Source organism: Nonomuraea coxensis DSM 45129 (assembly GCF_019397265.1).
Taxonomy (GTDB): domain Bacteria; phylum Actinomycetota; class Actinomycetes; order Streptosporangiales; family Streptosporangiaceae; genus Nonomuraea; species Nonomuraea coxensis.
The window spans coordinates 112,106-223,630 of sequence record NZ_CP068985.1 but is presented as its reverse complement, the minus strand read 5'-3'; the positions used below and the strand labels follow the sequence as shown (position 1 = coordinate 223,630).

The window sequence follows — 111,525 nt, the reverse complement described above, 5'->3', positions numbered from 1 at the left end:
ACGGTCGTGGTCGATGTCGGCCGAGCAGGTGAAGGTGGCGTGGTCGCGGTGCGCGGCCAGCCAGATGAGCCGCACCGGGTGCGCGGCCTCGGGCGCGTACGCGTGGTACTCGTGCACGCCGTAGCCGATCCGCCCGTTGCAGGCCACGAAGCACGGGTGGCCCTCGGTCATGCCGGTCTCGATCTCCTGGAAGGACGCCTTGGCCAGCTCGGCGGCGCCGATCGGCGGCTTGGTGAGCTTGTAGGCGGCGCTGGACAGGGTCGAGCCGATCTCCTCCAGGTAGACCGGGAGGATCCGGTCGCTCAGTCCGAGGGCGCCGCGCAGCTCGACGCAGAACGCGATGGCGTCCAGCGGCAGCTCGGTCCGCCCGTCCGGGGACACCCGGTGCCGGGTGATGCTGCCGGCGTCGATCCGCCAGTGGTCGAGCGGCAGGAGGACGGCGGCGAAGCGGTACTCGACCGTGCCGTCGTCGCTGCGGACGGCGTACCGGCCGTCCGGGAGCGGCTCCGGCGTGAGCAGCCGTTCGTGAGCGAACTCCGACAGCGCCTTGCGGACCAGCTGACGGTTGGCGCGGGCCCAGTTCTCGGGCGTCAGGTGGGCGACGGCCTCGCGGGGGTTCACGCGGTCACTCCTCGGTCCTGCCGGGAACGGGAACGGGAACGGGAACGGGAACGGAACCGGTCACGGGTGCAGACGCTCAGCAGCGCCTCCTTCTCCGGCTTGGTGACGGGGCCGACGACCTCGAACCCGACGGCCGCGTTGAGCGCGTGCACCGCCGTGTTGCGGACGTCGGGCTCGACCACGACGCGGCGGCAGGCCGGGTCGCTGAAGAGCAGCTCCATGACGGTGGTGATCACGGCCAGGGTGAAGCCGTGGACCGGGGTGTCCGCCGGCGCGCACAGGAAGTGCATGCCGACGTCGCCCTCCTCGGCGTCGTACAGGCCGGCGAGCTCGACGTGCGCCGGGTCGTAGCGTTCGACCAGGAAGGCGGGCCGGCCGCCGGCCAGTCCGAGGAAGGCGTCGTGGTACGGGTCCGCCTCGATCCTGCGGTACTCGGCGACGACCCGCGCCAGGTCGGCGTCCTGCATCATCCAGAACGCCGCCTTGGGGTGCGTCACCCAGCCGTGCAGCAGCTCGGCGTCGGCGCCGAGATCGAGCGGGCGCACCGTCAGCTCCCCGATCCGCTCGTCCGTACGGGTGAAGATGATCTCACTCATGCGATGACGCCCTCCGGCGCGCCGAACTCCTGGAAGGCGATGGCCTTCTCGATCGGGTAGTACTCGCGGCCGAGCAGCTCCCGGATGATCCACGAGTTGCGGTACGGGCCCATGCCGAGGTCGGGCGAGGTGACGCTGTGCGCCTGGGTGGCGCCGTTCTGGAGGAAGATGCCGCGGCCGGTGACGTCGATGCTGTAGTTCCTGGCGACGTCGAAACGGCCGTGGGCGTCCCAGCGGATGCGGTCGCGTACGGGCTCCAGGAAGGCGGGCACCCGGTACTTGTAGCCGGTCGCCAGGATGAGGCCGTGGGTGCGCAGCGCGAAGTCGCGCTCCTGCTCGACGTGCCGCAGCCCGAGCGTGTACTCGCCCCGGCTCTCGTCGTAGGAGGCGCTGGTCAGCGCGGTGTTGGTGAGCAGCCGGGTGGGGATCGGGCCGCCGGCGGTCTTCTGGTAGAGCAGGTCGAAGATGTCGTTGATCAGGTCGGCGTCGATGCCCTTGAACAGCCCCTTCTGCTCCTCCTCCAGCCGGTAGCGGGTGTCCTCGGGCAGCGCGTGGAAGTAGTCCACGTACTCCGGCGAGGTCATCTCCAGCGTCAGCTTGGTGTACTCCAGGGGGAAGAATCTCGGCGATCTGGTCACCCAGGTGAGCCGGTAGCCGCGGGCGTCGATGTCGCTCAGCAGGTCGTAGTAGATCTCGGCCGCACTCTGCCCGCTGCCGACGACGGTGATGCTCTCCTTGTCCTGCAGCGCGGCCTTCGCGCCGAGATAGTGGGCGTTGTGGATGAGGTCGCCGCCGAGCCCCTGGCAGGCGTCCGGGACGTACGGCGGGGTGCCGGTGCCGAGGACGAGGTGCCTGGCCCGGTGCTCGGTCGTCTCCCCGGTGCCCGGCCTGACCGCGCGGACCGTGTAGAGCCCGTCGGCCTCGTCGTACGCGACGGAGGTCACCTCGTGGCCGAAGCGGACGCCGGGCAGCCGGGCGGCGGCCCAGCGGCAGTACGCGTTGTACTCGCTCCGCAGCTGGTAGAAGATCTCGCGGATGTAGAACGGGTAGAGGCGCCCCGACTCCTTCAGGTAGTTGAGGAAGGAGTAACGCGAGGTGGGGTCGGCCAGGGTGACGAGGTCGGCGATGAACGGCGTCTGCAGGGTGGCGAAGTCGAGCAGCATCCCCGGATGCCAGTCGAAGTCGGGCCTGCTCTCCAGGAACAGTCCGTCGAGCTCCTCGATCGGCTCGGTCAGGCAGGCGAGACCCAGGTTGTACGGGCCGAGGCCGATCGCGATGAAGTCGTGCGTGGGCATACGGTTCCTCCCGTGGTGGGTCAGCCGGCCTGGGCGCAGGCTTCGAGGGGGACGCGGTCGTCGACGTACCGTCCCGCGTGCCCGGCGATGAGGTCGATGACGTGCGCGATGTCGTCCAGCGTCGTCTCGGGGTTGAGCAGGGTGAACTTCAGGTAGTGCCGGCCGTCGACCTTGGTGCCGGCGACGACGGCGGCGCCGGAGGCGGCCAGCGCCTCGCGCGCGTACAGGTTGGCGTCGTCGGCCAGCTCCCGGCCCGGCCCGTCCGGGGGCAGGTAGCGGAAGACGAGGGTGCTGAGCTGCGACTTGGTGACGACCTCGAAGCGCGCGTCGGCGGCCAGCAGGTCCCAGGCGGCCTCAGTACGGTCCACCACCTCGTCGAACAGCTCGCCGACCCCGTCCGGGCCCATGACGCGCAGCGTCATCCACAGCTTGAGCGCGTCGAAGCGGCGGGTGGTCTGGATGCTCTTGTCGACCTGGTTGGGGACGCGCTGCTCGGTCATGCGGGCGGGGTTCAGGTAGTCGGCGTGGTACGTCGCGTGCCGCAGCACGGCGCCGTCGCGTACCAGCAGGGCGCTCGAACTGACCGGCTGGAAGAAGGACTTGTGGAAGTCCACGGTCACCGAGTCGGCGCGTTCGATGCCGTCGAGCAGGTGCCGCCGGGTGCCCGACACCAGCAGGCCGCAGCCGTAGGCGGCGTCCACGTGCAGCCAGGTCCCGGCCCGCGCGCACAGGTCCGCGACCTCGGGCAGCGGGTCGATCGTGCCGAAGTCGGTGGTGCCGGCCGTGGCGACGACGGTCATCACCACGAGGTTCTCCCTGCGGCAGCGTTCCAGCTCGCGGGCCAGGGCGGCGGGTCGCATGCGGCGGTCCCTGCCGGTCTGCACGGTGATGACGGCGTCCGGGCCGAGACCGAGGAGTTTGGCCGCTTTCTGCACGCTGAAGTGGCCCGCCTCGGAGGCGATGACGCGCAGCCGGGGCAGCAGGTCGTTCCTGGCCGGGGCCGTCGCGCCGACCTCCGCGTACGCGCACGCCTCCTCGCGGGCCAGCAGCAGGGCATGGAGGTTGGACTGGGTGCCGCCGCTGGTGAAGACGCCGTCCGCCGCGTCGCCGTACCCCACGCGCCCGGCCGTCCAGTCGATCAGGCGGCGCTCGATCAGCGTGCCGCCGGCGCTCTGGTCCCAGGTGTCGAGCGAGGAGTTGACGGCCGTGAGCACGGCCTCGCCGAGCAGGGCCGGGATGACGACGGGGCAGTTCAGGTGGGCCAGGTAGCGGGGGTGGTGGAAGTAGACCGCGTCGCGCAGGTAGACGTCCTCCAGCTCGTCGAGGGCGGCGGCGGGGTCGGCCAGGGGGCGTTCCAGGTCGATCGCGGAGACCTCCGGGGCGAGCGCCGAGGGCGAGATCCCGCTGAACGGCCGGTCGACGCCGGCGACCCGGGTGGCCACCCGGTCGATGCCGGCGGCCAGCGTCCGCCGGTAGCGGTCCATGGTCGCGTGGTTGAACAGGTGTTGCCTGGCGCCGGCCGCTTCGGGTACGGCGGCGGCCGATGGGGGATCGACGGGGTGTCCCCAAGAAGTCATGGTCTGTCCTCATCAATCACGGACGTGATAGTTAGGTGAGGCTAACCTAATCTAGATCGGATCGCGACTCTCCAAGACCTCCGCCATGGACGCGACGGACCCTTTGTGCGGCTGCTGACTTAGGTTAACCTAACCTAAGTCTCCATCCCGAGAGTAGATCTTCTTTAGGTAAGCCTTACCTTACGTAGCGAGACGTTGCGAGGACTGTGTGAGCATCGAGGTCTTCCGGGACCCCTGGGGCATCCCCCACCTCCGCGCCGGCGACCCGCGGGAACTCGCCCGCGCCCAGGGACACAACGCCGCCATGGACCGGGCCTGGCAGATCGAGGTCGAACGGCACCGCTCGACCGGAACCACCGCCGCCTTCCTCGGCCCCGACGCCACCGGCTGGGACCGCTTCGCCCGTCAGGTACGCCTCGACGACACCGCCCGCCGCTGCTACCGCGCCCTCGACGACGACACCGCCACCTGGGTGCGGAGCTACGTCGACGGGGTCAACGCCGGGCTCCGCGACGGAGCACGCCGGGCGCCGGAGTTCACCGCCACCGGCCTCGCCCCCGGCCGGTGGGAGCCGTGGACGCCGCTGGCCGTGTGGCTGTCGCACCACATCCTGTTCGCCGGCTTCCCCGCCAAGCTGTGGCGCGAGGCGGTCGCCCAGCGGCTCGGCCCGGACGCGGTCGCGCTCTTCGCGGCCGACGGGCCCGGCACCTCCGGGAGCAACGGCTGGCTCGTGCCCGGCGACCGCACCACCACCGGAGCCGCCCTCCTCGCCGGCGACCCCCACCGGGTCATCGAGGAGCCCGGCCTCTACCAGCAGATCCACCTCGCCTGCCCCGAGTACGACGTCGTCGGGCTGGCCGTCCCCGGCGTCCCCGGCCTCGCCCACTTCGGGCACACCGGCACCGTCGCCTGGGCGATCACCAACGCCATGGCCGACTACCAGGACCTCTACGGCGAACGGCTCCGCCGCCGGGGCGAGACGGTCGAGGCGTACGGCCCCGACGGCTGGGAGCCCGCCACTGCCCACCTGGAGCTCGTCGAGGTGGCCGGGGCCGACCCGGTCGAGGTCGAGGTGATCGAGACGGCCCGCGGTCCCGTCATCCTCACCGGCGACTCCGCCTGGGCGGCCGGCGACTGCGCGCAGGCGGCCGGCCGGGCCGCTGATAACGGCGCCGGGCCGGAGGGGGACGGGGAACCGGCGGTCAGCCTGCGCCACCCGCCCCGTGTGCGGGACGAACTGGGCTTCGAGGCACTGCCCAGGCTGCTGCGGGCCAGGACCGTGGCCGACGTGGACCAGGCGTTCGACCGGTGGGCCGAACCCGTCAACGTCGTCCTCGCCGCCGACACGGCCGGCGGCCTGCTGCACCGCGTGGCGGGCGCCGTGCCGATCCGGCACCCGGCGAACGGCACGCGCGTCGTCCCCGCCTGGGAACGGGCCCACGAGTGGCGGGGCTGGCACGACCCGATGCCCCGCGCGCCGGTCGGCGGCCTCGCGGTGATGGCGAACGAACGCGGCCCGTCAGAACCCCTGGGCGTCGAGTTCGCCCCGCCGCACCGGGCCGGCCGCATCCGCGACCTTCTGGAGGCGGCCCCGGCCTGGTCCGCCGGCGACATGGCGAGCGTCCACACGGACACCTTCCTCGCCTCCGCCGCTCCCCTCCTGAACCTGCTGGCCAAACTCGACGGGCTCACCCCCGAGGCCGCCCACCTGCGCGACCGCCTGCTCGGCTGGGACCGGCGCATGGACGCCTCCAGCACCGAGGCCACGGCCTACGCGGCGGTGCGTTCGGCCGTGGCCCGCCGGCTGGCGGCGCACCCGGCGCTGGCCGCCCTGGCCGAGCCCGCGCCGTGCCCCGAGATCTTCCTGCCGTGGCTCGCGCTGCTTCCAAGGGTGGCGTACGCCCTGGAGACCCTGCTGACCACCGACCTGACCAGTGCACTGGACACTGAGCCGGCCACAGACCTGACCACCGAGCGCGCCGTTGACCGGCTCCCCGGCCTCGACCAGGCCGAACTGCTGCGGGCGGCCGTCGAGGAGGTGGCGGCGACCACCGGAGGAACACCGTTGACGACGTGGGGCGAGTCCCACCGGCTCATCCCGTGGCGGGCACTCCCCAGCCCACCGCCCGACGAGGAGCCCGGACACCAGGCGGGCGGACACGGGGTGGGCGGGCACGGGGTGGGCGGCGACCATGACTGCGTGCTGGCCACTTCCAGCGTCCCGGGCCTCACCGACCACTTCGCGCGCGGCCCGGCGGCGCGCTACGTCTGGGACCTGGCCAGGCGCGACGACAGCCTGTGGGTGGTCCCGTTCGGCGCCTCCGGCGTGCCCGGCGACGCCCACGCCCGCGACCAGCTACCGCTGTGGCGGCGCGGAGAGCTCGTCCCCGTGATCACCGACTGGAACCGACTCACCGAGGAGCGGCATGTCCCCTGACCTCCCCACCCTCCCCCCCACCTCCCCCGCGCGCCGCGCGGCCGTGCACGAACAGGTGATCGGCGGCTTCGGCACCGTCCGGGTCGTTCCGCTGGACCCGGCGGCCGACCTCGACGTGATCTATCCCTGGGTCACCGAGGAACGGGCGAGGTTCTGGGGCATGCTCGACGCCACCCGCGAGCGCGTGCTGGAGCTGTACGAGTTCGTGGACACTCTCGACAGCCATCACGCCTACCTCCTGCACCGCGACGACCGGCCGGTGGCGCTCTTCCAGAGCTACGACCCGGAGTTCGATCCGGTCGGCGAGTGCTACGACGTGCAACCCGGCGACTACGGCATCCACCTGATGATCGGGCCGGTCGCCGACAAGCCGGAGCCCGGCTTCACCGGCGCCCTGCTGACCGCGTTCCTCACGTACGTGCTCGCCGACCCGGCCAGGAAGCGGATCGTGGCCGAACCCGACGCGCGCAACGACAAGGCGATCGCCCGCCTGGTGCGCGCCGGCTTCGTCCTGGGCCCCGAGATCGACCTGCCCGAGAAGCGGGCCCGCCTCGCCTTCCTCAGCAGAGAGACGTTCGAACAGCGACACCAGCGGTAACCCGCCCGAGCTCAAGCGTTCACGCCACCGAAGACGACTTCCTTGGTCTCGACCGTCCCGGCCGTCCGTCCCGGCGCCGCCTGGAAACGCCAGTAGAGGTTGGTGTGCGCGATGACCTGCTCGACCGGCGGCGCGCCCCACGCCGACTTGTCCTGCGCCGTGTGGGCGTCGCCGACCAGGATCGCGTCATATGCCCTGGCGAACGCGCCATGCAGCGTCGAGCGGATGCACGCGTCGGTCTCCGCTCCGGCGACGACGAGCCGCCCGACCCCGAGGCCCGCCAGCACGCTCTCCAGCGTGGTGTCCTCGTACGAGTCGCCGTAGGACTTCTCGACGAGCGGCTCGCCGTCCCCCGGAGTCAGCTCCGGAACGATCTGCCACTCGACGCTCCCTCTCACGAGCTCCTCGTCGTGGTGCTGCACCCAGACGACCGGAACCCCTTCCCTCCGCGCCGTCTCGACCAGGCGGCCGATGTTCGCGACGACCGCGTCACGCTCGTAGGCGCCCTCGACCACCGCGTTCTGCACGTCGATGACGAGGAGTGCGGTGTTCGGGCGGTGCTCGATGGTGGTCACGATCTCCCCTTGCTCACAACGACTCCGACCCGCCCACCGTAAACCGGCCCACCGACAATCCCGGCGGTGAGCGCGGAGTGTGCGGCGATGGGCTCGGTACTCGACGACGAACGTCGCGGCAACGCCATGGGCAGGCAATATACAGCCGCTATACAGGCGTGAATATGGTTCCCCTTATCACGCCATTTGCCCCAGAAGATGCGGGCTTGTCGGGCTTCGAATGCCCATCAAGGAGAACCGTGAAGCTTCGTAGTTTCCTCGCCGCTACCGCCGTTGGCATCGCCCTGCCGGCCATGACCCTGATCCCTGCTGCTGCGGCCGCCACCCCCACCCCTGCCCCCGACGCCAAGACTCCCGACGCGATCGGCACCGCTGCCACCGCCGGCCCCTTCTGGTGGGCTTCCGGTGCCGTCAGCGAGTCGAACCGGATGGTGATAGACGTGGAGGGCCCCTCCACCGCGAACTACGCGAAGGTCCACCTTTGGGACTTCTACGGAGGGGCGAGCCAGTACTGGTATCTCGACAGCGCCCCGGGCCAGTCGAGCAACACGAGGCTGCTGCGCAACAAGTACAGCGACAAGTGCATGGTGGTGCAGGGCACCGGCATCACCAACGGAACGCCGATCAACCAGATGAACTGCGAATACGGCAACACCCGCCAGATGTGGCGGCAGGAGTTCCGGTTCTCGGGGGACGACAAGAGCTACTACCGCTTCGTGAATGTCGCCACCGGGAAATGCCTCGACAACACGGCCGGCGGGACGACCCTCGGCAACAAGATCCAGATCTGGAGCTGCTCCTCGGGCACCAACTACAACCAGCTCTGGTACTGACCAGGCAAGCGGGGCAGCTACGCCTTCGGCTTCGCCGGTGCTCTGCCGACAGGCCGGGGGCCATGGGCGCGGCCTGGGAGGCGCCTCAGTCGACGGGTGCCACCCGGATCAGGTTGCCGTCGGGGTCGGCGACGACGAAGGTACGGCCGAAAATCTCGTCGTGAGGCTCCTCCACGATGGTGACGTCCTTGTGCGCCCACTCCTTGAACTGGCGGTCGATCTGCTCGCGACCGCCGTCCAGTGCCAGGCACAGCTCGCTGGTGCGCGACGGAACCGCGCGGTCCGGCCCCCCGCCCCATACGGCGAACTGGACTCCGCCGGCGAGGTCGAACGAGATGAAGCCGGGGCTCTCGAAGCTCGGCGTCATCTCGAACAACTCCGCATAGAAGCGCGCGGACGCGGGCGCGTCGGAGACGTAGAAGATGAACATGTTCGGGACTGCCATGAGTGATCTCCTTCGGTGTTCCCGGATCGGTCCGGACACCGGGAGCCTGCCTGTCATACCTGACAGGATCCGTCGTGATTCATGGAATTCTGGCCTCATGACACCGGATCGGTTCTTCTCTCTGCTGCTGGCGCTCCAGACCCGGGAGACAATCACCACCGGTGACCTCGCGGATCAGGTCGGGGTCTCGGTGCGCACCGTGCTGAGGGACCTGCGGTGGCTGCAGGAGGCGGGCTTCCCGATCCTCGTCGAGCGAGGCCGCTGGGGCGGAGTGACGCTGCTGCCCGGCGGCGCGCTCGACACCTCGCGGCTCACCCCGACCGAACGAGACCACCTCGCGCTCCACGGGCTCGACGACGAGCAGCGCCGCCAGCTGGGCGCCGCCGCCGACAGCCGCCGAGCCCACAAGAAAGTCGCGGTACGCCGGTCGGCGCCGTCTCTCCTGCCGCTCAGTGCCGTCGTCACCACCGACAACAGGCCCTGGTTCGGACCGGACGCCCAGGGCGCCGACCCGAGTGCCATCATCGGCGACGTGCGCCGGGGCGTGCGACTGCGCATCCTCTACAGGCGCTCGGCGGAGGCCGGGCCGACCTGGCAGGTCGTCGACCCCTACGGGCTCCTGGCCAAAGCGGGTCGCTGGTATCTCGTCGCCGACCGCGCGGGCGTTCCCCGCCTGTACTCCCTCGAACGGCTCGTCGACTGGCGGCCCATGCGCGTCCCGCGGCGGCTGCGTCCTGAGACGACCCTCGCCGGCGCGGCAGCGGAGCTCACCGCCCGCTGGGAGACGACCGACGCCCTCCAGGTTCACGCGGTGCTCCAGGCCCGCCAGCTCGATCGCGCCAGACGCATCCTCGGCTCCCGCCTGACCGTGCACCCTCCAGAGGGTGGAGACGAGGTCGCCATCACGGTGACGTACCGGGAACTCGAGGCCGTGCGCCAGCTCCTGCAGTTCGCGGAGAGCATCACCGTGACCGACCCTCCCGAAGCCCGCGCCCGGATCCAGGAGCTCGCGAGAAGCGTCCTCCACCACTATTCCTAGGGCCCGCGCGGAGTCGAGATCACAAGGGATTGCCTGCGGCATGGCCGGCGGTCCTGGCGGGGGCGCGGTGTTGAGCGCCCGCGACGAGCTGTCCCGTCACGCGTGCGGCCTGCCCGTCGCTCCCGCTTCGGCGGTGGCGCGCCATGCGGGAGAGGGGGCGACGGCCCTGAGTGCGGGCCACGCCAGCAGCGCCAACGCCGCCGCGAGTGCCGCCACGGCCAGCATGGCGCCCGGCAGCCCGGACGCCTGCGCCCAGTGCCCCACGTACACCGGCCCGGCGAGGTAACCGAGATAGGCCAAGGTGGACACGACCGAGGTGGCCGCACCGCGGGCGGCGTCGGGGACGTTGGCGGTGGCCAGGCCGAGCACGGTGGGGAAGAGCACGGCGGTGCCGACGGCGGCCAGGGCCAGCCCGAGCAGAGCCAGGGGGAGAGACGCGGTGAGGGCGACCAGGGACGTCCCCGCCGCGGAGATCGCCGCCCCGGCCGTGAGGACGATCCAGGCGCGACGGGTCTTCACCGCGCTGATCGCGAAGCGGGTGAGCGAGACGGCAAGTGCGAAGACCGCGGGCCCAGCGCCGACCAGCGCGGGTCCGGCGTGCACGGTATCGGCGAGGTAGACGGCGCTCCAGCTCTGGTGAGCGTTCTCCACTGCGAATCCGAGCGCGCCGAGTCCGCCCGCGACAAGCAGGAGTGGCAGATGAGCGCGCAGACCCGGCCGGCTGTACGCGGTCACAGTGCGGGCGTGACCGTGACGGCCGGGATCAGCCTGCGTGCGATCGCCGGTGACGATGGCGGCGCTCGCAGCGCCGGCGGCGAGCATGATCAGCACGTACGGCATGGCCACGGGCAGGCCGGCGGCGTTCAGCAGGCCGGTGACGAGGCTCGCCGCGACCACGGCCAAGGAGAAGAAGCCGTGCGCCCTGGTGATGACCGGACGGCCGTTGGCCCGTTCGACGGAGCCGGCCGCCGCATTGATCGTCACGTCCGCAGCGCCGGACGACGCACCGAGAACCGCCAGCCCCACGCACAGCGCAGGCAGGTCGCGAGCGGTGACGGCCACGGCGATGCCGGCGACGCCGAGCGACGTGAGAGTGATCGCCGTGACGCGATGCCCCCACCGGTCCACGGCCCGGCCCGCGAGAGGCATCGCGGGCAGGGCGCCGGCGGCGATGAACAGCAGCGCCGTGCCGAGCTGGCCATCGGTCAGCCCGGCCTGGTCGCGAATGACGGGCACGGACGCGCCCCACACGCCCCAGAACGCGCCGAAGACAGCGAATCCGGCGTACGGCACCCAGGCTCGGCTGTGACCATGACCGGCGCCTGCTTGTGTATCGGTACACATGCCGTGTAACGATACACAAGATAGGGTGAGGCATGGCCAAAGACCTTTCTCGGCCCCGGCCGACCATGGCGGAGGTGGCCCGCGCGGCGAAGGTCTCAGTGATGACCGTTTCCTACACCTACGCCCAGCCTGATCGCGTCTCCGAACGTACCCGGGCCAGGGTCCGCGAGGCCGCCGCCCGCTTGGGATATCCCGGCCCTCATCCGGGGGCCCGCTCACTGCGCCGGGGACGGGCCGGCAGCCTCGGGGTGGTGCTCGGCGAGCACCTCACCTACGCCTTCGAGGACCCGCAGGCCGCCCGGTTCCTGGCCGGCGTCGCCGAGGTCTGCGCCGGTCACGGTCTGGGGCTCACGATCCTGCCCATCACCGGGGCGCCCTCCGACGCCGACCGGGTCGCCGAGGCCGCGGTGGACGGTTTCGTCGTCTGGACGACCAGCGACGACGACCCCGTACTGCCGGCGGTGGCCGCCACCGGTCTCCCCGCCGTCGTGCACGGCGGACCACACCACCTGGACCTGCCGATCGTGGCCATCGACGACCGTGCCGCGGCCCGCGCCGTCGCCGCCGAGGCCCTCGCCGGCGCCCGGCGGCCGATGGTGCTCAGTTTCCCGCTCGATCGCGCCAGGACGCCGGGGGTCCGCAACGGGCTCGATCCGGCCGAGGCGACTTTCCCTGTGACCCGTGAGCGCCTGCGCGGAGTCCGTGACGCCTGGGAGGCGGCCGGCGGCCGATGGCCGCAGGTGCGGATCGCGGTGTGCGCGCGCAACAGCGCGCGCGAGGCCGACTCCCTGGCCACGGCGTTCCTGAAAGGGCCGGACGCGCCGGACGCGGTCATGGCCATGAGCGACGAGCTCGCCCTGGGCCTGATGCGAGCGGCCGCCCGTGCCGGTCTCGCCGTCCCCGACGACCTCGCCGTCACCGGCTGGGACGACACCGACGCGGCCGCCGCCGCCGGGCTGACGACCGTCGCGCAGAACCTGCGCGCCCAGGGAGCCCGCTGCGCGCGGCTGGTCCTGGGCGAGGAAGCGGCGGCCGAGACCGGTCCGGTCGAATGGCGCCTGGTCCCGCGCGACTCCACCCGGCGATGACCACGGTGGTAAGGCGCCGGATGAAGCAGTGGCGTGGGCCGGCCTTCCGGTTCGAGGCCGCCACAATCTTACCGACGCGATGTCGGTAAGATTGTGGGGTCGGCTGTCTCCCACGTCTCGGAGGATCACCATGTACGTCGTCCACAACCGCATCGAAGTCACTCCCGAACAGGCCGCCTCCTTCGAGGAGACCTTCAGCGCCAGCATGCGCGCGACCCTCGCCGGGGTGCCCGGCCTGCGGCGCAGCCTGCTCATGCGCCCGACCCAGCCCGGCCACCCGTACGTGTCGACCATGGAGTTCGACTCGGCCGACGACTTCCGCGCCTGGATGAAGTCCGACTCCTTCAAGGCCGCTCACGCCAACGCCGACGCGCCCGGCATGCAGGCCCCCTCGGCGATCGAGATCTTCGACGTCCTGGAGGACTTCTCAGCCTGACGCCCTGGGCCAGGGGGGATCTCGCCATGACCGATCCTCGCACCGTGTCGTTCGATCTCGGCGTTCACTATGGACACGCGTACCTCATCGATGAAACCGACGACGCCATGGGCCCGGAGGGAGTCCCCGCCGACCATCGTGAGCATCCTGTCGGGATCATACGGGTGGATGGCGGCGGAGCCTTCCTGACCCGGGGGCAAACACTGACGGATACGAGGACATCGTGGAGATCAGCTTCAAGTCGGACGCCGGACAGCCGTCCCTGCACGAGTGGGCGGCGAGGACGTCCATGAACTGAGGCTGCGGAGCTGGATACCGTCGACGAGGTCATCGACCGTTACCTCCTGCAAATCTGGCCTCAGGACGAGTCGGCACCGCGGGTGATCAAGAGCACAAGCGGACAGCTCGCCCACTGGCGCGGACCGCGCTGATACCAACAGGCTCCCGCCGTCGACGGTGAACCTCCGGATCTGGAACGGCATGGGACAGCGGTGAACTGCAACCCGGCCGGAGGGCTTCAACTGTCGTAGTCTTCGAACTCCCACTCTCCGATCCGGCCGATCTTCTCGGCGACTTCGCCCCATGTCGGAGCCTCCAGCACTGCTATCCGCTCGCTCAGCCACTTGGCCACCTCGGCGGGATGCAACTCGGGCACGAAGAGCCAATGGCGGCCGACGAGAAAGGGATGCTGTACGAGCTGATCAGCGAGGGCCGACGGGGTGCAGACGGTGAGCTGGAACCGTTCCTCGCCCGGCTCTCCCTGCGGGCCGACGTACATCTCCAGTAGCTCGCAGGCATGGGCAGGGTCGCCGATGCTTCGCCCGAGTTCGAGATCCGGCCATCGGAAGGCAGTCACTTGTGCTCTCATCACCCAATGATCGCGCAACAGGGTGGAGCTCGAGCGGGGCTGTCAGCTTGCGAACGTTCCCAGAATCAAGGCATCTGACCAGGGGCAACGCAGAGTTGTACGAGTCCCCACTCCAAGGACCTCCCGCCACGGCCTCCCATCAGGAACGGGTTCGCCGGCCAGGGCCTGCTGGGCGCGGACGTGCATCTGACGGCGCCCCTCGGATCCTTTGCGGTGCCACACGCGCAGATCCACCAGCGGTGCACGAAAGCGTTCAGCGCTCGAAGATCCAGGCTGACCCTGACCTCGTCGAGCACGGCCTTGAGCCCTGCTCGAAAGCCCGGCGATCTTCTGGGACGACCAGCGCGGCACGGATGGCCCGCAGGTTCTTCTCAGGCAGAGGCGCACCGACGGAGATGAAGTCCTGCGGTTGTGCCCTCATACCAGCTCCCTTCCTTGTCTCTGGGAGGCTACAGAGGAGGGGCCGACATCCTTCACGCACACGAGGTGGCCTGTCACAGGGTGGACCAGGGCGGGTGATATATCCGGCTGAGCTGGGAAAACGGTGGTGCAGGCCAGGGCGGGACGGTTGACCGTGAGTGTCCGTGGGTGACCGGGGTTCCCCGTCTGTTCTGTACGGATCTGGCACGAGGTCCCGATGGCTCGGTCTGCGCGAGGTGCGGTCGCTCGCATAAGCGGGCAGCATGGCGGGGTGTCGGAACTGGTGTGGGACGAGGTCAAGGGTTTCTTCGATCCCGACCTGATGGGGACACTGCCGGATGTCTGGGTCACGGACACCTCGTTCGAGGACTGGCAGATGCTCTTCGATTTGGTCGAAGCCCATGGCTGGAGGAGCGAGTATCGCGAAGGCGACGTCGTCATGCCGCTGCCCCGCGCCGAGCAGGTGTTATCCCTGCCTGTGGACGCCGAGTCCCCGACTCTTCGCGTTTGGCCGGTGCCGGATGTGCTGGCGATCTTCTGGTTCCTGTCGGATGACGCGATCGAGTTCGACGTCGATCTGCGAGAGCTTCAGGGACAGGAGCGGCTGGACATCCTGTGTGAGTTCATCACGACGATCGGGCGGCGACTGCGCAAGCCGGTGGTGATGTCGCCAGAGGGAGACTGGGATCGGAACAGCCCGGTACTCGGGTTCGATGTCGAAGCCGATCGAGTGGTGCTGCTGGCGCAGCCTTGGGTCGGCTGACCTCGTCGCGAACGGAGTCGGGAAAATGGGGCAAATCCTCCGGCGCTCCCGGCTCTCCTACGGGCCCACAAGAAGGTCCAGGCGGCCGAACGGCTCAGAGCTGCGGGCCAAAGGGACCGATCACGATCTGGTCTTCGCGACGACGCTCGGCGGCCCGATCGAGCGTACGGAGCAATGGAACCATCCTCAGGCGTCAGAGGGTAGGCCGGCGTCCAGGACGCAGGGGTTCACCTGAGGCCAGCGGCGACCGGGTGGCGGCCCCGCTCGTCCCTCATGCCAGCGTTGTTCCGGGGGTGGGCGGGGCCGCGCCAAGACGTCGGTAAGGAGCCCCCACCGGCTCCTGCCGACCGGCCCCCCGCGCCGCTCTCTCCGGGACAGCGCGGGCGGTCACCCCGTCTCAGCGCTCTTACAGGAGTCCGCCGTGATCAGCGCTTCCACCGAGTACGTGGACAGCGACCTGCACACCACGGCCGCCCATCACCTGGGCGGCGGCCGCTGGGTCGTCAGCGCGTGACCGTTACGGCCGAGAGACGGCCTTCCACCTGCGGCCTGTCCATGTCTCGCCGCCGCGAGCTCCATGATCGTGGCCTGACCCGCCCGAACCCCGGTCACCGCCCTTGGACGACCATCCCGGTCATCAGCCAGCTCCTGGACAAGCCGTGACCCGAGCACGGCGGCCCTGCCACGCCCGAAAACACGCCCTCGCCTGCGGAACCAGGCCTCGTCGAGAAATTGGATCGGAAAACGATCACGCCAATTCACGCCGTGGATTCAGGCTGAGGTGGTGTCTACGCAGCTCGGCAACCAGGAGCCCGTGGTTGTCCATTTACACGCCCGCGTCCCTGAGCGCCAGTGGTTGCGCCTTGACCGATGGCGAGTGGACGGTGATCCAAGGCGAGGCGCGCGCGGTGATGGCCGAGCTGGTCCAGGCCACCGGCAGGCCGCCGACCACGGCCTGTCCGTCCAGGTCAGCGGGGAGCGCGTCTTCGTGCTGGAATACGCCGGCGGCAAGGTCGCGGTGCTGCGCTTGGACCCGGGGGGCCGGCTCGTCTCCCGCACGCCGCTTCCCGACGGCCGCTACGCCGTCGGCCCCACCCGTGACGGCTACGCGGTCGTCGAACTGCCCCCGACCTGCGCACCGGCCGCCTGCGGCTGCTGCCCCTCGACGGCGCCCGCTGCGGGAGTTCCCGGGCGAGGCGGAGTTCGCCATCCCCGGCGGCGCCCGCCGCTGACGGGCCTGGCCGGTCCACTCAGCGCCCGAGCCGATCGGCCGCTATCGTGCCGGTCAGCGTGGTGCCACCGCCGGGGACGTAGGTCACGTTCACGCGCCCGCCCAGTTCCAGGAAGGTCGCGTGCAGGACGGCCAGGCGGCTCCCCGGCCACGGCTCGCCGGCGCCGTCGTGGCTCACCGTCAGGCGCACCCCCCGGGGGCCGGACGTGAGCGCGACGGCGACCGCCCGCGGCCACACGCCTTCCTCGATCGCGGCCAGCGCCTCGGCGAGCGCGCGGAGCAGCCCATCGGCGATCTTGGGCGGCACCGCCTGGTCCGCCAGCGCCCACACCTCCACGGCGATGCCGGTGCGCTCCGTCCACGCGACGAACAGGGCGTTCGCGGTCGGCGCCAGCGACCGCTCGCTCACACGGTTCTCGTTCATTGACGTCAGCCCCGCATCAGCCGTACGCCGATGACGGCGTACGTGCCGGTCAGCCAGGCGGCGCTGACGAGCGTGGAGGCGGTGCCGCCGGCGAGGATCTGCGCCGCCATCGTGACCGGGAACCACAGCCCGGCCGCGAGCGGCAGCCAGCGCATCATCCCCTGGTACCGCGCGGTGACCGCGATCGCCACGCCCAGCACCAGCATCCCGAACATGCTCAGCGGCCAGAAGGCGTCCATGATCATCAGCCACAGCGGGAAGTCGTCGTGCGTGGCGTACCCGAACGACAGCGCGTTCAGCAGGAACGCTCCCAGGAGGGTGACCAGCAGGACCATAGGGATGAACCGTCCCGCGCGGACGCCGCTCGCGCGGTCGGCGAGCACGTGCCGCACGAACGCCCAGACGCCGACCACGAACATCATCCCGGTGATGGTGTCGAGCGTCTGGACGCCCTCCTGGATCTTCTCCCCCACCACGACGGTGCCCACGGCCCAGGCCACCGCGCCGAGCGCGAGCAGCGCGCCGGACACGCGCGCGGCCGCCTGCCCGTCGCCCCCGGCGGGGCCGGACACCGCGCCGGGCGGACCCGCGAGCGCCGCCCCCGCGGGGCCGTCCCGGTGGGGGGATGAGTCGCGCCGGCCGTCTGACATGTATGCCTCCTCCATCGTCGATCCCCGCCGGAGTGCGGCGATCCGCTTTCGGTGCGCGGCGTCCGCCGCGCTACGGCATCCACGTTCTCCCCCGCCGGTCCCGGGCCACCAGGGAACGCAGCCACGTCCTTTGTCCCGGTCCTGTCCCGGCCGGGACAGGACCGCTGTCCCGGCGGTCCGGGACAGCGGTCACCTGTCCCCGGTCTCCGCCCATGCCACGCTAGAGGGGTGTTCAGGTACCACGCGGGTGGCCGCGACGCGGCCAGGACGGCCGCGTCCGCCGTCGCCGTCCTGGCGGTCGTCTCCACGCTCACCGCCATCGGGCTGGACATGTCGTCCGGTCCCGCCCCCCGGCCGCAACCCCTCGACTGGGAGCCGTGGTCCTCGTGCGTGCCCGGCATCGCGCTGGCAGTGGCGGGCTTCGTGCTCGCCGCCCGGCTGCCCGGCCACCTGATGACCTGGCTGCTGATCGGCGGCGGCGCCTCCGCCGGGGTGAACGCCCTGGGCGCCACCTACGCCGTCCTGTCGCTGAACGAGCACGGCGGCCGGCTCCCGCTGACCGCCGCCGCCCTGTTCGTCGGCGCCCGCATGGGCCCGCTGCTCAACCTGGTGACCCCACTGGTGCTGCTGTTCTTCCCCGACGGACGCCTGCCGTCGCCGCGCTGGCGGTTCGCGGCGTGGGTGGCCGTCGGGGCGGCCGGGCTGTCCTCCGCCGTCTTCATGGTGGTGCCCTGGCGGCTGCTGTCCGAGGACGGCCGCTCCTGGCCCGGCATCGACCTGCCGCTTCCCGCGGTGCCCGACGAGGTCTGGACGGTACTGATGGCGGCCGCGCCGGCCCTGCTCGCAGCGAGCACCGCGGTGCCCGTCGTCGTCTTCGTCCGCCGCTTCCGCGGCTCGCACGGGGTGCTCAGGGCGCAGTTGCGGTGGATGGCGCTGGCCGCGGTGCTCAACGGCGTGCTGATCCTGCTTCCGCTCGTGGTGGACGGGCTGCCGCAGGACCTCACCTTCGTGGTGTCGCTGCTGGCGATCGCGGGGGCCGTGCTGATCGCCGTGGGCCGCTACCGGCTCTACGACATCGACCCGCTGCTCAACTGGACCCTGCTGTACGGCGGACTGGCCATGGTCGTCGTGATCGTCGACGTGCCGATCTTCGTCGGCCTGGGCGCGCTGATCAACGAGCCGGTGGCCGCCGTCCTGGCCGCCACCGCGGTCGCCGTGGTGTACGCGCCGCTCCGCGACCGGGCGCGGCGCTGGGTCAACCGCGTGCTGACAGGGCGGGCGGAGCCGTACGAGGTGGTCTCGGCCCTGGCCAGGCGGCTGGAGGAGGCGACGAACCCCGAAGGGCAACTGCTGGAGACGGTACGCGCGATCTGCCTGGCGTACGGGTCGCCGTACGCGCGGGTGGAGCTGGACAAGGCGGACGGCGGCATGCTCGCCGCCGAGCACGGCACCGCGCAGCGGGACGTGGTCGTGCTGCCCATCGCCTACCGCGGCGATCCGATCGGGCGGCTGTCGCTGGTGCCGCGCGGCTGGCTGGCCGAGTCCGACCAGCGCCTGCTGGCCGACGTCGTCCGGCAGACGGCCGCCGCGGTCAGGGCGATCGAGCTCACCGAGGAACTGCAGCAGAGCCGTACCCGGCTGGTCTCCGGGGTGGCCGAGGAGCGCCGCCGGCTGCGCCGCGACCTGCACGACGGCCTGGGGCCCACCCTCGCCGCGGCGGCGCTGAAGGTGGAGGCCGCGGGCAACCTGATGCCCCGTGACCCCGGCACCGCCAGGGAGGTTCTCGGCCAGGTTCGGGCCGACCTGGCCACGGTCATCGAGGACGTCAGGCGGCTGGTGCACGACCTGCGGCCGCCCGCGCTGGACCAGTGGGGCCTGGCGGAGGCGCTGCGCAAGGAGGCCGCCAGGTTCGCCGACGGCGGGCTGGACGTGCGCGTGGATGTCCGCGGCGAGCTGGACGGGCTGCCGGCCGCGACCGAGGTCGCCGCGTACCGGATCGTGTGCGAGGCTCTGGTGAACGTTTCCAGGCACGCGGCGGCGGAGAGCTGCGAGATCCGCCTGACCACGACGAGCGGCGAACTGGAGGTCGAAGTGGTGGACGACGGTCGCGGCGTGGAGCCGGGGGCCGCGCCCGGCGTGGGCCTGATCGCCATGCGGGAACGGGCCCGGGAGCTGGGCGGCCGGTGCGCGGTCACGCTCCGCGCGGGCGGCGGCACCCGGGTGCACGCGGTGCTGCCGTCGGGAGGGGTGGCGTGAGCGCGCCGCGCGTGGTGCTGGCCGACGATCATCCGGTGTACCGCGACGGCCTGCGCCTGATGCTGGCCTCGACGGGACAGGTGGAGGTCGTCGGCACGGCGGCCGACGGGCACGAGGCGGTGGCGCTCGTCGCCGACCTGCGGCCCGACGTGGTGGTGCTGGACCTGCAGATGCCCGGCCTGGACGGCGTCAGCGCCACCGAGCGGATCGTGTCGGCCGTGCCGGAGACCGGCGTGCTGGTCCTCAGCATGCACGAGGACGACGACACCGTGCTGGCCGCGATGCGCGCGGGCGCGCGGGGCTACCTGCTCAAGGGCGCCGACCAGACCGAGATCCTGCGCGCGATCACGGCGGTCGCGGGCGGCGAGGTCATCTTCGGGCAGGCGCTGGCGGCCCGGGTGAGCGGCTACTTCTCCCGCCTGGCCCGCGGCGACGTGCCGCGGCCGGAGCCGTTCCCGCAGCTCACGGCCCGCGAGCGGGAAGTGCTCGAACTCATCGCGGCGGGGCTGTCGAACGCCGAGATCGCCGAGCGGCTCTACCTGTCGCCGAAGACCGTACGCAACAACGTGTCCAACGTCTTCGCCAAGCTCCAGGTGACCGACCGCGCCCAGGCGATCATCCGGGCCCGCGACGCGGGGCTGGGCCGCCGGTGAGCCGGTGCGGTGTCCCGGGCCTGTGGCGCCCCCTGGTCAGTCCTGCCCGGTGAGCAGGTCCGCGGACCGCATCAGCAGCGCCACCCGCACGGGAGATGATCCGGTGCACCTTCAGGACCGTGCTTGTGGACAGACCTTGTCCAGCATCGTCGTGTACGCGGTGTCGAGGTACTCAGGGCCCGACGTGCAAGCCGGGCTGCACCAAGCCGGGTCACGTCTGCTACAAGCGGCCCTGTCTCAAGGACTACGCCGGTCACGCGGACAAGTGCCCGCCCGAAGACCGATGGGAAGAGCATGACCTGGTCTTCGCGACCAAGTACGGCACCGCCGTCGAACGTACTGAGGACTGGAAGGTCTGGAAAGCCATCCTCAAGTAGGCCGGCGCCGGGGCCGGCGTGCGGTGCCCGGCCCGGTGTCCCGCCGCCGTCCGGGACCGGCCCCCAGGCCGCACGCCCGGACGGCGGGCGGGCGGAGGGCCGGGGGTAAGGCGGCGCGCCGCGCCGCCGCTTGATCCTCAAGAGAACAATTCGGCAATGACCGGCACAGCGGGAGTGGTAGAACGCTCGGTGTGGAGGATCGACGGGATCGCTTGCGGGCGTTGGGTGAACTGTTGCGGAGGCTGCGCAAGCGGGCGGGGCTGACTGGGAAGGAACTGGCGCAGCGTGCTCAGGTCGCTCAGCCCACCGTCTCCCGGATAGAGACGGGTCGGCTACTTCCTACGCCTGAGACGGTTGATCGGCTGGCCGATGCTCTTGGACTGAATGAGGGTGAGCGGGCAGAACTGGACGACCTGCTCGCCCGGCTGCGTGATGAGGTGTCTCGGCTCAAGGGTGGGCTTGCCGGCCGGGAGGCGGCCAATGCTGCTCGATTGCGTGCGGCGCGGCGGGTGGTGTCGTTCCAGTCCGCGATGATCCCGGCAATCTTGCAGACCGCCGAATATGCCAGGCTCGCGCTGGCGATCGGCCGCGATGTTGATGAGGAGGACGCGGCCAAGGCTACGGCCGTTCGACTGAATGCCCAAGCGGTGTTGTTCGAGGCGGATCGAGAGTTCGCGTTCCTGCTGACCGAGGGAGCGGTCCGGACCTGGCCGGGGTCGCCGGCGCTGATGGTGGCGCAGCTTGATCGGCTGGCTCAGGTGTCCACGATGCCGCATGTGCGGCTCGGAGTTGTGCCCTGGACGGTGGAGGCGCCAGCCTTTCCGCTGCATGGGTTCACGATCTACGACGGGGGCGCGAGCGTGGTCGAGAGCATGACCGGTGATCTCACGATGACACAGGCGCATGAGATCACGGCTCACGAGGAGACCTTCGAGCTGTTCGGCAACGCTGCGGTGTACGGGGATGAAGTGCGGGATCTTCTCGGGCAGATCGCCCAGGACATGAGGAACCTGGCAGCCCACACTCGCTAGAGCACGTATTTATACGTGGAATACCTTGAGCTTGCTGCAATGCTGCTCATACGCTTGGTGCTCGGCGGCGTATAGTCCCCTAGACACCAGGAGTTTCCCGTGTCGGCTTGGTGCATCTCTCGCTACTTCCTCGGGTCCACCGTCTCGATCACCGAAGCCCGGCGCTTCGTCACCACGTTCCTCAAGGGCTGGCCTGACGTCGCGACGGCCGAGCTGATCGTGAGTGAGCTGGCAACGAACGCGATACGGCACTCGGCGAGTGGACGGTTCGGCGGTCGCTTTCTCGTGACCATTCGCGGCGATGTCGGGCGCTTGTGGATCGCCGTCTTGGACGAAGGAGGCCCGGGTAGGCCACGGATCTTCCCCGAGTATCCCGACCTTGAAGGCGGGCGCGGGCTGCGGATCGTGTCCGAGATGGCGGCCGAGTGGGGCGTGCTGGGTGACCACAGAGGCCGGACCGTCTGGGCTTCGTTGAACGACGCGTCTCGCGCGCAGCGACAGGACTGCTGATGTGCCTCTCGCCCCACGTCGCACCGCCGCGACCCTCCTGTGCGTTCCTCGAATGGCGAGCGCCTCGCCGCGACGGCAGGCAGAGAGTCGTGGGATGGACGTGTGATTGTCGGCCGATCGTGTACGAGTTGCGCGAGGCTGCTGGGCAGGGGTTCATCAGGCGGTACGTGCAGGCCGGCACCGGGTGGCAGGTGTCGGACACGTTCCGGATGCGGCCCTCGGAGGCGTACAAGCTGTGGCAGGCTCTGTTGTCAGGGCTTGCTCGGTGAGTCCGCGCGGGGTTCCTCGGCGGCGTTCAGCAATTCGGGCAGTAGATCCAAAAACCGGCGAAGCGCTCGAATGCATACCGTCAAGGGGGATAGACGGCATTCTGTCTAGGGGCCTAGACTCATCGGCAATGATCCAAGGGGGACCATTGCCATCGAACGACGTGGAGCGGATCGCAGCGATCGAAGATCCGTATCAACTGCTCCGGGTTGCCACCGAGCGCCTGAACGCCGCGCAGCAGGAGGTGACCGAGCTGTCACGTCTTCGCCGGCGGGTCATCCAAGAACTGCACGCGCAGGGCATGTCGTACGCCCAGATCGCCAAGGAAGCCGGCCTCACCCGCGGTCGCATCCACCAGATCCGCCACACCGGTCCGGCCCCCGAAGGAGCCTTCTTCGGCCAGGGGACGATCACGCTGATCACGCCTCTGAAGCGGGAAGCCCGGCAAGCACGCCCTGTCGTCGCTGTGGAGGATGTCGCGGCGGCGAAGCGACTGGAAGATCTCGCGCGTGGGTTTGACCTGGCCGTGGAGCTGGAGCACGTCCCCCTCGGTGGCGACGTCAACCTGAATCGGCCCAACCTCGTGGTGATCTGCGGGCCACGGCTCTCGACGGTCATGGGCGAGCTGTACGAGAGGGACCCGGTGCTGGAGTGGGTGAAGCAGGACGTGTGGACGCTTCACGACACCCGGACCGATGAACGCTACCGGTCGGGCTCCGATGACGAGCCCGCGCGGCCGATCGACTACGCCTATCTCGGACGGCTTCCCCGCCCCGATGGGGCGGGCCACGTCCTGGTCTTCACTGGCATCCACCCCCAAGGGACGCTCGGCGTGGTCCGGCTGCTGCAAACCGAGCTGGCGGCCCTGTGGGGCCAGGTGGCGGACAAGCCGTTCTCGACTGTCGTGTCCACGGAGTACGAGCCGGAGAGCGGGGAACCCGTGAAGGTCGAGCTTGCCAGTCCGCTCTACCGGCACGAGGAGGGGTGAGCATGCGCGTCGCGCTGGCCACCGAAGCGGCTCCGGGACGTCCCAACGAGGATTTCGCCGCGGTGAGCGCAGACGCGGCGGTCCTCCTCGACGGGGCCGGCACGCCCGCGGGCTCTGAGTCCGGCTGCTCACATGGGGTCGCCTGGTTCGCTCGCACGCTGGGCTCCTCGTTGCTGGCCGTCATGACGCAGAAGCACGAGACCCTGCCCGAGCTGCTGGCAGGCGAGATCAAAGCTATGGCTGGCCTGCACGAGGACACCTGCGACCTCGGTCACCCCGGTTCGCCCTCGGCGACCGTGGTGATGCTCCGGCGTACGGACGACGCCCTCGAATGGCTCGTCCTGGCGGACTCCAGCCTGGTCCTCGACACAGGCGACAGCGCAGAACCGATGGTCATCTACGATGATCGCGAAGCGCAGGTCGGTGCTCGCTACCGCAGCGCGATGGACGCTCTCGACTCGGGCAGCCCCCAACACCAGGCGGCCCACCGCGACTACGTAGAGGCGTTGCGTGCGCACCGCAACCGCGACGGCGGTTTCTGGGTCGCGGCCACCGACCCGCTCGCCGCCGACCAGGCCCTTACGGGGACGGTTCCAAGGGAGTCGGTCCGCACGGTCGTCCTCCTGAGCGACGGCGCATCCCGCCTCGTCGATCGCTTCCACCTCGCCACCTGGCGACAAGCCCTCAACCTGCTCGACCAGGAGGGCCCGGAGGCGTTGATCAGCCGCGTACGCGAGGCCGAGCACAGCGACCCCGGTGGATCCCGATGGCCGCGAGGCAAGACCTTCGACGACGCCACCGTGGTCACACTCTCGCTTCCCTGATCGCCAAGTCCGGCCCACGCCGGCCCTCCAGTGTCTTCCCGCGCTCCTGGCTCTCCTACGGGCCCACAAGAAGGTCCAAGCGGCCGAAGAACGCGGGCAAAGGGACCGTTGGCGATCTGGTCTTCGCGACGACGCTCGGCGGCCCGATCGAACGTACGGAGGACTGGGAGCAGTGGAAGGCCGTCCTCAAGCAGGCCGGCGTCCGGGACGGACGGGTTCACGATGCGAGGCACCTCGCTGCGACGCTGGTGACCGAGCAAGGTGTCCACAGGGATCAAAAAAGGCCCTCTTCCCGCGCTCGGGAAGAGGGCCTCTCACCTGCGGAGGATCGGGGATTTGAACCCCGGATGGGCGTTAAACCCAAACCGCATTAGCAGTGCGGCGCCATAGACCTGACTAGGCGAATCCTCCTGGTAGCCGGTGCGGCTCAGCACAGAGTACCGGCCTTCTGGCGAGGCGGCAAAGCGAATCCGCGCCCGCCTTCACCAAGAGTTATCAACAGCCTGTGGGTAACTGGCTGTGGATGAAGCCCGCCCGGAGCGTGGGCGGGCTTCGGGGCTGTGGATAACCCTACGCGATCGCGGAATCAAGCGGCCGGGTTGGCCTCGCCCTCGATCTCGATCTTGACCTTCTTGCCGACCAGGACGCCGCCCGTCTCCAGGGCCTGGTTCCAGGTCAGGCCGAAGTCCTCGCGGTCGAACTCGGTGCTGATCGAGAAGCCCCACACGGCCGCACCCCAGGGGTTGGTGCCGGCGCCGCCGTACTCGACGGTGAGCTCGACCTCCTTGGTGACGTCGCGGATGGTCAGGTCGCCGACGACGGTGAACTCGTCGCCCGAGTGGCCGACCACGCGGGTGCTCCTGAAGGTGATCTCCGGGAACTTGTCGGCGGCGAGGAAGTCGTCGCTGCGGAGGTGGCCGTCGCGGTCGGGCGCGCCGGTGTCGATGCTCTCGGTCTTGATGGTGAGCTCGGCGGCGGACTCGAGCGGGTTCTCGGCGATGGTGACCGAGCCGTTGAAGGTGTTGAAGTGTCCGCGGACCTTGCTGACCATCATGTGCTTGACGACGAAGCCGATGCGCGTGTGGGCGACGTCGAGGTTGTACGTGCCGGCGGCGGGAATGGTCAGGCTCTCCCAGGTACGAGTGCTCATGGGGTTCTCCTCGTGACGATGACGCTGCGGTGCGGTTGTCTTCCTCAACAACTTTCTACATGAGGAATATTCCACACGTCAACTATCGTCGTCTATGATATGAGCGTGATGAACTACCAGGATTCCCGGCTCACGGCCCTGGGCCTGCTGGCCGAGGTGCACGCCGGCATCATGGCGCGGCTGCATCCCGCGCTGGCGCGCGCGGGCCTGTCGGAGATCGACTTCGAGACCGTCATCCGCTTGGCACGTTCCCCCGAGCAGCGGCTGCGGATGAGCGATCTCGCCGCGCAGACCGGGCTGTCGACCAGCGGGGTGACCCGCGTCGTCGACCGGCTCGAACGCGAAGGGCTGGCGGCGCGGCAGGCGTGCGCCAGCGACCGGCGCGCCTCCTACGCGGTCCTGACGCCGGCCGGGCGGGAGCGGCTGGAGTCGGTGCTGCCCGAGCACCTCCAGGACATCGACAGGACCTTCACGAGGCTGCTGCCGGACGAGGAGCTGGCGGCCTTCCTGGCCAGCCTGAGGAAGATCAGGGACGTGGTCCGGCCCTGCGCCACCGCCGGCGCCGATCCCATCCCGGACGCCGCCTCCGATCCCGCCTCCGATCCCGCCGGATGCGCGGACGCCGCCGTCCCGACCGCGCCATGAACCGCGCCGCCGTCCCGACCGCGCCCTGAGCCGCGTCCGCGAGCGCCCAGGGCACTAGCCGGGCAGCCCCAGGGCGGTCCGCAGCTTGCCCATCGCGCGTGACACCGTGCTCTTCACCGTCCCCACGCTGATCCCCAGCGTCCTGGCGATCTCCGGCTCCGTCATGTCCTCGTAGTACCGCAGCACGATCGCCGCCCGCATCCGCTCGGGCAGCTCCCTCAGCGCCTCCTCCAGCCGCTCGTGCACCTCGCCGCTGGGCGCCGCCTCGGACGCGGCCACGACCTCGGGGAGCTCGTCCCCCGACGGGTACTCCTCCACCTTGCGCCGCCGCCACTGGGAGATGTTGATGTTGACCATGGCGCGCCGCACGTACCCGTCGAGCGCCCGGCGGTCCTCGATGCGCCCCCACGCCTGGTACGTCTTCGTGAGCGCGTTCTGCAGCAGGTCCTCGGCGTCCAGGGGGTGCCCGGTGAGCTGGTTCGCGGCGCGCAGCAGGGCGGGACCGCGGGTCGTGACGTACTCGCGGAACTCTTCTTCCCAGTCCGTGGTCTGCATCGTGGCCAGAATCGCAGCCGGATGCCCTTTTCGGGCTGAACTGCAATTCAGGTTTCGGTCCGCCGACGACAAAGGTCCGTCCAGGTCGGTGGCGATCCTTCCACCGCCGGATGTCAGGGCACTTCCCCGAGGATGCGTATTTTGCTCCCTTGTGTGCCACGAGGCGTGATCCGCTCGCGAGTCGTGTGACCCTAGTAGGCGAGCGAGGGAGGGCGGATGGGGTATCCGAGCGTCGAGCGCCGCCGCGTGCTCGCCGCGGCCGCGCTCGGCCGCGAGCCCGGCGTCCCGGGCCCGGAGGGGCCGGACGGGAAGAACGAGTCAGGCGGCCCCGACGGAGCCGGGGGCGGGCCGTTGCGGGCGGTGGCCGGCGAGATCCTCGACATCAGCCCCCACTTGATCATCATCGAGACCCCGGAGGGCGCCCAGGAACGCCTGGTGATCGCCCCGTGGGCACGGGCCTGGCACGGCGCCGACGTCGCCCCCGCGAGCCTGCCCGTGGGGGCGATGGTCATGATGCGCACCCTGCGCGAGGGCCGCGTCGTGGAACGCATCTGGGCCGACACGACCCGCATCACCGGGACGATCCAGTCCATCGACGGACGTAAGGACCTGACGGTCGAGCTGGACTGCGGGCCGCACCGCGGGCACCGCACGGTCGTCATCCCCTACCGCGCGTCGGGACGGCTCCAGGTGCGGCATCCCAAGTTCGAGCCCGGCTACCTGTTCGACGCGATCGGCCTGCGCGGGGACGGCGCGAGCGAGGCCCTGCTGCCGGCGACCTCGCAGCCGCCCTACCCGGCCCGCGCCGTGCCGTCGCCGCCGCCCGCGTACGCCGGCGTGCAGCAGCGCATCGCCGGCACCGCGACCTGGTCGGACACGTTCGACGAGGAGGAGCGCGGCGCCGCGTACCCGATGCTGGAGCGCTCCGACACGGGCTGCGCGGACGCCGGGGTGTCCTGCGCGGGGCTGCCGTACCTCGCGATCGGCTCGCTCCTGCAGATCAGGAACGTCTGTTCGGGCCGCGCCGCCAACGTCCCCGTGGTGGCCTGCGGGTGCCTGGCGGGGCGGTTCTGCGACCGCTGCGTCGAGTGCGACACCTCGCCGCGTGGGCGGATCGCGGAGCTGTCGCCGTACTCCTATGTGGAGCTCGGCGGCGATCTGGTGAAAGGCTGCTTCAACGCTCAGATCGGATTGGGGTGACCCGCGTGCTGGAATCACAGCTGCCGATCCTCGTCGTGCTGCTCGGCCTGGGCACGGTGGCCAAGGTCGTCACCGTACGCTCCGGCGGCGAGCCCGGCGCGTTGTCCCGGCTCGGCCCGGCCGTGCTGATGCCCGGCCGGCTGCAGGGGCCCGCGCTGCTGCTGTGCGCGGCCGTCGAGGCGGTGCTGGCGGCCGGGCTGGCGCTCGGCACGCATCCGTTCTTCCGGTGGGGGACGGTCGCGTTCTTCGCGATGTCCACGTACGTGCTGCTGGAGCTGCGCAGGCGGCGGCCGGACGCGGGCTGCGGCTGCTTCGGCGAGGTCAGCTCGGCCCCGGTCGGGCTGCGCTCGATCGCGAGGACGGTGGTGCTGACCGGGATGGCCGTGGTGTCGGTGTGGGCGCCGGTGTCCGGCTGGACGGCCGCCACCGGCCTGTCGTGGCTGACGGCGGCCGGGGTGCTGGTGCTCGCCGCGCTGTCGCCGGAGATCGAGGAGCTGATCGACCGCGTACGCTACCGCGCCCCCTGCGAGCAGCGTCCCGGCCCCGCCGAGTCGGCGACGCTCGCCCGGCTGCGGGCGAGCGGCCCCTGGCGGGCGCACCGGCACGAGCTGACCTCGGCCGAGCCGTACGACAGCTGGCGCGAGCTGTGCTGGCGTTTCTTCGTCTTCCGCAACGAGCGGCAGGACGACGTGGTGTTCGCCGTCTATCTCAGCGGGCGGCGGCCTGCGGTGCGGATGGCGGTGGTCAGCGGCGAGGACAGCGGCTCGTCTCTGCCGGTCTATAGCCCTGTATCGGCCTGAAGCTAGACAGCCATAGATTGTCCTCGACTCCGGGGGCGAGGGCAGGCGGATATGACTCTATTGGGCCGTCTAGCTTCCCCTCTAGACAGCCCAATAGAGGACTAGGAGCGTGCCCGGCTCACACCGGCTGGGCGCGCAGGAATCTGCCGAAATGCGGCACCGTGAACGCGATCAGCCCGCGTTCGGCGCTGTAGATCAGCCCTTTCTTGATCAGGCTGTCGCGGGCGGGCGACAGACTGGACGGCTTGCGGCCGAGAGCCTCGGCGACCTCGGCGGTGGCGACCGGCTCGTCGCCGATCTGCGCCATGGCGTGCATGTAGTCGCGCTCGGCCGGGGTGGCGCGCTCGTAGCGGCTGCCGAAGAAGCCGACCGCGAGTTCCTCCTCGGCCTCGGGCGCGGAGACCTTGACGTCGTCGAGCGTGATCGGGGTGCGCGGCGCGAGGTCCCAGGCGACCTTGCCGTACGCCTGGACGAAGTAGGGGTAGCCGTCGGCGGCCTCGTAGAGCGCGTCGAGGGCCTCGCGGGTGAACTCCACCTCCTCCTCGCGGGCGGGCAGGATCAGCGCCAGGTCGGCCGCCTCCCGGTCGAGCTTGTCGATGCGCGCGTAGCGGAAGAGCCGCTCGGAGTAGCTCTTGCTGGCCGACAGCACGCTCGGCAGGTGGGGCAGCCCCGCGCCGACGACGATGAGCGGGCCGCCCGACTGCGACAGCTCGTGGCAGGCCGCGCAGAGCGCCGAGACGTCGGACGCCGGGACGTCCTGCATCTCGTCGATGAACAGCGCGATGCCGACCGCGAGGTCGGTCGCCACGCTCGCCGCGTCGACGAACAGCTCGGTGAGGTCGATCTCCAGGTCGCCCGAGTCGGCGCGCCCGCGGCTGGCGGGCACCTCGATCCCGGGCGACCAGTGCGAGGTGCCCTTGGCCGCGGACGGGTCGCGCATCGCGAACGCCTTGAGCACCCCGAGGAACTCCTCGATGCGCTCGGGCGCGCGGTGGCGCGGCGCGAGCTCGCGGATGGCCATGTGCAGCGCGGCCGCCACGGGCCGCCGGATCGACTGGTCGGGCCTGGCCTCGATCTTGCCCGTGCCCCACAGCCGCTGCATGGCCATGGACTTGAACGTGTTGAGCAGCACGGTCTTGCCGACGCCGCGCAGCCCGGTGACGACCATGCTGCGTTCGGGCCGGCCACGGGCGACCCGTTCGAGCACGACCTCGAACTGCTGCAGCTCTCGGTCACGGCCGGCGAGCTCCGGGGGACGCTGTCCCGCGCCGGGAGCGTAGGGGTTTCGCACAGGGTCCACGCTCTCGGACTTTATTGCCGGATATAGCGGCCGTCTTAGATTTGGGAAGAAAGCGCTACGGCGTGTCCGGGCGCGGGGTGGCGCGAGCACCGCCATCGGACACACCCCCTCTCACCAGGCCGAACCCTTGTTCGATTGCCGCTCCCACGACTGTAGCGCGGACTCGAACACCTATGCGATGGTTTTCGAGTAAAGATCTTCGCAACGGCCGCCGCCCCGCCCGGACGGCGGCCCGACTTGGCAGCCGCGGCGGCCGGGGAATAGCGTTTCGCGTCATGCGGACCTTCGCGAACGTTCAGGAGCTCAAGGCGGCCGTCGGCGAGACCTTCGGTCCCACCGAGTGGCGCACCGTCACCCAGGAGCAGGTCAACACCTTCGCCGACGCCACCGACGACCACCAGTGGATCCACGTGGACGTCGAGCGGGCGAAGGAGGGGCCGTTCGGCGGCACCATCGCGCACGGCTACCTGACACTGTCGCTGCTGCCGTCGTTCATGTTCTCGCTGGTCAAGGTCGAGGGCATCGCCATGGGCGTCAACTACGGCCTCAACAAGGTCCGTTTCCCCCGGCCGGTGCCGGTGGGCGCGCGCATCCGCGCGGTCGGCGAGCTCACCGACGTCAAGGGCACCCCGGCCGGCTACCTGTCCAACCTGAAGATGACGATCGAGATCGAGGGCGAGAAGCGGCCCGCCTGCGTCGCCGAGACCCTCTCGCTGTACGTCCCCGCCCAATAGCGGCGAGGTCGTCTCACGTGACGATCGCCACAACCGCGACGGCGGCCAGCAGCCCCAGGTAGGCCAGCACCAGCCGGGTGTCCCGGAGCAGGCACTTGCTCCGGGTGAGCCCGGCCCGCCGCGCCTTCCAGTAGCCCGCGAACCCCAGCGCCGCGAACCCCAGCACCGCCCACGGCCCGAGCAGCCACGCCAGCAGCGCGACCGTGGCGTACACGCACAGCCGCAGCGGATCGTACGGCGCCTTCTCCTCCGGCCGCGCGCTCATCGGGCCACCAGCGACAGGCGCTGCCGGGAGAGCTGCGGCCACGCCTGGACGGCGCAGAACGGCGCGCACTGGTCGCGTTCGCCGTTCCTCGTGCCGACGTGCACGCAGCACTGCGTGAGGCGCTCCTCGATCATCGTGGAGACGTCCATGAACGGCTTGACCGTGATCCGCACCACCCGCTCGGCCAGCATCCGGCGCAGCTTCCTGCGCCGGCCCGGCAGGGCCGAGGAGGCGAGGGTGAGCAGGGTGGAGATGCCGAGGTCGCAGTTCTCGCAGATGTTCCGCCACAGGTCGCCCACCTGCGGATGTGACAGCGACGACTGCTCCGACAGCAGGCCGAGCAGCGACTCCTGGACGGCGAGGCGCAGCTCGCGCGGGATCTCGCTGTCGGCGATGCGGTTGGAGACCAGGCCGAGGTTCGCCTTGAGCCGGTCGTGGCCGATGAGCGCCGTCAGCGAACGCCACTGGCCGGCGTCGTCGCGCAGCAGGTAGCCGACCGAGCAGCAGTGCGGGTGGGAGCAGGGCAGTGCGGTGAGGTCGCGCCAGGTCACCAGGCCGCCGGTCTGCGGGCCGAGGCGCCTGAGCACGCCGGTGTGGGTGAGCCGGTCCATCGGGTCGATGGCGCCCGACCTGCCCGAGCCGAACTGGGGCTGCAGGGAGACGCCGCCCACGTACGGGGTGTCGAGCGCGAGGCGTACGACGTCGCCGATCTCGCCGTCGTTGACGCCCAGCGCGGCCGTCATGACGAGCGTGGTGAAGATCTCCCGCTCGGACAGCCGGGCCAGGGCCTGGGCCTTCAGCTGACGCAGGTCGCCGCCGCGGTGGTGCCTGGACGCCTCGGCCGAGACGCCGTCGTGCTGGAGGTAGACCTCCACCCGTTCCCGGTGCTCGGTGAGCAGGTCGAGGAGGGAGTCGTCCCTGGCGACGAGCACGCCGTTGGTGTTGATGAGGATGCGGGTGATCGGGCGCGCGGTCAGCTCGGCGAGCAGCGTCTTCAGCTCGGGGTGGAGGGTGGGCTCGCCGCCGCTCAGCATGAGCACGTCGAGTTTGCCGTTCTCGCGGGCGAGCCGCTGGTCCACGTTGGCGAGCACGTCGGGGACGGGGACGACCCCGGACAGGTCGGGCGAGCTGCCGGCGAAGCAGGTCGGGCAGCGCAGGTTGCAGGTCTCGGCGATGTCCTCCAGGAGGATGCAGGTGTGCTGGGTCTGCGTCTCGGGGAGGCCGTCGAGGTAGGCGAGCGGGATCGGCGCGAAGTTGCCCTGGACGTCCGGGATGTGCTGCTTGGTGGGAGCGGTCCATTCCTCCAGGTACGCGAGGATCTCCGGGTCCTCGTCGTACAGGGTGCGGACGAAGCCGTGCTCGCGGCAGCCGCGCTCCAGCCACACCTTGCCGTCACGTTCGGCGAGGTAGCCGCTCAGCCTCTCGACGCGGTCCAGGTCGCGGCCGTGGCAGTGGGGGCAGAAGGCGTTGACGTACCTGAGGATGCGGTCGCCCCGGAGGCTCATCCCTGCGCTCATGACCTGACCTTTCGAGAGATGAGGGGATCGTAGTAGCCCCGCCGGTGACCGAGCCCCACCCGGACCGCGAGCAGCGGCAGGCCGGCCGCCAGGAACCATTGGGGCCCGGTCAGGCCGAGCCACAGCGTCTCGTTCGCCCGGGTGAACTCCACCAGGAAACGGAAGGCCGCGTAACCGGCGAGGTAGAGCGTGAACAGCTCCCCCGGCCGCGTCAGCCGCCCGCGCGCCCACATGAGCGCGGCGAACGCGGCGAGCTGGAAGACGATCTCGTACAGGAACGACGGGTGCATGGCCGCGCCGGTCAGGCAGCCCGGACACTCGGGCGTCGTCGGCGGGGCGTGCACGCCCCAGGGCAGGCCGGTGGGACGGCCGGGCGCCTCGGTGAGGTGGCAGCCGATGCGGCCGATCGCCATGCCGAGCGCGACGGCCGGGGCGAACAGGTCGCCGGTGCGCTCGCGGTAGCCGCTGATCCGCTTGGCGACGAGGACGCCGACGTAGGCGCCGGTGAGGCCGCCGAGGATGCTGCGGGAGCCGTACAGCCAGAGGTCCTTGAGATCGAGGGTCTCCAGCCAGCCCGCGAGCCGCATGCCGATGGCGCCGCCGACCAGGGCGCCGGTGACGGCGACGAGGGAGTGCTCGTTCAGCGCGCCCCTGCGGCGGGCCTCGCGGACGAACACGACGGACGCCGCCAGCACGCCGAGGCCGACGAAGATCTCATGGTAGGGGGGCATCGGCGGGTCGTCAGGTGTACATGCCGGGGTTGAGCCCGGTGCAGTAACCCGCGGACACGATCGACATCAGGGCCCACCCCATCATCAGCCCGAGCCCCAGCCCGATCGACCAGGATTTGCGCAGCAGCAGGAACGTCACCCCGGCCCCGAGCCCCAGCAGCGCCAGGAACCCGGCCCCGACCGCGATCGCCGCCGTGTGCGCCACGCTGATGGCCACGATGCCGACGAACAAGTTGATCAGGAGATAGCCGAAGAGCCCCGCGAACGCCAGCCCGACGATCACCCCGGTGTTCCGCGGCTCCGGCCCCTGCCCGTGCGGAGGAGGCGGCGGGAACGGCGGGGGAGGTGGCGGCGGCGGGGGCATGTTCACCTCGCTCACCTTACGGTGCTAAATGCCCTCTGAGTAGTAGATGGCCGCCTGGACGCGGCTCTTCAGCCCGAGCTTGCCGAGCAGGCGGCTGACGTGCGTCTTCGTCGTCGCCTCCGCCATGTCCAGCTCCCTGGCGATCTCGGCGTTCGACAGGCCGCGGGCGACGCACGCCAGGACCTCGCGCTCGCGGGGCGTCAGGCCCTCCGGCTCCCGCCCGCCGGGCCGCGGCTCGCCCGGGACCCGGCTCCTCGCCGCCCTCCCCGACGCCGCCGCGAAGGCGGCGATCAGCTTGCGGGTGACGGACGGCGAGATGAGGCCGTCGCCGCGGGCGACCACGCGCACCGCCTCGACCAGGGACTCGGCGTCGGTGTTCTTGAGCAGGAAACCGGCCGCGCCCGCGCGGAGCGCGCCGAAGACGTACTCATCGAGGTCGAACGTCGTCAGGATCAGCACGTCGCTCACCCCCGCCAGCTCGCGGGTGGCCGAGATGCCGTCGAGACGCGGCATGCGGACGTCCATGAGCACGACGTCCGGGCGCAGCTCGCGGGCCATGGCCACGGCCTGCTCCCCGTCGCCGGCCTCGCCGACGACCTCGATGTCCCTGGCGCCGCCCAGGATCAGCACGATCCCCGCACGGACGGCGGCGTGGTCGTCGGCCACCAGCACGCGCACCGGCGGGATCATGAGCCGGCTCCCCGCGGGAACATCAGGCCGACGACCTGCGACGACAGCCCGCCCACGCCCTCCGTGGCCACCGGGCGGCGCTCCTCCGTCGGCAGCGCCGCCACCACCTCCCACCCCGGTCCGGACCCGGGCGGGCCCGCCGGGGACGGACCGGCCTCGAACGACCCGCCCACCAGCGCGGCCCGCTCCCGCATCCCCACCAGGCCCGCCCCCGCCCCGGGCAGCGCCCGCCGCTCGTCGCCCACCGCGTTCCTGACGCGCAGGACCACCCGGCCCACCTCGTACGAGACCACCAGCTCGACCGGCGACTCCCCGTGCTTGAGCGCGTTCGTCAGCGCCTCCTGCACGATCCGGTAGCCCGCGAGGTCGACGGCCGCGGGCACCTCACGTACCGGTCCCTCGACCCGCGACGAACCCTTCATGCCGGCCGCCACGACCCGCTCCACCAGCACCTCCACGTCGGCCAGCCGCAACCGCACCGCCTCACTCCCCGGCCGCTCGCCGTCCCCGGCGTCGTCCTCCCTGAGCAGCCCGATGATGGTCCGCATCTCCGCCAGCCCCTCGACGCTGTTCTCCCGTACGGACTCCATGATCTTCCGCACCGTCCCCGGGTCGAGATCCGTCCGCGACAGCGCGGCCGTGGACTGGATCGCGATGGCGCTGAAGTGGTTGGCGATCAGGTCGTGCAGCTCGCGCGCCATCCGCGTCCGCTCCGCGGCGATGGCCGCCCGCCGGTCCAGCTCCGCCAGCCGCGCCACCTGCTCGGCGCGTACCCGCTCGACCGCCGCCCGGTCCCGCTGCTCGCGTACGACGAGGGCGGTCAGCACGGGCGTCACCAGCACCAGCGCCGCCTGCACCCCGATGACCGCCAGCAGCCGCCAGTCCGCCGCCCAGAACCCCGCCCCGGCCCCGGCCGCGACCGCCAGCACCGCCGTCACCGCCAGCAGCCCGCGCGCCAGCCGGGCCGGGCCGTACAGCGTGGCCGCGTACAGGTTGTCGGTGAACACCAGCACCGTCCCCAGCGACGGCCCCACCAGCGCGTCCAGCCCGACCGCCACCACCCCGAGCCCCAGGGAGACGACCGGCGCCCGCCGCCGTACCAGCACCCCCGCACACGCGACGGCCAACGGCACCACCAGCACCCACTCGGGCACCCCGCGATCGAGCCGCGCCCCGCCCGCGATGAGCAACACGCCCACCCCGAACGCCAGCCCAGCCCCCCACACCGTCCGCCTCATCCCCCCATCCCACCACCTCACCGCCACCCCGGCCCTCCTGCCTGCGACCCTTCGTCCCGTACATCCTTCGGCGTATCCCCCTTCGCCGACACGTGTGATCATCCCCTCGACCACGCCGCTGACCTGCTTGAACGCCTTCGGGGGACACGAGATCGCCGTTTATGGTTCGAGGCACTCCCCGAAACCCGCTATGCTTGCTTACGCAGCGAGCGGCCGTAGCTCAATGGATAGAGCATCTGACTACGGATCAGAAGGTTGGGGTTTCGAGTACCTCCGGCCGCGCACAGCAGAAAGGCCCGCCACCAGGGGTTCCTGGGAGCGGGCCTTCGTGTTTGTCAGGACGATTTTGGGATCTTGCTGACGGGGCTGCTCATACCGGGCTCCTGGTCGTCGATCGAGCGAGCGAAGACATCCGCCGTCGCGGCTTCCGCTGAACGGATCACGTGGGCATGGACCCGGAGCGTGATCGAAGGGTCGGCGTGGCCGAGCCGGGCCGCGCCGTCCACACCGCACAGGTCGCCGAGCCGATGGCCGCACTCGGCGCCGAGTCACGGTTCCTGGCCGGTGTACGGGCTCACGAGCTGGGCCTGGTCCAGGGCGAGAAGACCACACCTCGGCCCCCTTCACTGATGCCCTGTCACGGCAGGGAGGTGATGCCGTGCCGGAAGGCCGGCGATATCACCGTTAACGTTTTTCCGTTATCAGCATCTTGACTATATCGTCGTTAACGAAATACTGTTTCCATTGATTACATGTCATCCGGTCACCGGCGTGCGGCCGGAGGAAGCTCGCGGGGCCAGGGGCCTGGCCCTGTCGCTGCGCCGGTTCCGTACGGAGAAGGAGCATGATGATCTTCCATGGCAGCAGATTCACCTTCAGACCGGATGTGCCACCGGAACAACGGACGAAGGCCCTCGACAGCCTGCGCGACCAGGGACGGACCGTCCCGTCGGTGACCTTCTTCCTGGTCGGCCGGGACTCCAGTGGCGAGTACGAGTGGGGCGCCGTCTTCGTCGTCGAGGACCTGGCCGCCTGTCGCGAGTTCCTGACTCACCCCGCCAGCCGGCACGCCGATCGGATCGTACGGCCGCTGGTCGAGGAGTTCACCTCGTTCGACCTCACTGACGACCCGGACCCGGAGGCGGGCGCGAGGATCGCCGAGGTGCGTCGGCGACTGCTCGACACGCCCGTGCCCAGCCGCCGTACGGTGCTCAAGGCCGTCGCGGCGGGAACGGCCGTGGCCGCTACGGGCGTCGTCGCTCCCGCCGCCGCCACTGCCCCGGCCGCCGCCGCTCAGGCGTACGCCGTCGCTCCTGGGTCGTCGGTGGAGGTCCCCATGACGGTCAACGGGCGGCTGCGCAAGGTCGTCCTGGAGCCCCGGGTGACGCTGCTGGACACGTTACGGGAGCGGCTCGGCCTGACCGGCACCAAGAAGGGCTGTGACCGGGGCGAGTGCGGGGCGTGCACGGTGCTGGTCGACGGCGAGCGGGTCAAGTCGTGCCTGACGCTGGCCGTGATGCGGCCGGGGGCCGAGATCACCACTGTGGAGGGGCTGGCGCGGGGAGAGGAGTTGCACCCCGTACAGGAGGCATTCATCCGGAACGACGCCTTCCAGTGCGGCGCGTGCACTCCCGGTCAGATCATGTCCGCCGTGGCCTGCATCAACGAGGGGCATGCGGGTTCGGAGGCGGAGATCCGCGAGTGGATGAGCGGCAACCTGTGCCGGTGCGCGGCGTACCAGAACATCGTCGCCGCCGTCGCCGACGCCGCGAAGGAGGTGCGGCGATGAGGGCCTTCGGTTACACGGTCGCGCGCGATCCGGTCGAGGCGGTGCGGATGGCCGCGGAGATCTCCAACTCGACGTTCGTGGCAGGCGGCACGGACCTGCTGAACCTGATGCGCGACGGTGCGCAGGCCCACGACCACCTCATCGACGTCAACCGGCTGGACCTCGGCAGGATCACCGTCGGCTCCGGCTCGTTGCGGATAGGAGGGGCGGCCCGGATGCGGCAGGTCGCCGAGCACCCCGGGGTGCGGCGGGAGTTCCCGGTGCTGTCGGAGGCGCTGCTGGCCTCGGCGTCCCCGCAGGTCCGCAACATGGCCTCGATCGGCGGCAACCTGCTGCAGCGCACCAGGTGCGGGTACTTCCGGGACGCGGCCTCTCCCTGCAACAAGCGGGTACGGGGCAGCGGCTGCCCGGCGATCACCGGGCAGAACCGGGGACACGCGATCCTGGGAGGCAGCGGGCACTGCATCGCCACGCATCCGTCGGACCTGGCGGTGGCGCTGACCGCCCTGGACGCGACCGTGTGCCTGCTCGGTCCAGGCGGCGAGCGCGCCGTCCCCATCGCCGACTTCTACCTCCTCCCCGGGTCCACGCCGGACCGGGAGACCGCGATGCGCCCGGGTGAGCTGATCACCAGGGTGGACGTGCCGCGCACCGCCGGCAGGCAGTCGCGCTACTTGAAGCTGCGCGACCGGGCCACGTTCGAGTTCGCGGTGGTGTCGGTGGCGGCCGCGCTGCGGACGGGAGGCGGCGTCGTACGGGACGTACGGCTGGCGTTCGGAGGCGTGGGCACCCGCCCGTGGCGGGACACCCGCGTCGAGGCGGCGCTGCGGGGCCGGCCGCTCACCCGGCAGGCGATCCACGAGGCGGGCCGGCTCCTGGTCAGGGACGCGGAACCGTACGAGGGGAACGGATTCAAGGTCGAGCTGGTCCAGCGGGCGCTGGTACACATCCTCAGCGAGCTGGGAGGGCTTCGATGAGCGGACTGGTGGGGCAGGGCGTGGCACGGGTGGACGGCCGGGCGAAGGTCACCGGCGCGGCCCGCTACGCCGCGGACCAGGAGGTGCCCGGTGTGCTGCACGGCGTCCTGGTGATGAGCACGATCGCCCGCGGCGAGGTTCTGGAGATCGACCGCAGGGCGGCGCTCGCGTATCCCGGCGTTGTCGCCGTCTACACCCACGCCGACATGCCGCGGCTGAACCTGCCGGGCTTCCCGTACAACAGGCCCTTCATCCCCCTGCAGGACACGCGGGTGCACCACCAGGGGCAGCCCGTCGCGTACGTCGTGGCCGGGACCCTGGAGCAGGCACAGGAGGCTGCCAACCTGGTGAAGGTGCGCTATCAGGCGGAGGATCCGGTCGCCCGGGTGGCGGACGCGCTCGACGAGGCGTTCGTGCCGGATGATTTCCGCGGCAGGCCCAACGAACTCGGCCGCGGCGATGCCGCCGCGGCGTTCCAGCAGGCCGCGGTACGCATCGACCAGACCTACAGCAGCCCGATGCACCACCACAACCCGATCGAGCCGCACACCACCACCGCCGTCTGGGAGGACGACGGCACGCTGACCCTGTACGAGAGCACCCAGGGCGTGGTCTTCGCCCGCAACACCGTCCAGATCGCGTTCGACCGGCCCCAGGGGAGCGTCAGGGTCGTCTCCCCCTACCTGGGCGGTGGTTTCGGCGCCAAGGGCCCCACCTATCCGCACACGTTGCTCACCGCGGCGGCGGCGCGGCTCTGCGGCCGGCCGGTGAAGCTGGTGCTGTCCCGCGCGCAGATGTACACGTCCAACGGTCACCGCGCCGAGTACCGCCACCACCTCCGGCTCGGCGCCACCCGGCAGGGCGCGCTGACCGCCATCGTCAGCGCCTCGACCGCTCAGGTGACCCGCGTCGACGAGAACATCTACAACGGCAGCGACTCCACCCTGCGCCTGTACGCCTGCCCGAACGTCCACGCGCGGCAGATGGGTGTGCGGCTCGACCTGCCGACGTCGAGCTACATGCGCTCGCCGGAGACGACCGCTCACTTCGGCCTCGAGACCGCCATGGACGAGCTGAGCTACGAGCTCGGCATCGACCCGGTGGAGCTCCGGATACGCAACCACACCGAGGTCGACCAGCAGCCCGATCCCCCCGTACCGTACGCCGACAAGCGACTGCTGGAGTGCTACCGGGCCGCGGCCGAGGCGTTCGGCTGGGCCCGGCGCAACCCCAGGCCTGGCACCACCAGGGACGGCGACGAGTACGTCGGCTGGGGCATGGCCACCGAGACCCACACGCACGGCGTCATCCCGTCTCAGGCTCACCTCACCATCGGCCCCGGCGGGCGCGCGACGCTGCGGGCCGCCACCCAGGAGATCGGCACCGGCACCTACACCGTGCTCACCCAGATCGTCGCCGAAGGGCTCGGCATGCCGCTCGGCCACGTCACCACGCTGCTGGGCGACACCGCCTACCCCGACGCTTCCTTGTCGGCGGGGTCGTCCACCATGCCCAGCGTGGCCGCCCCGGCGGCCGAGGCGGCGGCGAAGGCGCGGGAGGCCGTGATCGCGCTCGCCGTCGCCGACCCGCGCTCCCCGCTGCACGGCGTCCCCGCCAAGGAGGTCGTGGCCGAGGACGGCCGGCTGTTCGCCCGGGGCGACCGCGACCGCAGGGACACCTACCGGGCGGTCATGACCCGCCACGGCCGCTCCGTCGAGGTGACCGGCGACAAGCAGAACACCACGCCCGGGCACTCGTTCGGCGCGGTGTTCCTGGAGGTACGGATCCAGCCGACCCTGGGCAGGTTGCGCGTGACCCGGGTGGTGACCGCGCACGACCTGGGCCGGGTGCTCAACCGCCGGACCGCGCGCGGGCAGGTGATCGGCGGGGTGATGTGGGGGCTCGGCTTCGCGCTGATGGAGCAGACGATGGTGGACCCGAACACCGCGCGGGTGGTCAACCCGAACCTGTCCACCTATCTGGTCCCGGTCTGCGCGGACGCGCCGTCGGTGGAGGCGTTGTTCGTGGAGCGGCCGGAACCGGACGCCGAGCTGGCCGGGATCCGCGGATTCGGCGAGACGCCCGGGACCGGAGTGCCCGCGGCCATCGGCAACGCGATCTACCACGCCATCGGCCGGCGTCTCAGGGATGTCCCCTTCACTCAGGACAAGCTGCTCTGACCCCGCGCGTGGGGGTCAGCGGGCCGGGGCGTGGGCCGCGGCTCGGTCGAGGAGCTCGTCCAGCAGGGCCCGCTCTCCCGGCGTGTACAGGTCCGGCACCTCGTCGAGGACAGCCTTCAGGCCCACGGCCCGCTGAGCCACGCTCGGCGGGCCTGCTGGCGCGTCCGTGGTGATCGCCGCGAGAACGGCCTCGCGCAGGCGGCTGGGCAGCGCGGGGTCGCGCTCCTCAGGAGGGGTGCCGATGAGGTTGAGCGTGAGTCCGACGCCCGCCGAGTGGACCATCTCCATGGCCGTCTCGACGCCGACGGAGAGCCGTCCCGCGACGGCGATGCGTTCGACCAGCACTCGCAGCCGCGCCATCGCCTGCTCGGCGCTGCGCCTGCGCGCCCCCGAAGTGGGCCGGCCGTACATGAGCAGGTACTGTTCCGGGTTCTCCAGGCCGAAGCCGACATGGGTGTCCCAGCCGCGGCGCAGGTCGTCCACGGGGTCGTCGGAGAGCATCTGGCTGTGCTTGCGGGCGAGGTAGCCCTCGAACCCGTCGGCCGCGACCGCTTCGAGCAGCCCGTTCATGTCGGTGAAAAGGCGGTAGAGCGTTGGCGCCTGCACGCCGGCCGCCGCGCTGACGGTGCGCGTCGTCACCCCGTCGCGGCCCTTGTCCCGAAGCAGCTTGGTCGTGGTGTCGATGATGTGCCGGCGAACCTCTTCCCGATCAGCCATGTAGCGACGATAACAGAATTTCGATATCAACCATTGCCGTCGTGTCGTCCGAGCGGAATGAGGATGTCGGCCAGTTCGCCGGGCTTGGAGAGAAAAGGCGAGTGGGAGGCGTCGAGCGTGACGACGGAGGTCGGGTTGTCCGGGAACGCCGCGTCGGCCTCCGCGATGAACTTCGCCTGCACACCCGGCCGGGCGTACAGCCCGTGCCCCGCCATGTCCACCGCAACGGCCAGGCGCCTGCCGGCCACCACATGGGGGACGACCTCGCTCCAGCACCAGGCGCCGTGCCAGAAACCGTGAACCAACACCATCGTGGACATGAATGCTCCCTAGGTGATCGGTAACGATGGCCGCGGAGCCAGAGATCGCAGAGTTCGCTCCAGAATCAGATGATGGTGAAGGCGGTGAGCACGCCGAGGGTGATGAGGAAGAGACCTATGCCCACGACCCACCTCCCCATAGCGGAACCGTCCTGACCGCCGCTGTCGATACGAGCATTTCGCGGCTTCTCAGGGTCGTAAAGGACCATGACGCGATCTCCTGGTTGCGGAGGCCTGCTCTCGCCGTGACGCGAGGTGATCTCGACCTTCTGGCCGACGCAGGTCGTGAAGCGGAAGATGGGGAAACACGCCTTGCTGTCAGGGTCACGGCTCCTCTCCAGGCCAATGACCATGCCGGGTACCCGAACCCCGCGGGCGCGGAACCGCCGTGCCCTGCGCAGGAGCCAGACGCCGCACGCCAGGTTTGCCGACCCGAAAATCAGGAGCATGCCGGGTGAAGATGTCACTCAGGATCACCTTTCGCTCAGGCGACAATCCGCCATTGGCAAGCGTTTTCTCTGATCGACTACGCCACCAGCGGGTTAGTTCATCATCACATCGACGTTTTTCAGGCTCCCGACGTCAAGGAGCGGCATGGTGAAGCGAGGAACAGCCGGGCGATCAAGTCGCCGCGTGAACCGGTGCCCGAGTCGGCGACGTTCTTCGCTTCAAAATCGTGAGCAGCGCCGACGCGGGATCAAAGCGGTCATTCCGGAGAAGATCGATCAGGCGGCCAACTGCAAGAAGCGCGGCTCCCGTGGCGAGCCGTCTTATGGATCCGAAGCCTCCGGCCGGTCGTTTGCAAGCAGAAGGTCAGGGGTGCCAGTTACAGGAGGAGAGCGCTCACCGCTCGGCGGGGAGGTTCAGGAGGGAGAATTCTTCCAATCGTCCCGTCCCGCTGTCTCGTCTGCGGAGGGGGCCGCGATGTCGGTCTTGGCGCCCCAGCCAGTCAGGCGGGCGTCGACGACGTGGGAGATCGAGCGCTTGCCGAGCTGTTCCCGCCAGGAGGTCCGGACCCTGCGTACCAGTTGGTCCTCTCCGAGCCAGAGCTGCCACGAGAGGTCTGTCTTCGCGTACTTCCCGGTGGGCGTCCCATCGTGTTGGTCGCGGAACGCGGGTGACACCCTGTAGAGGTCGCCGAAGGACGGACCGCCGCGAGGCCGCGGTCCAGAGCGGGCTGGGGCTGCTGGGCGCCGGGGTGGCCGGCGCCGGACTGGTCTGGGCCGTGCTGGCGGCCGGCCGGGGCGCCCTGACGGCGGGCGACATCGTGATGTTCGTGGCGGCGGTGGCCGGCGTGCAGGCGGCGCTGACCGGCCTGATCCAGCAGCTGGCCCGCGTGCACCAGGAGCTCCTGCTCTTCGACCACTACCTGCGGGTGGTACGCGCGGCACCGGACCTGCCGGTCGCCGATCCGCCGGCCCGGCTCCCCGCCCTGCGCCGGGGCATCGAGTTCCGGGACGTGTGGTTCCGCTACTCCGACGAGCACGACTGGGTGCTGCGCGGCGTCAGTTTCACGATCCCCCACGGGCAGTCGGTCGGGCTGGTGGGCGTGAACGGCGCGGGCAAGAGCACGCTCGTCAAGCTGCTGTGCCGGCTGTACGACCCGACGCGGGGCGTCATCCTGTGGGACGGGGTGGACCTGCGCCAGGTGGCGCCGGCGACCTTGCGGGAGCGGGTCGGCGCGGTCTTCCAGGACTACATGGCCTACGACCTCACCGTGCGGGAGAACATCGGCCTCGGCGACCTGAACGTGCTGCACGACCGGTCCAGGATCGAGGACGCCGCCCGCCGCGCCGGGATCGATCGCCTGGCGGCGTCGCTGCCCCGGGGCTACGACACCCTGCTCAGCAGGATGTTCCCGCAGGATCAGGACGACGACGGCACGGAGGACGGCGGCGCGGGAAGCGGTGTCACCCTCTCGGGCGGCCAATGGCAGCGGCTGGCGCTGGCCAGAGCGTTCCTGCGGGAGAACCGGGACCTGCTCATCCTCGACGAGCCGAACTCGGGCCTGGACGCCGAGGCCGAGGCGCGGATACACGCGAGCATCGGCGCGTACCGCGGAGACCGTACGAGCCTGCTGGTGTCCCACCGCCTGGGGACGCTGCGCGACGTCGATCGCCTCGTCGTGCTCGGGGACGGCGTGGTGACCGAGACGGGGACGCACGCCGAGCTCATGGCACGGCAGGGCGTGTACGCCCGGCTGTTCTCCCTTCAGGCCCGGGGGTACGCCGACGAGTTGCCCGCGGCGGCGCCGGGATGACCGCGGTCGTGCCGGCGGTCTGCGCCACGCTGGTCGCGCTCTGGCTCTGGGTACGCCGGCGGCTGGTCGTGGTCACGGTCGAGGGGCCCAGCATGGAGCCGGCCCTACGGGACGGGGACAGGGTGCTGGTGCGCCGGGTGCCGCTGCCGGAGGTCCGCACCGGGCAGGTGATGGTGGCACGCAGACCGTCCTGGCCCGGTCAGCCGGGAGACGCCGGGCCCTGGCTGGTCAAGCGGGTGGTCGCGGTGGGAGGGGATCCGGTGCCCGCGGAGGTACGGGCGGCCGTCGACCCGCGCGACGACCGCGTACCTCATGGATGTCTGGTGGTGCTGGGCGACAACCGGGCGCGGAGCGCCGACTCCCGGCACTGGGGGTACATCACCGCCGAGCACCTGCTCGGCGTGGTGCACCGCGGCATGTCGCCGGGAACGCCGGGCGGACCCGTCAACGCCTGACGGCGACGGGACGGAACAGCTCGGCGATGTCGTCGAGGCGCACGACGACCAGCACGCAGACCGACGCCGCCGCCGCGGCGATCAGCACCCCCGGGACCTCGACGCCGCCCGGCGTCCCGGCGAACGTCGCACCCAGCGCCGCCAGAGCCGCCACGATCAACACCAGGTTGCGGATGACGTGATGCCTCCCGACGGGCGTCTCCGACGCGCCGAAACAGTGACAGGGTGCCGCCTTCTCCCGCCTCAGGGCGCGGACCAGCGCGTAACCGAACCCACCGAGCGTGACCGCCGCCAGGGCGAACCCCACGGACGCGGTGACCGGTACGGCGACCAGCACCACGATCGCCGCCTCCGCCGCCACCGCGAGCAGGCCGAGCCATCGTGCCCGCCCCGGTCCCACGGCCAGCAGCGTGCCGGTCGCCGTGACGAACTCCCGGAACGCCTGACGGCTGCGAACCTTGCCGATCAGGGAGACCAGGAAGATCCCCAGCACCAGCAACTGACCCCAGACAACCACATAGCCCATCACGACAACTCCGTATCAACGGCGGTCATCCCGGCCCTCATTATCGAACGAGCGCCCCGGAACAGAACAGATCACTCTCCCGTGGGGCGTATCACTCCAGATGGGATCTGATCGCGCCGGACCGTACGTGGAGCCGCCGGTTCCGCCGGGATGCCGCGGCCTTCGGCGCGGTGCTGGGCGGCGAGATGGTCGCGGAGCCTGACGTGGCGGAACTGGTACACGGCGCCGGACTGCCGCAGCACGCCTCGGGCGTAAGCGTCGTCGAGGAAGAGTTTCGGCCGCCACGGCAGCCGGCCGAGGAGCGGGAGCCACAAGCGCGCGAAGATCAGCCAGCCTCCCCACGCCGAGAGGACGAGCCGGGTCAGCGCGGCGAAGGATCCGTACAGCAGACCGTAGAGGAGGCCCTGCCGCACGAACGCCTGACTCGGAAAGGCGCCGTACTGGTTGCCCACCAGGACGAAGTTCACCAGCAGGACCGCGCACCCGACCATGCCGACGCGGAAAAGCGTGACCCCACGGTCCGTGGACAGGAGGTCCCAGGGGCCCACCGCGGAACTCCGGTCGTTCGGCCCGCTGAAGACGTACACGACCGCGTTGACGAACGCGTACGAGATTCCGACCAGGAGGCCGAGGACGAGACCGGCCGCCACGTAGGCGGGTACGCCTGTGGTGGTGCGGAGCCAGGTGTCCAGCCACGGCGCGAAGGCCCGCACGAAACGTCCGGCGGAGGGTTCCGAGAAGTTGAGGTTCGCGAAGCCCCAGGCGAGCCACGAGGCGAGCGAGAACACGAGAGCGGCCGAAAGGCCGGTGACGAGTTCGGCGCCGATCCCGCGAAGGACCCGCGATCGTGCGGGGACGGGCCGCCGGAGCCGGGAAGGACCGAGGCGCAGCCGTTCGGGGTTTCGGCCGGCGCCTCGGCGCCCGGTCCTCGTCTCGTTCAGGAGTCCGGCGGCGAGGCCCGCGACGAGGCCGGTTCCCGTCTCCAGCAGTCCTTCACGGAACTGGTCCCCTCCGACCGGCGCCCCGGACAGACGAACGGCTACGACGTAGCTCAGCACGCCCACGATCCCGCCCACCGGCACGGCCACGAGGCCGGTGACGAGCACGCGGGTCCGGCGGCGGAGGGTGGCGCCGAGTCGCCACCAGGCGAGGTCCTGTGTATGGAGCCGAGTGAGGTGGTCGGCGAGATGGCCGAGCCAGCGCCGTGCTTGGTGGTCGGTCCAGGCCGCTTTCGCGGTGCCGGGCCGGACTGTGCGGCGTGGGTCGTAGAGGGCGGTGAGGTAAGCGCTGAAGAGGTGTTCTTCGAGCGCGTCCTGGGTGGGAAACCGCTCGCCGTCGAGGAGGTCCGTGGGGTTCCGGTGTGGTGTGTCGTTGTAGATGGTACGGGTGAGCATGACCAGCAGCGGCGTGCTCAGGGCCGCGGCGAGGTTCCGGCTGACGTCGTCGCCTGGACGGGTGCGCACGTGCGAGAAGACCGACTCCCACTGGGCGGTGCGGGTCTTGCCGCTGACAGCCTGCAGATAGCGCTGGACCTCGTCGAGGGCGAGGTCTTCGAGCTCGATGGCGGCGGCTCTGCCGAGCGCTCTGTTGCCCCTGACCGCGGCCGCGTACTCGTCAGGCCGGGTGGTGAGGATCAGCGGCCCGTCGAAACGGTTGAGCTCGCTGATGGCCGCACCGCGGTGACGGTGCTGGATCTCGTCGAAGCCGTCCAGCACCGGCAGGATCCGCCCGCTCTCCAGCAGCGCTCTGGCCGGCACGGTCCCGGTCGCGTCGGCGCCCTCCAGGAAGGCATGGTCGCCGATGAGCCGGTCGGCCAGCCAGTCGTGCAGGCCGGTGCGGCTCGGATCCCAGCTGCCGAGACTGAACAACACCGGTATGCGGAGCGAATCCCCAGGATGGTTGAAACACTCCAGGACCAGCCGGTGGGCGAGTACGGTCTTCCCCGCCCCCGCCCGGCCGATGATGACGAGGCGGCCCGTGGGAACACTCCGGTAGAAGCCGTGGACGCCGGAAATGTCGCCGGTCCGCGGCGGAGGTCTGTCGCCGCCGTCGGCCTGGGCGGTGCGCCATCGCACCCGCAGCGCCCATGGATCGCCGATACGCCAGTTGCGTTCCTCCTGCTGGCTGATTTCCTGCACGCGCAGGGCCAGCAAGCGGGCCGCGGATTCGACCCGTATATCCGCGTCTGCCGAGTCCGGACGTGACTGTGACTGTGACTGTGACGATCGGACCTGGAGATACAAGGCCGTCGCGGCGAAGACCGCGGAAGCGATTCCCGCGACATGGTTGCCTGCGTCCATTCCATTGTTGAAGACGGTCAGGCCCACCCATAGCAGAAGGGTGATGATGGCGGCGACCAGCAGCAGGAGCGCCCAACGACCTTGCGGACCGCGCCCATGACCCACGAAAGACCCCCACCCCGTCGACCCGCATTTCCCCCGGCGAAGCCCTTGTCCTCTTCATTTTATGCCGGGGACCTTCCTGGCGCGCGCGTCCGGTCGCAGCTTTTCCCGGAAAGAGCGCAAATAGAGCAGATGGCACCAATGGCGATGAATTCATCGACGTTCGGTAGTTTGCCCAGCGCCGTGGGAGCGCCGCTCCGACACAGAACGAGGTGGGTGTGCCGGGCGGTGCGACAGGAACGGCAGCAGGTGGCCGATCTCGTGGTCCACTGCCTGCTGTTCGGCCGCCGGCAGGGGCCGGAACGGCGTCAGCCGTATCTCGCCCGCGGTGAAGGACCAGGTGCCGCGGACGTGGCCGTCGATGAGCACGGTGGGCAGGACCCGCCGGAGTTCGTCGATCACCTCAAGGACTGGGGCACACGGTTTCTCGACGCCGCCGGCGGATCGGCAGCCCTCTCCGGCCCTCCACGCGCGAAGGCCGCTGGTCACCGGGCCCCGCCCGCCTCGGGCCGTCCTGACGGGGAAGTCTAGAATGCGGAGACCGTCATAGGCCGGGATCTTCCGCAGGGAAGGTCCGGCATGGGCGCCGCCTGACGGCGTGGAGGTCGTGTGCTGGATGTGATCGGTCTGGGGGCCGACGCGCAGCGGATCTACGAGCTCCTGATCGGCCTCGGCTCGGCCGGCGCCGCCGAGCTGGCCGCCGCCGGCGGCCTGCCCGAGCCGCGGGTACGGGAGATCCTCGGCACGCTGAAAAGCCGCGGCCTGGCCCGCTGTCTGCGGCACAGTCCCCTTCGCTACGCCGCCGTCGACCCGGGAACCGCCCTGGACGTGCTGCTCCTCCGGCGCGAGGAGGAGATCAAGCACGCCCGCATCCGGGCGTAGGAGTTGTCGGAGCTCTACCACGAGGCCGCGGACCGCCGGGCGCCCGCCCACCTGGTCGAGGTCGTGACCGGCAGGGAGACGGTCCGTCACCGGGTCGACAGCGCCCGGCGCAGCGCCCGCCAGGAGCTGCGGATCTTCGACAAGCCGCCGTACGCCGTCGAACCCATCCCGCACAAGGCCGAGGCGACGGTCAGCCTGCTGATCGAGCGGGGCGGCGGGGTGCGCACCATCTTCGACCAGGCGGCGCTGGAGCTGCCGGGACGCCTGGCCGGTGACATCGGCAAGGCCACCGCCAAGGGGGTACGGCACCGCGTCCTGCCCGAGTTGCCGACGAAACTGGTGCTCGTCGACGACCGTCTCGCCATCGTGCCCCTCCAAGCCATGCCCGAGGTGCTGGACAGCGCCGTCTTCGTCTACCGATCCGCGCTGCTGGAGGGGCTGGCGGCGCTGTTCGAGACCTTGTGGCGCATCGCCCTGCCCCTGGACCCCGCCCACCCCGGCGCGGACCAGTCCGGCGCGGACCAGTCCGAGCAGCCGTCGGACGACGAACGTCACCTGCTGAAACTGCTCAGCACGGGGGTCCCCGACGAGGCCATCGCCCGCGCCCTGGGCTTGAGCGAGCGGACCTGCCGCCGCCGCATCCACCACCTGATGGAGCGGCTCAACGCCCGCACCCGCTTCCAGCTCGCCCGCCAGGCGGCCCGCCGGGGCTGGCTCGACGACCTTCCTGACTGACCGCCCGCTCACGGGTGGCCGGTCCGGGCCAGTGCCGGAAATGGCCAGGCATGGCCGCTTTTCGGTCATGCCTGACCGTGTCACTCTTTGTCCGAAAAGTCCGGGGCTTTCGTCCCCGCGGCATCCCCCTCTTTCGGCATGTCTTGGGAGCGTTCATGTCCTTCCGCTTACCGGCCAGACGGCCGTGCCTGCTCGCGGGCGCGGCCCTGGTGGCGTCGATCGTCGCCGTGCCCGTTCCGGCGACCGCGGCCCCTCCCTCCACGACCGCGCCTGCCACCGGGCCCACCACCGGGCCCACGCCCGCCGCCGCCCTGGGCGGGCGCGTCGAGATCACGCTGGTGACCGGCGACGAGGTCACGTACGACACCGCCGGCGGCGTGCCGAGCGTCACCGTCACCCCCGCGACCCGCAGCGACGGCAGCACGAGCACGTTCGTGACGTACAAGAAGGACGGCGACACCCATGTGGTGCCGCTGGACGTGCGCCCCTACATCGCCTCGGGCGCGGTGGACGAAGGGCTGTTCAACGTCAGCTACCTGGCCCGCAACGGCTACGCCGAGCGCCAGGACCTCCCGGTGATCGCCCAGTACGGCAAGGGCGCGCGTACCGCGCAGGCGAAGGTCCCGGGAGCCGCGACGAAGCGGCACCTGGCCACCGTGAACAGCGCCGCCCTGGAGGTGGCCAAGAGCGCGCAGTTCTGGCAGGGCGTGCAGAACCCCGACGTCAGGCCCGCCGACGCGCCCAAGCACGACAAGCTGCGGCTGTCGGGCGGCATGGACCGGCTGTGGCTGGACCGCGTCAACAGGATCTCGCTGGACGAGAGCGTGCCGCTGGTCGGAGCCCCCCAGGCATGGGCGTCCGGGTACGACGGCGCCGGCGTGAAGGTCGCCGTCCTCGACACCGGCATCGACCGCACCCACCCCGACCTGGCCGGCAAGGTCGCGGCCGAGGCCGACTTCAGCGGCGCGTCCCAGGACGCCGTTGACCGCAACGGCCACGGCACGCACGTCGCCTCCACCATCGCCGGCTCCGGCGCCGCGGCCGGAGGCACGCACAAGGGCGTGGCCCCAGGGGCGTCGCTCCTGGTGGCCAAGGTGTGCGACGACCGCGGCGGCTGCCTGAACTCGTCGGTCATCGCCGGCATGGAGTGGGCCGCCGAACAGGGCGCCGACGTGGTCAACCTCAGCCTGGGCGGCGACGCCCCCCTGGACTACCCCGATCCGCAGTCGCAGGCCGTGGACGAGCTGACCGAGGCGAGCGGCACCCTCTTCGTCATCGCGGCGGGCAACGCCGGCCAGGACGAGTCGATCGCCTCGCCGGGCGTCGCCCGCGCGGCGCTCACCGTCGCGGCCACCGACAACGCCGACCGGCTCGCGAGCTTCTCCAGCCGCGGCCCGATCTGGTACGCCGACCGTACCCTCAAGCCGGACATCGCGGCCCCCGGCGTGAACATCACCGCCGCCCGCGCGTCGCAGAGCTCGTGGCCCGGCGACCTCTACACCGACGCGTCCGGCACCTCCATGGCCACCCCGCACGTCGCGGGCGCGGCGGCGGTCCTCGCCCAGCGGCACCCCGGCTGGACCCCGGACCGGCTCAAGGCCGCGCTGATGAGCACCTCCAAGGACGTGAAGCTCAAGGCCTTCGAGGCCGGCGCGGGGCGCCTGGACGTGGCCAGGGCCGTCTCGCAGCAGGTGCACGCGGTGACCCCCGCCGTCGACCTGGGCATCCTCTCGCAGGACCAGCAGAAGCAGAGCCGGACCGTCACCTACGCCAACGGCGGCTCCGCGCCGGTCACCCTGACGCTGGCCGCCTCGCTGGTCACCAGCTCCGGCGCCCAGGTCCCCGAAGGCGCGGTCGCGACCGACGCGACGGTCACGATCCCCGCCGGCGGCACCGCCACGGCCACGGTCTCCGTCGACCTCGCGGCGCTGTCCAAGGGTCTCTACAGCGGTGCCGTGACGGCCACCGACCAGGCGGGCGGGATCGTGGTGCGGGTCCCCGTCGCCTTCCAGGTCGAGCCGCAGTCGTTCCCGGTGAAGTTCGAGATCCTCGGCCACGACGGCAAGCCCTGCGGCACGTCCGACCGGTTCGGCTGCTACGCGATCCCCGCCCTGACCTACGTCAACCACGACACCGGCCGCACCGGCGCCCCCAGGTCGCTCACCGACCGGCTGTCCGTCGGCCGCCACTCCTTCCAGGCGGCCGTCGCCTGGAGCGACCCCGACACCTGGGAGCCCCAGTACGCCGTGGTCGTCGCCGAGGACGTCAAGGTGACCGGCCCCATGACGGTGACGCTCGACGCCTCCAAGGCGCGGCGCATCGCCATCGAGACCCCCAAGCCGAGCCAGAGCCTCGACCACCAGATCGGCGTCATCCGTACCAGCGAGTCCGGCGCCGAGACGGGTTTCGGCCTGCTCGCCGGTTTCGGCTCGTACGGCTACTGGGCGGCCCCCACGCCCAAGGTCGCCGAGGGCTCGCTGCTCTTCCAGCACCAGAGCGACGCGATCGCGCCCCTCGTCGAGATGGAGGTCCTCGGCGAGGAGCAGCAGCGGCTGCACCCGCAGTACATCACCTACTACGAGTCCGTCGTGAAGTTCTCCGGCGTCCAGCCCCTGGACGTGACCTACCTCGGCGTGATGCACGCGCTGTCCGACCCGGCCACCCAGATCCCCAAGGACCTGTCCGGCGTCAAGGGCAAACTCGCTCTGATCGAGATCGAGGACGAGTGGGACGGGGTGAGCGCCCGCTTCGGCTGCCACGTCTTCCCTGAATACCTCGACGCCCTGACCGCCGCCGGAGCCGCGGGTGTCATGGCCTTCATGAAGGTCGACGGGACGCCGCAGAAGTGCGACACCCGCAACACCTTCAGTGTCCTCCACCAGCCGACGATCCCGGCGGTCTCCCTTCCGCCGAACGAAGGGCGGGCCCTGCGGGACCAGGCGGTGTCGGGCAACCGGACCTCCATCAGGGTGAAAGGCACTCCGACCAGCCCGTACGTCTACCACCTGAAGTTCTACCGGATGAACGAGATCCCGGCAGACCAGACCTACCGGGTGAGCGAGCGGGAGCTCGCGCGCTTCGACTACGACTACCACGCCGAGCGGCCCGTGGACGTCGTCACGGCCTGGCACCAGTGGATCCCCGGGCGCGAGACCGACATCGCGGCCATCAACACCCGCCTGCGCGGCCCCGGCACCTGGCAGAACTACGTCGGCCCGGCCGCGCACCCGGACCAGTTGGTGAAGGCCGAGGTGCACCGCAGCACCCCTGACCTGGCGATCATCGACGACGCTCCGGTGCCCATGATGATCCGTCCCGTGTCCGCGCGCGCGGTCGTGGAAGGGGACTGGTGGGGAAGCCCGGCCGTTCCCGGGGCTCCGGAGTTCGACTCGCCGGCCACGTGGCTGGCCGCGTGCGGGGCGTGCCGGCAGGGCGACGTGTTCAGCCCTCTGCTGCCGATGGCCGTCACCGATCCGCACGTCGAGTCGTTCTACCTGGAAACGGCCCAGTCGGACCGGCTGCACCTCTACAGGGACGGCCAGGAGATCACGCCCACGCCTCTCCTCGGGGCGATCACCGCGTACACCCTGCCGCCCGAGCAGGCCCGCTACCGGCTCACCCACGAGATGGACGTCCTCGCCCCGGACCTGAAGGCGGACTTCCACGACAGGCGGGTCAGCAGCGAGTGGGAGTTCACCTCCTCCCGGGTGAAGGCGGACGACAAGGGCAGGCTGCACTGCATAGGCACGAACCTGGAGATCTCCGACGAGCCCTGTGCCGTGCAACCGCTGGTCTACCTGCGCTACGACCTGAACCTGGACCTCGACAACACCGTCCGTCGCGGGGTGCACCGCGTCGAGCTGCACGCCTACCACGAGGTGGCCGCCACGTCGCGGCCCGCGATCGCCTCGATCGAGGCGTGGGTGAGCTACGACGGCGAGAAGACCTGGCAGAAGGCCGGGACGGGAACGCCTGAGGGCGGCACGGTCACCGCCGTCCTGCCGGCTCCGCCGGCGGGCAAGGTGACGGCCAGCCTGAAGGTGAAGGCGTCCGACGCCGCCGGCAACGCCCTCACGCAGACCGTCCACGAGGCGTACGGAGTGCGCTGATCACCTGAAGAGAACGTACGGCCGGCCGGCCCTCCGGCCGGCCGTACAGTGGCGGAACAAATAGCGCATCGGCCAAAGGCGTCGTCCGGGAGAATGGGCGGTGTGGCGAATTCCGTCGAGGCACCCCCGATGCCGGTTACCCTCAAGGCGGTGCGGATCATCGTCGCGTTCCAGGCGACGCTCGCCCTGGTGGGCACCGGGCTCGGGCTGGCCCTGTTCTTCTCCGCCTTCAAATGGGAGACGCTGCTTTCCGTGGCCTATTTCGCGGGGAGCGTCGCCGTTCTCGGGTGGCTGCTCAACCGATGGAACAGCCGCCGGGTATATGTGCGCTGGTCGATCGTCGCCATGCAGGGGGTGACGGTCGGCGCCGATGTCGTGGACATGGCCATCTTCTCCACCGTTGACTGGTGGTCGCTGGTCACCGGAAATGGTGTCGCCTGGACGGTCGTCGTCCTGCTCATGCTGCCCTCGGCCGGGCGGTGGTTCGACAAGTCCCGTGAGCTTCGGCGATCACGCCCGCAGGGTGCGTGATTCCGCCGTCGCAGGTCGTACGGCGCATCGAGGTCGCCCTCGGGATGTGGACGGATTCGGGCTTGATCGGGACGGGGGTCGTGGCCTTATCCTGATCGGGATGAACATCTCCTTCAGCAGATTGGGGGTCCCGTTCGCGCAAGGTGAGTGCTGATGCGCTCCATGATCGCGGACGAGGATTCTCGCCTTCTTCTCTGGCTGCGCGTGCGCGAGTTCGCCGTGCCGCCCACCATGATCGAACGTGCGACCGCCCGCCGTGCCGTCGGCGACTGGGCGGGGGCGTGCGCCGCGGCGCGCGTGGACGTCGATCTCGACCTGCGTTCCGTGGCCCGCGCGCATGGGCATGAGGTCGCGGCGCGCGTACGTGACGATCTCCGGCACCTGGCTCCCGAGCTGCTGCGCTGGCACCTGCCGCGGGTCGCGCCTGACGGGCTGCTGCGGCCGGGGCTGACGGTCCCGCTCGCGAGGTACGCGCCCGGGTTGCGGCTCGTGGCGCGTACGCCGCCGGCCCGGGCGGCGGCGGGGCAGCGGTTCGGGCTGGAGCTGTGGGACGCGGACCGGCCCGCGGCTCGCGGGCATCCGCATCCGCGGCCCCACCGGTGTTTCCGGCTCGACCTGCATCGTCACCTGTGGGACGTCCGCAGGGTGGATGAGCTGCGGGTACGGTCGTCGGACGGCGGGTCCCCGGTCCCGGGGCTGCCGAGCTGGTGCGCCGCGGACCGGTGGGCGGACGAGGCGCGGCTGCTGCTGCGGGCGGACGGGCGGGGCGGCGACGCGGTCGTCGTACGGCTCGGCGGGCGGCGGCGGCTGATGCTGGACCTGGACCTGGGCCTGGATCTGGCGGCACTCGAGTCGCGGATCACGGGCGCGCCCGCGAGCGGTGCCGGCGCCGGCGCCGGCGCGGGGCTGCCGATGTTGCCGGATGCGGCGACGTGGGTGCTGCCCGACCTGGCGCTGCTGCGGGCCGGGTTGATCACGGCCGATCGGCTGCATCCGCTCGTCGCGGCGGCGCTCGTCCCCGGGCATGGGGTGGCGGGTCCAGGCGCGGGGGCGGGTCGCGCTGACGTGCCGGGGGACGTCGCGGGCGGTGGCGCGCACCTGGTCGAGTGCCGTGGCGCGCGGCATCGGGTCGGGCTCGTGGACGGGGTGCTCGTCGCGCTGGATCACTCGGCGGACGAGGTGCGGCGCGAGGAGCTGCTGGCGGCGCTCGGCGGCACTCCGCTGCCCTGCCTGGCGGCGATCGAGGTGGCGCACCGCGATCCTGGCTCTCTTGACGACGTACGGGGGCGGCTGGAGCACGGGGACGTGGCCGGGGCGCTGGCCGTCGTCGAGCGGCTGCTCGGGCCGGGTGCGTCGCTGCCCGACGGCCCGCTGCGGGACGAGCTGGAGGGGGCGGCGCGGCGGCGGGTGGCTCATGGGCTGTTCCGGGCGGGGCTGGACGGGCTCGGCCGCGACCCCGCCAACCACGGCGAACGGCCCGCCACCCCCGGCGGCCGGCCCACTACCTCCGCCGACCGTGCCGCAAGGGCCGGCGGTCGTACCGTACGGGCCGGCGGTCGTGCCGCCGTGCCCTCCCGCCGCCGCGCGCGTTCCCAGCGGCGTACCCGCTGATCCCCTGGGCCGGCACGGCCCTCATCACACATCGAGATCTCAAAAGGTGATCCCCTTGTCATTGGACATCGCTGCCGACCTGCTCGCCCTCCTCCACGACACCGCCACGGAACCCCGCGCCGACCCGCAGTTGGAGGCGCTGACCCTGGCCGTCGCGGCCGACCTGCCGGTGCTGCTCTGGGGAGAGCCGGGCATCGGCAAGACCGCCGCGCTGACGCAGCTCGCCGAGGCCCTCGAACTGCCGCTGACCACGGTGATCGCGAGCGTGCACGAGCCGTCCGACTTCTCCGGTCTGCCCGTGGTCGGGGACGACCCGGCGACGCAGGGCGTCCCGATGGCTCCGCCTGACTGGGCGGTCCACCTCGCGAGGGAGGGGCGGGGGCTGCTCTTCCTGGACGAGCTGTCCACGGCGCCGCCCGCCGTCCAGGCCGCGCTGCTGCGGCTCGTGCTGGAGCGGCGGGTCGGCGCCCTGCGGCTGCCCCCGGGCGTACGGATCGTGGCCGCGGCCAACCCGCGTTCGTCGGCCGCCGACGGATGGGAGCTCAGCCCGCCGCTCGCCAACCGGTTCGTGCACCTGCAGTGGGCCCACGATCACGAGGTCGTGGTACGCGGCCTCGGCGGCACCTGGCCGCGGGCGTCGCTGCCGCGGCTGGACCCGGAGCGGCTGGCGGAGGCCGTGGCGTTCGCCAGGCGGGCGGTGTGCGGGCTGCTCGCCGTACGCCCGGCCCTCGTGCACCGGCTGCCGCAGAACGAGGCCCGCAGGGGCGGTGCCTGGCCCTCGCCCCGGAGCTGGGACATGGCGCTGCGCCTGGTCGCCTTCGCCACCGCGGCGGGCACGTCGCGCGAGGTGCTGTCCATGCTGGTCAGGGGCACGGTCGGGGACGGTCCCGGGCTGGAGCTGCTGGCGGCGATGGACCGCATGGACCTGCCGGATCCCGAGACGCTGCTGGCGGACCCCGCGGGGGCGGAGCTGCCGGAACGCGGCGACCTGCGGCAGGCCGTGCTCGACGGCGTGGTGGAGGCGGTGCGGAAACGTCCGGAGAAGCCGCGGTGGGACGCGGCGTGGACGGTCCTGGGCCGGGCGCTGGAGAGCGGGCCGCCGGATCTGGTGGTCGTGCCGGCGTCCACGCTCGCGGCGCTGCGGCGGCCGGACTGGGACGTTCCCGCGTCGATCGACCGGCTCGCCGGCGCGGTGTCCCTGAGCAGGCAGGCTGACCTGGCCGCGGCCCGGGTGGCGGCGGGGCGGCGCGGATGACGGGGACGCCCGCGCGAACGCTGGACGCCGAGAAGCTGTTCGCCGCCCGGCTGCAGGCCGCCCGTGCCCGCCCCTATCTGGCGACGGCGCTGTTCGCGCTGCACGTGGTCGAGTCGCGGCGGGTGCCGACGATGGCGGTGGACCGGCACTGGCGCTGCTACGTCTCGCCGGCGTTCGTCGCCGGGATCCCGGTCGAGGAGCTGGCGGGGGTCTGGGTCCATGAGGTCTCCCACCTGCTGCGCGACCATCACGGGCGCAGCGACCGGGTCGCGGCCGAGCGGGGGCTCGCCGGGCCGGGCGAGCGGCTGCGGATGAACATCGCCGCGGACCTGGAGATCAACGACGACGTGTACGGCGACGGCCTGGTCCGCCCGGGCGGCGCCGTCGAGCCTGGCGATCTCGGGCTGCCCGAGGGCGAGCTCATGGAGGACTACCTGCGCCTGTTCCGGCTGGGGCCGCACACGCAGGATCTGGCCTGGCTGGACTGCGGCAGCGGCGCCGACGGGCTGGACCGGGACTGGGACCTCGGCCCTGACGGCGCGTACGGGCTCAGCGAGCAGGAGCGCGACGCCGTCCGCTTCCGGGTGGCCCAGGGCATCACGGCCCGCCCGGGGAGCGTGCCGAAGGGGTGGCGGCGGTGGGCCGAGGAGGCGTTCCATCCGCCGCAGCCGTGGCGGGAGCTGCTGGGGGCGGCGGTCCGTTCGGCCGCCTCCGGTCCGGGCGCGGGCGAGGACTACACCTACGGCCGGCCGGCGCGGCGGTCGGCGGGGCTGCCGGGCGTCGTCCTGCCGAGTCTGCGGCGCCGGCCGCCGCGGGTCGCGGTGGTCGTCGACACGTCGGGGTCGGTCAGCGACGCCGAGCTGGGCAGCGCGCTGCTGGAGGTGGCGGCGATCGTCCGGGCGGTGGGCGGGCGGCGCGACCTGGTCAGCGTGGTGTCGTGCGACGCGGCGGCCCGGGTGGTCCAGCCGTTGTGCAGGGCCGAGGGGATCGCGCTGGTGGGCGGCGGCGGGACGGATCTGCGCCAGGGTTTCGCGCGGGCGCTGAGGACGGAGCCGCGGCCGGACGTCGTGGTGGTCCTCACCGACGGGCAGACCCCGTGGCCGGAGGCGCGGCCGGCCTGCCGGACCGTGGTGGGGCTGTTCCCGCGTGAGCGGCGGCCGTCGCGGAACGAGGACGATCCCGGGTACGTGCCGGACCGGCCGCCTGACTGGGCGCGCGTGGTCACCATCGGTTGAGTCCGCCCCTCGCGCGGCGTGAGCTGACGGTCACGGGGGTGGCATACTCGGGGAGTGCCCGCCTGTATCCCCCGGGAGGATGCCCGTTGCCTGGGCGGCGCCGTGCCCACGATGGTGCTCCTTTCGGCCGGGCCCGTCGTCCAGCTTCCCCGGTTCCGGCTGGTCGGGGACGGCAGGCCGGCCACGTGTTCCGGCTACGTGCTGACGCCCGGCGTGACCTTCTCCCTGGTCGAGGGGCCGGGGAGGTTCCGGCTCATGGTGGAGGGGATCACGCATCACGACGAGGCCGACGGGCGCTTCGCCTGGCTCCGCCAGGTGGAACGGGCCGGTGGGGCGGTCGTCGCGGTGGTGGACCGGCGGGGCGTCCCGCACGACTGGGCGGGGCTCGCGGCGAGCGGCCGGGCCAGGGGCGGTTATGTGCCGATCGTCCGGCGGGCCGGTCGAGGGGCTCGCGGGTCAAGGACAATCTAAAAGGAAAATGGACCGCCGAAAGTGAAATCATGCCATCCCGTTGCTAACTATCTGCATTAGTATCACCACTGTGGGTCATGACCTGCCGGCACGGCTGGTGCGCAGAATCGGGCGGCGTGGGGCGTCGCTGATCTTCGTCGGGCTGCTCAGCCTGGTGATCGGCGCTTCGCTGGTGTTCGCCGGGCCCGACGCGCGGGCCCTGCCCGCGTTCACGATATTGGCCACCCTCGTCCCGCTGCCCGCCTGGGCCGCGGTCTGGTTCGCGGTCGGCGTGCTGTGCCTGGTGCAGGCGTGCATGCGGTCCGACAGGGTCGCCTTCGCCGCGGCCACCGCCCTGCTCCTGATGTACGGCCTGATCTTCCTGTCCTCGACCTTCACCGGGCAGAATCCGCGCGGCTGGGTGACGGGGGCGGTCTGGCTGGCGTTCGGCGGGTGGATCGCGCTGATCGCCACCTGGCCGGAGGCGGCGAGCCTGGCCCGGATGCCGGTGTCCGACGGGGCCGCCGTCGTCGTCGCCGACGCCTCCGGCACCATCCTGTCGTGGAACCCGCAGGCCAAGCGGATGTTCGGCTGGAGCACGGACGAGGCCGTCGGCCGTCCGCTCAGCGTGCTCATCCCCGACCGCTACCGCTTCCAGCACGACGAAGGGCTGGCCCGGATCCGCGCCACCGGCAGATCCGACCTTTCCGGCGAGGTCATCCCGCTGATGGGGTTGCGCCGCGACGGCACCGAGTTCCCGATCGCGCTGACGGTCAACGCCTGGCACACCGACGACGGCATCACCTACACCGGCGTGATCCGGGCCTTGCCGAGGAGGCCGTAGTGTCCGGATTCGCAGACCTGCTCATCCAGATCGCCATCGCGGTGGTTCCTCTGGGGGTCGCCTATCTCGCGTTCAAGTCGGCGACCGACGCCAACAGGAAGACCCAGCAGACCGCGTTGATGCAGGCCGAGCGGCAGGCGGAGCTGGAGCGTTCCAAGGTGGACGCGGAGGCGTTCACCCGCGCGAAAATCATCTACGAGGACGCGCTGAGCCAGATGGAGCGGCAGATGGAGCGCGTGCAGAGCCAGGCGACGCAGCTCGGCGGCGACCTGCTCGCCGAGCAGAGCAGCTCCACCGCGATGCGCGAGCACATCCGCCGCCTCCAGGCGCAGATCCGCGCTCTGGAGCGCACGGTGGTCGCGCTGCGCACACAGCTCGTCGCGGCCGGGCTGTCGCCCGCGCCGGTCTCGGAGGCCACCGGCCCCTACGTGGTCAAGGCGCCCCGCCCGCGTCCGGAGGAGAAGTTCTGACGAATCGTCAGAGGTCGTACGCCCGCGCCAGCAGTTCGGCCGAGCGCAGCCACACCTTCCTGTCGGGGGCGGAGAAGGCGACGATCAGCTCGTCCGCGCGGGCGTGCGCGGCGAAGCGGTCCACATAGTCCTTGACCTCGGCCTGGTCGCCGACGGCCGTGTACTTCATCATCTGCAGGAGCTGCTGCCCGGCGGGCGATTCGAGGATCATGTCCGCCTCCTCCGGCGTGAACGTACGGCCCCGCCCGAGGAACCGGCTCACCCGCAGCCGCTTGGCCTCCAGGAGCTGCTCGCGCGCCTCCTCGCCGGTGTCGGCGGCGATGACGTTGAGCGCGGCGATCACGTACGGCCGGTCGAGCTGCGCGGACGGCTTGAACTCGGTGCGGTAGACGGCGACCGCGTCCTCCAGGGCCGCCGGGGCGAAGTGCGAGGCGAACGCGTACGGCAGCCCGAGCGCGGCGGCGAGCTGCGCCCCGAACAGGGAGGAGCCGAGGATGTAGAGCGGCACGTTCGTGCCCTTGCCGGGGGTGGCGTGGACGCCGGGGATGCGGGTCTCGCCGGTCAGGTAACCCTGGAGCTCCAGCACGTCCTGCGGGAACGTGTCGGCGGCCGACGGGGTGCGGCGCAGGGCGCGCATGGTGTTCTGGTCGCTGCCGGGGGCGCGGCCGAGGCCGAGGTCGATGCGGCCCGGGTGCAGGGTCTCCAGGGTGCCGAACTGCTCGGCGATCGTCAGCGGCGAGTGGTTCGGCAGCATGACGCCGCCGGCGCCGAGGCGGATCGTCCGGGTGTGGGCGGCGATGTGGGCGATGAGCACGCTGGTCGCCGAGGAGGCGATGCTGTCCATGTTGTGGTGCTCGGCGTACCAGACGCGGCGGTAGCCCAGCTCCTCCGCGCGCTGCGCCAGGGCGACGCTGGCGGCGAAGCTGTCCGCGGCCGTCTCGCCGTCGCCGATGTGCGCCAGATCAAGGATGGACAGCGGCAAAGCCATGGGTACGCGCCTTTCGTCGATGATCTGGCTGTTTGCAACAGCGACGAGGGCGCGGATATTTCGGCCGGCGGCCGGGCCCCGCGGCGGGGGCCCGGCGGACGGCGGTCAGGAGGCGGTGCAGGTCACGGTGGACGGGGTCGTGTTCTGGCCGGTGGAGTTGACCAGGAAGCCGAACGTGGTGCCGGCGCCCGCGGACAGGTTGCCGTTCCACGACAGGTTGGTGACGGTGACGGCGCTGGAGCCGGACACGTCGCCGTTCCAGAGCTGGGTGAGGGTCTGGCCGCTCGGCATCGTCCAGCCGACCCGCCAGCCGGAGATCGCCGACGAGCCGGTGTTCTTGACGGTGACCTCACCCTGGTAGCCGCCCTGCCACTGGCTGGCGATCCGGTACGTGGCGGTGCAGCCGGAGGGGCCGCTGGTCGGGGTGACCGTCGGGGTCACGGTCGGGGTGACGGTGGGAGTGACGGTCGGGGTCGGGGCCGCCATGGCCAGGTCGTACGCCCGCTGCGGCACGAACTGCCCCGCCGCCGCGATGCACCCGTCCGCCTCGCCCGGCGGCTTGACCCAGAGGAAGGCGTCGATCGCGGAGTCGCCGGTGTTCGTGGTGCTCCAGGTGCCGGTGGCGCGGCCGGCCGGGTCGCACCACTCGCTGCCGGCCGGGCCGTTGCCGTTGCGGCTGGTGTCGATGACGGCCTTGAGGCGGGAGACGCCGGTCGCGGAGATCACGTTCTTCGCGTACGACACCAGGCCGGGCGAGGAGCGGTAGTTGGAGGTGTTGACGGCGATGCCGTCGGCGCTGCCCGCGACGTCGGCCCCGTTGAGCCGGGAGGCGGCCTCGGAGGCCGACAGCCAGGCGTCGTGGCCGATGTCGAAGTAGACCTTGGCCTGGCCGCGCAGCTTCTTGCCCGCGTACGCCATGGACGCCTTGACCTCGGCCTGCTCGGAGGCGTTCATGCAGTTGGTCATGATGGCCAGGGCGTCGGGCTCCAGGATGACGGTGGCCGGGCGGCCGGCCAGGCCGAGCGCGATCTGGTCGATCCAGGCGCGGTAGGAGGAGTGGTCGGGGGCGCCGCCGGCGCTCGGGCCGCCGCAGTCGCGGTTGGGCATGGCGTACACGACCATGATGGGGATCTTGCCGGCCGAGGCGGCGGCGCCGACGTAGGCGTCGACCTGGCTGCGCACGGTGGACGGGTTGTAGCTGGCGAACCAGCGGCCCTGGGGCACGGCGGCGATGCGGTCCCTGATCACGGGGGTGCGGCTGTCGCCCGGGTTGGCGGCCACCCACTTGGCGGCGTTGGTCTGGGGATCGACGTAGAAAGCGGAGTCGGCGGCCTGGGCGGTGGACGAGGACATGACGACCGCCCCGGCCGCGGCCATGGCGGCCGCCGTGAGGAATGCCGCCAGCACGGGCCTTCTGCGAGACATGCAATCACTCCGTTGGTTGTGTGGGAGCGCTCCCACCGGCACCTCCGGATGGTAGGGAGCCGTCCGCGCCGCCTCAAAGACCTCCGATCGCTCGCGGGAACGTCCTCGCAGGCCAGACCGGGCGCGACAGGTGAAACTTTCACTCCTCCAGGCAGGCGCGGAAGACCTCGGTGAGCCGGTCCACGTCGCGGGCCGTGGGGACCGCGGGGCCGAGGCGGCGGCGCGTGGCGCCGATGCCGAGGACGACGGCGGTGGCCATGCGGGCCCGCGCGAGCGCGTCGGGGCCGCCGCCGAGCCGGGCCTGCAGCGGCTGGAGCACGGCGGCGATCAGGCGTTCGCGGGCCACGTCCTCGATCTCGGGGTGACGGGCCGAGCGTTCGAGCGCGCGCAGGATCGGGCTCTCCGGGGGGCGGCGCATGCGCTCGGCGGCGTACTCGGCCAGCCGGCGCGGCAGCTCCGCGCGCTCGCCTTCGAGCAGCCGGTCGATGGTGGGCTCGCCGTCCAGGACCGCGGCGAACAGGCCGGCCTTGGAGCCGAAGTAGCGGCCGACCAGCGCGATGTTCGCGTCGGCGGCGGCGGCGATCATGCGGACGGTCACCTGCTCGTATCCCTGCTCGCCGAACAGCGTACGAGCCGCGTGCAGGATGCGCTCGCGCGTGGCCTCGCGCCCGCGCGGCCTGCTCTCGGTCGCCTGCCTCTCGGTCACCTGGGCCTCCATGTTCCGCACTCTACTCACGTGAGGGTGTGGTCACCCCCGCTTGCCGTGCGGCTAGTAAACATGCGTATACTCGCTCGGGGTAAAAACGGTATGAAGGGGATGTGGTGTCTTGGTAAGCCAGGCGCGCGCCGCAGCTCCTCCCGCGAAGCGGACCTACACCCACCGCGAGATCCTCGAGGTCATGTCCGGGCTGATGCTCGCGATGCTCACGTCGATGATCTCGACCTCGGTGGTGGGCACGGCTCTGCCGACGATCGTGGGGGAGCTCGGCGGTCAGGACCAGTACTCATGGGTGGCCAGCGCCACCATGCTGACGATGACGGTCTCCACGCCGCTGTGGGGCAAGCTGTCCGACCTGTTCGGGCGCAAGCTGCTCTTCCAGACGGCACTCGGCCTGTTCGTGGCGGCGTCGCTGGTGGCGGGCCTCTCACAGGACATGGGACAGCTCATCGCGGCGCGTGCCGTGCAGGGCCTGGGCGTGGGCGGACTGTCGGCACTGTCCCAGGTGATCCTGGGTGACATCGTCTCGCCCCGCGAGCGCGGCCGCTACTCCGGCTACATGGGAGCGGTCTTCGGCATCTCGACGGTCGCCGGACCGCTGCTCGGCGGGTTCATCGTGGACGCCGACTGGCTCGGCTGGCGGTGGTGCTTCTACGTCGTGGTGCCGTTCTCGGTGGCGGCGTTCATCGTCATCCAGAAGGTGCTGCGGCTGCCGCCGGTCAAGCGCAACACCTCCATCGACATCTGGGGCGCGACGACCATCACGGCCAGCGCGAGCGCGCTCATGCTGCTGCTCACGCTCGGCGGCAACGAGTTCGCGTGGAACTCGTTCTGGACGTACTTCCTGGCCGCGATCGCCCTGCTCATGCTGGCGCTGTCGGTGCTGTCCGAGCGGACGGCCAAGAACCCGATCCTGCCGCCGCGGCTGTTCCGCAACCCGACGTTCGTGCTGACCAGCCTCGCCTCGCTCTTCGTCGGCATGGCGATGTTCGGCGCGATGATCTACCTGCCCCAGTACCTGCAGATCGTCAAGGGCATGAGCCCGACGAACTCCGGTCTGATGACGCTGCCCATGGTCGTCGCGCTGTTCCTGTCCGGCGTCGTCTCCGGCAAGATCGTCACCAACACCGGCAAATGGAAGATCTTCCCGGTCGCCGGCCTGCTCATCGTGGCCATCGGGCTGTTCATGCTGTCGCGGCTGCACGTCGACTCCAGCGAATGGCTCATCGGCTTCGACGTGGCCGTGCTCGGCGTCGGCCTGGGCCTTTCCATGCAGATGCTCATCCTCGCCGCGCAGAACGGCTCCGAGCTGCGGGACATGGCCTCGACCACGTCCGGCGTCTCCTTCTTCCGGTCGCTGGGCGGCGCCGTCGGCGTGGCCGCGTTCGGCGCCATCCTGACCAACCGGCTCAAGGACGAGATGGCCACGATGCTCGCCGAGGCGCACATCAAGGTCGCCGGCGGCGCGGACTTCAAGCTCGGCAGCCCGGACGCCATCCAGGCGCTGCCCACCCCGGTCAAGAACATCGTGCTGGAGGCGTTCACCCGCGGCCTGGAGACGGTGTTCATCGTCGGCGTGCCCATCGCGCTGCTCGGCTTCGTCGCCACGCTCTTCCTCAAGGAGCTGCCGCTGCGCGGCTCCACCGCGCCGCCCCCGGAGCCGCGGCCGCTCGGCAAGGACGACCTCGTCCTCGCCGGGCTGCTGCTCGAACTCGTCGCCCAGCGGGTCGAGCGCGCCGGCGGAGAGCCGTCCGCGCTGCTCACCGCGGTCGCCAGGATGGCGCCCCCGGACGCCAGATCCGAACGCGAGCGCGCCAGGTCGGTCGCGCAGACAGTGCTGCGCCCCACCTCGCGCGCCCTGCTCGCGCAGGCCACGCCGGCTCAGAAAGACCTCGTCACAGGAGGAATCTCGCAATGATTCGCAAGTTCGTGGGCGCCGTCGCCTCCGCCCTGGCCGTGCTTGCCGGGCTGTGGCTGATGATCGCCCCCTGGGCTCTCGGCAGCCAACCGGAGAACGCCGACTGGACCGGCATCACCACCTCCCAGTTCTGGACCGGTCTCGGCGTGGCCGTCGTGGGGCTCGCCGGCGCGATCAGCTTCGCCCTCGCCATCCACGAGGACCTCGTCGCCCGCGGCCTCGTGGTCGTGAAGCCGCGCCGGGCCGAGCCGGAGCCCGAGGTCGTGCCGGCCGCGCCGGCGCAGACGTCCTCGGCCGAGCTGGCGACGCTGCTCGCCCCGCTCGTCGAGGCCCTTCGCGAGGACATGAACCGGACCGACCGCACCGGTGGCGAGCACCGCCAGAACGGCCGCATCCCCCTGGTCGGAGTGGAGGAGAACCGATGAAGGCGAAACTGGGCGTAGGCGCCCTGGTCCTGCTGTTCCTGGCCGGCCTGTGGCTGGTCGCGGCCCCGTTCGCGGTCGGCTACCAGCCGAGGGGCGCCGAGTACGCCGACGCGACCGTCAACGACCTGTGGGTCGGCGCCGGCCTCGCCGGGATCGCGTTCGTCACCCTCGTCGTCTACGCCGCCGACGCGCTGCGCGAGCTGTCCCGTCGCGGCAAGCACGCCGAGAGCTGACGCGAGAGCTGCCGTGTTCGGCGGTGATGTCGACCCCCGCTGGGAGCCGCTGGCAGGCCGGCTCCCCGACGGGGCGTTCGAGATCGGCAAGGACGGCGCGGGCCTGCTGGTGGTGGGGTTCGACGGGTCCGGCCCGAGCCGTAACGCGCTCGCGTACGCGGCCGGGCTGGCCCGCAGGGACAACGCCTCGCTGCTCGTCGTCTTCGTCGAGTCGCTGAACAGCGCGGCCCTGTGGTTCTTCGCCGGCTCGCCCATCATCCCCGACTCGGCGGCCGACCTCACGGAGGACCTCAAGGACGAGCTGCGGGGCAGCGGCGTGCCGTGGCGGTTCGTCAGCGTCAGGGGCGACGCGGCGCGCGAGCTGGAGACGCTGGCCAGTTCCTACATGGCCGACGCCATCGTGGTGGGGCGCTCGCGGCGCTCCCTGTTCGGTTCGGTGGCGGGGACGCTGGCGAAACGGGCTCGCCGTACTGTGCTGATAGTCCCCTGACCAGGGAAGACGTCGCATATGGTGGCAGGATGAAGCGTGCTGTCGCCATGGCGTTCGTAGCCCTCACGGCCGTGTCGTGCGGCGCGGCGGAGCCCGTCGCGTCGTCCGCTCCCTCACCGGAGCCGCCCGCGAGCTCACCAGCGGCCCCGGCCTCGCCGACGCCCACGGCGGCGCCGAGCACCACCGCGCCGCCCGCGTTCGAGTCGAAGGTGTCCGCCGTCGGCCGCGACCGCCTGCCCTACTCCTGGCGGCCCGGCTGCCCGGTCAGCTACCGGGACCTGCGGCTGGTGACGCTGTCCTACTGGGGGTTCGACAACAAGCCGCACACCGGGGAGCTCGTCGTGAACAAGAGCGTCACGGGCGACATCGTGACGGTCTTCAGGAAGCTGTACGACTGGCGCTGGCCCATCAGGCAGATGAAGCTGGTGGACGCCTTCAAGGGCGACGACTTCGCCTCGATCGAGGCCGACAACACCTCGGCCTTCAACTGCCGGCGGGCGACCGGGTCCAGCAGCTGGTCGAACCACGCCTACGGAAAAGCGATCGACATCAATCCCCGCGAAAACCCATATGTCACCGCAAGTGGCAGCACGGCGCACAAAAACGCCGAAAAGTACACTGAACGCCCCATGAAGGGCAAAGGTGTGATCAATCCCGGCGACAAGGTCGTCAAGGCGTTCGCGCAGGTCGGCTGGGAGTGGGGCGGCTACTGGTCCGGCACCAAGGACTACCAGCACTTCTCCAAGGGCGGAGGCTGACACAATCACGCCATGACGGCTAAGGACGGCGACGGCTGGATCGAGTGCGCCCAGGGCCATCGGCACTGGGGGCTCCACGGGGCCTCGGGGCTCCTCCTCGTGCACCACGACCCGGGCGGCACCCCCCACGTGCTCATGCAGAAACGGGTCTGGTGGAGCCACCACGGCGGCACCTGGGGGCTGCCGGGCGGCGCCCGCGACAGCCACGAGGACGCCGTCACCTCGGCCCTGCGCGAGGCCCGCGAGGAGGCCGCGCTCGGCGCCGACGAGCTGCGGGTGCGGGGCGTCTACCTCGACGACCACGGCGGGTGGGCGTTCGAGACCGTGATCGCCGAGTCGCCCGAGCTGCTGGCCGCCGCCCCCGCCAACCAGGAGAGCACCGAGCTGCGCTGGGTCGCCCTGCCCGAGATCGCCGCGCGCGAGCTGCATCCCGGCTTCGCCGCCACGTGGGACACCGTCCAGCGGGCGCTCCAGCCGGAGACGATCGTCCTCGACGTCGCCAACATCGTCGGGGCGCGGGCCGAGCACGGCTGGTGGCGCGACCGGGCCGGCGCCGCCGCGCGGCTGCTGGAGGACGTCGCCGGGCTCGGGCTGCGGCACCCCGTACTGGCGCAGTGGTTCCCGCGGGTGGTCGCGGTCGTGGAAGGGGCGGCCAAGGGGGTGCCCGGCCTGCCCGGCGTCCACGTGGTGTCCGCCACGGGCAGCGGCGACGACACGATCGTCGAGGTCGTACGCCAGGCCAGGCCCTGGGAGCGGGTGATCGTCGTCACCGCCGACCGGGGGCTGCGGCAGCGCGTGGACGCGCTGGGCGCGGAGAGCGTCGGCCCGAAGTGGCTGCTGTCACAGCTCGGCCGGCATGACCCCGTCGAAGACGGTCTTGAGTCCGGTCACCTCTAGGACCCGCTGCAGCACCCCGTGCACGCCCACCAGGCTCAGCGAGCCCGCGTGGGCGGCGACCCTGCGCTGATGCTCGACCAGCGCCCACAGGCCGCTCGAATCGCAGAAGTCGAGCAGGCTCGCGTCGACGACCACGTCGACCCGGCCCTCGGCGAAGAGCGCGGTCAGGCTCTCCCTCAGCAACGGCGCGGTGAGCTTGTCGAGCTCGCCGATCACGCGGACGCGCGCGCGGGGGCCGCCGCGCTCCACCTCGACGTCGAGATCCGCCACCTCCTGAACGTACACCGGCGTCATCACAGCCGCTATCGTGGTTTCCGCACAGGAGGGTTCGCATAGTGGACGAGTGCAGCCGCCTTGAAAGCGGCCAGGTCAGCGATGGCCTCGTGGGTTCGAATCCCACACCCTCCGCTCACTCCCGCAGGGTGGCGAAGCCGTCCCCCACGTGCGCGGCCAGCTTGAGATAGGCCTCCCGCGTGCTGTCCTGGAGCCGGTCCAGGTCGATCTCCGCGCCCTCCTCCAGATGCGGGTCGTACGGCACCTGCACCACCGCCCGGCACCGGGCCGCGAAGTGGGCCTCCAGCTTCTGGATGTCCACCGCCGACTTCGAACGCGGCCGCACGCTGCACAGCACCACGGTCGCGTTCTTCACCAGGTCGCCGTAGTGGTGGGCCTCCAGCCAGTCGAGCGTGGCCGAGGCCGCCCGCGCGCCGTCCACCGACGGGGAGCTGACCAGCACGATCTGGTCGGCCAGCCCGAGCACGCCGCCCATCGCGGAGTGCAGCAGGCCGGTGCCGCAGTCGGTGATGCAGATCGAGTAGAAGTTCTCCAGCACCTGCGAGACGGCCTGGTAGTCGGCGCCGCTGAACGCCTCCGACACCGACGGGTCGCGGTCGGAGGCCAGCACCTCCAGCCGGGACGGGGCCTGCGAGGTGAACGCCCTGATGTCGACGTAGCGCTTGACCTGGTCGCGCTCGTTCAGCAGGTCGCGCACGGTGGCCGAGGTCTCCAGCACCAGCTTGTCGGACAGCGTGCCGCGGTCCGGGTTGGCGTCGACGGCGATGACGCGGTCGCCGCGCACCTGGGCCAGCGTGGCGCCGAGGCCGACCGTGGTCGTGGTCTTGCCGACGCCGCCTTTCAGGCTCAGCACGGCCACCCGGTGGTGGCCGGTGGTGACCGGGGTGCGGGCGCGGTTCATCAGCTCGCGGCGGCGGCGGACCTCCGGCGGCTCGCCCGGCTTGATCCAGCCGCCGGACGCCTTGTAGACCAGGCGGCGCCAGCCCTTGGACGGGGCGTTGCGCCGGCCGCGCAGCAGGGTCTCGGGGTCGAGGCTGTCGGCGGTCGGGCGGCCGGTGACCGGCGGGCGTGGCGGTGAGGTGAACACGGGGACGGGGGCCGGGCGGCGGCGGACGACGGGCGGGATGTCACGTTCCGCCGGACGCCACTCCTGCCGCTCGGTCCACTGGGGGCGGTCCTGCCGCCGCGCCGGCCCGCTCCTGGCCGCCTCGATCCCGGCGCGCTCGCTGGTGGTGGGCCCGGGCTCGGTCGTGGCGGGCCCACTGGTGGCGCGCTCGCTCGCCGCCGGCTGCGCCGCGTCCGGCTGAGCCGCGGTTGGCTCGTTCCTGGCGGGCTCGCTGCTGGGCTCACTCCTGAACGGCTCGGGGAGGGAGGGCTCAGGGCGGGAGGGCTCGGGCCTGAGCGGCTCGGGCCAGGACGACTCCGCGCGGGGCGGCTCGGGGTCGTGGGCCGCGGGCGTGCGGGGCCGCTCTGCGCGGTGCTCAGCGGCCTCCTCGGGGGCCTCCGCGTGCGGGGCGGGCTCGTCCCTGGTGAGGCCGGTGACGGGGCCTGTGGAGCGGTCGCCGGGGGACGGCGGGGGCGTGCCCCCGTCAGGGGACTCGGTGGAGGACTCGGGGCGGGGCTCCGGGCGGGAGGGCGCCGCGTCGGATTCGTCCCACTTCGGGAGTTCGTTCCTGGGCTGGGTGGCGGCCCAGGGCTCCGGCCGCTCCTCAGGCGCCGGCTCCTCGACCTGCGCGGGCTCCTCGAACGTTCCCCGCCGCCATCCGCCCGGCTCCGACGGCCGCGACCAGTCGGCCGGCGGCCAGGTCTCGTCCTCACGCCGCTCCGCGGGCCCGCCCTCGGGACCGTCCGCCGCGGACGGCGTGAACGTCAGCCCGTACGTCTCGGTGTCGTCGGACCGAGGCAGCGGCTTGAGCGGGGCGTGGAACGGATCGTCCACGGCCGGAGCAGGCGGCTGCTCCCGGTTGATCTCCCGCAGGGCCTCCCGGGTGATGTCCGTGGTGGCCGCGTCCCCGAGCCACCCGGCCTCGGCGTCGGCCGGCACGGCGGGCACGGCGGGCTCGGCGGCGGCGACGGAGTCGGCGGCCGCGCGGAACAGCGTCGGCGCCGGCGTGTCGGGCTGCGCGGGAACCAGCGACCACGGATCCTTGGGGTACGGCGAGACCGGCTCGTCGGCCGCCGCGGCGGAGGCGCCGACGGGGACCGGGGTCTCGTCGCTCTCCTTGATCGCGTCCAGCCAGGCCAGCTGCTCCTCGAGAGATTCCTCTCGATCGTGTCTTGCCACCGTGTTCCCCCTCGGGTGGGTCTAAAGGGGCAGCAAATACCTTGCAGATTAACGCGCCGGCAACGGGTCCAGCCCGCCAACCCACAACTTCTTTGCCCGGCTACCGTGGATCGCATGCGAGCCATTGAGATCACCCGGCCCGGCGGGCCGGAGGTGCTGGAGTGGCGTGAGGTGCCCGACCCGGCGGTCGGGCGCGGGGACGTCCTCATCGACGTCGTCGCCTCGGCGCTCAACCGTGCCGACGTCCTGCAGCGGGGCGGCCGCTACGACCCGCCGCCCGGGGCGCCGCCGTACCCGGGGCTGGAGGTCTCTGGCGTGGTCGCCGAGGTCGGCGCGGACGTCGAGCAGTTCAAGCCAGGCGACGAGGTGTGCGCGCTGCTCGGCGGCGGTGGTTACGCTGAGCGCGTAGCGGTGCCGTGGCAGCAGGTCATGCCGGCGCCCGAGGGCGTGCCGCTCAAGGAGGCCGCGGGGCTGCCCGAGGTCGCCTGCACGGTCTGGTCCAACGTCTTCATGCTGGCCCGGCTGCGCAGGGGCGAGACGCTGCTGGTGCACGGCGGGGCCAGCGGCATCGGCACGTTCGCCGTCCAGCTCGCCAAGGTGCTCGGCTCCCGCGTGGTCGCCACCGTCGGCAGCGCGGAGAAGGCCGAGCAGGTGCGCAGGCTCGGCGCGGACGAGGTCGTCAACTACCGCGAGGAGGACTTCGCCCAGAAGGTCCAGGCCGACGTCGTCCTCGACATCATCGGGGCGAAATACCTCGCGGGGAACCTCAAGGTCCTGCGCACCGGCGGCCGGCTGGTGATCATCGCGCTCCAGGGCGGCAGCAAGGCCGAGATCAACCTCGGCGTCCTCATGGCCAAGCGCGCCTCGGTGCACGCCACCACGCTGCGCTCCCGGCCGGTGGACGAGAAGGGCGCGATCGTCCGCAGCGTGGTCGAGAACGTGTGGCCGCTGGTCACGGCGGGTGCGGTGCGTCCGGTCGTGTACGCGGAAGTCCCCATGTCCGACGCTGCCGAGGCGCACCGTATGTTGGATTCCGGGGAGCACGTCGGCAAGATCCTGCTAGTACGGTGAGAGTATGAATGCTGAGGACAACAACACCCCTCACATCGTGGTGGTGGGCCCCGACTTCCAGGGAGGTCAGGGCGATAACAGCGAAGAGGACCGTTCCGTCACCCAGTTGGTCGAGCAGCCGGCGAAGGTGATGCGCATCGGCAGCATGATCCGCCAGCTTCTCGAGGAGGTGCGCGCGGCTCCTCTCGACGAGGCCAGCCGCAAGCGGCTGAAGGACATCCACGCCTCCTCGATCAAGGAGCTGGAGGACGGCCTGGCGCCGGAGCTGGTGGAGGAGCTTGAGCGGTTGTCCCTGCCGTTCACGGACGACAACGGCGTCCCGCCGAGCGAGGCCGAGCTGCGCATCGCGCACGCCCAGCTCGTCGGCTGGCTGGAAGGGCTGTTCCACGGCATCCAGACCACGCTGTTCGCGCAGCAGATGGCGGCCCGTGCGCAGCTTGAGCAGATGCGCAGGGCGTTGCCCGGCGTGCCGCAGGCGATGGACGAGTCCGGCCGCCCCCACGGAGGTTCCGGGCCCTACCTTTGACGCGCTCCCCAGCCTGAAGGGCCGGAGCGCTGGCCCGTATCTTGGTAGCCGTTCCCTGGCCCTCGCCCGAGGGTCAGAACAGCTTCTCCAGCACCTGCGCGACGCCGTCCTCGTCGTTGGCCGCGGTCACGTGGTCGACCGCCGCCAGCACGTCGGGATGGGCGTTCGCGACCGCGTACGACGTGCCTGCCCAGCTCAGCATGGGCAGGTCGTTCGGCATGTCCCCGAACGCGACCACCTCGCCCGCCTCGATGCCCTGCTCCGTGGCGAACGCCGCCAGCGCCGTGGCCTTGGTCACACCCTGCGCGCTCATCTCGATGAGCCCGCGGCGGCTGGAGTGGGTGGCCGTCACCAGATGGCCGACGAGCTCGTGCACCATGGCGTGCAGCTCGTCGGCGCCCATGTGCGGGTGCAGGGCCAGCAGCTTGGCGCAGGGGCGGCCGGTCATGGAGCCGGCCTGCCGCGCCGCGCCCGCCACCCGGTCGAGGCCGCCGAGCAGGAAATCGGACTCATGCGCAAAACCGGCTTCATACTCGACCGAAAATACGAGATCCGACACGTTCGCTCTTAGCTGAGCGACGACTTCCTCCAGGACGTCCACCTCGATGAGGTGAGATTCCACTATCCGCTCGGTATGCAGATCGTAGATCAGGGCCCCATTCGCACAGATCGCGAGCCCATGGTGACGTACCGCACTCGCCACGCCCCTCATCCACCGGGGCGGCCGGCCGGTCACGAACATGAGCACGGCGCCGGAGTCCTCGACGCGCGTGAAGGCCGCCACAGTCCGGGGAGACACGGTTCCGTCCCGGCGGAGGGCGGTGCCGTCCAGGTCGGTGGCCACAAGGCGGGGTGTGCGGTCGCTGTGCATAACAGGTTCCAGTTTGCCCGGTGATGCCGTCTGACAGAAATCTTCGATCGGACGGAACACCGACGCGCCAGAATGGTGTTAGATGTGATGGCGTTGTATTAGCTGATCCCGTAGTGAAAACCAGCATGACATTGTCTGAGCCACCCCGGGTGCCTGCTGTACGACACACCGGGACCCACGAGGTGTGGGTCCCATAGATTCACATCCTGAGGGAGAGCTTTTATGGCTCAGGGAACCGTCAAGTGGTTCAACGCTGAGAAGGGCTTCGGCTTCATCGCCCCGGACGGCGGTGCGCCGGACGTGTTCGTGCACTTCTCCGAGATCGTCGGCAGTGGCTACCGCAGCCTCGAAGACGGCCAGCGGGTCGAGTTCGAGATCACGCAGGGCCAGAAGGGGCCGCAGGCCTCCCAGGTCCGCTCCATCTGACCTGTCAGTTAGCAAGTAGAGGCCGGGGTTCGCGTCCAGCGGACCCCGGCTTTCGCATGTGTCGGGTTGGTCACGGCTGGGCCGCCCGCCGAACACCAGGGCCGCGCGGGCCGTCGATCTCTACATGAGGTACGCGTGGTTATGTCATCCCGTGACCGTCGCCGGGGTGATCGTGCTCCTGGTCAACGACCACCTGCTCAAGCATGCCTGGCCCGGGTTCGTGACGGGCAAGCTCAGCGACGTGGCCGGTCTGCTCGTGGGGCCCCCGCTGCTGGCCCTCCTCTTCCTGCGCCGGGCCGACCTGGCCGCCACGGCGGTCACAGGAGTGCTCTTCGCGCTCGTGAAAACGACGGAGACGGGCGCTGAGGCCGCCTCCCATGTCTGGACCCTCGTGGCCGGGCCTTCGCGCGTCCTCGCCGATCCCACGGACCTGCTGGCCCTGCCGGCGCTCGCGCTCGCCTGGTGGGTACGCCGCCGCAGCCTCGCCGCCCCCTCCTCGCCCCGCCTGCGCGTCCTGCTGACCGCGCCGCTGGCCCTGCTCGCGGTCGCGGCCAGCGGCGCCGCCCCCCAGGCCACGTCCGAGGCCGTCTCCGTCGAGGTGCGCGGCGAGCGCATCACCGTCCGGACCGACGACTGGTCCGAGTGGACCTCGGAGGACAAGGGCGACACCTGGATCTGGGCCGACGAGGAGCCGTCCGACGGGCCGCGCAGGCGGCCGGCGACGGCCGCGTGCGTCCCCTACCAGGCCACCCGCTGCTACCGCGTCGCGCCGGGCCGGTTGGGGGTCGAGCAGTCCGACGACGGCGGCGACACCTGGCGCCTGTCATGGACGCCGCCCCGCGACGACCGCGACCGGCTCGTCCGGCAGTACGGCGACCGCCTCCCGCGCTCCCACAGCCTCGCCGTGCGGGGCTGGCGCGGCGGGCACGTGGTGGTCGTCGCCAACGGCGCCGAGGGCATCCTGCTCCGCGACGAGGCGGGCACCTGGCGTCGGCTCGGCCGGCCCGGCGAGCCGGAGCGCGCGACGGACCTCTACCCGGAGGGGATCACCGCGGTGTTCCTGGCGGGCTGCGTGCTGTTCGGGGCCGCGGGAGCCGGGCTGCGCCGCTATCACCGCGGTTATCTGGCCATGGCGGCGGCGGCCTGCCTGAGCTTCCTGGGCTTCGCGTTCGCGGGCATCCCGTCCGTCGTGGACGGGATGACGCCCGCCCCGGAGGGAATCCAGGCGCTGCTCGCGCTCCTCGCGGTCGTCATGGTCCCGTCGGGCTTCCTCGTGGGCACCGTCCTGCTGATCGCGGGGCGGGCGCGACCGGCGCCCGTGGCCGTCGGGGTGCTCAGCGCGCCGCTGGTCTACCTGGCCGCCTACCTGCCCTTCGAGGGCTGGGCCGACGGGACCTTCGGGTCGTACTGGGCCGCGGTCGCGGTGGCCGCGCTGCTGACCTCCCTGGTGCTGGCCGTGGACCTGGCGCTCATCAGGAAGGACGCCACGAAGGCGCCCGCGGACCTGTAGAGGCCGCGGGCGCCGCGCGCTCAGCGCCCGGCGGGCCTGAGGACGTCGAGCCCCACGTACGGGCGCAGCGCCTCGGGCACCACCACCGAGCCGTCGGCCTGCTGGTGGTTCTCCAGGATCGCCACGATCCACCGGGTGGTGGCGAGCGTGCCGTTGAGCGTGGCCAGGTGGCGCGGCTTGCCGTCCTTGTCGCGGAAGCGGGCGGCGAGCCTGCGCGCCTGGAACTCCGTGCAGTTGGAGGTCGAGGTCAGCTCGCGGTAGCGGCCCTGGGTCGGGATCCACGCCTCGCAGTCGAACTTGCGCGCCGCCGACATGCCGAGGTCGCCCGCCGCCGTGTCGATCACCCGGTAGGGGACCTCGATCTTGGCCAGCATCTCCTTCTCCCAGGCGAGCAGGCGCAGGTGCTCCTCGTGGGCGTCCTCCGGCCGCACGTACGAGAACATCTCCACCTTGTCGAACTGGTGGACGCGGATGATGCCGCGGGTGTCCTTGCCGTAGGAGCCGGCCTCGCGCCGGAAGCACGACGACCAGCCCGCGTAGCGCAGCGGCAGCGCGCCCGCGTCGATGATCTCCTGGGCGTGGTAGCCGGCCAGCGAGACCTCCGACGTGCCGACGAGGTAGAGGTCGTCCTCGGGCAGCCGGTAGATCTCCTTGTCGTGGGCGACGTGGAAGCCCGTGCCCGCCATGGTCTCCGGCTTGACGAGCACCGGCGTGATCATCGGCGTGAACCCGGCCTCGATCGCCTGCTGCATCGCCATGTTGAGCAGCCCGAGCTGCAGCCGCGCGCCGAGGCCCTTGAGGAAGAAGAACCGCGAGCCGGACACCTTGGCGCCCCGCTCCATGTCGATAGCGTCGAGCGCCTCGCCCAGCTCCAGGTGGTCCTTCGGCGTGAAGTCGAACGCGCGCGGCTGCCCCACCGTCTCCAGCACGACGTAGTCGTCCTCGCCGCCGGCGGGCGCGCCCTCCTCGACGATGTTGGGCACGCTCTGCACCAGCTCGTCGAGCTCGGCGCCGAGCTTCTCGGCCTCCGACTCGGCCGCCTTGACCTGGCTCGCGAGGTCCTTGGCGCGCTGCAGCAGCGCCGCCTTCTCCTCGCCCTGCGCCTTGGAGACCGACTTGCCCATGCTCTTCTGCTCGGCGCGCAGGGACTCGAACGAGGTCAGCGCGGAACGGCGCCGCTCGTCCAGGTCGAGCAGCGTGTCGACGACGGAGTCGTCCTCGCCGCGGGCACGCTGCGAAGCCCGTAGCCGGTCGGGATCCTCACGAAGGGTACGCAGGTCAATCACAAGGAAAGGCTACCGGCGCCGGACGCCGTCCCGCCCCCGGATTACCGCCGCCGGTGGATCTCCGTCAGACCTGGCCGGCGCGGACGCGGGCCAGCCACTCGCCCGCCTCGCTGAACTCCTCGTCGGAGGTGCCCCGCCTGATCTGCGGCGCCATGCCGTCGGCCCGCGGGTAGCTGCCGAGGAAGCGCACCTCGCCGCAGATGCGGTGCAGCCCGGCGATGGCCTCGCCGACCCGGGCGTCGCCGATGTGCCCCTCGAAGTCGAAGTGGAAGAAGTAGCGTCCGATGCCGTCGCCGGTCGGCCGCGACTCGATGCGCGTGAGGTTGACGCCGCGCACCGAGAACTCGGTCAGCATCGCCAGCAGCGCGCCCGGGTGGTCGTCGGCCAGGAAGACCACCAGCGTCGTACGGTCCGAGCCGGTCGGCTCCGGCAGCGGCCCGCCGGGGCGGTTGACCTTGACGAACCTGGTCACCGTGTCGGACCGGTCGCCGATGCCGCCGGCCAGCTCGCTCAGCCCGTAGTACTCGCCCGCGATGCGGGGGGCGATCGCGGCGTCGTAGGGGGAGCCGGGCAGCGAGACCTCCTGCGCCGCGGCCGCCGTCGAGGGCGCGGCCACCACGACCGCGTCGGGCAGCTCGCGCGCGATGTAGCCCCGGCACTGCGTGATCGCCGCCGGGTGCGTGTAGAGGCGCTTGATGTGCGGGATCTCGGTGCCGGGCCTGGCCAGCAGCGAGAAGCGCACCGGCAGCAGCAGCTCGGCCGTGATCAGCAGCGGCTCGCCCCAGGCGAACTCGTCGAGGGTGGTGGTGATCGCGCCCTCGATGGAGTTCTCCAGCGGGACCACGGCTCCGTCGGCCTCGCCGGCGCGGGCCGCGTTGAGCGCCGCGCTCACGTTGGCGCAGGGCAGCCGCTCGGCCGTGGGGTCGAGGAGGCTCAGGGCCTCTTCGGTGAACGTACCCTCGGGCCCGAGGTAGGCGAGTCTGGGCATGCGTCCAGGGTATCCGCAGGTCGCCAGGGTCCGCGCCCGTTTCGTCCACCGAACCTCGGGGCCGGCCCTCCGGTCACGGCCGGCCCGCCGAGCGGCACGGCACCAGCGGCCCGAGCCCCAGCCGGGCGGCCCGCACCGCCTCTTCCTCCTCCGGCGACAGCGGCTGCTCGCCCTTGCCGCCCACCACGGGCCGCACGTACGTGCGGGTCTCGCTCTGCCCGTTGATCGAGGTCAGCACGATCCCGTCGCCCAGCCCGTTGATCATCGCCACCGAGAACGACAGCCGCCCGCTCATCTCGGACAGCGCGTCGTACCGGCAGACCGCGACGTCCCTGATGGCCTTGAGATCGCCCCTGCCCTCGACGCTCTGCCTGGCCAGCATCCGCCGGCAGTCCTCCACGGCGGCCCTGGCCTGCCGGAGCGACAGCCGGCCGATCAGCACGCCGCTGACCCCGGCGACGACGCCCACGATCACCCATGTGGTAACGAGCACGTGACCGAGGGTAACGGTTCGGTCAAGCGAGCTGACGGCGTTTCGGCAACCACGACACCAGCAACCACACCAGGACCAGCGCCCCCAGCCCGAACCCGTTCTGGACGATCTTCCCCAGCACCAGGCTCACCCCCGGGATGCCGGCCGCGATCAGCGCCACCCCCCACCACGGGACCGGCACCACGTAGTACAGCCACACCCCGCCCGCCACCCCGCGCCGCACCGGGTCGCGGCCGTCGCCCACGATCGCCCCGAGCACCACGACGATCCAGGCCAGGTGGTGGATCCAGGCGACCGGCGAGAGCAGCACGGCCATCAGGCCGACGAGCGCCACGGCGGCGAGCGGGTCACCCGCCCGGTAGGCGTCCCTCGCCCCCCGGAAGCCGAACCAGCCGACCACGGCGACGAGCACCAGCCAGATCGCCGACTCGACGGTGTCGTTCATGTAGAGGCGGATCAGCATGCCGCGCATCGACTGGTTCGTGGTGGCCGCGTTCGCGCCCAGCCGCTCGGGGTCGAGCAGCGCCGAGAACCAGAAGTCGGCCGCGTCCTGCGGGATCACGGCGAACGGCAGCAGCGTGAGCACCGCCGTGACGAACGACGCCATCCAGAACGTCCGCCACTGCCGGGTGACCAGCAGGTAGATCAGGAACACGCCCGGCGTCAGCTTGACCGCCGTCGCCAGCCCGATCAGGAAGCCGCGCGGCCACCAGGGACGCTTCGCCAGGCAGTCCGCGACGCACAGGGCCACCAGCAGGATGTCCACCTGCCCGAAGCGCACCTGGTCGCGGATCGGCATCAGGTACGCGCACGCCACCATCAGCAGCCCGAACACCCACGGCGCGTACCGCCGGACCGCCTCCCCCGTCAGCACCTGACGGAACGAGAACCAGACGGTCACCGCCAGCGTCACGTAGACCCCGGCCGTCCACACCCACTGGGCCGTCTCCCACGACATCACCGCCAGCCCGACCGCCAGCATGGCCGCCACCGGCGGGTACGTGAACGGCAGCAACTGCGGCGCGGGCGTGTACGCCGCGTACACCGGGCGCCCTTCGAGCAGCATCTGCCCGCCGGTACGGTAGACGTCCAGGTCGACCAGGCGCTGGTCGTCCGGGTTCGTGAGCCACGTGTGCACGAGCGGCGCGACGGCCGCCGCGACGGCCAGCGCCACGATCGCCCACGCCCACCACTGCCGCCGGATCACCCGCACCTCGCCTCTTGTCACGGTGTGGCACGTTACCGTGGCTGTTGTTGTGCGAGGGGCAATCACGGGGGGTTCCATCCATGGCGTACGCGAGCGCATCCGGCCTGCCAGGAGGCCGGCCCGGCTCCCGCCCCCGCCTTCCGTACGGCGTCGCCGTCGTCCTCCTCACCGCCCTGCTCGCTCTCCTGACCCTCGCCCCGGCCACCTCCGCCTCCGCCTCCTCCGGGACGGCCGCCCAGCCGCAGCGGACGGCGCCGGAGGGCCGGGTGGCGCTCGTCGGCGTGCCCGGCCTCCAGTGGAGCGACCTCGACCCGGCCCGCACCCCCGCCCTCTGGAAGCTCGTCGCCCAGGGCTCCTCGGCCTCCCTCTCCACCAGGGCCGTGCCGCCGCCGGACCGCGGCATCACCTGCCCCGTCGCCGGCTGGCTGACCGTCTCCGCGGGCCGGCGCGCCGGCGTCGAAGGCAAGGGCTGCCCCGCCCCCGCCGCCCCTAGACCGTCGGGGCAGGGCGACGGCGCCGCCGCCGTGCCTGGCTGGCAGGCCATGGCCGCCCACCAGTCCGACACCGGGTACGACGCCCGGCTCGGCACGCTCGGCCAACTGGTGGCGGACGCCGGAGGCAAGGTCGCCGCGATCGGTCCTGGCGCGGCGATCGCCGGTGCCGACAAGTCCGGAAATATCGCCAAATACGCCCCCACCCCGGACGCCCTCGGCGACCTCTCCCCGTACAGCCTCGTCGTCCTCGACGCCGCCGCCCTCGCCGACGCCTGGTCACGCCGGCCCCTCGACGAGTACGGCGTCCCCACAGCGATGCCCACCGCCACCCGCCAGGCCGCCGCCACCGAGGCCGACCGGCAGGTCGCCGCCCTGCTCGACCGGCTCCCGCCCGGCACCACCATCCTGGTCGCCGGACTCTCCGACGTGACCCCGAACGCCCACCTCCACGTCGCCCTCGCCGCCGGCCCGTCCCCGACCGGCGAGCCGTACCCGCGCGGCCACCTCACCGCCGCCTCCACCCGCCAGGACGCCCTGGTCACCATCACCGACCTCACCGCGACCGCCATCGAGCTCCTGGGGCTGCCCCAGCCGCGCGAGGTGGTCGGCCGCCCCTGGCAGGCGGGCGCCCCCGCCTCCGGCAGCGCGGCCGACACGGTGTCCGGCCTCGCCGACGCCGACCTCGCCAGCCAGGTGCTCCGGGACGTCCGCGGCCCGTTCTTCACCGTCCTGGTCACCCTCCAGCTCCTCTTCTACGCCTGGGCCGCCCTCGCCCTGCGCCGCCGCTCCACCACCCCACCGGAAGGCGAGCCCGCGCCCTCCCCCGAAGGCGGCCCCGCCGCCCTGCCCGAAGGCGGCACTGCCGGTCCGGCCGAAGGCGGCCCCGCCGCCCCGGCCGACGGCGGCACTGCGCCCCCGGCCGGGGGCGACACCACCACGCCACCCGGGAACGGCACCGCCGCCCTGCGCGGAGGCGACAGCGCCCCCTCGTCCGGAGCCGACGCCGCCGTCGCGCCGGCCGGCGGCGAGCCGGGGGATGCGAGCGCGTCCAAGCTGCTCCGTGCCGTCCAGATCGTCGCCGTCCTCAGCGGCGCGATCGCCGTCTCCACCTTCCTGGCGCAGCTCGTGCCCTGGTGGACCCTCCCGGTGCCGATGGTGTCCGTGATCGTGACGATCCTCGGCATCGCCGCCCTCCTCACCGCCGCCGCGTTCGCGGGCCCCTGGCGGGCTCACGTGCTCGGCCCGTTGACGGTCGTCGCGGCGCTGACGTCCCTGGCCCTGCTCGTGGACGTCATGACCGGCTCCAGGCTCCAGGTGAACGCCGTCACCGGCTACGAGCCCGTCACCGGCGGCCGCTTCTACGGCTTCAGCAACATCGCCTTCGCCGTCTACTCCACGGGCACGATCCTGGGCCTGGCCGGGGTCGCGCAGTGGCTGCTGGGCAGGGGCGTCTCCAGGCTCCTCGTGGTCGGGGCCTGCGCGGTGTCCGGGATGTTCGCGGTGTTCGCGGACGGGTGGCCGTCCTGGGGGGCGGACTTCGGCGGGGTGCCGGCGTTCGTGGTGGGGCTGGCCGTCTTCCTGATCCTCCTTTCCGGCCGGCGGGTGTCGGTGCTCAGGCTGCTGCTGGTCGGGGTCGCGGGGGTGGCGATCGTCGGGGTGTTGTCGGTGGTGGACTGGTTGCGCCCTGAGGCGCAGCGGACGCATCTGGGGACGTTCGTGCAGCAGGTCATCGACGGCCAGGCGTGGACCGTCGTCGGCCGCAAGTTCAGCGCCATGATCGGCGTCACGGTCGGGAACTGGTCACTGACCCTCCTCACGCTGGTCGCGCTCGCATTCCTCTTCCTGGTGCTGGCCCGCCCCTCGCGGTACGGGGCCGCGGCGCTCGGGCAGGTCTACGCCCTCGCCCCCACGCTCAGGGCCGGCCTGTTCGGCGCGTTGACGTGCGCGTTCGTCGGTTTTCTGATGAACGACTCCGGCATCGCCATCCCGGCCATGGCGCTCACGGTGGCGGTGCCGCTGACGCTGGCGGCGTGTGTGCGCGCCCTGCAGCTCTCCAGGCCCACACCGCCAGGGCGGTCGTCAGGGCGAGCAGCACCCACGCCGTCTGAGGCCGGACCACGCCGCTGAGCCAGGCGAGGTCCGCGGGCTGCCCGTCCACGCGGGCGGGCAGATAGGCGAGCGACAGGACCAGCAGGTGGACGACGAGGAACCCGTCCACCGCCGAGGCCGCCACGAGCGCCAGCATCCCGAAGGCCAGCCCGTCGTACCAGGGGAGCACGTACGGCGAGGCGAACACGTACGCCACCGCCAGCCCCGCCGCCACGACAGGCGCGCCGAGCCCGGCCGCCCCGACGGCCTGCCCGGTGTCCCAGGCCCATCCGGTGCGGGCGGCCCACCGGAGCAGCAGCCAGGCCAGCAGCGCGAGCAGCAGGAGCGAGCCGACCTGGATCTCGCCCCGGTAGGCGCTCCCGGTGCCGATGACCGACTGCAGCCACCCCTGGACGAGCTTCCAGATCGTGGCGTGCGAGATCGCCTTGCTGGTGCGGGTGACCGGCGCGATGGCGTCCGTGCCCGCCACGGCGTAGCCGGCGACCACCACCGCCAGGGCGCATCCCGCCATGACGGCCAGGCGGCCGGGACGGCGGCGCAGCTCCCAGGCCGGCCCCAGGGCGACGAGGCCGGCGTTGACCTTGATCGCCACGCCCAGGCCGAGCAGGACGCCCCCGCCCACCGGACGGCCCCGCGCGAGGAGGGCGGCGACCATGCAGGCCACGGCCAGGGTGTCCACGTGCATGCCGGCGACGAGGTGGTAGAGGAGGAGCGGGTTGGCCGCCCACAGCAGCGCGGCCCGGCGGCGGGCGGCCTCGTCGTGCCTGGTGAAGCGGTCGATGAGCAGAGCGGTCACGATGAAGGCGGCGGCGTTGACCAGCGCCAGGACGAAGATCGTCAGGCGGAGCGAGTCGCCGCCGGCCCAGCTCGCGAACGCCTGCACCGCGGTCGCGACCGGCCCGTACACGCTGGGCTCCTCGCGCCACGGCCGCTCGACCGCGTCGGCGATCACGTCGCCAGGGAGGTCGGCGGCCCCGTGCGTGTACGGATCGACCCCCAGGGTGAGCATGCGCCCGTACGCCGCGTAGTTGAGGTGGTCGCCGGAGCCCGAGGGCGGCAGGAACGCGAGGACCGCGGCGGCGAGGCAGCCGAGCAGTACCAGGACCCGCCCGTCCGGCACCCGCACGCCCTTCAGCGGCGCGCGGAGGGCGAGCAGCGCGGCCAGCAGGCCGAGTCCGCCGAGGATGATCGCCGCCGCCGCGAGGGCGACCGTCAGGTGCGGATCGGGGCGGACGTCCAGGGAGTACGGCGGCTGCCAGGCCGGGCCGCCCAGCGCGGGGACCATGGGCGACGGGCCGAGCAGGCCGATGACGGCCGTCAGCAGGACGGAGACGCCGATCGCCCCCGTGCCCGCCCACGCGAGCCGCCCGCGCGCGGTGTCGTGCCGCGTCTCCGAAGTCACCCGCGTATTCCAGCACACGCGCGGACGGCCTTCGCCCGCACGGCGGACGCCTGTGGACAACGGGAGGCGGCCAGGCGACCCCAGCTGACGAACCCGGACGGAAGGGCCGGCGGCGATCGGGCAATCACTAGTGTCCGACATCACCGGAGAGGGAGACCATGGATGACCACGTTCCTCGACGGAGAGGTCGCCGATCCCGAGCGATTCTCCGTCCTCTTCGATGCCCATTACGAGGAGATCCGCCGCTACATCGCCCGCCGCCTCGACCTTGACGTCGCCGAGGATCTCGCCGCCGAGACCTTCCTGATCGCCTTCCGCCGCCGCGACAGTCTGGACGCCGCCAAAGGCGGCGTCAGAGCGTGGCTGTACGGGATCGCCACCAAGCTCATCGGCCGGCACCGCCGTGCCGAGCTGCGGCGCTATCGGGCGCTGGCCAGGTCGGGGCCGCCCGAGGCCGAGGACGGCCATGACCAGCGGGTGGTGGATCGGGTCGCGGCTCGGGTGACCGTACGTCGGCTCTCGGCCGCGCTGGCCGGGCTGTCGCGCGGCGAACGGGACGTCGTGCTGCTCATCGCCTACGGCGAGTTGACCTACGACGAGGTCGCGGCGGCGCTCGGCATCGCCTACGGCACCGTCGCCTCCCGGCTCAGCCGGGCCAGGACCAAGCTTCGTGACGCGTTGGGAGTTGAGGTGTGATGAGGGAGTTCCAGCTCATCGACGAGGTGATGCCGCAGGCGCCGCCCGCGGGCCAGGTCACGGTGACGGCCGCCCGCGCCCGGGTGCTGGGCGCCGCCCGGAGGTGGCACCCGCCGCTCTGGTCCAGGGTGGCACTCGCGGCGGTGGCGGTCACCGCGGTCATCGGCGGGGTCTTCGTGGCGATGCCGCCCCCGGGCGGGACCGGCGTCCTGACGGCCTCGGCGCCGGAGGCGGACGCGGTGCTCGCCGCGGCGGCCGACCGGCTGGGCGCCCAGCCCCCCGGTACGGGGGCGTGGTGGCGGCGGGAGATGGTGCATGTGGCGCTGCGGAGGACCGCGACCTACACGGTCGAGCAGCGGGTCAGCGACGTGCTGTGGGTGAGCCGGGATCGCGAGGACGGGTATGAGAGGCAGCGCTCACCCATCTCCGCGAAGCCGCTCACGCCCGCCGACGAACAGGCGTGGAAGGACGCGGGCTCGCCCGACCTGTGCGACGGCTGCCGGTCGGGAACGGCGCGCCTCACCCCTGTGGGGCCGGCGGGGAAGCCCGTCACCGAGCTGCCCACCGAGCCTGAGGCGCTCAAGGCCGAGCTGCTGCGGGCGAACGGCCAGGAGGCCCCGGGGCCGTGGCTGTGGGCCGTGAGCGAACGGCTCCTTCTCGACACCGAGAGCACCCCGGCGACCAGGGCCGCGCTCTACCGCGTGCTCGCCGGCCTGCCGGGGGTGCGGGTCGAGAACGACGTCGCCGACCTCGACGGCCGCATCGGGGTCGCGCTGACCTACGGCGAAGCGCCCGTCCGGCAGCAGATCATCATCGATCGGGACAGCGGGAACCTGCTCGCCGTGCAGGAGGGCGACGGATCCTCCGCGTACGTGGTCAAGCGGATGGGCTGGACCGACGACCCGGCCCCGAGGAAGTCGGCCTTCTCTTGACCCCTCGGGGGCGGGGGCGCGCGTCACGAGGGGCCGGCGGCTCGTGCTCGTCCTGCCCTGGTGGTGGTCAGCGGTTGGGGTGAAGTTTGTTCAGGTTTTGGACGACCACCGGGTCGCGGGTGGCGAGCGCCCGTGCCACGTCACGGAGCTGGGTCGCGCGATGGAGCTGCGCCCGCCAGTCCGTTCCCGTCGCCCGGTGGGCCATCTCGACCTCGACCTGCTCGACCCGGAAGCCCTTGCGCACCAGGTCGATGGTGAGGGCCGTCTCCACGCCGAACCCGTGCGCCAGCGGACGCGCCGCCTCGAAGGCGGCCCGGGTGAGGCAGCGCTGGCCGTTGAGCGGCTGGGCCAGCTCCAGGCCGGTCGCGCGGCGGATGCCCTCTCGGGACAGGCGGACGACTAACCCGTGGCCCCCCAGCTTCACCCTGGTGGCGAAGACGGCGATGGTCATGTCCGCGGTGCCCGCGCGTACGGGCTCGACGAGCGGCGCCGCCGCGGCGGCCGTGTCGCCGAGGTCGGCGTCGAGGAACAGCAGGTGGCGCGGAGCGGCGTCCCCGTCCAGGAGGCGTACGGCCTCGGCCCCGCTCTCCATCGCGGCCGCCTTGCCCCGGTTGCGGCTGTGCCGCACCACGCGGGCGCCGGCGGCGCGCGCCGCCTTGCCGGTCAGGTCGCGTGAGCCGTCGTCCACCACCACCACGAGGTCCACGCCGGGCAGCGCCGAGGCGGCCTTGACGGTGGTCGCGATGCGTTCGGCCTCGTTGGCCGCCGGGATGACGACAGCGGTGTCCCCCGTCATGAGCCCTCGGTTATGAGGAACTCCTGCGGAACCTCTTCGTGCACGGTGAACACCGAGTCGAGTCCGGTGACCTGCAGGATCTTGCGTACGGCGGGACGGGGCGAGGCCACCTCCAGCGTGCCTCCCTGCTCCTTCATCCTCTTGAGCGCCGAGAGCAGCACGTTCATGCCCGTGGAGTCGCAGAAATCCACGGCGGACATGTCGATGACCACCCGGCTCGGCCCTTCCTGCAGCAGCCGAGTGAACTCGGACTGCAGGTGAGGCGCCGTATAGAGGTCGATTTCCCCGGTGACCGCGACGAGCGCGAACCCGGCATGTGATCGAGTCGAGACCTTGAGCTCCACATGGGCAGGCTAGCGGCGCGGAGGCTTCCGGTCACGTTGTCACGCCGATAGGGCGAGCACAGGTTTTTGTCCTCCGTTTGGGCTCCACAGGCACGGAGAGTACGCGAAGCTTGACAGCGTGACACCTGAACACCCGCCGCGGCATCCAGAGGGAGGGACCAGGGCACGGTGACGGGCCCCACGTCGATGAAGACCGAGAACCCCGAAGATCCACAGCGCGAAGGGCTCCGCGACCGGCTGGAGTCCATCCTTCTCCGTACGGAGAAGGCCAACTCATGGCATGACGAAGCAGCGCGGCTGCGTGGCCTGCTCAACCACGAGGGCTACGTGCCGATCCGTACGCGGCTGGTCCGCGAGGACCTGGAGTTCCTGGCGGGGGCGCGTCCCGACCTGCTCAGGTTCTCCGAGCTGGGGCTCAGGCTGCTCGACCTGCACCAGCCCCGCGACGCGGGTGGCATCACCAGCGACGCGGCGCATCCGATCCTGCGGTGCCGCAGCTGCATGTGGCGGTGGCCGTGTCCGACGTTCCGGGCGATGCTGGAGTCGTTCGGCCCCCAGCGGGAGACGACGGACTCCCAGGATGCCTCCGGCACGCCCGCCCCGCCCGCCGACGACACCTCCGCCGCGCCCGCCCAGCCCGCCGCCGACCAGCCCGCCGCCACCCAGCCCGCCGCCGACCAGCCCGCGTCCCTCGGCCGTCAGACGCCGGCCACGATCAGCACAGGGGCAGCCGGATCTCGAACCGGCACCCCGGCCCGTCGTTGACCACCCCGATCACCCCGTCGTGCGCCTCCACGATGCCCTGGGCGATGGCCAGCCCGAGCCCGGCCCCGCCGTCGGCCGTCGGCGTGCGCGCGCTCTCCCCCCGGAAGGCCACCTCGAACACGCGGGGCAGGTCCTCCTCCGGGATGCCTCCACAGCAGTCGGCGACGGACAGGCACGCCATGCCCTCGTCCACGCCGGCCCGCAGCACCACGGCCCGGTCCGACGGGGTGTGCCTGATGGCGTTGACCACGAGGTTGCCGAGGGCGCGCCCCAGGGCGCCGGCGTCGGCCTCCACGGGCACCGCGGCGTCCGCCGCCTCGGCGGTCAGCAGCACGCCCTTGGCGCGGGCGAGCGGTTCCGCGCCCGCGACGGTGTCTGCGACGAGGTCGCCCAGCCCGACCCGCGCCCGCGAGAGCCGCAGCGCCCCGGCGTGGATGCGCGACAGCTCGAACAGGTCGTCCACCATGGCCGACAGCCGCTCCACCTCCAGCTTGATCTGCCCGTGGTAGCGGGCGACCGTCCCGGGGTCGGAGACCACGCCGTCCTCCAGCGCCTCGGCCATGGCCCGCATGCCGGCCAGCGGCGTACGCAGGTCGTGGCTGACCCACGCCACCAGTTCGCGCCGCGCGCCCTCCAGGGCCCGCTCGCGGGCGTACGCCTCCTCCAGGGTGTTCGCGATCTCCTGCAGCTCGGCGGGCAGCCCCTGGGGCGCCTGGAACGGCGGCTCGCGCACGGCGGCGACGAGCCGGCGGCTCTCCCGCACGACCCGCTTGGACAGCACGAACGCGACCCCCAGGCCGACCAGCCCGCCGACGGCCACCACGCTCAGCACGAAGTCCTTGACCGGCCCCTCGATGATCATCTTGGCGGTGATCGCCACGACGCCGGCCAGGGTGGCCGCCACGGCCACCACCACGACCACCGCCAGCATCACGCCGATCGAGCGGGTCCGCAGCCGGCCCATCGCCCAGATGCCGGCCAGCGCCACGAGCAGCCCGAGCCCGGCCGCCACGGCCACGACCATCGGCAGCTCCCCGACCGCTACGGCCGCCGCCGGAACACCGCCCTGCTCCATCAGCTCTCCGTCGGCTCGTAGCGGTAGCCGACGCCCCACACGGTGACGATCCTGCGCGGCGCGGTCGGATCCGGCTCGATCTTCTCCCGCAGCCGCCGCACGTGCACCGTCACGGTGGACGAGTCGCCGAACGACCACCCCCACACCTGGTTCAGCAGCGCCGACCGGCTGAACGCCTGGCGGGGGTTGCGCATGAGGTAGGCCAGCAGGTCGAACTCGCGGGCGGTCAGCATGACCTCGGCGCCGCGCAGGCGCACCTCGTGGGCCCCGACGTCCACCGTCAGGTCGTCGTCGCGCAGCACCCCGGTGCCGCCGGTCACGGACGCGCCCCGCGCCCGCCGCAGCACCGACTGCACCCGCAGGGCCAGCTCGCGCGGGCTGAACGGCTTGACCACGTAGTCGTCGGCCCCCGTCTCCAGGCCGACCACCCGGTCGATCTCCTCGCCGAGCGCGGTCAGCATGATGACCGGCACCGGCCAGCGCTCCCTGAGCCTCCGGCACACCTGGAGCCCGTCGAGCCTCGGCAGCATGAGGTCGAGCACCATGAGGTCGGGCGGGTGCGCGAGCGCCCGGCGCAGCGCCTCGGCCCCGTCGCCCACGCACTCGACCTCGTGCCCGTCACGCTCCAGGTAGCGGGCGACCACCTCGGAGACGGTCGGATCGTCCTCGACCACCAGGATGCGGGTGTTCACGACTTCACGGTACGGCTCACGCCCCCGGGACCGTCGCTCCCGTCATCACTCCGTAAGCCTCGCGGCCCCTGCCCGGAGGACGTACGGTGGGCTCATGAGTAGAGTCGTGATGGCCGTCATAGGGGCCCTGCTGGGCCTGTTCGTGGTGTTCAACTTCCTGCTGCCGCTGCTCGCGGGACTGTTCAAGCTCGTCCTGATCGTGGGTGTGATCGCTCTGCTCGTGTTCGTGGTGGTCACCGTGATGAGCAAGTCCTCGCGTTCGGAGTGACCCAGCTCCTCCTCGACCCGTAGCCGGCCGGGATCACCCTGGTGGCGATCCTGCATCGACTCTCTTGTCGCGTTCGTCGTCGGCGCGGCCGGTGGTGACGCCGCGCTCGCGATCGTGCTGCTCACGCTCGCCGTACGGCTCCTGCTGCTGCCGCTCAACGTGCGCCAGGCCCGTACGGCGAGGATCCGCGAACGCCTCGCCCCTCAGCTCGGCGCGCTCAGGAAGCGCCACGCGCGCGACCCCGAGCGGCTGGCCGCGGAGACGAGGGCGCTGTACGCCGCCGAGGGCAGTTCGCCGTTCGCCGGGTTCCTGCCGATGCTGGGGCAGGTGCCGTTCCTGTGGCTGATGTACCGGGTGGCGACGCATCCGACGGCGCTGGCCGGGCACACGTTCTTCGGGGCGCCGCTGGGGCAGCAGGTCGCGGGCCTGGTGGCGAATTACGGTCTGGTCAGTGTGCCGGTTTCGGTCTTCGCGCTGGTGCTCGTGCTGGTGCTGCCGCTGGCGGCGGGGCTCTACGTGCTGGTGTCGAGCGCGTGGGCGACCGCGGAGCGGGCCGTGCTCCACCGCCGCGTCGCCGGCGCGAGCGCCTGACATGAGAAGAGGCCGGCTAGCCGGCCTCTTTCAACGCCGCGACCTGCCCGTTCATCGATGCCGACTGAGGAGCGGGCAGGATCGCCCACACCGTCGTCGTGTCCCCGTCATGGCGCACTCCCCAGCTCTCCGCCACGTACTCCACGATGCCGAGCCCCCGCCCGCCGAGCGAGGACAGGGTCGGCCGCCCCGCCCGTGGTTCGGTCGCGGCGCCCCCGTCACTCACCGCCACCTCGATGTGCTCGTCGCTGCGCAGCCAGGCGACCCTCACCATGCCCGAGGGCAGCGGGTGCGCGTGCCGCAGCGCGTTGCTCAACAGCTCGCTCACGACGAGCACCGCGTCGTCGATCGCCGTCGCGAAGACCCCGCTGTCCTGCAGGTCCGTGCTCAGACGCTGGCGGGCGACGGCGACGCTGGACGGCGCGTACGGCAGCAGCACCACGCTTGACACACCCACCTCCCCGTTCCCTGTGCCCCCCGCGGGAACACTCCCCGGTACGACCGAAATGCCCCGTTACTCGATCCCAGAAACCGCATCTCGATCACAGCTTGTACACATTGGAAGATAGATCAGCTCAACCGTGACCACCTCGTTACCGCATCGGTGTGTCGGATCCGATAGTGCCGGAACCCTTCAGCACCAGCCGCATCCTGGTGCCCCCGCCGGGTCTCGGATGTGCGCTCACGTCTCCCCCTTGTGCCCTCGCCAGGCTGCGGACGATGTAGAGCCCGAGCCCTACTCCACCAAACCTTCTCCGGTCGCCGCTGTCCACCTGGACGAACCGCTCGAAGACCCGTTCCCGGTCAGGAGCGGCGATACCGACGCCCTCGTCGTCCACCACGACGACCACGTTGTCGTCCTCCGGCCACGCCCCCACCGTGATCAGCCCGCCCTTGGGCGAGTACTTGAAGGCGTTCTCCAGAAGCTGCCCGAGCACGATGTCCGTGGCGAGCGCGTCGCCCAGCACGTACGGCAGCTCGCCGCCGATCGCGACCTCCACCCGGTGCCGGTCCGACAGCACGGGCAGCCCCAGCGTGGCCACGTGGATGCGCTCGGCCAGGTCGAACTCCTCGATGCGCACCTTCAGCTCGTCCGCCCCGGCCCGCGCGCCGAGCAGCAGGTGGTCCATGAGCTGGCCGAGCGACCTGGCCCGCTCGGCGATCGTGTGCACGGCCGCGCGCCGCTCCAGGTCGCCGAGCTTGTCCCAGCGGGCGTCGAGCGTCGAGGCGAAGCCCCGCACGATCGTGATCGGCGTGCGCAGCTCGTGGCTGGTGGTCGCGAGGAACAGGTCCTTGGCCTCCTCCAGCTCCTTGGCCCGGGTGACGTCGCGGAAGTCGACCACGACCTCGCCGGTCTCCTCGATCCGCGCGCCCACCACGTCCAGCCACCGCCCGGTCTCCAGCTGGAAGGTGAGCTTCTCGCCCGGCGCGGGCAGCGGGAACGGCGGCGGCCCGCCGAGCACGGCCTCCGGGGGGATCGCGGTGATCTCGGCGGCGGCCGGGTTCCAGCGCACGACCCGCCCGGCCTCGTCGAGCACGGCGATGCCGTCGGCGCTCGCGTCGAACACGGCCCGCTCGTGGGCCCGCTGCCGCACCGCCTCCTGGTAGGCGACGGCGTTGCCGACCGCGATGCCCGCGTGCCCGGCCAGCAGCTCCAGCAGCTCCAGCTCCAGGTGGCCCGGGGTGCTCCTGGCGAACAGCGCGTAGAGCGCTCCGTAGGGCCGGCCGCCGACCGCGGCCAGGCCGAGCGCGATCGTGTGCAGGCCGTCCAGCCGGGCCCACACGAGGTCGTCGAGCCCGCTCGACTCCAGCATGACGGTCCTGCCCGTGCGTAAGAGCCGGTCCACGAGGCTCGTCCGCAGGTCGGTGGTGGTGCCGCGGAGGCCGTCCGGCAACTGGTACGTGCTCACCAGCCGCAGCCGCTCCCCCTCGATGAGCACGAACCCGCCCGCGTCGGCCCCGGTCAGCTCGGTCAGGCTGGCCGAGATGCGGTCGAGCACGGCCGAAAGCTCCAGGTCGGAGTTGATGTCGCCGACCACGTCGGTCAGCCGGCGCACGAGCCTGGCCCGGCGCGCCATGCGGTCCTTCGCGACCTGGTCGGCCCTGGTCAGGTGGTGCACGCACACGTAGCCGGCGACGGCGCTGCCGAGCCGCAGCGCGCTGATGTCCACCCGCACGTCGAGGAGGTCGCCGGCGCTGTCGAGCCGCTTGGTCCGCACCGACACCTGGCCGCCGGTCCGTACGCGCTCCAGCGCCGCGTTGTGCTCGGCGGTCAGCTCCGCCGGGACGATCGGCGCCCGGCGACCCAGCATCTCGGCGGCCGTCCAGCCGAACAGCCGCTCGGCCGCCTCGTTCCAGACCAGCACGGTCTGGTCCCTGTCGACCGCCACGACGGCGTTGGGCGAGCTGGCGAGCACCGCGCGGGCGATCTCGTCGTCACTACCGGCCCATTGGTCCCCCACTCCTCCATAGTGCACGTGGCGCGGTGGGTGCGTCGGGCGATCCGTCCGATACGCTGCGGTCACGACAATTCCGGGAGGGGCGAGGGCATGACGAGCGGCGAACTGGACGCCCTGCTGCGCGTGACCTCCAGCACCTACCGGGGGGACTCACCGGACATCGCGTTCGGCACCTACGACGGAGCCGTGGGCCGGCTGGTGCTGGCGGTGACCGGCAAGGGCGCCGTGGCCTGCTCCTTCGAGCCGGAGAACGACGTCTTCGAGCTGATCAGCCGGAGCGTGGGCCGCTTCATCGGCCCCGACCCGCGACGCCTCGACCCGCTGCGGAGAGAGCTGGACGCCTACTTCTCGGGCCGGCTGCGGGCCTTCGCCACGCCGGTCGACCTGGCGCTCGCCACGCCGTTCGCGCGCACGGTGCTGCAGAAGACGATGGCGGTCCCCTACGGCACGACCACGACGCTGGAGAGCATCGGCGAGAGCATCGGCCGGCCGCGCGCGCTGCGGGCGATCGGCAACGCGCTGGCCTCCAACCCCCTCTGCGTGATCGTCCCCTGCCACCGGGTGGTGCGCGAGGACGGCGCGCTCGGCGACTACGCGGGGGGCGTCGCCGCCAAGCAGCACCTGCTCAACGTCGAACGGCGCGCCTCGATCGGGCCGTGAGAGCCCCGGCGAGCAGCGTCACCAGCGCCGCCACCAGGGCCGCGCCGAGCGCGCCGTTCATCCACGGCTGGCGGGTGAAGCCGATCGCGTCGCGAAGGCCCGCCCAGATCCCGTCCCAGGCGGCGACGGTGGGCGTCGAGGTGGTCAGCCAGTAGGCGACGAAGCCGAGCGCCCACGGCACCAGCATGCTCCGGCGCGAGGGGGCGTCCTCGGCGGTGTTCCAGGAGCCGGCGCGGGCGAAGACGAAGTAGTCGACGGCCAGCACGGCGAACATCGGCACGAAGACCGCGCCGATCACGCCGAGGAACGCGCCGTAGGAGGTCACGTCCACGACCAGGGCGATGGCGACGGTCAGCACGCCGATCGCGACCGAGAACACCCGCCGGTCCACGCGCGGCATGAGGTTCTGCAGGGACATGGTGGTCGAGTAGACGTTCGCGAACGACTGGTCGGTCTCGCGCAGCACCAGGATGCCGAAGAACAGCGCGCCGAGCGGCGCCGCCACGAACGGCGCGAAGACCGCCGTGCTGTCGGCGGTGACGGCGGCGGAGCCGGCGATGGCGACCGCGTACACGCCGAGCCCCAGGCAGGCGACCTGGGCCAGCGTGTAGCCGCCGACGACGCCGGTGAACGCGGCCCGGCTGGAGCGGGAGTGCCGGGCGAAGTCGGCGGCCATCGGCACCCAGGAGACCGACAGGGCGATCACGTAGTCGACGGCGGCGGGGAAGGCGGTCCACGAGCCGCCGGCGTGCGTGGGGGCCTCGTTCAGGAAGAACCACGTGAACCAGAGCATCGAGACGATCACGCCGGCCGTGACGTAGCGGCGCAGCAGCCGGATCGAGCCGAGCGGCCAGATCGTCAGCGCGGTGGTGAGCACCCCGGCGGCGATCACCCACACCTGGTACGGCACCCCGCCGAAGATCGCGGTGGCGGCCTTGGCGATCACCCACAGCTCGAACGCCCCCCAGCCGAGCATCTGGACGATGTTCAGCACCGTGGGGACGTAGGAGATCCTCGCCCCGAACAGCCCGCGCAGCAGCACCATGGCGGGCTGCCCGGTCTGCGTTCCCGGGACGGCGGACAGGCCCACCATGGCGGTGCCGATGAGGCTGCCGACCAGCGCCGCGACGAGCGCGGCCGCCAGGCTGAGCGGAGCGTTGCCGAGGGGGTCGAGCAGGAACAGCGCCCCGGAGAAGCCGAGGAGGCTGACACCGAGGTTGGCCCAGAGGGCGCCCTGGTCGAGGACGCCCAGCGTCTTCGGCGACGCGCCGTCGAGGGTCAGGGGGACTTCGTCGGCGACCTGCGCCATCGCACGCTCCCTACGCCGGCATTACCCGGACAGGTTCAGGCGGTCGGCAGCGGCTGGAAAGCTGCCCTCTCAGCCCGGCGAACCCCGAGCTCCCGCGACAATCTGCAGTTTTCGCCCTCATGATGCCCCAATGGCGTCGAAAGCGCCATATGAGGATCGTCTCCGGCCGATCAGGCCACGAACGGCTCCTGGCCCGTCTCGCTCACCATGGGCAGGCGCGCGGCCTCCCACGACTGCATGCCGCCGCCGACGTTGACGGCGTCGCGCCCGAGCTGGTTGAGCCAGGCCGCGACCTGCAGCGACCGGCCGCCGACCCGGCAGACGACGTAGACGGTGCGGTCGGCCGGGATCTCCCCGACCCGGCCCTGGATCTGGGTCATGGGGATGTGCACGGCGTGCGGCGCGTGGCCCGCGAGCCATTCGTCCTGCTCGCGCACGTCGAGCAGATAGGCGTCAGCGGGAACCGCGCCGGCCTCGGTCTCAGGAACAGTCATGCTTCCATTGTCCCGCCCGCGCGAGGTCATTTGAGCAGCTTGGACATGCGCCGGTCGGCCAGCGGCTTGCCGCCCGTCTGGCAGGTGGGGCAGTACTGCAGCGAGGAGTCGGCGAACGACACCTCGCGGATCGTGTCGCCGCACACGTCGCAGGGCTGCCCCGCCCGGTTGTGCACGCGAAGGCCCGACTTCTTCTCCGCCTTGAGGTCCTTGGCCGCGAGGCCGTGCGCCCGCTCGACGGCGTCGGCGAGCGTGGTGACGATGGCCTCGTGCAGGTCGGCGACCTGCGCGTCGGTCAGCGTTCCAGCGATCTTGAACGGGGACATCCGCGCCGCGTGCAGCACCTCGTCGGAGTAGGCGTTGCCGATCCCCGCGATGATCTTCTGGTCGCGGAGCAGGCCCTTGATCTGCGTACGGTTGCCGCCCACGATGCGCTTCAGCGCGTCCACGGTGAAGGCCGGGTCGAGGGGGTCGGGGCCGAGCGCGGCGACACCGGGCACCTCGTCCGGATTTTTCGTGACATAGATGGCGAGCCGCTTCTGCGTCCCCGCCTCCGTCAGCTCGAACCCCGGCGCCAGGCCCTCGTCGTCCGGCGCGAAGCGCACCCGAGCCGCGAGCGGGCCCTTGCCCGGCCGCACCGGCCTGGCCCCCGACAGGTCGTCGCGCCAGCGCAGCCATCCGGCCCGCGCCAGATGGATGACCAGGTGCAGCCCGTCGCAGTCGAGGTCGAGGAACTTGCCGTGCCTCGCCACCCCGGTCACGGTCAGCCCGCCGAGCGCCGTGACCGGCGGATCGAACGTCTTGAGCGCCTGGATGCCGACCACGTCGACGGCCATGATGGACCGGCCCACCGCCCTTTCGCGCAGGAAGTGGGCCAGAGACTCCACTTCGGGAAGTTCCGGCATGCCCCCAGCGTACGGTGCGCACCGGACCATCCACAGCCTGTGGAAAGCGCCGGGCGATTAGTGTCGGGGCATGAAGGTGACGATCGCCGAAGAACTCCTCCTGCTCGCCTACAGCGAGGACGAGGGCAAGCAGCTCATCAGCACCATGCAGCTCGACCCCGCGCTGGCCGGCGCGCTCCTCGCCGAGCTCGCCGTCGAAGGCCGCGTCGAGTTGTCGGACAAGAAGCTCGTCCTCACCGGCACCGCACCGCTCGGCGACGACGAGCCGGATGACGAACTGGACGACGAGCTGAAGGCCGTGCTGAGCCGCGTCGCCGGAGAACACAAGGAGCGCAAGCCCGCCTGGTGGGTGCAGCGCCTGCAGTCGTCCAAGCTGCGGACGCGCCTGCTGACCAGGCTCGCCGAGGCCGGGGTGCTGACCGAGCAGCGGGGCAAGGTGCTCGGCCTCTTCCCCGTCACGCGCTGGCCGGAGGCCGACCCCGGCGTGGAGGCCGAGGTCAGGGAGCGGGTGGCGAGCGTGCTCGGCGGCGCGGACCCCGACGCCCGCACCGCCGCCCTGATCGCGGTCATGCACGCGGCCAAGCTCGACCGCAAGGCGTTCCCCGGGGCGAGCAAGGAGCGCGTGAAGGAGATCTCCGAGGGCGCCTGGGCGGGCGACGCGGTGGCCAGGACGATCGCCTCCATCAACGCCGCCACCGTCACCGCGATCACCGCCGCCACGGTCGCGGCCACCGCCGGCGGCGGCGGCTGACCGGCCGACCGGCAGGGCGGCCTCAGTTGGCGTCGATCACGTCCTTCGGCACCGGCCGGTCCTCCTTGAGCGCGTCGAACAGGGCCAGCGCCTTGGTGCGGTCCCACTTGATCGCCGTGCCGCCGCTCGGCACGCTCTCCTCCCCGCCGAAGGGCACCACGGTCGTCACCGGGCTGTCGCCCATCGACAGCCCGAGCGACAGCATGTCGAACACGCCCGTGCCCGTGTCGACCTCGACGGCGTCGGTGGCGCTCATGGCCAGCGGGATCGACGTGAACGGGTTGAGCAGCACGCCGGGGCTGGCCGCCTTCTTCACGACCGCGCCGAGGAACTGCCGCTGCCGCTTGGTCCGCTCGAAGTCGGGCAGCAGGCCGCCCTTCCTGGTGCGTACGTAGCCGAGAGCCTGGGAGCCGTTGAGCACCTGGGTGCCCTTCTTCAGCTTGAGCCCGGCCTTGGGGTCGTCGACGGCGGCCCGTACGTTGATCTCGACCCCGCCGACCGCGTCCACGATGTCCACGAACCCGGCGAACCCGATCTCCATGTAGTTGTCGACGTGGATGCCGGTGACGGTCTCCACGGTGCGGACGAGCAGCTTGGGCCCGCCGAAGGCGTAGGCGGAGTTGAGCTTGTCGCGGCCCCTGCCGGGGATGGTGACGGCGGAGTCGCGCGGCAGGCTGACCAGCGTGGGCTTGTCGCCGCCGTCGGGGATGTGCAGCAGCATCATCGAGTCCGTACGCTGCCCGACGGCCCGCCCGGTCGCCAGCTTCTTCCGCTCGCGGGCCGAGAGGCCCTTGCGGCTGTCGGAGCCGACCAGCAGCCAGTTGGTGCCGGGGGTGTCGTCGGGACGGCCCTCGTAGTCGTCGAGCACGCCCTCGATGCCGGTGAGCCGCGAGTCGATCCAGAAGAGCAGGCCCACGCCCGTCACCAGCAGCGCCACCAGGGCCGCCGCGATGATCTTGACGATGAGCCGGCCGGACGGCCGCCTGCGCGGCGCCCTGGAGGGCCCGCCGCGGCCCTGCTCCGGCGGTCCGCCGCTCCCCCCGGACGGCGAGCGCAGCGGCCGGACCGGGCCGCCGCCGGAACGTTCCCGCCCGTAGACGCGCGAGCGCCCCTGCGGCGGAGCGCCCTCGTCCGCGGCGCGGGGAGAGGGCGTCCCCGGTGCCGGCGGGACGGTGGGAAGCTTGTGAGTGGGAGCGTTCGCCCCTCTCAGGGGCGGCGTCTGGTGGGCGGGAGCGCCGCCCGAGCGCAGACCGTCGTCCGGCCTCGGCGGCAGCGGGCGTCCGTCGCCCGGCGAGCGCATGGCTCGCGTCCGGTCGTCCTCAGACACTTCGCCCTCTTCCCTTCGGTATGTCATAGACGGTACGTCGAACCCCCCGACTCTGCGGAGTGCCACCAAGGTTGCTCCACGGAAAAGTACCGGGAACCAAAAGATCGTAAGCGGCCCGGACGCGCCCGAAAGACGCCTGTGACGGGTGTTGCGGGCGCCACGCCGGAAACATAGAGGCCGCCTGCGTCGTTACGTAGGGGACGACCTCTATCGAAAGGATGATCGTGTCCGCTCCGGACCCGTGGAGTCCATGCCCGTGCTGGGGCACGGGTTCCTCTGAGGGCTCACTTCGGTGAGCGCCTATCTCGGGCTGCTGGCCCTGTTCCTCCTCACCGCCGCGACGGGTTTCTTCGTCGCCCAGGAGTTCGCCTACGTCGCCGCCGACCGGGGTGTCCTGCGCGAGCAGGCCGCCGCCGGTGACGCCGCCGCCGGCAAGGCGCTCCAGGTCACCTCGCGCCTGTCGTTCATGCTCTCCGGCGCGCAGCTCGGCATCACGGTCACCGCGTTGCTGGTCGGCTTCCTGGCCGAGCCGGCGATCTCCGTGATCGTCCGGCCCTGGCTGGAGGGCACGGGCATGTCCGACGCCGTGATCTCCGGCGTTTCGGTCGCGGCCGGCGTGTTCGTGGCGACGGTGGTGCAGATGGTCCTCGGTGAGCTGGCGCCCAAGAACCTGGGCATCGCCAGGCCCGAGCCGGTGGCCAAGTTCCTGGCCCCGCCGACGCTGGTGTACCTGGCGGTGGTCGGCCCGGTGGTGCGGCTGTTCGACTCGGCCGCCACGGGCCTGCTGCGCCTGGCCGGCATCGAGCCCGTGGAGGAGGTGGAGCACGGGGCGACCCCGGAGGAGCTGTCGCGCATCATCGAAGAGTCGACCCGCGCGGGCGAGCTGCCCCCGCGGCTGTCGGACCTGCTGGAGCGGGCGCTGGAGTTCGGCGACCGCACCGCGGAGGAGATCATGGTGCCGCGCCCCCGCGTGGTCCTGCTGCGCGAGTCGCAGCCCGTCTCCGACCTCCTCGGCGTCATGCGCGAGCGCGGCCACTCCCGCTATCCGGTGCTGGCCGAGGACGGCGACGTGCTGGGCGTGACGGGCGTGCGCGAGCTGCTGGCCTCCGGCCTGGAGGAGGGGCGCGTCGGCGCGGTGACCCGTCCCGCGCTGCTGGTGCCCGACAGCCTGCCGCTCCCGCTCGTGCTCGACCGGATGCGCGCCGCCAAGGACGACATCGTCTGCGTCATCGACGAGTACGGCGGCCTGGCCGGCGTCATCACCGTCGAGGACCTCGCCGAGGAGCTGGTGGGCGAGCTGCTGGACGAGAACGACCCCGAGCCGCTCGGCGCCGTGCAGCGCCCCGGCGGCGTCTGGGAGGTGCCGGGACGGCTGCGCCTCGACGAGGTCGAGCGCGCCACCGGACTCCGCCTGCCCGAGAGCGACGACTACGACACGCTCGCCGGCCTGGTCCTGGCCCGCATGGGCCGCCTGCCGGACCCGGGCGACGCGGTGGCCGTGCCGGTCACCGCGGCCACGGACGACCCCTTCGAGGAGGACGAGGGCGGCCGCGCGGTCCGCCTGACGGTGATGTCGCTCAACAGACGAGTGCCGGAGTGGGTCCGCGTGGCCCCGGAGGAGCAGGCCGCGGAGCCGCGGGACCCTGAGCGGCGGAGCGAGTGGGCGGAGGCGTCCCGATGACGTTGCTGCTCCTGAGCCTCGCCCTGCTCGCGTTCAACGCCCTGTTCGTGGCGGCCGAGTTCGCCTTCGTCTCGGCCCGCCGTCACCGCCTGGAGGAGATGGCCTCGGGCGGCAACCGCCTGGTCCGCGTCGCCGCCAAGTCGGCGGTCGGCGGCGGCCGGCAGCTCTCCCTCATGCTGGCCGGCGCGCAGCTCGGCATCACCCTGTGCACCCTGGGCCTCGGTCAGGTGACCGAGCCGGCCCTGGAGCACGCGATGGAGCCGCTGTTCGCCGCCTTGGGCGTCCCCGAGGGACTGCGCCTGCCGATCTCGCTCACCATCGCCCTGGCGCTGGTGACGTTCCTGCACATGGTGATCGGCGAGATGGCGCCGAAGTCGTGGGCGCTGACCCACCCCGAGCGGGCGGCGCTGCTCCTGACGCTGCCGTTCCGCGCGTTCACCAGCCTGATGAGCCCGCTCCTGCGCTCGCTCAACGCCCTGACGAACGCCATCCTGCGCCTCTTCGGCGTCCAGCCGAGGAACGAGCTGGCGACCACCCGCACCCCCCGCCAGCTCGCCATGCTGGTCGGCGAGTCGGGCCGCATGGGCCTGCTGGACCGCGAGGAGCACGACCTGCTCACCCGGGCGCTCCGCCTCCAGGCGGAGGGCATCGAGCGGCTGATGGTCCCCATCGAGCGCGCGGTGAAGGTGGGCGTCAAGGCGACCGGGCGGGAGATCAGGAAGGCGGCCGCCGTCAGCGGGCACCTGAGGCTCCTCGTGGAGGGCCCGTCGGGCGTGGAGGGGGCCCTGCACGCCAGGGACGCCCTCCTGCGCCCCGAGGCCACCGCGGAGTCGCTGAAACACCCCCTGCCGAGGCTGGCGTGCGTCACGCAGGTGCCGGAGGCCGTGACGGCCCTCCAGGACGCGCGGGCGCATCTGGCCCTGGTGACGAACGCCGCGGGCGCCGTCATCGGCATGGTGAGCCTGACCGACCTCCTGGGCGAGCTCCTGGACACCAGGGCGGCAGGGGTCGCGGCGGGCTGAGCCCGGGCCACCTCGTGCCGGCCGATCACCCGGCCGGCACGAGAAAGCCACTTAATGTGAGCTAAATCACGCAAGCCACCCGAAAGCGATCTGCAAGCGGAGGCATCTACCGTCCTCCCTGCGGAGCGCGACCGCGCACACCAGGGCCCGACAAAGAAAAAGCCCCGGCTCTTGCGAACCGGGGCTGCTTTCGTCAATGTGGGTCTGCCGATTTCATCGGTGGACCCGAGGTGGGCGAGGAGGGATTTGAACCCTCACGTCCTTTCGGACACACGGACCTGAACCGTGCGCGTCTGCCGTTCCGCCACCCGCCCTTGTGGGTGCGGAAAGAACATTAGCACGGAACAGCCAGTGGTACTGAACCCGGATACGATCGCATAAGACACGGGAGCGGAGGAGCTGGGCGCGACAGCCGACGGGCGCCGAGGAACGCCGCCACGTGGAACAAGCGGAAACCGGGCGCCGAACGCGCCGGGAGGCCGCGATCATATGCACGGAGGAAGGGAGGTACCCGGTGGGAGTCCTTCAGCGCTTCGAGCGAAGGCTCGAAGGCTTGGTTGAGGGAGCCTTTGCGCGGGCGTTCAAATCCGATCTCCAGCCGGTCGAGGTCGCCAGCGCGGTTCAGCGTGAGATGGACGAGCGCGCGGCGATCGTGGCCCAGGGTCGGACGCTCGTGCCCAACGACTTCGTGGTGGAGCTGTCCACGACCGACAGCGAACGGCTTGAGGTCTACGCCGACAGCATCAGCCACGAGCTGGCGAACCTCGCCAGGGAGTACGCCAAGGAGCAGGGCTACTCCTTCGTGGGACCGGTCCGGGTGCGTTTCGAGACCGCCGGTGATCTGGCTGTGGGCCTGTTCCGCATCCGGTCGGGGGTCATCCGTGGCGCGACGGTCGAGCAGGACGAGATCCGCCAGCCGGCGAGCGACCTGCCTCCGTCCCGGCCGCACGCGTTCAACGGGCGGCCCAGGCTGCTCGTGTCCACTCAGGACGACCCGCAGGGCGACCGCTCCTACGAGCTCACCACTCCGGTGACCTTGCTCGGCAGGGGCACCGACTGCGACCTTCGTCTCGTCGATCCCGGCGTCTCCCGGCACCACGCCGAGCTGCGCGTCGAGGGCCAGACCGTGGCCCTCGTGGATCTCGGATCGACGAACGGAACCTTCGTCAACGGCCAGCCGGTACGCAGGATCGAGCTCCAGAACGGCACGCGAGTGACGCTGGGTCGCACGACTCTGGTTTTCCGGCGCGATTAGAGGTAAACAGACGGTCCATGTCCGAGCTCACGCTGCTGCTGATCCGGCTAGCCTTCCTGGCGGTGCTGTGGTTCTTCGTCATTGCCGCAGTCGGCGTGATCCGGACTGACTTGTTCGGTTCACGCACGGCTCCCGCGGGCCCGCGCAAGGCGCCACGGCCCGCGAAGGCACCGGCGAAGCCCAGGAGCAAGAAGGGCGAGCCACGCCAGCTCATCGTCACAGGTGGTCCGCTGCAAGGCACCACCATCGACCTCACGGAGACGCCCATCACCATTGGCCGGGCGAATGACGCCACGCTGGTAGTCAGCGACGATTACGCATCCAGCCGGCACGCCCGGCTCTTCCCCCAGGACGGCCAGTGGATCGTGGAAGACCTCGGGTCCACCAACGGCACGTACCTCGACCGTTCGAAAGTCACCCGCCCGACCCCGGTGCCGCTCGGTGTTCCGATCCGCGTCGGCAAAACAGTCATTGAATTGCGCAAATGACCATCGCACTCCGCTACGCCGCCCGCTCGGACGTCGGCCTCCTCCGCGAAGGTAACGAGGACTCGGCGTACGCAAGCGGCCGCCTGCTCGCCGTCGCCGACGGCATGGGCGGGCACGCACACGGCGAGGTGGCGAGCTCAGTCGCCATCGCCGCCATGGCCTCTCTCGAAGAGGCCCCCAAGGGGGGTGACCTGCTCAACGCCATTGAGGCAGCGGTACGCGATGCCAACCGCAGGCTGCACGAGATGGTGGGGCGGGATCCCAGCCTCAAGGGCATGGGCACGACTCTCACAGCCATGCTGTGGAGCGGCACCCAGGTAGCCCTCGTCCACGTGGGAGACTCGCGCGCCTACCTGCTGAGACGCGGCGAGCTCTACCAGATCACCCACGACCACACCCTGGTCCAGCAGCTCGTCGACGACGGGCGCATCACGCCGGAAGAGGCCGCCACGCACCCGCAGCGCTCGATCCTGCTGCGCGCGCTCGACGGCAGCGGCGAGGTCGATCCCGACCTCACGCTGCGGGAGGCGCAGGTGGGCGACCGCTACCTGCTGTGCTCCGACGGGTTGTCCGGGGTGGTGAGCGCGGAGACGCTGCACGCCACGCTCACCAACATCGACGACCCGGAAGAGGTCGTCCGCCAGCTCATCGACCTGGCCAACCGCGGTGGCGGGCCGGACAACATCACCTGCGTGCTGGCCGACGTCCTGGAGATCACCGATGGGCAGCCGGTGCCCGCCGATGCCGCCGTCGTCGGCGCGGCGGGCATGACCCGGCTGCGGGGCGCCCCCCAGGACACCCAGCCGGGGCGAGCCGAAGCGGTGACCGCGCCCCAGCCGGTCCTCACTGACGACGACTTCGAGGAGCCGGTCGCCCAGCGGCCGGCGGTCCGACGTCGCCGCCGGATGTGGCCCGTGCTGGTCACCGTGCTCGGCGTGGGCGTCGTGGCCGTCGGCGTCGGCGGCTACTTTGGATATCAGTGGACCCAGGACCAGTTCTTCGTCGGCGCTAGGGGCGACGAAGTGGTCGTTTACCAGGGCATACAGAAGGAGGTGGGTCCCTTCCAGCTCTTCAGCGTCACCCGGCCGACCGGGCGGCAGCTCTCCCGGCTGTCCGAGGCCGACCAGGCGCTGGTCAAGAGCGGCATACCGGTGACCAACGCCGACGCGGGCGTGGAGAAGATCAACAGCTTGAAGTTCTCCGCGAGCCAGGCGGACGACGGCTCGACGTCGGCGTCCCCTTCCCCCACGCCGTCGGCGTCCGCGACCAAGACCAAGACGAAACCGCAATAGATGAGCGAAGTCGCAGCTTCCCCCGTCCTCATGCCGGCCAAGCGCCGGCTGGCCCAGCTCGTCATGCTGGCGCTCGCGGTCCTGATCGTCATGGGTGCCTACGCCAACGTGGGCCTCGCCGTGGACGGCCGGGTGCCCGCGGGCATGCTGGCCTACGGCCTCGGCCTGGGCGGCATCATGCTGGTCGCCTACCTCGTGCTGGCCAAGTTCGCGCCGTGGGCCGACCCGCTGATCCTGCCGCTGGTCACGCTGATCAACGGCCTCGGCCTGGTGATGATCTACCGGCTCGAGTCCGCCAAGATGCCGGGCGCGTCGGCCGCCAGCCAGATCATGTGGACCGGCCTCGGCGTCGTGATGTTCGCCGTCACCCTCGTCGTGCTGCGCGACCACCGCATGCTGCAGCGCCTCACCTACACCGCGGGCGCGATCGGGCTGGTGCTGCTCGCCATCCCCGCGGTCCTGCCCGGCTCGCTGAGCGAGGTCCAGGGCGCCAAGATCTGGATCCGCATCGGCGGCTTCTCGATCCAGCCTGGCGAGTTCGCCAAGCTGGCGCTGGTGGTCTTCTTCGCCGGCTACCTCGTGGCCAAGCGCGACGTGCTGGCGCTGGCGGGCCGCAGGCTCCTCTTCATCGACCTGCCCCGGGCCCGCGACCTCGGCCCGGTGCTCGCGACGTGGGGGCTGAGCCTGCTCGTGCTGGTCTTCGAGAAGGACCTCGGCACCTCGCTGCTGCTGTTCGGCACGTTCATCGCGATGATCTACATCGCGACGCAGCGCACCTCGTGGGTGCTGATCGGCCTGCTGCTCTTCGTCGGCGGCGCCTATCTCGCCGGGCTCGCGTTCTCGCACGTCGGCGACCGGTTCGAGATCTGGCTCAACCCGGGCAGCGCCGAGTTCTACGACCGTGAGATCGGCGGCAGCTACCAGATCATGCAGGGGCTGTTCGGCTTCGGCGCGGGCGGCATCCTCGGCACCGGGCTCGGCCAGGGGCATCCCGAGCTGATCCCGCTGTCGTTCTCCGACTTCATCTTCGCCGCGACCGGCGAGGAGCTGGGCCTGACCGGCCTCATGGCGCTGCTCATGCTCTACGCGCTGCTGGTGGAGCGCGGCCTGCGCACCTCGCTGGCGGCCCGCGACCCCTTCAGCAAGCTGCTCTCGGGCGGCCTCGCGTTCCTGCTGGCGTGGCAGGTGTTCATCATCGTCGGCGGCGTGACCAACCTCATCCCGCTCACCGGTCTGGTCACCCCGTTCATGTCCCAGGGCGGCTCCGCCCTGCTCGCTAACTGGATCCTTATCGCGCTCCTGGTAAGAACGTCGGATGCCGCCAGACGCCCCCCACCCCAGGCGATCCAGAACGAAGGATTGACGCAGGTGTTCCAGCGATGAACGGCACACTGAAGCGCGTGTCCGTGGCCTGCCTGGCCATGTTCGCGCTCCTGATGATCAACGTGAACTTCCTTCAGGCGGTGCGGGCCGAGGAGCTGCGCGGCGACGCGCGCAACGTCCGCAACTTCTACGAGCGCTACTCGATCGAGCGCGGCCGGATCATCGCCGGCGGCAAGGTGATCGCGCAGTCCGTGGAGACCGACAGCAAGCGGTTCAGGTTCATCAGGCAATACCCCGACGCCAAGCTCTACGCGCACGTCACCGGCTTCTTCTCGCCGGAGAGCGCGAGCGCGATCGAGGCCAGCGAGAACAAACTCCTCGACGGCTCCAGCGCCGACCTGCTGCTGCGCCGCAGCATCGACCTGTTCACCGGCGAGCCGACCAAGGGCGCCAACGTCGAGGTCACGATCAACCCCAAGGCGCAGAAGGCCGCCTACGACGCGCTGCGCCAGAGCGGCAAGCGCGGCGCGGTCATCGCGATCGACCCCAAGACGGGCGCGATCCTCGCCATGGTGTCGCTGCCCACCTACGACCCGACCGAACTGTCGGGCACCGACAAGGGCAAGGTGTTCTCCCGCTACGACGAGCTGGCCAAGGACAAGAGCCAGCCGCTGCTCAACCGGACGATCGGGCAGACCTACCCGCCGGGGTCGACGTTCAAGGTCGTGACGATGGCGGCCTACCTCGAGGACGACTCCTCGCGCGGCCCCGACACGACCGTGGACGCGCCGCAGAACCTCCCGCTGCCCGGCACGAACATCAGCCTGCCCAACTACGGCGGCGCGGCCTGCGGCTCCGGCTCGGTCACGCTCACGTACGCGCTGGAGAGGTCCTGCAACACGCCGTTCGGCAAGATCGGCATGGAGCTGGGCTACGACAAGATGAACGAGCAGACCGAGGCGTTCGGCATGGGCACCCAGATCGGCGTGCCGATGTCGGTGGCGCAGAGCGACTTCGGCAAGGAGGAGGACAAGGCGGCGCTCGCCATGGCCTCCATCGGCCAGCGCAGCAACCGCATGACCCCGCTGCAGATGGCCATGATCGCGGCCGGCATCGCCAACAACGGCACGGTCATGAAGCCCTACCTCGTCAACAAGATCACCGACGCCAAGGGCGACACGATCGACGAGGCCGACCCCGACCAGCTGACGGACGCGGTCAGCGAGGAGACCGCCGGCAAGCTGCGGCAGATGATGGTCAGCGTCGTCCAGAACGGCACGGCCAACCTCGCGCAGGTCCCGGGCGTCCAAGTAGCGGGCAAGACGGGCACCGCGGAGACGGCCGACGGCCAGCCGCCGCACGCCTGGTTCATCTCCTTCGCGCCCGCGGACGACCCGAAGATCGCGCTCGCGGTCATCGTCGAGTCCGGCGCGGCCAACGTCGGCGCGGAGGCGACCGGCGGCCACACGGCCGCCCCGATCGCGAAGGCCGTGCTGGAGGCGGTGCTCACCAAGTGACCGACGGTAACCTGCTGGACCATGCGGCTCCGTAACCGCTACCTCCTGGTCTCCCGCATCGCCACGGGCGGTATGGGAGAGGTGTGGCGTGCCCGGGACGAGCTCCTGGGCCGCGAGGTGGCCGTCAAGATCCTCCGTAGTCACATCCACGTCGACCCGGCCTTCCGCGAGCGCTTCAGGAACGAGGCCAGGATCACCGCGTCCCTGGCCGACCCCGGGATCGCCCAGGTCTTCGACTACGGCGAGCAGAGCGACCTGTCCTACCTCGTGATGGAGCTGGTCCACGGGGAGCCGCTGTCGGCCATCCTGGCGCGCAACGGCGCCATCGGGGCCGAGGTGACCCTCGACGTGGTCCACCAGACGGCCAGGGCGCTGCAGACGGCGCACGCGGCGGGCGTCATCCACCGCGACGTCAAGCCGGGCAACCTGCTCGTCACGCCCGAGGGCGTCATCAAGGTCACCGACTTCGGCATCGCGCGGGCGCTGGAGGCGGCGCCGGTGACGCAGACCGGCACCGTGCTGGGCACCGCCCAATACGTCAGCCCCGAGCAGGCGCAGGGCTTCCCGCTCACCCCGGCGACCGACCTCTACTCGCTCGGCGTCGTGGCCTACGAGTGCCTGGCCGGGCGCACCCCGTTCCAGGGTGACAATCATGTGGCCATCGCGCTGCGGCACCTCAACGAGGCGCCGAGGCCGCTCGGCGTGGACGTGCCCGGGCCGGTGCGCGAGCTGGTCATGGAGCTGCTGGCCAAGGATCCGGGGCTGCGGCCGGGGACGGCGACGGCGGTGGCCGACCGGGCTTACGTGCTGCGCGAGTCGCTGGCCGCCGCGGCCGGGCAACCGGCCGAGCTGAGCATGCTCACCGACCCCGGCGGCTTCCGGGTGCGCGAGTCGTCGCCGGAGGACCAGCGGGAGACCGACGACCTGGTCACGCCCACCGAGCCCGCCGGGCCCGCCACCGGGCGTGAGCCGGCGCGGCGCCGCCGGGGCGCCCGCACGCTGGCCGTGGTCGCCACGGCCGGCTGCGTCGCCGCGGTGGGGCTCAGCGCCATGACCCTCGCCTCCAGGACGCCCCCCGGCACCGCCACGCCCGGCACCTCGGAGCCGACGCGCCCGATGCCCTCTCCCGCGCAGGTGCGGCCGAGCAGGACCAAGACGCGAACCCACCGGCCCCCGGTGATTCCGATCAGGTCGTCGCGGCCTACGCCCTCGCGGTCGGCTACGGTAAGCACGTCGGCTACTCCCACGAGAAAGCCGACACCGAAACCGACCCCGACGACGCGGACCCCGACGCCCACCCCCACAACCCCTAAGCCCACCACAACCCTGACGACTCCGACACCGCCCGCTTCGCCGGACCAGGGTGCGACAAACCCGCCTGAGGAGGAGACGTGACGCGCCAGGGGGTCGATGATGGACACCGGTGGCCCCCGAGCAGGCCGGTACCCAAGATGAACGGTAAGGGACAGTGCAGGAAATGACTCAGCCTCGGCTACTCGGAGGTCGTTACGAGCTCGACGGTGTCGTCGGGCGCGGCGGCATGGCCGAGGTGTATCGCGCCAGAGACATCCGGCTGGACCGCATAGTCGCGATCAAGACCCTCCGCTCCGACCTGGCGCGCGACCACACCTTCCAGGCCCGCTTCCGCCGTGAGGCGCAGTCGGCGGCCTCACTCAACCATCCCGCCGTCGTCGCGGTCTACGACACCGGCGAGGACGTCACCGACGGCACGCCGGTCCCGTACATCGTGATGGAGTACGTCGACGGCCGCACGCTGCGCGACCTGCTGCGCCAGGACCGCCGGCTGCTGCCGGAGCGCGCGGCCGAGCTGGTCGACGGCATCCTGCGGGCGCTCGACTACAGCCACCGCGGCGGCATCGTGCACCGCGACATCAAGCCGGCCAACGTGATGATCACCCGTGCGGGCGACGTCAAGGTGATGGACTTCGGCATCGCCCGCGCGATGGCCGACTCGGCCGCCACGATGACGCAGACCGCCCAGGTGATCGGCACCGCCCAATACCTCTCGCCGGAGCAGGCGCGGGGCGAGCGGGTCGACGCGCGCAGCGACATCTACTCCACCGGCTGCCTGCTCTACGAGCTGCTGACGGGCCAGCCGCCGTTCACCGGCGACTCGCCGGTCGCCATCGCCTACCAGCACGTACGCGAGGAGCCGATCCCGCCGTCGCAGATCGACCCCGAGATCCCCGCCTGGGCCGACGCCATCGTGCTCAAGGCCATGGCCAAGGACCCCGCCCAGCGCTACCAGAGCGCGGGCGAGATGCGCGCCGACATCCAGCGGGCGATGTCCGGCATGCCGACCGACGCCCAGACGATGGCGATGAACGCCGGCGGCTACGGCCAGGGCACGCGCATGATGACGGCCACGCACGCGGCGGCCGGCCCTGCCACGCAGCGCACCAACGCCATCCCGCCCTACGACTACGGCGACGGCGAGGGCGGGCGGGGCGGGCGGCGCCGGGCCTCCGGCGGCGGCAACGGCCTCAAGACCGCTTTGTGGATCATCATCCCGCTGCTGATCATCGGCGCGTTCGTGACGGTCGGCTACCTGGTCTTCGGCTCCGGCCGCGACGCGACCTCCGACACCCAGGTCGAGATCCCCTCGCTCGCCTCGCAGGAGCGGGCGTACGCGGAGGAGCAGCTCAAGACGCTCGGCCTCACGGTCCAGGTTCTCCAGGAGAACAGCTCCGAGGTCGACAAGGGCAGCGTGACCCGGACCGACCCGCCGGAGGGCACCAAGGTCGAGAAGGGTTCGGCGGTCAAGCTCTACGTCTCCAAGGGCCCGGCCAAGAAGAAGGTCCCGGACGGCCTCATCGGCCTCTCCCAGGAGGACGCGATCGCCGCCCTGGAGAAGGAGGGCCTGCGCGGCACGGTCAAGACCAAGGTCTCCAGCAAGAAGCAGGGCACGGTCATCGACACCAGGCCCAAGGCCGGCGAGGAGATCGAGGAGAACGGCATCGTCACCCTCTACGTGCCCAAGGAGCTGGGCGAGGTGCCGAGCGTCATCGGGCTCACCCAGGAGGACGCCTCCGCCCAGATCAAGGCGGCCGGCTTCCGGGTGAAGGTCGTCCCGCAGCCGAGTGACCAGCCGCAGGGCACGGTCGTCCAGCAGAACCCCGGCGAGGGGACCAAGCTGACGCCCAACACGACGATCACGATCGTGGTGTCCACCGGGCCGGAGCAGCCGACGCAGCAGCCGAGCGACGACTTCACCGACCAGCCCAGCGACGAGCCGACGACCGACAACCCGATCGACGATCAGCCGACGGAGGACAACCCGATCGAGGACCAGCCCGACGGGTTCTAGCGGCGGGTCCTGACGCGCCGAGGGCCGCCTCTCCCTTCCGGGAGGGGCGGCCCTCGTCTTTCGGCGGCCCTCGTCTTTCGCGGCCTGTCTTCCGCGGCCCGCTGAACGTGAAAGAACGCCCCCGCCGCTCGGGGGCAACGGCGGGGACGTTCACTGGTAAGTCGGTCGCGGCGCGACATTTGTTACACGGTTCGCCGAAGCCAATTTCCCAGCAGCGTGGAGCCGTGCTCCGACAGGATCGACTCGGGGTGGAACTGGACGCCCTCGACGGGCGCCCGGCGGTGGCGCAGGCCCATGACGACGCCGTCCGCGGTGCGCGCGGTCACCTCCAGCTCCTCGGGCACCGTCCCGGGCAGCACGGCGAGCGAGTGGTAGCGGGTCATCCGCACCGGCGAGGGCAACGTCTCGAACACGCCCGCGCCGTCGTGCAGGATGTCGCTCGTCCGGCCGTGGAACAGCTCGGGCGCGCGGGTGACGGTGGCTCCGAAGGCGACGGCGATGGCCTGGTGGCCGAGGCAGACGCCGAGCAGCGGCTGCCGCCGCTCGACCGCGCGGCGGACGAGCGGGACGCTCACGCCGGCCGCCTCCGGGGTGCCGGGGCCGGGGCTGACGAGCACGCCGTCGAAGCCGTCTGCGTCGGCCTCGCGCACCTCGTCGCGCGGGCGCACGTCGCACTCGGCCCCGAGGACGCGCAGATACTGCACGATCGTGTGGACGAAGCTGTCGTGGTTGTCCACGACCAGCACGCGGCTCATTCCTTCACCGTCACCTCGTCGAGCGTCACCAGCGGCTCCAGTAGCGGAAAGACGACAAACCAGAGTACGGCCACCACGGTGATGGCCAGCACGGCGGCCGTGAGGATCCGGCGGGGCAGGGGGCCGGGCAGCTTGCGCCAGAGCCAGGCGTACATCGGGGCTCAATCCTTCCTGAGCTGCGTCTCCTTGAGCACGCCGTACACGATGAGGCGCTGGGCGGCGGAGAACTCCGGATGGCAGGTGGACAGCGTGATGAAGGCGCGGATGGGGCGGATGTCCGGCTTGCCGGGCACGGGGGCGAGCACGTCCACCTCGTCGGGCTCCACGACGTCCTGTGAGGTGACGCGGTAGGTGTAGCGGGCCTCGCGGGCGTCCACCACGATCTCGTCGCCGCGTTCGAGCTCGTCGAGCCGGTTGAACGGGGCCGCGTACGTGGTCCGGTGGCCGGAGACCACGAAGTTGCCGACCTGGCCGGGCAGGGCGCTGCCCGGGTAGTGGCCCGGCCCCTTCCTGAGCTGGTCGGCGCCGACGCCCTCGACGACGGCGTACCGGTAGCCGGGGCCGAGCCGGGGGATGCTGAGCAGGGCGACGGCCCGGCCCAGGTCGACCCGGTCGAGGCGGCCGTGCTCGCCGGCCGCCCTGGCCGCCGCCAGCTCGCGCTGGAGCAGCAGTTGCTGGCTCTGGGTGTACGCGCCGGTGCCCCAGAGCAGGTAGGCGCAGAACAACATGAGGATGAGGCCCGCGGTGATGCTCGTCTCGCCCAGGGCCCGGAGCGCAGCCCGCACCCGATCAGGGTAAGCGGGGGAGCCGTGACGACCGGGGATCGCCAGGACGTGCGCGTGGCGACTATCCTGGGCCCGTCTCGATTAGGCTAACCGAAGAGCCTGCGGACGATCCGGATGCCCCAGGCCCTCAGCAGGAGTTACCCAGTGCCCAAGTCCAAGGCTCGTAAGAAGGCGGTCTACACGCCGCCGCAGAGGTCGCAGCAGGTCAAGGTCAGCCCGCGGTGGCTGGCGCCGACGATGGTCGTCTCGTGGATCATCGGCATCCTCTGGATCGCGATCTACTACGTCGCGCCCAACACGCCCTTCATCGGCGACCTCCAGAACTGGAATCTGCTGATCGGGTTCGTGTTCATCATCTTCGGTGTGGTTCTTTCCACCCGCTGGCGTTAGTTCTTTCCACAGTTTTTCCACACCCTGTGGGCGCCGTCACACGGCGGCCCTCACCCGGCCCCCACGGCGGCCAGGATGACCGACACGCGCACCAGCACCAGGGCGACCAGCACGATGAGCACGCCCGCGATGGTCGCCGCCTGCCACAGGGTCCGGTTCCTGCTGGGGGCGTAGGCGACGGCCGCCGCCAGCAGCGAGCCGGTGATCAGCCCGCCGATGTGCCCGGTCCAGCTGATGCCCGAGACCAGGAACGTGATCACCAGGTTGATCGCGATCAGCACGGCGATGCCGCGCACGTCCATGTTGAGCCGGCGGCCGACCACGAAGACCGCGCCGAACAGGCCGAAGATGGCGCCGGACGCGCCGACCGTCGGCTGCGCGAGCGGGTCGAGCCAGAGGCCGAGCACGCTGCCGCCGAGCGCGCTGAGCAGATAGATCGCGAGATAGCGGGCGTGGCCGAAGGCGCGCTCCAGGTAGGGGCCGACGACGTAGAGCGCCCAGGAGTTGAACAGGATGTGCATCACGCCGCCGTGCACGAACGCGGCGGTGATCAGCCGGTAGTACTGATCGCCGAGCGCGACCCCTGCGGGCCACATCGCGAGCTCTCCGGTGATGCGGTCGCCGGTGAGATATTGGCCGCCGAAGATCAGCAGGTTGATGACCAGGATCGCGTAGGTGACGATCGGCGTGCGCACGACGTTGCCGCCGAAGGTGGAGCGGGCCTGACGGAGGCCGCGGTTGCCCTCGGCCACGCACTCGGGGCACTGGAAGCCGACCGCCGCGTCACGCATGCAGTCGGGGCAGATCGGGCGCTCGCACCGCTGGCAGCGGACCCAGGTCTCCTTGTCGGGATGCCGGTAGCACGTGGGCACAGCCTCGGCCGGCTGCTCCGGCTGAGGGGGCGGGCTGGGCGGCTGGCTGGTCATGACCGAAAGCCTATGGCCTGTGAGGGCTTGCCGCGCTTCGCCCGCCCCTCATGAGGGCGGGCTCAGCCCTGGACGCGGTCGATGGTGACCGACTCCAGGACGACGTCCTCCAGCGGCCGGTCGCGGGCGTCGGTGCGGGTCTTCGCGATGGCGTCGACGACGTCCTGGCCCTCGACGACCTCACCGAAGATGGTGTGCTTGCCGTTGAGGTGCGGCGTCGGGACGACCGTGACGAAGAACTGCGAGCCGTTGGTGCCCTTGCCGAAGCGGATGCCCGCGTTGGCCATGGCCAGCAGGTAGGGACGGTTGAACCAGAGCTCGGGGTGGATCTCGTCGTCGAACTCGTAGCCGGGGCCGCCGATGCCCTGGCCCAGCGGGTCACCGCCCTGGATCATGAAGCCCGAGATGACGCGGTGGAAGATGGTGCCGTCGTAGTAGCGGCCGGTGCTCTTCTGGCCAGTGCCCGGGTGCGTCCATTCGCGGGTGCCTTCGGCCAGCTCCACGAAGTTGCGCACCGTCTTCGGCGCCCGGTTGGGAAAGAGCTCGACCTTGATCAGGCCGCGGTTGGTCTGCAGGTTTGCGATCAGCTTCTCAGCCACGAGACAGCTGCCCCCCTCTATGCACAGGGTTAGTTTGTGATCTTTTGCGAACTATGGCGTTAGTGGTGCCGTAACCATCCTCCCACGGACCGCTATGAATGGACCGCCCCGGCCAGGGAAGGTCACGTCCGGGATCCCAACGACAGGGGAGGTTGTCGTGTCCCTGACACTGAGAAAGCGCCGCGTGGCCATAGAGGTACCCGC

112 protein-coding genes, 4 tRNA genes, 2 pseudogenes and 1 riboswitch (2 of these 119 only partly in view) are annotated in these 111,525 nt (G+C 71.4%); of the genes and pseudogenes, 64 read left to right on the top strand and 54 right to left on the bottom strand.

Going from position 1 to position 111,525, the window contains the following annotated elements:
- The 4 genes in view from Nocox_RS01100 to Nocox_RS01085 are tightly spaced (at most 20 nt apart) and all read right to left on the bottom strand, a layout consistent with a single transcriptional unit that may run on beyond the window.
- On the bottom strand, nt 1-621 hold the beginning of the coding sequence (locus Nocox_RS01100) for an IucA/IucC family protein (protein ID WP_020542453.1). It extends 1,221 nt beyond the left edge of the window; 621 of the gene's 1,842 nt are visible here — the first part of the coding sequence; its start codon is at nt 619-621; its stop codon lies off the left edge, out of view.
- On the bottom strand, nt 618-1,217 hold the full coding sequence (locus Nocox_RS01095) for a GNAT family N-acetyltransferase (RefSeq protein WP_020542452.1): 600 nt from the start codon (nt 1,215-1,217) through the stop codon (nt 618-620). Before Nocox_RS01095 ends, Nocox_RS01100 begins: the two co-directional genes overlap by 4 nt.
- Nucleotides 1,214-2,512: a lysine N(6)-hydroxylase/L-ornithine N(5)-oxygenase family protein gene (locus tag Nocox_RS01090; protein ID WP_020542451.1), complete on the bottom strand. Its 1,299-nt coding sequence runs from the start codon at nt 2,510-2,512 to the stop codon at nt 1,214-1,216. The genes Nocox_RS01095 and Nocox_RS01090 overlap by 4 nt, the downstream gene beginning before the upstream one ends.
- Nucleotides 2,513-2,532: 20 nt before the next feature.
- Nucleotides 2,533-4,089, bottom strand: coding sequence for a pyridoxal phosphate-dependent decarboxylase family protein (locus Nocox_RS01085; protein WP_026214175.1), 1,557 nt, complete (start codon nt 4,087-4,089; stop codon nt 2,533-2,535).
- A 208-nt stretch (nt 4,090-4,297) separates the two neighbouring features.
- On the opposite strand from Nocox_RS01085, the gene Nocox_RS01080 reads away from it, so the two are divergent.
- Both Nocox_RS01080 and Nocox_RS01075 read left to right on the top strand, forming a co-directional pair.
- On the top strand, nt 4,298-6,526 hold the full coding sequence (locus Nocox_RS01080) for a penicillin acylase family protein (protein WP_020542449.1): 2,229 nt from the start codon (nt 4,298-4,300) through the stop codon (nt 6,524-6,526).
- Complete coding sequence (locus tag Nocox_RS01075; protein ID WP_020542448.1) at nt 6,516-7,124, top strand: GNAT family N-acetyltransferase; 609 nt, start codon at nt 6,516-6,518, stop codon at nt 7,122-7,124. Before Nocox_RS01080 ends, Nocox_RS01075 begins: the two co-directional genes overlap by 11 nt.
- An 11-nt stretch (nt 7,125-7,135) precedes the next feature.
- Here Nocox_RS01075 and Nocox_RS01070 read toward each other — a convergent pair whose 3' ends face one another.
- Entirely contained in the window at nt 7,136-7,699 is a 564-nt protein-coding gene (locus Nocox_RS01070; protein ID WP_020542447.1) for an isochorismatase family protein, read from the bottom strand.
- Between the two features lie 239 nt (nt 7,700-7,938).
- On the opposite strand from Nocox_RS01070, the gene Nocox_RS01065 reads away from it, so the two are divergent.
- A complete protein-coding gene (locus tag Nocox_RS01065) occupies nt 7,939-8,532 on the top strand; it encodes an RICIN domain-containing protein (RefSeq protein WP_157382955.1) in 594 nt (197 codons plus the stop codon).
- 85 nt (nt 8,533-8,617) lie between these two features.
- Here Nocox_RS01065 and Nocox_RS01060 read toward each other — a convergent pair whose 3' ends face one another.
- Nucleotides 8,618-8,977: a VOC family protein gene (locus Nocox_RS01060; protein WP_026214174.1), complete on the bottom strand. Its 360-nt coding sequence runs from the start codon at nt 8,975-8,977 to the stop codon at nt 8,618-8,620.
- 97 nt (nt 8,978-9,074) lie between these two features.
- Between Nocox_RS01060 and Nocox_RS01055 the strand changes: the two genes are divergently transcribed.
- Nucleotides 9,075-10,016: a helix-turn-helix transcriptional regulator gene (locus tag Nocox_RS01055; protein WP_020542444.1), complete on the top strand. Its 942-nt coding sequence runs from the start codon at nt 9,075-9,077 to the stop codon at nt 10,014-10,016.
- A gap of 96 nt (nt 10,017-10,112) precedes the next feature.
- On the opposite strand, the gene Nocox_RS01050 is transcribed toward Nocox_RS01055, so the two are convergent.
- Entirely contained in the window at nt 10,113-11,309 is a 1,197-nt protein-coding gene (locus Nocox_RS01050) for an MFS transporter (RefSeq protein WP_020542443.1), read from the bottom strand.
- A 152-nt stretch (nt 11,310-11,461) separates the two neighbouring features.
- Between Nocox_RS01050 and Nocox_RS01045 the strand changes: the two genes are divergently transcribed.
- Together Nocox_RS01045 and Nocox_RS01040 are read left to right on the top strand one after the other, a co-directional pair.
- Nucleotides 11,462-12,448, top strand: coding sequence for a substrate-binding domain-containing protein (locus Nocox_RS01045; RefSeq protein ID WP_246649718.1), 987 nt, complete (start codon nt 11,462-11,464; stop codon nt 12,446-12,448).
- A 130-nt stretch (nt 12,449-12,578) separates the two neighbouring features.
- Complete coding sequence (locus tag Nocox_RS01040; RefSeq protein WP_020542441.1) at nt 12,579-12,884, top strand: antibiotic biosynthesis monooxygenase family protein; 306 nt, start codon at nt 12,579-12,581, stop codon at nt 12,882-12,884.
- Nucleotides 12,885-13,401: 517 nt separating this feature from the next.
- Here Nocox_RS01040 and Nocox_RS01035 read toward each other — a convergent pair.
- Both Nocox_RS01035 and Nocox_RS42710 read right to left on the bottom strand, forming a co-directional pair.
- On the bottom strand, nt 13,402-13,752 hold the full coding sequence (locus Nocox_RS01035; protein WP_033408680.1) for an Imm8 family immunity protein: 351 nt from the start codon (nt 13,750-13,752) through the stop codon (nt 13,402-13,404).
- Nucleotides 13,753-13,817: 65 nt separating this feature from the next.
- On the bottom strand, nt 13,818-14,048 hold the full coding sequence (locus tag Nocox_RS42710; RefSeq protein WP_246649717.1) for a hypothetical protein: 231 nt from the start codon (nt 14,046-14,048) through the stop codon (nt 13,818-13,820).
- 395 nt (nt 14,049-14,443) lie between these two features.
- Here Nocox_RS42710 and Nocox_RS01025 point away from each other — a divergent pair, with 395 nt between their 5' ends.
- A complete protein-coding gene (locus Nocox_RS01025) occupies nt 14,444-14,935 on the top strand; it encodes a hypothetical protein (RefSeq protein ID WP_020542439.1) in 492 nt (163 codons plus the stop codon).
- A gap of 1,250 nt (nt 14,936-16,185) precedes the next feature.
- Here the strand turns inward: Nocox_RS01025 and Nocox_RS01020 are convergent.
- Nucleotides 16,186-16,575: a hypothetical protein gene (locus tag Nocox_RS01020; RefSeq protein WP_020542436.1), complete on the bottom strand. Its 390-nt coding sequence runs from the start codon at nt 16,573-16,575 to the stop codon at nt 16,186-16,188.
- Nucleotides 16,576-16,595: 20 nt separating this feature from the next.
- On the bottom strand, nt 16,596-17,240 hold the full coding sequence (locus Nocox_RS01015) for a hypothetical protein (protein WP_020542435.1): 645 nt from the start codon (nt 17,238-17,240) through the stop codon (nt 16,596-16,598).
- Between the two features lie 228 nt (nt 17,241-17,468).
- On the opposite strand from Nocox_RS01015, the gene Nocox_RS01010 reads away from it, so the two are divergent.
- From Nocox_RS01010 to Nocox_RS00985, 6 genes are all read left to right on the top strand, one after another.
- Complete coding sequence (locus tag Nocox_RS01010) at nt 17,469-19,496, top strand: sensor histidine kinase (protein WP_020542434.1); 2,028 nt, start codon at nt 17,469-17,471, stop codon at nt 19,494-19,496.
- Nucleotides 19,493-20,149, top strand: a complete 657-nt coding sequence (locus tag Nocox_RS01005) for a response regulator transcription factor (protein WP_020542433.1) — start codon at nt 19,493-19,495, stop codon at nt 20,147-20,149. Before Nocox_RS01010 ends, Nocox_RS01005 begins: the two co-directional genes overlap by 4 nt.
- A gap of 598 nt (nt 20,150-20,747) precedes the next feature.
- A complete protein-coding gene (locus Nocox_RS01000; protein ID WP_211212583.1) occupies nt 20,748-21,557 on the top strand; it encodes a helix-turn-helix domain-containing protein in 810 nt (269 codons plus the stop codon).
- A gap of 99 nt (nt 21,558-21,656) precedes the next feature.
- Nucleotides 21,657-22,067, top strand: coding sequence for an ATP-binding protein (locus tag Nocox_RS00995; RefSeq protein WP_020542431.1), 411 nt, complete (start codon nt 21,657-21,659; stop codon nt 22,065-22,067).
- Nucleotides 22,068-22,497: 430 nt separating this feature from the next.
- Nucleotides 22,498-23,322 (top strand): sigma factor-like helix-turn-helix DNA-binding protein, encoded by an 825-nt coding sequence (locus tag Nocox_RS00990; protein ID WP_020542429.1) that lies wholly within the window; start codon nt 22,498-22,500, stop codon nt 23,320-23,322.
- Nucleotides 23,323-23,324: 2 nt separating this feature from the next.
- Complete coding sequence (locus tag Nocox_RS00985) at nt 23,325-24,146, top strand: protein phosphatase 2C domain-containing protein (RefSeq protein ID WP_026214172.1); 822 nt, start codon at nt 23,325-23,327, stop codon at nt 24,144-24,146.
- Between the two features lie 321 nt (nt 24,147-24,467).
- Here Nocox_RS00985 and Nocox_RS00980 read toward each other — a convergent pair.
- Nucleotides 24,468-24,557, bottom strand: a tRNA-Ser gene (locus Nocox_RS00980).
- Nucleotides 24,558-24,732: 175 nt separating this feature from the next.
- On the bottom strand, nt 24,733-25,296 hold the full coding sequence (locus tag Nocox_RS00975) for a YceI family protein (RefSeq protein ID WP_020542427.1): 564 nt from the start codon (nt 25,294-25,296) through the stop codon (nt 24,733-24,735).
- A gap of 108 nt (nt 25,297-25,404) precedes the next feature.
- Here Nocox_RS00975 and Nocox_RS00970 point away from each other — a divergent pair, with 108 nt between their 5' ends.
- Nucleotides 25,405-25,941 (top strand): MarR family winged helix-turn-helix transcriptional regulator, encoded by a 537-nt coding sequence (locus tag Nocox_RS00970; RefSeq protein ID WP_246649828.1) that lies wholly within the window; start codon nt 25,405-25,407, stop codon nt 25,939-25,941.
- A 54-nt stretch (nt 25,942-25,995) separates the two neighbouring features.
- Here the strand turns inward: Nocox_RS00970 and Nocox_RS00965 are convergent, their stop codons facing one another.
- A complete protein-coding gene (locus Nocox_RS00965) occupies nt 25,996-26,496 on the bottom strand; it encodes a SigE family RNA polymerase sigma factor (RefSeq protein ID WP_020542425.1) in 501 nt (166 codons plus the stop codon).
- Nucleotides 26,497-26,712: 216 nt separating this feature from the next.
- Here Nocox_RS00965 and Nocox_RS00960 point away from each other — a divergent pair, with 216 nt between their 5' ends.
- Nucleotides 26,713-27,696, top strand: coding sequence for a hypothetical protein (locus tag Nocox_RS00960; RefSeq protein ID WP_020542424.1), 984 nt, complete (start codon nt 26,713-26,715; stop codon nt 27,694-27,696).
- 5 nt (nt 27,697-27,701) lie between these two features.
- Complete coding sequence (locus Nocox_RS00955) at nt 27,702-28,496, top strand: MauE/DoxX family redox-associated membrane protein (RefSeq protein WP_246649716.1); 795 nt, start codon at nt 27,702-27,704, stop codon at nt 28,494-28,496.
- 118 nt (nt 28,497-28,614) lie between these two features.
- Here Nocox_RS00955 and Nocox_RS00950 read toward each other — a convergent pair whose 3' ends face one another.
- On the bottom strand, nt 28,615-29,796 hold the full coding sequence (locus Nocox_RS00950; RefSeq protein ID WP_026214171.1) for an ATP-binding protein: 1,182 nt from the start codon (nt 29,794-29,796) through the stop codon (nt 28,615-28,617).
- Nucleotides 29,797-30,071: 275 nt separating this feature from the next.
- Between Nocox_RS00950 and Nocox_RS00945 the strand changes: the two genes are divergently transcribed.
- Nucleotides 30,072-30,530 carry a MaoC family dehydratase gene (locus Nocox_RS00945; protein ID WP_020542421.1) on the top strand — a complete coding sequence of 153 codons (459 nt, stop codon included), beginning with the start codon at nt 30,072-30,074 and terminating at the stop codon, nt 30,528-30,530.
- 13 nt (nt 30,531-30,543) lie between these two features.
- Here the strand turns inward: Nocox_RS00945 and Nocox_RS00940 are convergent, their stop codons facing one another.
- The 6 genes from Nocox_RS00940 to Nocox_RS43595 are packed head-to-tail and all read right to left on the bottom strand — an operon-like array spanning nt 30,544 to nt 35,335.
- On the bottom strand, nt 30,544-30,795 hold the full coding sequence (locus Nocox_RS00940; RefSeq protein WP_020542420.1) for a hypothetical protein: 252 nt from the start codon (nt 30,793-30,795) through the stop codon (nt 30,544-30,546).
- Nucleotides 30,792-32,312, bottom strand: a complete 1,521-nt coding sequence (locus tag Nocox_RS00935) for a radical SAM protein (protein WP_033408673.1) — start codon at nt 32,310-32,312, stop codon at nt 30,792-30,794. Before Nocox_RS00935 ends, Nocox_RS00940 begins: the two co-directional genes overlap by 4 nt.
- Nucleotides 32,309-33,043, bottom strand: coding sequence for a prolipoprotein diacylglyceryl transferase (locus Nocox_RS00930; protein ID WP_020542418.1), 735 nt, complete (start codon nt 33,041-33,043; stop codon nt 32,309-32,311). Before Nocox_RS00930 ends, Nocox_RS00935 begins: the two co-directional genes overlap by 4 nt.
- Before the next feature lie 10 nt (nt 33,044-33,053).
- A complete protein-coding gene (locus Nocox_RS00925; RefSeq protein WP_157382952.1) occupies nt 33,054-33,422 on the bottom strand; it encodes a hypothetical protein in 369 nt (122 codons plus the stop codon).
- A gap of 9 nt (nt 33,423-33,431) precedes the next feature.
- On the bottom strand, nt 33,432-34,097 hold the full coding sequence (locus tag Nocox_RS00920; RefSeq protein ID WP_020542416.1) for a response regulator: 666 nt from the start codon (nt 34,095-34,097) through the stop codon (nt 33,432-33,434).
- Nucleotides 34,094-35,335, bottom strand: a complete 1,242-nt coding sequence (locus Nocox_RS43595) for a sensor histidine kinase (RefSeq protein WP_084685510.1) — start codon at nt 35,333-35,335, stop codon at nt 34,094-34,096. Before Nocox_RS43595 ends, Nocox_RS00920 begins: the two co-directional genes overlap by 4 nt.
- 209 nt (nt 35,336-35,544) lie before the next feature.
- Between Nocox_RS43595 and Nocox_RS00910 the strand changes: the two genes are divergently transcribed.
- The 5 genes and pseudogenes from Nocox_RS00910 to Nocox_RS00895 all read left to right on the top strand — a co-directional run bounded on the left by Nocox_RS00910 (nt 35,545) and on the right by Nocox_RS00895 (nt 40,281).
- Nucleotides 35,545-35,617 (top strand) — tRNA-Arg (locus tag Nocox_RS00910).
- 562 nt (nt 35,618-36,179) lie between these two features.
- A pseudogene (locus Nocox_RS42700) lies at nt 36,180-36,398 on the top strand (Dabb family protein); the annotation flags it as partial.
- A gap of 273 nt (nt 36,399-36,671) precedes the next feature.
- On the top strand, nt 36,672-37,124 hold the full coding sequence (locus Nocox_RS42695; protein ID WP_246649827.1) for a (2Fe-2S)-binding protein: 453 nt from the start codon (nt 36,672-36,674) through the stop codon (nt 37,122-37,124).
- Nucleotides 37,121-38,101, top strand: a complete 981-nt coding sequence (locus tag Nocox_RS00900; RefSeq protein ID WP_020542412.1) for an FAD binding domain-containing protein — start codon at nt 37,121-37,123, stop codon at nt 38,099-38,101. Before Nocox_RS42695 ends, Nocox_RS00900 begins: the two co-directional genes overlap by 4 nt.
- Entirely contained in the window at nt 38,098-40,281 is a 2,184-nt protein-coding gene (locus tag Nocox_RS00895) for a xanthine dehydrogenase family protein molybdopterin-binding subunit (protein WP_026214168.1), read from the top strand. The genes Nocox_RS00900 and Nocox_RS00895 overlap by 4 nt, the downstream gene beginning before the upstream one ends.
- A gap of 15 nt (nt 40,282-40,296) precedes the next feature.
- On the opposite strand, the gene Nocox_RS00890 is transcribed toward Nocox_RS00895, so the two are convergent.
- From Nocox_RS00890 to Nocox_RS00880, 3 genes are all read right to left on the bottom strand, one after another.
- A complete protein-coding gene (locus Nocox_RS00890) occupies nt 40,297-40,998 on the bottom strand; it encodes a TetR/AcrR family transcriptional regulator (RefSeq protein WP_020542410.1) in 702 nt (233 codons plus the stop codon).
- Nucleotides 40,999-41,024: 26 nt separating this feature from the next.
- Entirely contained in the window at nt 41,025-41,318 is a 294-nt protein-coding gene (locus Nocox_RS00885; protein ID WP_020542409.1) for an alpha/beta fold hydrolase, read from the bottom strand.
- Between the two features lie 65 nt (nt 41,319-41,383).
- On the bottom strand, nt 41,384-41,767 hold the full coding sequence (locus Nocox_RS00880) for a DUF3592 domain-containing protein (RefSeq protein ID WP_020542408.1): 384 nt from the start codon (nt 41,765-41,767) through the stop codon (nt 41,384-41,386).
- A 668-nt stretch (nt 41,768-42,435) separates the two neighbouring features.
- Here Nocox_RS00880 and Nocox_RS00875 point away from each other — a divergent pair.
- On the top strand, nt 42,436-43,578 hold the full coding sequence (locus Nocox_RS00875) for an ABC transporter ATP-binding protein (RefSeq protein WP_246649715.1): 1,143 nt from the start codon (nt 42,436-42,438) through the stop codon (nt 43,576-43,578).
- Nucleotides 43,575-44,033, top strand: a complete 459-nt coding sequence (locus Nocox_RS00870) for a S26 family signal peptidase (RefSeq protein WP_020542406.1) — start codon at nt 43,575-43,577, stop codon at nt 44,031-44,033. Before Nocox_RS00875 ends, Nocox_RS00870 begins: the two co-directional genes overlap by 4 nt.
- On the opposite strand, the gene Nocox_RS00865 is transcribed toward Nocox_RS00870, so the two are convergent.
- The 3 genes from Nocox_RS00865 to Nocox_RS00855 form a co-directional block, all read right to left on the bottom strand.
- The gene (locus Nocox_RS00865) at nt 44,023-44,559 is read right to left on the bottom strand and encodes a MauE/DoxX family redox-associated membrane protein (RefSeq protein ID WP_026214166.1); all 537 of its coding nucleotides are present in this window, start codon (nt 44,557-44,559) and stop codon (nt 44,023-44,025) included. The two genes, Nocox_RS00870 and Nocox_RS00865, sit on opposite strands and share 11 nt — an antisense overlap.
- Nucleotides 44,560-44,630: 71 nt before the next feature.
- Nucleotides 44,631-46,964, bottom strand: coding sequence for an NACHT domain-containing protein (locus Nocox_RS00860; RefSeq protein WP_157382951.1), 2,334 nt, complete (start codon nt 46,962-46,964; stop codon nt 44,631-44,633).
- A 150-nt stretch (nt 46,965-47,114) separates the two neighbouring features.
- A complete protein-coding gene (locus Nocox_RS00855) occupies nt 47,115-47,363 on the bottom strand; it encodes a DNA glycosylase AlkZ-like family protein (protein WP_020542403.1) in 249 nt (82 codons plus the stop codon).
- 207 nt (nt 47,364-47,570) lie between these two features.
- Between Nocox_RS00855 and Nocox_RS00850 the strand changes: the two genes are divergently transcribed.
- The 10 genes from Nocox_RS00850 to Nocox_RS00810 all read left to right on the top strand — a co-directional run bounded on the left by Nocox_RS00850 (nt 47,571) and on the right by Nocox_RS00810 (nt 59,083).
- The gene (locus Nocox_RS00850; protein WP_020542402.1) at nt 47,571-47,843 is read left to right on the top strand and encodes a helix-turn-helix domain-containing protein; all 273 of its coding nucleotides are present in this window, start codon (nt 47,571-47,573) and stop codon (nt 47,841-47,843) included.
- A gap of 3 nt (nt 47,844-47,846) precedes the next feature.
- Entirely contained in the window at nt 47,847-48,578 is a 732-nt protein-coding gene (locus Nocox_RS00845; RefSeq protein ID WP_020542401.1) for a helix-turn-helix transcriptional regulator, read from the top strand.
- A 155-nt stretch (nt 48,579-48,733) separates the two neighbouring features.
- Nucleotides 48,734-52,687, top strand: coding sequence for a S8 family peptidase (locus tag Nocox_RS00840; protein ID WP_020542400.1), 3,954 nt, complete (start codon nt 48,734-48,736; stop codon nt 52,685-52,687).
- 102 nt (nt 52,688-52,789) lie between these two features.
- Nucleotides 52,790-53,218, top strand: a complete 429-nt coding sequence (locus Nocox_RS00835) for a hypothetical protein (RefSeq protein WP_157382950.1) — start codon at nt 52,790-52,792, stop codon at nt 53,216-53,218.
- 153 nt (nt 53,219-53,371) lie between these two features.
- On the top strand, nt 53,372-54,829 hold the full coding sequence (locus Nocox_RS42690) for a hypothetical protein (protein WP_063711616.1): 1,458 nt from the start codon (nt 53,372-53,374) through the stop codon (nt 54,827-54,829).
- A 55-nt stretch (nt 54,830-54,884) separates the two neighbouring features.
- Nucleotides 54,885-56,084: an AAA family ATPase gene (locus Nocox_RS00830; RefSeq protein WP_246649714.1), complete on the top strand. Its 1,200-nt coding sequence runs from the start codon at nt 54,885-54,887 to the stop codon at nt 56,082-56,084.
- On the top strand, nt 56,081-57,319 hold the full coding sequence (locus Nocox_RS00825) for a vWA domain-containing protein (RefSeq protein WP_020542396.1): 1,239 nt from the start codon (nt 56,081-56,083) through the stop codon (nt 57,317-57,319). The genes Nocox_RS00830 and Nocox_RS00825 overlap by 4 nt, the downstream gene beginning before the upstream one ends.
- Before the next feature lie 111 nt (nt 57,320-57,430).
- The gene (locus Nocox_RS00820) at nt 57,431-57,790 is read left to right on the top strand and encodes a hypothetical protein (RefSeq protein ID WP_020542395.1); all 360 of its coding nucleotides are present in this window, start codon (nt 57,431-57,433) and stop codon (nt 57,788-57,790) included.
- Between the two features lie 70 nt (nt 57,791-57,860).
- Nucleotides 57,861-58,613 (top strand): PAS domain S-box protein, encoded by a 753-nt coding sequence (locus tag Nocox_RS00815; protein WP_157382949.1) that lies wholly within the window; start codon nt 57,861-57,863, stop codon nt 58,611-58,613.
- A complete protein-coding gene (locus tag Nocox_RS00810) occupies nt 58,613-59,083 on the top strand; it encodes a hypothetical protein (protein WP_020542393.1) in 471 nt (156 codons plus the stop codon). The genes Nocox_RS00815 and Nocox_RS00810 overlap by 1 nt, the downstream gene beginning before the upstream one ends.
- Nucleotides 59,084-59,090: 7 nt before the next feature.
- On the opposite strand, the gene Nocox_RS00805 is transcribed toward Nocox_RS00810, so the two are convergent.
- The 3 genes from Nocox_RS00805 to Nocox_RS00795 all read right to left on the bottom strand — a co-directional run bounded on the left by Nocox_RS00805 (nt 59,091) and on the right by Nocox_RS00795 (nt 62,202).
- Complete coding sequence (locus Nocox_RS00805; protein WP_026214165.1) at nt 59,091-60,071, bottom strand: LLM class flavin-dependent oxidoreductase; 981 nt, start codon at nt 60,069-60,071, stop codon at nt 59,091-59,093.
- 105 nt (nt 60,072-60,176) lie between these two features.
- The gene (locus tag Nocox_RS00800; RefSeq protein WP_026214164.1) at nt 60,177-61,496 is read right to left on the bottom strand and encodes a glycoside hydrolase family 6 protein; all 1,320 of its coding nucleotides are present in this window, start codon (nt 61,494-61,496) and stop codon (nt 60,177-60,179) included.
- A 139-nt stretch (nt 61,497-61,635) separates the two neighbouring features.
- Nucleotides 61,636-62,202 carry a TetR/AcrR family transcriptional regulator gene (locus tag Nocox_RS00795; protein ID WP_026214163.1) on the bottom strand — a complete coding sequence of 189 codons (567 nt, stop codon included), beginning with the start codon at nt 62,200-62,202 and terminating at the stop codon, nt 61,636-61,638.
- Between the two features lie 193 nt (nt 62,203-62,395).
- Here Nocox_RS00795 and Nocox_RS00790 point away from each other — a divergent pair, with 193 nt between their 5' ends.
- The 6 genes from Nocox_RS00790 to Nocox_RS00765 are packed head-to-tail and all read left to right on the top strand — an operon-like array spanning nt 62,396 to nt 66,935.
- Nucleotides 62,396-64,132 carry an MDR family MFS transporter gene (locus Nocox_RS00790; protein ID WP_246649713.1) on the top strand — a complete coding sequence of 579 codons (1,737 nt, stop codon included), beginning with the start codon at nt 62,396-62,398 and terminating at the stop codon, nt 64,130-64,132.
- Entirely contained in the window at nt 64,129-64,557 is a 429-nt protein-coding gene (locus tag Nocox_RS00785) for a hypothetical protein (protein WP_020542388.1), read from the top strand. The genes Nocox_RS00790 and Nocox_RS00785 overlap by 4 nt, the downstream gene beginning before the upstream one ends.
- A complete protein-coding gene (locus tag Nocox_RS00780) occupies nt 64,554-64,790 on the top strand; it encodes a hypothetical protein (RefSeq protein WP_020542387.1) in 237 nt (78 codons plus the stop codon). The genes Nocox_RS00785 and Nocox_RS00780 overlap by 4 nt, the downstream gene beginning before the upstream one ends.
- Before the next feature lie 13 nt (nt 64,791-64,803).
- Nucleotides 64,804-65,280 carry a universal stress protein gene (locus Nocox_RS00775; RefSeq protein WP_020542386.1) on the top strand — a complete coding sequence of 159 codons (477 nt, stop codon included), beginning with the start codon at nt 64,804-64,806 and terminating at the stop codon, nt 65,278-65,280.
- Between the two features lie 29 nt (nt 65,281-65,309).
- Complete coding sequence (locus tag Nocox_RS00770) at nt 65,310-66,038, top strand: M15 family metallopeptidase (protein ID WP_246649712.1); 729 nt, start codon at nt 65,310-65,312, stop codon at nt 66,036-66,038.
- A 12-nt stretch (nt 66,039-66,050) separates the two neighbouring features.
- Complete coding sequence (locus tag Nocox_RS00765; RefSeq protein WP_020542384.1) at nt 66,051-66,935, top strand: NUDIX hydrolase; 885 nt, start codon at nt 66,051-66,053, stop codon at nt 66,933-66,935.
- Here the strand turns inward: Nocox_RS00765 and Nocox_RS00760 are convergent.
- On the bottom strand, nt 66,879-67,205 hold the full coding sequence (locus Nocox_RS00760) for an STAS domain-containing protein (protein ID WP_026214162.1): 327 nt from the start codon (nt 67,203-67,205) through the stop codon (nt 66,879-66,881). The genes Nocox_RS00765 and Nocox_RS00760 overlap by 57 nt on opposite strands.
- 51 nt (nt 67,206-67,256) lie before the next feature.
- Here Nocox_RS00760 and Nocox_RS00755 point away from each other — a divergent pair.
- A tRNA-Ser gene (locus Nocox_RS00755) sits at nt 67,257-67,343 on the top strand.
- 1 nt (nt 67,344) lies between these two features.
- On the opposite strand, the gene Nocox_RS00750 is transcribed toward Nocox_RS00755, so the two are convergent.
- Entirely contained in the window at nt 67,345-69,513 is a 2,169-nt protein-coding gene (locus tag Nocox_RS00750; protein ID WP_020542382.1) for a MinD/ParA family ATP-binding protein, read from the bottom strand.
- A gap of 114 nt (nt 69,514-69,627) precedes the next feature.
- Here Nocox_RS00750 and Nocox_RS00745 point away from each other — a divergent pair, with 114 nt between their 5' ends.
- Nucleotides 69,628-70,584 (top strand): NAD(P)H-quinone oxidoreductase, encoded by a 957-nt coding sequence (locus Nocox_RS00745; protein ID WP_020542381.1) that lies wholly within the window; start codon nt 69,628-69,630, stop codon nt 70,582-70,584.
- A gap of 4 nt (nt 70,585-70,588) precedes the next feature.
- Nucleotides 70,589-71,110, top strand: coding sequence for a bacterial proteasome activator family protein (locus Nocox_RS00740; protein WP_020542380.1), 522 nt, complete (start codon nt 70,589-70,591; stop codon nt 71,108-71,110).
- A 73-nt stretch (nt 71,111-71,183) separates the two neighbouring features.
- Here the strand turns inward: Nocox_RS00740 and Nocox_RS00735 are convergent, their stop codons facing one another.
- Nucleotides 71,184-71,954 carry a Cof-type HAD-IIB family hydrolase gene (locus Nocox_RS00735; protein WP_246649711.1) on the bottom strand — a complete coding sequence of 257 codons (771 nt, stop codon included), beginning with the start codon at nt 71,952-71,954 and terminating at the stop codon, nt 71,184-71,186.
- 249 nt (nt 71,955-72,203) lie between these two features.
- On the opposite strand from Nocox_RS00735, the gene Nocox_RS00730 reads away from it, so the two are divergent.
- Nucleotides 72,204-72,407, top strand: coding sequence for a cold-shock protein (locus Nocox_RS00730; protein ID WP_020542378.1), 204 nt, complete (start codon nt 72,204-72,206; stop codon nt 72,405-72,407).
- A gap of 151 nt (nt 72,408-72,558) precedes the next feature.
- Nucleotides 72,559-73,917, top strand: coding sequence for a hypothetical protein (locus Nocox_RS00725; RefSeq protein WP_020542377.1), 1,359 nt, complete (start codon nt 72,559-72,561; stop codon nt 73,915-73,917).
- Nucleotides 73,918-73,937: 20 nt separating this feature from the next.
- Here Nocox_RS00725 and serS read toward each other — a convergent pair whose 3' ends face one another.
- The 4 genes from serS to Nocox_RS00705 all read right to left on the bottom strand — a co-directional run bounded on the left by serS (nt 73,938) and on the right by Nocox_RS00705 (nt 77,912).
- Nucleotides 73,938-75,203: a serine--tRNA ligase gene (serS, locus tag Nocox_RS00720; RefSeq protein WP_020542376.1), complete on the bottom strand. Its 1,266-nt coding sequence runs from the start codon at nt 75,201-75,203 to the stop codon at nt 73,938-73,940.
- Between the two features lie 64 nt (nt 75,204-75,267).
- Nucleotides 75,268-76,191, bottom strand: a complete 924-nt coding sequence (gene pheA / locus Nocox_RS00715) for a prephenate dehydratase (protein ID WP_020542375.1) — start codon at nt 76,189-76,191, stop codon at nt 75,268-75,270.
- Between the two features lie 73 nt (nt 76,192-76,264).
- The gene (locus tag Nocox_RS00710) at nt 76,265-76,684 is read right to left on the bottom strand and encodes a DUF4446 family protein (protein WP_026214161.1); all 420 of its coding nucleotides are present in this window, start codon (nt 76,682-76,684) and stop codon (nt 76,265-76,267) included.
- A gap of 22 nt (nt 76,685-76,706) precedes the next feature.
- Complete coding sequence (locus Nocox_RS00705; RefSeq protein ID WP_246649710.1) at nt 76,707-77,912, bottom strand: glycosyltransferase 87 family protein; 1,206 nt, start codon at nt 77,910-77,912, stop codon at nt 76,707-76,709.
- 59 nt (nt 77,913-77,971) lie between these two features.
- Between Nocox_RS00705 and Nocox_RS42685 the strand changes: the two genes are divergently transcribed.
- A complete protein-coding gene (locus Nocox_RS42685; RefSeq protein WP_020542372.1) occupies nt 77,972-80,512 on the top strand; it encodes a hypothetical protein in 2,541 nt (846 codons plus the stop codon).
- Nucleotides 80,513-80,828: 316 nt separating this feature from the next.
- Here the strand turns inward: Nocox_RS42685 and mptB are convergent.
- A pseudogene (mptB, locus tag Nocox_RS42680) lies at nt 80,829-81,779 on the bottom strand (polyprenol phosphomannose-dependent alpha 1,6 mannosyltransferase MptB); the annotation flags it as partial.
- 279 nt (nt 81,780-82,058) lie between these two features.
- Between mptB and Nocox_RS00695 the strand changes: the two are divergent.
- Together Nocox_RS00695 and Nocox_RS00690 are read left to right on the top strand one after the other, a co-directional pair.
- Complete coding sequence (locus tag Nocox_RS00695) at nt 82,059-82,592, top strand: RNA polymerase sigma factor (protein WP_020542368.1); 534 nt, start codon at nt 82,059-82,061, stop codon at nt 82,590-82,592.
- Nucleotides 82,592-83,524 (top strand): CU044_5270 family protein, encoded by a 933-nt coding sequence (locus tag Nocox_RS00690; protein ID WP_020542367.1) that lies wholly within the window; start codon nt 82,592-82,594, stop codon nt 83,522-83,524. Before Nocox_RS00695 ends, Nocox_RS00690 begins: the two co-directional genes overlap by 1 nt.
- 67 nt (nt 83,525-83,591) lie before the next feature.
- Here the strand turns inward: Nocox_RS00690 and Nocox_RS00685 are convergent, their stop codons facing one another.
- A complete protein-coding gene (locus Nocox_RS00685) occupies nt 83,592-84,320 on the bottom strand; it encodes a glycosyltransferase (RefSeq protein WP_020542366.1) in 729 nt (242 codons plus the stop codon).
- Nucleotides 84,317-84,664 carry an STAS domain-containing protein gene (locus Nocox_RS00680; protein ID WP_020542365.1) on the bottom strand — a complete coding sequence of 116 codons (348 nt, stop codon included), beginning with the start codon at nt 84,662-84,664 and terminating at the stop codon, nt 84,317-84,319. The genes Nocox_RS00685 and Nocox_RS00680 overlap by 4 nt, the downstream gene beginning before the upstream one ends.
- A 168-nt stretch (nt 84,665-84,832) precedes the next feature.
- On the opposite strand from Nocox_RS00680, the gene Nocox_RS42675 reads away from it, so the two are divergent.
- Nucleotides 84,833-85,429: a hypothetical protein gene (locus Nocox_RS42675; protein WP_246649709.1), complete on the top strand. Its 597-nt coding sequence runs from the start codon at nt 84,833-84,835 to the stop codon at nt 85,427-85,429.
- On the opposite strand, the gene Nocox_RS00670 is transcribed toward Nocox_RS42675, so the two are convergent.
- Both Nocox_RS00670 and Nocox_RS00665 read right to left on the bottom strand, forming a co-directional pair.
- Nucleotides 85,380-86,504, bottom strand: a complete 1,125-nt coding sequence (locus Nocox_RS00670) for a sensor histidine kinase (RefSeq protein WP_020542363.1) — start codon at nt 86,502-86,504, stop codon at nt 85,380-85,382. The genes Nocox_RS42675 and Nocox_RS00670 overlap by 50 nt on opposite strands.
- Complete coding sequence (locus Nocox_RS00665; protein WP_020542362.1) at nt 86,504-87,196, bottom strand: response regulator transcription factor; 693 nt, start codon at nt 87,194-87,196, stop codon at nt 86,504-86,506. Before Nocox_RS00665 ends, Nocox_RS00670 begins: the two co-directional genes overlap by 1 nt.
- Nucleotides 87,197-87,290: 94 nt before the next feature.
- On the opposite strand from Nocox_RS00665, the gene Nocox_RS00660 reads away from it, so the two are divergent.
- Complete coding sequence (locus tag Nocox_RS00660; protein ID WP_157382948.1) at nt 87,291-87,464, top strand: hypothetical protein; 174 nt, start codon at nt 87,291-87,293, stop codon at nt 87,462-87,464.
- 114 nt (nt 87,465-87,578) lie between these two features.
- Nucleotides 87,579-88,055: a membrane protein insertase YidC gene (gene yidC, locus Nocox_RS00655; RefSeq protein WP_020542360.1), complete on the top strand. Its 477-nt coding sequence runs from the start codon at nt 87,579-87,581 to the stop codon at nt 88,053-88,055.
- 16 nt (nt 88,056-88,071) lie between these two features.
- On the opposite strand, the gene Nocox_RS00650 is transcribed toward yidC, so the two are convergent.
- On the bottom strand, nt 88,072-88,506 hold the full coding sequence (locus tag Nocox_RS00650) for an ATP-binding protein (RefSeq protein ID WP_246649708.1): 435 nt from the start codon (nt 88,504-88,506) through the stop codon (nt 88,072-88,074).
- Between the two features lie 142 nt (nt 88,507-88,648).
- The gene (locus Nocox_RS00645) at nt 88,649-90,517 is read right to left on the bottom strand and encodes a sensor histidine kinase (RefSeq protein ID WP_020542358.1); all 1,869 of its coding nucleotides are present in this window, start codon (nt 90,515-90,517) and stop codon (nt 88,649-88,651) included.
- An 87-nt stretch (nt 90,518-90,604) separates the two neighbouring features.
- Between Nocox_RS00645 and Nocox_RS00640 the strand changes: the two genes are divergently transcribed.
- A complete protein-coding gene (locus Nocox_RS00640) occupies nt 90,605-91,174 on the top strand; it encodes a methylated-DNA--[protein]-cysteine S-methyltransferase (RefSeq protein ID WP_020542357.1) in 570 nt (189 codons plus the stop codon).
- On the opposite strand, the gene Nocox_RS00635 is transcribed toward Nocox_RS00640, so the two are convergent.
- From Nocox_RS00635 to Nocox_RS00625, 3 genes are all read right to left on the bottom strand, one after another.
- Nucleotides 91,140-92,483, bottom strand: coding sequence for a purine-cytosine permease family protein (locus tag Nocox_RS00635; RefSeq protein WP_020542356.1), 1,344 nt, complete (start codon nt 92,481-92,483; stop codon nt 91,140-91,142). The genes Nocox_RS00640 and Nocox_RS00635 overlap by 35 nt on opposite strands.
- Nucleotides 92,474-92,589, bottom strand: a riboswitch (TPP riboswitch). Its footprint overlaps the gene before it by 10 nt.
- Before the next feature lie 64 nt (nt 92,590-92,653).
- Nucleotides 92,654-92,977 carry a rhodanese-like domain-containing protein gene (locus Nocox_RS00630; protein ID WP_020542355.1) on the bottom strand — a complete coding sequence of 108 codons (324 nt, stop codon included), beginning with the start codon at nt 92,975-92,977 and terminating at the stop codon, nt 92,654-92,656.
- A gap of 26 nt (nt 92,978-93,003) precedes the next feature.
- Nucleotides 93,004-93,882 carry an Fpg/Nei family DNA glycosylase gene (locus Nocox_RS00625; RefSeq protein WP_026214158.1) on the bottom strand — a complete coding sequence of 293 codons (879 nt, stop codon included), beginning with the start codon at nt 93,880-93,882 and terminating at the stop codon, nt 93,004-93,006.
- A gap of 70 nt (nt 93,883-93,952) precedes the next feature.
- On the opposite strand from Nocox_RS00625, the gene Nocox_RS00620 reads away from it, so the two are divergent.
- The gene (locus Nocox_RS00620; RefSeq protein WP_020542353.1) at nt 93,953-94,633 is read left to right on the top strand and encodes a GOLPH3/VPS74 family protein; all 681 of its coding nucleotides are present in this window, start codon (nt 93,953-93,955) and stop codon (nt 94,631-94,633) included.
- A 22-nt stretch (nt 94,634-94,655) separates the two neighbouring features.
- Here Nocox_RS00620 and Nocox_RS00615 read toward each other — a convergent pair whose 3' ends face one another.
- Nucleotides 94,656-95,960, bottom strand: coding sequence for an LCP family protein (locus Nocox_RS00615; protein ID WP_246649707.1), 1,305 nt, complete (start codon nt 95,958-95,960; stop codon nt 94,656-94,658).
- Nucleotides 95,961-96,252: 292 nt separating this feature from the next.
- On the opposite strand from Nocox_RS00615, the gene Nocox_RS00610 reads away from it, so the two are divergent.
- Both Nocox_RS00610 and Nocox_RS00605 read left to right on the top strand, forming a co-directional pair.
- The gene (locus Nocox_RS00610; RefSeq protein WP_020542351.1) at nt 96,253-97,641 is read left to right on the top strand and encodes a hemolysin family protein; all 1,389 of its coding nucleotides are present in this window, start codon (nt 96,253-96,255) and stop codon (nt 97,639-97,641) included.
- Complete coding sequence (locus Nocox_RS00605; protein WP_033408730.1) at nt 97,638-98,663, top strand: hemolysin family protein; 1,026 nt, start codon at nt 97,638-97,640, stop codon at nt 98,661-98,663. The genes Nocox_RS00610 and Nocox_RS00605 overlap by 4 nt, the downstream gene beginning before the upstream one ends.
- 231 nt (nt 98,664-98,894) lie before the next feature.
- On the opposite strand, the gene Nocox_RS00600 is transcribed toward Nocox_RS00605, so the two are convergent.
- Nucleotides 98,895-98,977: transfer RNA gene (locus tag Nocox_RS00600), tRNA-Leu, on the bottom strand.
- Nucleotides 98,978-99,177: 200 nt separating this feature from the next.
- On the opposite strand from Nocox_RS00600, the gene Nocox_RS00595 reads away from it, so the two are divergent.
- The 7 genes from Nocox_RS00595 to pknB all read left to right on the top strand — a co-directional run bounded on the left by Nocox_RS00595 (nt 99,178) and on the right by pknB (nt 107,866).
- Nucleotides 99,178-99,918, top strand: a complete 741-nt coding sequence (locus tag Nocox_RS00595) for an FHA domain-containing protein (RefSeq protein WP_026214157.1) — start codon at nt 99,178-99,180, stop codon at nt 99,916-99,918.
- Between the two features lie 17 nt (nt 99,919-99,935).
- A complete protein-coding gene (locus Nocox_RS00590) occupies nt 99,936-100,406 on the top strand; it encodes an FHA domain-containing protein FhaB/FipA (RefSeq protein ID WP_020542348.1) in 471 nt (156 codons plus the stop codon).
- Nucleotides 100,403-101,698, top strand: coding sequence for a Stp1/IreP family PP2C-type Ser/Thr phosphatase (locus Nocox_RS43590; RefSeq protein WP_020542347.1), 1,296 nt, complete (start codon nt 100,403-100,405; stop codon nt 101,696-101,698). Before Nocox_RS00590 ends, Nocox_RS43590 begins: the two co-directional genes overlap by 4 nt.
- Nucleotides 101,699-103,081, top strand: a complete 1,383-nt coding sequence (locus Nocox_RS00580) for an FtsW/RodA/SpoVE family cell cycle protein (RefSeq protein WP_026214156.1) — start codon at nt 101,699-101,701, stop codon at nt 103,079-103,081.
- Complete coding sequence (locus tag Nocox_RS00575; RefSeq protein ID WP_020542345.1) at nt 103,078-104,538, top strand: peptidoglycan D,D-transpeptidase FtsI family protein; 1,461 nt, start codon at nt 103,078-103,080, stop codon at nt 104,536-104,538. The genes Nocox_RS00580 and Nocox_RS00575 overlap by 4 nt, the downstream gene beginning before the upstream one ends.
- Before the next feature lie 21 nt (nt 104,539-104,559).
- The gene (locus tag Nocox_RS00570) at nt 104,560-105,933 is read left to right on the top strand and encodes a serine/threonine-protein kinase (RefSeq protein WP_020542344.1); all 1,374 of its coding nucleotides are present in this window, start codon (nt 104,560-104,562) and stop codon (nt 105,931-105,933) included.
- Between the two features lie 82 nt (nt 105,934-106,015).
- Nucleotides 106,016-107,866, top strand: coding sequence for a Stk1 family PASTA domain-containing Ser/Thr kinase (gene pknB / locus Nocox_RS00565; RefSeq protein ID WP_033408663.1), 1,851 nt, complete (start codon nt 106,016-106,018; stop codon nt 107,864-107,866).
- A gap of 182 nt (nt 107,867-108,048) precedes the next feature.
- On the opposite strand, the gene Nocox_RS00560 is transcribed toward pknB, so the two are convergent.
- From Nocox_RS00560 to Nocox_RS00550, 3 genes are read right to left on the bottom strand one after another with little or no spacing between them, the layout of a single operon-like run.
- Nucleotides 108,049-108,621 carry an anthranilate synthase component II gene (locus Nocox_RS00560; RefSeq protein WP_033408661.1) on the bottom strand — a complete coding sequence of 191 codons (573 nt, stop codon included), beginning with the start codon at nt 108,619-108,621 and terminating at the stop codon, nt 108,049-108,051.
- Entirely contained in the window at nt 108,618-108,776 is a 159-nt protein-coding gene (locus Nocox_RS00555) for a hypothetical protein (protein WP_020542341.1), read from the bottom strand. The genes Nocox_RS00560 and Nocox_RS00555 overlap by 4 nt, the downstream gene beginning before the upstream one ends.
- Nucleotides 108,777-108,782: 6 nt before the next feature.
- Entirely contained in the window at nt 108,783-109,406 is a 624-nt protein-coding gene (locus Nocox_RS00550) for a class E sortase (protein ID WP_020542340.1), read from the bottom strand.
- A 144-nt stretch (nt 109,407-109,550) separates the two neighbouring features.
- Here Nocox_RS00550 and Nocox_RS00545 point away from each other — a divergent pair, with 144 nt between their 5' ends.
- Nucleotides 109,551-109,796, top strand: coding sequence for a cell division protein CrgA (locus tag Nocox_RS00545; protein WP_020542339.1), 246 nt, complete (start codon nt 109,551-109,553; stop codon nt 109,794-109,796).
- A 50-nt stretch (nt 109,797-109,846) separates the two neighbouring features.
- Here the strand turns inward: Nocox_RS00545 and Nocox_RS00540 are convergent, their stop codons facing one another.
- Together Nocox_RS00540 and Nocox_RS00535 are read right to left on the bottom strand one after the other, a co-directional pair.
- On the bottom strand, nt 109,847-110,722 hold the full coding sequence (locus Nocox_RS00540; RefSeq protein WP_033408659.1) for a rhomboid family intramembrane serine protease: 876 nt from the start codon (nt 110,720-110,722) through the stop codon (nt 109,847-109,849).
- Nucleotides 110,723-110,784: 62 nt separating this feature from the next.
- Nucleotides 110,785-111,321: a peptidylprolyl isomerase gene (locus tag Nocox_RS00535; protein WP_020542337.1), complete on the bottom strand. Its 537-nt coding sequence runs from the start codon at nt 111,319-111,321 to the stop codon at nt 110,785-110,787.
- A gap of 157 nt (nt 111,322-111,478) precedes the next feature.
- Here Nocox_RS00535 and Nocox_RS00530 point away from each other — a divergent pair, with 157 nt between their 5' ends.
- Nucleotides 111,479-111,525 carry the beginning of a hypothetical protein gene (locus tag Nocox_RS00530; RefSeq protein ID WP_157382947.1) on the top strand. Its footprint extends 442 nt past the window's final position, so the window shows 47 of its 489 coding nt (coding positions 1-47); its start codon is at nt 111,479-111,481; its stop codon lies off the right edge, out of view.

Coding starts and splice junctions, on each gene's coding strand:
- Nocox_RS00930 (WP_020542418.1), bottom strand. CDS start 33,043: ATGCCCCCCTACCATGAGATCTTCGTCGGCCTCGGCGTGCTGGCGGCG.
- Nocox_RS00690 (WP_020542367.1), top strand. CDS start 82,592: ATGAGGGAGTTCCAGCTCATCGACGAGGTGATGCCGCAGGCGCCGCCC.
- Nocox_RS00570 (WP_020542344.1), top strand. CDS start 104,560: ATGCGGCTCCGTAACCGCTACCTCCTGGTCTCCCGCATCGCCACGGGC.
- Nocox_RS42685 (WP_020542372.1), top strand. CDS start 77,972: ATGGCGTACGCGAGCGCATCCGGCCTGCCAGGAGGCCGGCCCGGCTCC.
- Nocox_RS00820 (WP_020542395.1), top strand. CDS start 57,431: ATGGTGCTCCTTTCGGCCGGGCCCGTCGTCCAGCTTCCCCGGTTCCGG.
- Nocox_RS00625 (WP_026214158.1), bottom strand. CDS start 93,882: ATGCCGGAACTTCCCGAAGTGGAGTCTCTGGCCCACTTCCTGCGCGAA.
- Nocox_RS00975 (WP_020542427.1), bottom strand. CDS start 25,296: ATGAGCACTCGTACCTGGGAGAGCCTGACCATTCCCGCCGCCGGCACG.
- Nocox_RS00825 (WP_020542396.1), top strand. CDS start 56,081: ATGACGGGGACGCCCGCGCGAACGCTGGACGCCGAGAAGCTGTTCGCC.
- Nocox_RS01045 (WP_246649718.1), top strand. CDS start 11,462: ATGACCGTTTCCTACACCTACGCCCAGCCTGATCGCGTCTCCGAACGT.
- Nocox_RS00840 (WP_020542400.1), top strand. CDS start 48,734: ATGTCCTTCCGCTTACCGGCCAGACGGCCGTGCCTGCTCGCGGGCGCG.
- Nocox_RS00920 (WP_020542416.1), bottom strand. CDS start 34,097: ATGATCCCGCCGGTGCGCGTGCTGGTGGCCGACGACCACGCCGCCGTC.
- Nocox_RS01075 (WP_020542448.1), top strand. CDS start 6,516: ATGTCCCCTGACCTCCCCACCCTCCCCCCCACCTCCCCCGCGCGCCGC.
- Nocox_RS01085 (WP_026214175.1), bottom strand. CDS start 4,089: ATGACTTCTTGGGGACACCCCGTCGATCCCCCATCGGCCGCCGCCGTA.
- Nocox_RS00885 (WP_020542409.1), bottom strand. CDS start 41,318: ATGTCCACGATGGTGTTGGTTCACGGTTTCTGGCACGGCGCCTGGTGC.
- Nocox_RS43590 (WP_020542347.1), top strand. CDS start 100,403: ATGACCATCGCACTCCGCTACGCCGCCCGCTCGGACGTCGGCCTCCTC.
- Nocox_RS01035 (WP_033408680.1), bottom strand. CDS start 13,752: ATGAGAGCACAAGTGACTGCCTTCCGATGGCCGGATCTCGAACTCGGG.
- Nocox_RS00800 (WP_026214164.1), bottom strand. CDS start 61,496: ATGTCTCGCAGAAGGCCCGTGCTGGCGGCATTCCTCACGGCGGCCGCC.
- Nocox_RS00945 (WP_020542421.1), top strand. CDS start 30,072: ATGCGGACCTTCGCGAACGTTCAGGAGCTCAAGGCGGCCGTCGGCGAG.
- Nocox_RS01060 (WP_026214174.1), bottom strand. CDS start 8,977: ATGGCAGTCCCGAACATGTTCATCTTCTACGTCTCCGACGCGCCCGCG.
- Nocox_RS43595 (WP_084685510.1), bottom strand. CDS start 35,335: ATGAGGCGGACGGTGTGGGGGGCTGGGCTGGCGTTCGGGGTGGGCGTG.
- Nocox_RS00635 (WP_020542356.1), bottom strand. CDS start 92,483: ATGGCGCAGGTCGCCGACGAAGTCCCCCTGACCCTCGACGGCGCGTCG.
- Nocox_RS00540 (WP_033408659.1), bottom strand. CDS start 110,722: ATGACCAGCCAGCCGCCCAGCCCGCCCCCTCAGCCGGAGCAGCCGGCC.
- Nocox_RS00805 (WP_026214165.1), bottom strand. CDS start 60,071: ATGGCTTTGCCGCTGTCCATCCTTGATCTGGCGCACATCGGCGACGGC.
- Nocox_RS00560 (WP_033408661.1), bottom strand. CDS start 108,621: ATGAGCCGCGTGCTGGTCGTGGACAACCACGACAGCTTCGTCCACACG.
- Nocox_RS00880 (WP_020542408.1), bottom strand. CDS start 41,767: ATGCTCCTGATTTTCGGGTCGGCAAACCTGGCGTGCGGCGTCTGGCTC.
- Nocox_RS00685 (WP_020542366.1), bottom strand. CDS start 84,320: ATGACGGGGGACACCGCTGTCGTCATCCCGGCGGCCAACGAGGCCGAA.
- Nocox_RS00620 (WP_020542353.1), top strand. CDS start 93,953: ATGAAGGTGACGATCGCCGAAGAACTCCTCCTGCTCGCCTACAGCGAG.
- Nocox_RS01015 (WP_020542435.1), bottom strand. CDS start 17,240: ATGTCAGACGGCCGGCGCGACTCATCCCCCCACCGGGACGGCCCCGCG.
- Nocox_RS00745 (WP_020542381.1), top strand. CDS start 69,628: ATGCGAGCCATTGAGATCACCCGGCCCGGCGGGCCGGAGGTGCTGGAG.
- Nocox_RS00575 (WP_020542345.1), top strand. CDS start 103,078: ATGAACGGCACACTGAAGCGCGTGTCCGTGGCCTGCCTGGCCATGTTC.
- Nocox_RS00770 (WP_246649712.1), top strand. CDS start 65,310: ATGAAGCGTGCTGTCGCCATGGCGTTCGTAGCCCTCACGGCCGTGTCG.
- Nocox_RS00580 (WP_026214156.1), top strand. CDS start 101,699: ATGAGCGAAGTCGCAGCTTCCCCCGTCCTCATGCCGGCCAAGCGCCGG.
- Nocox_RS01090 (WP_020542451.1), bottom strand. CDS start 2,512: ATGCCCACGCACGACTTCATCGCGATCGGCCTCGGCCCGTACAACCTG.
- Nocox_RS00985 (WP_026214172.1), top strand. CDS start 23,325: ATGCGCGTCGCGCTGGCCACCGAAGCGGCTCCGGGACGTCCCAACGAG.
- Nocox_RS00940 (WP_020542420.1), bottom strand. CDS start 30,795: ATGAGCGCGCGGCCGGAGGAGAAGGCGCCGTACGATCCGCTGCGGCTG.
- Nocox_RS00890 (WP_020542410.1), bottom strand. CDS start 40,998: ATGGCTGATCGGGAAGAGGTTCGCCGGCACATCATCGACACCACGACC.
- Nocox_RS00965 (WP_020542425.1), bottom strand. CDS start 26,496: ATGCAGACCACGGACTGGGAAGAAGAGTTCCGCGAGTACGTCACGACC.
- Nocox_RS00695 (WP_020542368.1), top strand. CDS start 82,059: ATGACCACGTTCCTCGACGGAGAGGTCGCCGATCCCGAGCGATTCTCC.
- Nocox_RS00670 (WP_020542363.1), bottom strand. CDS start 86,504: ATGGAGCAGGGCGGTGTTCCGGCGGCGGCCGTAGCGGTCGGGGAGCTG.
- Nocox_RS00640 (WP_020542357.1), top strand. CDS start 90,605: ATGACGAGCGGCGAACTGGACGCCCTGCTGCGCGTGACCTCCAGCACC.
- Nocox_RS00870 (WP_020542406.1), top strand. CDS start 43,575: ATGACCGCGGTCGTGCCGGCGGTCTGCGCCACGCTGGTCGCGCTCTGG.
- Nocox_RS00730 (WP_020542378.1), top strand. CDS start 72,204: ATGGCTCAGGGAACCGTCAAGTGGTTCAACGCTGAGAAGGGCTTCGGC.
- Nocox_RS00555 (WP_020542341.1), bottom strand. CDS start 108,776: ATGTACGCCTGGCTCTGGCGCAAGCTGCCCGGCCCCCTGCCCCGCCGG.
- Nocox_RS00790 (WP_246649713.1), top strand. CDS start 62,396: ATGTCCGGGCTGATGCTCGCGATGCTCACGTCGATGATCTCGACCTCG.
- Nocox_RS00865 (WP_026214166.1), bottom strand. CDS start 44,559: ATGGGCTATGTGGTTGTCTGGGGTCAGTTGCTGGTGCTGGGGATCTTC.
- Nocox_RS00960 (WP_020542424.1), top strand. CDS start 26,713: ATGGGGTATCCGAGCGTCGAGCGCCGCCGCGTGCTCGCCGCGGCCGCG.
- Nocox_RS01040 (WP_020542441.1), top strand. CDS start 12,579: ATGTACGTCGTCCACAACCGCATCGAAGTCACTCCCGAACAGGCCGCC.
- Nocox_RS01095 (WP_020542452.1), bottom strand. CDS start 1,217: ATGAGTGAGATCATCTTCACCCGTACGGACGAGCGGATCGGGGAGCTG.
- Nocox_RS00765 (WP_020542384.1), top strand. CDS start 66,051: ATGACGGCTAAGGACGGCGACGGCTGGATCGAGTGCGCCCAGGGCCAT.
- Nocox_RS00660 (WP_157382948.1), top strand. CDS start 87,291: ATGAGTAGAGTCGTGATGGCCGTCATAGGGGCCCTGCTGGGCCTGTTC.
- Nocox_RS01055 (WP_020542444.1), top strand. CDS start 9,075: ATGACACCGGATCGGTTCTTCTCTCTGCTGCTGGCGCTCCAGACCCGG.
- Nocox_RS00780 (WP_020542387.1), top strand. CDS start 64,554: ATGAAGGCGAAACTGGGCGTAGGCGCCCTGGTCCTGCTGTTCCTGGCC.
- Nocox_RS00605 (WP_033408730.1), top strand. CDS start 97,638: ATGACGTTGCTGCTCCTGAGCCTCGCCCTGCTCGCGTTCAACGCCCTG.
- Nocox_RS00970 (WP_246649828.1), top strand. CDS start 25,405: ATGAACTACCAGGATTCCCGGCTCACGGCCCTGGGCCTGCTGGCCGAG.
- Nocox_RS00630 (WP_020542355.1), bottom strand. CDS start 92,977: ATGACTGTTCCTGAGACCGAGGCCGGCGCGGTTCCCGCTGACGCCTAT.
- Nocox_RS42690 (WP_063711616.1), top strand. CDS start 53,372: ATGCGCTCCATGATCGCGGACGAGGATTCTCGCCTTCTTCTCTGGCTG.
- Nocox_RS00590 (WP_020542348.1), top strand. CDS start 99,936: ATGTCCGAGCTCACGCTGCTGCTGATCCGGCTAGCCTTCCTGGCGGTG.
- pheA (WP_020542375.1), bottom strand. CDS start 76,191: ATGCCCAGACTCGCCTACCTCGGGCCCGAGGGTACGTTCACCGAAGAG.
- Nocox_RS42695 (WP_246649827.1), top strand. CDS start 36,672: ATGACGGTCAACGGGCGGCTGCGCAAGGTCGTCCTGGAGCCCCGGGTG.
- Nocox_RS00935 (WP_033408673.1), bottom strand. CDS start 32,312: ATGAGCGCAGGGATGAGCCTCCGGGGCGACCGCATCCTCAGGTACGTC.
- Nocox_RS00900 (WP_020542412.1), top strand. CDS start 37,121: ATGAGGGCCTTCGGTTACACGGTCGCGCGCGATCCGGTCGAGGCGGTG.
- pknB (WP_033408663.1), top strand. CDS start 106,016: ATGACTCAGCCTCGGCTACTCGGAGGTCGTTACGAGCTCGACGGTGTC.
- Nocox_RS00785 (WP_020542388.1), top strand. CDS start 64,129: ATGATTCGCAAGTTCGTGGGCGCCGTCGCCTCCGCCCTGGCCGTGCTT.
- Nocox_RS00895 (WP_026214168.1), top strand. CDS start 38,098: ATGAGCGGACTGGTGGGGCAGGGCGTGGCACGGGTGGACGGCCGGGCG.
- Nocox_RS00740 (WP_020542380.1), top strand. CDS start 70,589: ATGAATGCTGAGGACAACAACACCCCTCACATCGTGGTGGTGGGCCCC.